The following is a 115343-nucleotide window of genomic DNA, read 5'->3' as shown; positions in this document are numbered from 1 at the left end:
CGTTAATTGGCGATGATTTACTGACATAAAAAATGCCGCTAATATAAGCGGCATTTTTTATGGAATAATGTTTAGCTGAAACTTCATTAATAAATCAAGGTATTAGACCTTAGTGCTTACATCTAAGTCCTTAAATCTGGGTGCTAGGTGCTTAAATTTAGGCCATGTAGACACTAGCCGTGTTACATTTAAAAAAGCATAAACATGCATTGAGCTCATTACACATCCTAAGATGTATGCTATTAAGATAAATCGACTTTCTCCATCTCAAGCTGAGCAAGAGCTATAACGGCTTGTGTTCGGTTACGAACGCCCAGTTTTCTAAAAATGGCAGTTGCGTGTGCTTTGATGGTCGCTTCAGAGACGCCAAGATCGTAGGCAATTTGCTTATTTAACAAACCTTCGGCAAACATCTGCAACACTTTATATTGTTGCGGCGTGAGATCGGATAATTTGCTGGCCATTTTATCAACGGCATCGTCATCTATAGAAATAATCTCAGTGCCTTTAGGCAGCCAAATGTCACCGAATAACACCGCACTCAGTGCCTCTTTGAGGGTTTCCATCGAAGCCGATTTAGGGATGAAACCACTACTACCATAATGAATCGCACGGCTAATGGTATTGATATCCTCGTGTGCAGAAATCACTACCACGGGTAAATCGGGATAATGTGAGCGTAGGTGAATCAGTGTGGAGTAGCCGTGGGAACCGGGCATCTGCAAATCTAGCAGTACAAGATCGTAATCGACGCTACGGACATCCAACACAGATTGCAGTGCGTCAGCACTGTCGGCTTCAAACCATTGTGCATGCTCAAACGCTGTGGTCAGTGCTTGACGTAGTGCATTTCTGAACAATGGGTGATCGTCTGCGATAATAATATTTAAGTTTTCTAGCTTCATGGCTTTTATGATTATGTTCGGTGCGCGTGAAGATTGAACTTAATGTAACAGAAAAGTAATCAAGGTTCCTATTGCTTTATTCATGAATAAGGACAAAATTTTGATATGTTTCTGGTTGTTAGACTTTGGTCGGTGTTTTACAAAATATATTTGAATCGCACGATAGTAATGAAAAGCCCGAGATAACGGGCCGTTCTGTATCTTTACATCGTCTACAAACTACTCGTATGTCCACACTTGAGTGGGATTTCGTTGTTCGTCAACCGCAACAAAGGTGAACACCCCGCGTATGGCATGCTCTCGGTGATCTTGATACATGTCTTCGACATAGATGTTCACTTCAACTTTCAATGAAGTGTTACCAACATGGATCACTCGCGCGATCAGTTCGGCTAATGTGCCTGCGGGGATCGGTTTTTTAAAATCGATTCTGTCGGAACTCACAGTTACTAAGGTTTTACGACAAAAACGAGTTGCAGCAATAAAGGCCGTTTCATCCATCCACGCTAAAGCTTCGCCACCAAATAAGGTATTGTGATGGTTGGTGATGGATGGAAATACCGCTTTGATTACCCGCGCTTCAGAGGAGTCGATTCGCGTTTGAATCGCTTCAGGAAATTGTGCTTCAGGGGTTTCGGTTCGTGAGGTATTTTCGGTGTTTGGAGAAATGGGCGTAAGCGACATACAGCAACCTAAGGTAATGCAGCAAATAAGGCAGAATTATAGAGATTTTTAATTCTTAAAGATAGAAAACCACTTCACTTTGAGCCTCTAGCAGATTTTATTGTCGGTTTATTACTAACCTTTTAGGCGGCTATGCATAGCAGATAATATTTTAAACTCTTTGTTTAAGCATAAGTCATTAAAAGTAATGTGATTTTTAAATTTTGTCATATCTAGTTATTTAATATAACACTTTAAAGGTTAACAAATTACTTACATTGAGCTACCTTGAATATTCCGCAGTAACCCCTTTGTTGTCATCTGACGTTGTATGTGCTCGTGTAAAGGACTATTTCGGTAACATACTATAATAAAAGAGGATTTCAACATGATCTGTAATATACCTTGGGTAATGAAGCAACAGCGATTCGCGTGGTTAATGGCCACAGCTATGGCGGGTTTCAGTTATTCTCAAACGGCTGCAGCAGTGAGTTGCCAAGACATAGCAGCTTGGAACAGTAGCCAAATCTATGCAACCGTCACGCCTGTAACCTACGATAATTATCTCTATCAAAATAAGTGGTGGACCCAGAATGAAAACCCGAGCCAAACAGGGCAGTGGGGCGTATGGGAAAACAAAGGCGTGTGTGATAGAGCGCAAAACCAAGCCCCTACACTGGTTATCTTGCAGCCGCAAAACAATGTGAGTGTGAATTTAAGGGATGTTGTCGTGCTGCAGGCCGATGCATCTGATGTTGACGGTACCGTTTCGAGCGTAAATTGGTTTGCCAATGGTCAGGCGGTAACGAGCCCTTGGACGACTAATGCGATCGGCATTGTTCAGCTTAAAGCGGTAGCGACCGATGACAAAGGTGCGACGACCGAGAAAAGTGTTGTGCTAACCGTTATCAATCCTACGAGTGAAAACTTACCGCCTGCGATAGAAATTTTGTCACCTCTAAATGACAGCGTTGTCACTATCGGCGACTCAGTAACCATTAGCGCGAATGCGAGCGATCCTGATACGGGTGATAGCATTACTAGAGTTGAGTTTTATCTTGATACTCAATTGATTGCGACTGATAACAGTGCACCCTATTCGGCAACGTGGCAGGCTGCAGGAGTCGGTGTGCATCAATTACAAACCCGTGCCTACGATAGTCACAATGCCAGCGGCTTGTCGGCAATCATCAAACTCAATGTTGCCGCAGCTAATCAAGCGCCGAGCGTGACATTAACCGCGCCGCAGTCCAACTTTCAAACAGATTTAGGCACGGTGTTATCACTCGCAGCAACTGCGACTGACAGTGATGGCGATGTGGCCAGCGTGCGCTTTTATGCTAACGGTCTGCTCGTTGCTGAAGATGCAACCGCGCCATACAGTGCACAATGGACAGCCATTGAAAATGGTGACATTCGTTTCACCGCTGAGGCCATTGATAATCTTGGCCTGACAACATTATCAACCGCTGTTATCGGCCGAGTAGGTCAAGCACCAACTGATAACGAGGCTTGCCGTCCTGAAGGCTTAGTGGGTGATTCAGTCTATTGCGATGTGTACGATGAACAGGGCCGCGAAAAAATGGGTAGCGATCACGCCCGCCGCGTTATCGGTTACTTTACTTCGTGGCGCACGGGTAAAAATGGCCAGCCGAGTTATCTCGCAAGTGATATTCCTTGGGATAAAATTACCCACATCAATTATGCATTTGCGCATATTGATTCGAATAACAAGGTCTCTATTGGCGACCCCAATAGTGCGACGAACGCGGCAACAGGATTAGAGTGGCCGGGCGTTACAGGCGCTGAGATGGATCCCGAGTTTGATTACAAAGGCCATTTTAACTTGCTCAATAAGTATAAAAAACGCCATCCAAACGTTAAGACTTTAATCTCGATTGGTGGTTGGGCAGAAACGGGCGGTTATTTTGATGATAACGGTAATCGTGTTGCCAGTGGTGGTTTCTATGAGATGACTCAGACGACGCAAAGTATTGAAACCTTTGCCGATTCTGTGGTGGCGTTCTTACGCACTTACAGCTTTGATGGGGCGGATATCGACTATGAGTACGCGACATCAATGGCTAAATCCGGTAATCCTGATGATTTTGCGATGTCAGAGCCAAAGCGTGCGACCTTGTTTAAACAGTACGAACTGCTGATGAAAACCCTGCGTGAAAAACTCGATGCAGCCAGCAAGCAAGATGGTAAGCACTATATGTTAACCGTTGCTGCGCCAGCATCGGGCTATTTGTTACGTGGGATGGAGGCGTATCAGATGACTCGTTATCTCGATTACGTCAATATTATGAGCTATGACTTGCACGGCGCGTGGAATGATTTTGTCGGTCACAATGCGGCGCTGTTTGACACTGGTACAGATGCAGAACTTGCGCATTGGGATGTTTATAGTACGGCGCAATATGGCGGCATTGGTTATCTCAATACCGATTGGGCATACCATTATTTCCGCGGTTCTATGCCAGCAGGGCGGATCAATATCGGTATTCCTTACTATACGCGTGGTTGGCAAAATGTTAGTGGTGGCACTAACGGCCTATGGGGCTTAGCGGCATATCCGGATCAAACGGCTTGCCCTGTGGGTACGGGTGATGGGGCGTCAAACTGTGGTTACGGTGCTCAAGGAATTGATAACCTCTGGCACGATAGTGATGTTCGTGGCGATGAGATGTTCGCAGGCTCTAACCCTATGTGGCATGCTAAAAACTTGGAACTCGGTATCAGCGGCAGTTATTTAAGCCTTTATGGATTAGATCCGCAAACGAATGTTGCCGATCGACTGACGGGCACCTATGAGCGCCATTATGACGCTGTGGCGGAATCTTCATGGTTATGGAACCCGACAAAAAAGGTGTATCTGTCTACTGAAGATGAGCAAGCTATGGCGCGTAAAGTGCAATATGTGGTCGATAACGGCATTGGTGGCGTCATGTTCTGGGAGTTAGCAGGTGACTTTGGCTGGTATCCAGAGCGTAACAATGGTCAGGGTGAGTTCTTTGTCGGTGATACTATGACCAGCATTGCGTACAACGGATTTGCGCAAGCAACCCCGTATGGCAATCGCACCAGCAATCAGGTAATGCCATCACAAACATTGGCCTTAACGGCAAGCTTATCTGGCTATAAAGTGGGCGACAGTAACTATCCGATTACGCCAACCTTAACCATCACCAATAATAGCCAAGTGACTATACCCGGCGGTGCTGAGTTTGAATTTGATATTTCAACTTCAACCTCAGCCGAAATTGCCGATCAATCGGGTATGGGGTTAACTGTGGTAACGGATGGTTCCAATGTGGCAGGAAATAACGTGGGCGGGTTGGAGAATGATTTCCACCATGTTCGCTTTATCTTGCCAACCTGGAAAAGTCTCGCGCCTGGGGCAACGTTTGACGGCACGATTAAGTACTATTTGCCTGTCTCTATGCCATCAAACTTTACTGTAAGTTTTAATGGCACTCGATATGGATTTGGTGCGGCGAGTTCCGTTGTTCCACCTGTGGATTGTGCTGCTAATCCAAGTTTACCTGAATGCCAAGTACCAGTGGTGGATAGTTGTGAAGCGGCGAGTGTCGATACTGCGGGTATTCCTGCTTATCCAAATTTCCCGCAAAAGGACTATCAGGGAAATCCAAGTCATGCAGCAACGGGCGATCGGATGAAAAACAGTAGCGCTGTGTACCAAGCTAAGTGGTGGACCAACGCGGCTCCAGGAGCTTCTGCAGATTGGGCGTTTGTGTGTAATCTATAACATTGTTTATGCACTATAAAAGTGTGCAAAGCCGTCAGTCGTAGTGTGTTGCTGTCGGCTATAAATACAATGGGTATTAAACTGCTGTTAATAAAAAACCGATCAAAGATCGGTTTTTTTATTGGAAAATGTATATCGCTTCGGACATATTTTTCAAGCGTTAGGCTTATTTTGCTAACAATGCTTTTCGCTCGCGGGAAGCCGCTGCGAGCTTACGTAGCAGAATTTCAGAGTCGTCCCAATGTAAGCAGGCGTCTGTGATACTTTGGCCATAACAGAGTGGCTGGCCTTCAACGACTTTTTGATTACCTTCTTGTAAGAAGCTTTCAGCCATAATACCTGCGATGGCAGTGCTGCCTGCCCGCATTTGCGCCATGATTTCATCGGCCACGTTAAGCTGCTTAAGGTGGTTCTTTTCACTATTACCGTGGCTGAAATCAACCACCATACGTTGAGTGACCCCAACAGAGGCAAGCTGTTGACGCGCTTCTTCGATATCTTGTGCGTGATAATTAGGTTTTTTACCACCACGTAGGATGATATGGCCAAACGGGTTGCCGTGGGTGCGATAGACCGCCATAGCGCCATCTTTATCTGGTGAATAGAAAACATGTGGCACTTGTGCGGCACGCACTGCATCAACGGCAATATTGATGTTCCCATCTGTACCATTTTTAAAGCCAACCGGGCAAGACAGTGCTGAAGCCATTTCACGGTGGACTTGGCTTTCCGTGGTGCGCGCACCAATAGCGCCCCAAGTGATGAGATCCGCTATGTACTGACCGTTCACCATATCTAAAAATTCGGTGGCGATAGGCAATTTTAATTCAGTGATTTGTTGCAGCAACTCGCGGGCAATGCGTAAACCTTTGTTTGGTTCGAAACTGCCATCGAGATCGGGATCTGAAATTAATCCTTTCCAACCGACAATTGTGCGGGGTTTTTCAAAATAGACGCGCATTAAGATACACAAGTCATCTTTCAATTCTTGGTGTAACGCGGCTAAGCGTTGAGCATAATCTAATGCCGCTTTAGTATCGTGGATTGAGCATGGGCCTATGATCACCAATAGACGTTGGTCTTCACCCATAATGATGGCTTCGACTTCACGACGTTGCTGAACCAGATAATCGGCTGCATCTTGAGTTAATGGGAACTCAGATGCCAGTTGCGCAGGTGAGATGACTTTTGCTAATAAGGAAGTGCGTAGTTCGTCTGTTTTTATGGTCATTCAAAATACCGAGCTTGCGTGCGGCGCTTTTCGCCAGATTGCCTCGGATTATAACGAATCGAACCGAGTTGCACAGTGCCAATTGCGTTAATTGTCGGCAACTGTGCAATGAATTTGATTTAAGTTAGTTTCTTTTAGACTAAATTCACTCGGTTTCTTTTGCTGATTTTGGCTTATTAGGCTTAGAACATATGCCGTTCTAGGCCCGTGACATCTAATATTTTAGTGGCAATTTCTTCCACGGAATGATTAGTGGTGTCTATGTAAGGAATGCGTTCGCGTTTAAACAGCATTTCCACTTCTTTGACTTCTAAGCGGCACTGTTTGAGCGATGAATAGCGGCTATTCTCCATTCGACTCTGACGGATTTCATGTAAACGCACGGGATCAATCGTTAAACCAAATAGTTTTTTCTTATTGCGTTTCAGCGCTTCAGGTAACTTAAGGTTATCCATATCATCTTCGGTGAAAGGGTAGTTTGCCGCTTTTATACCGAACTGCATTGATAAATACAGGCTCGATGGCGTTTTGCCACAGCGAGAGACCCCAAGTAAAACCAGATCGGCTTGATCCATATGTTTCATGGTCTGGCCATCATCGTTGTCCATGGCGAAATTAATGGCATCAATACGCGCTTCATAGCCGTGATTCGCTTTTCCATGGGTTCTATGTACAACTGGAGAGGCAGAAACACCTAAATGTTGTTCGAGTGGGGCCACAAAAGTATTCAAAAAATCATAATCAACCCCTTCACTCGAGTAGATGATGTCGCGGATCTCGGCTTTTACGATGGAATGGAATACTAACGGCCGCTCACCTGTTGTAATAAAACAATCATTAATTTGTCGCTTAACTTGCTCCGCTTTCGTCAATGTTTCGACAAATGGAATCGTAAGTGACTCAAATTCTAATGGAAATTGCGAGAGAACCGCATGACCAAAAACTTCAGCTGTGATCGCTGTCCCGTCGGAGATATAGAATACTTTTGGTGCCATACTGACCTCTTGTAGTAATAAAATTACAAATAAAATTATAGATTTACGCGTGTTCGACAGGAGTGTAAAATGCCGCTGCCCTCGTGTGAAGGGGCCACTGAAATAAACTTGCGGAGATAGAACTGTGCAGCAATACGTACTCTGGTATCAAGAATTAGGCATGGGTGACGTCAACTTGGTTGGCGGTAAAAATGCTTCTCTAGGCGAGATGATCAGCAATCTGGCCAATGCCGGTGTTCAAGTACCTGGCGGATTTGCGACAACTTCCCATGCGTTCAACGAGTTCCTTGAACAAAGCGGAGTTAACCAGAAGATTTATGACATTCTAGCCACACTGGATGTAGATGATGTCAATGCGCTGGCTAAAGTAGGTGCACAGATCAGACAGTGGGTTATCGACACTCCATTTCAACCAGCATTAGAGCAAGCGATTCGTGAAGCTTACGATAAACTTGCCGCTGAAACTAGCGAAGCGTCATTCGCGGTACGTTCTTCTGCAACAGCTGAAGATATGCCAGATGCCTCTTTTGCGGGTCAGCAAGAAACCTTCTTAAACGTAAAAGGATTTGAATCCGTACTGACAGCGATCAAGCATGTGTACGCTTCACTCTTTAACGATCGCGCTATTTCCTACCGTGTGCATCAAGGTTACGAACACCACGGTGTTGCCTTGTCTGCTGGCGTGCAACGCATGGTTCGTTCAGACAAAGCGGCTTCTGGTGTGATGTTCACTATGGACACTGAATCTGGCAATAACGATGTCGTGTTTATCACGTCATCTTTTGGTCTGGGTGAAATGGTTGTTCAAGGCGCAGTTAACCCTGATGAATTTTATGTTCACAAACCTATTTTAGCCTTAGGTCATAAGGCGGTTGTGCGCCGTAATATCGGTAGCAAGCTCATCCAGATGGTTTATTCAGATGATGCTGCTCACGGCAAACAAGTGAAAATTGAAGACGTGAGTGCTGACAAGCGTCGCCAATTCTCAATCAATGACGCCGAAGTTGAAGAATTAGCTAAACAAGCCATGGTTATCGAAAAACATTACGGTCGTCCAATGGACATCGAGTGGGCAAAAGACGGTAACGACGGCAAACTGTATATCGTTCAAGCGCGTCCAGAAACAGTTCGTAGCCGTGAAGATGTGCAATTGATCGAACGTTATCACTTAAAGAGCCGTGGCGCTGTGATCTGTGAAGGTCGCGCTATCGGTCATAAAGTGGGAACAGGCGTAGCCAAAGTATTAACCTCTATCGCTGATATGGATCAAATCCAACCTGGTGACGTGTTAGTGACTGACATGACAGATCCAGATTGGGAACCTATCATGAAACGCGCTAGCGCCATCGTGACTAACCGTGGCGGTCGTACCTGTCACGCGGCGATTATCGCCCGTGAATTAGGTGTGCCGGCGGTGGTAGGTTGTGGTGACGTAACTGACCGTATCAAAACGGGCCAAATTGTGACCGTTTCTTGCGCCGAAGGTGACACTGGTTTTATCTACGAAGGTAAACAAGACTTTGAAGTGATTTCAAACCGTGTTGACTCTTTGCCTGCGCTGCCAATGAAAATCATGATGAACGTGGGTAACCCTGATCGTGCATTTGATTTCGCCCGTTTACCAAATGAAGGTGTGGGTCTAGCGCGTTTAGAATTCATCATCAACCGTATGATTGGGATTCATCCAAAGGCGCTACTTGAGTTCAATCAACAGGATGCCGCGCTGCAAACTGAAATCAACGAGATGATCGCAGGTTATGAATCACCGGTTGAGTTCTACATTGCCCGTCTGGTTGAAGGTATTGCGACTATCGGTTCTGCTTTCTATCCGAAGAAAGTGATCGTACGTATGTCAGACTTTAAGTCTAATGAATACGCAAACTTGGTTGGCGGTGACAGATACGAACCAGAAGAAGAGAACCCAATGTTGGGCTTCCGCGGTGCAAGCCGTTATATCTCTGAATCGTTCCGTGACTGTTTTGCCTTAGAGTGTGAAGCGATCAAACGTGTTCGTAACGACATGGGTCTGAAAAACGTTGAAGTCATGATCCCGTTCGTACGTACAGTGAAAGAAGCAGAACAAGTGATTGGCCTGCTGAAAGAGCAAGGTTTAGAGCGCGGTAAAGACGGTTTACGGGTCATCATGATGTGTGAAGTGCCTTCAAACGCTCTGTTAGCGGATCAATTCCTTGAGCATTTCGATGGTTTCTCTATCGGCTCAAACGATTTAACTCAGCTGACACTCGGTCTTGACCGTGACTCAGGTATCATCAGCCACTTATTTGATGAGCGTGATGAAGCCGTTAAAATGCTACTTTCTTTAGCCATTAAAGCGGCTAAAACTAAGGGTGCTTACATAGGTATTTGTGGTCAAGGTCCTTCAGATCACGCCGATTTTGCGGCTTGGTTGGTCGAGCAGGGCATAGATACTGTATCGTTAAATCCAGACACTGTGATTGATACTTGGTTGTATTTAGCCGAAGCTCACGGTTGATCTAGATTGTAATTTTATAAACTTGTTAAAAAAGCCGCTTTTTAGCGGCTTTTTTTTGTTTATAATGGCGCCATAACGATAATTGACAGAAGCTATCTATGCTACCCCTGCTATCACATCAACAAACATTAGAGCCAGTGTATTTGGCATACCTTGATGCACTGGAGCAAAGTGAGTATTCCGGTGATATAGACAAACGTTACAGCGCACGTTTAGTGCAAGCAACGGACAACTCTGTATATCAATTCTTACCTCAAGCTGTGTTATATCCTAAACATCAGCAGGATATCCAAATTGCATTGACACTGGCTGCTACGGACGCATTTCGCAGCGTGACCTTCAGTGCACGTGGCGGCGGTACCGGTACCAACGGACAATCCCTGACCCATGGTTTGATTTTGGATGTGTCGCGTTACATGAATCGCGTGCTCGAAGTGAATGCTGAGCAAGGTTGGGTACGAGTTGAAGCTGGCGTCGTTAAAGATGCACTTAACGATGCATTGCGTCCCCATGGATTCTTTTTTAGTCCCGATTTATCCACCTCAAACCGCGCCACAATTGGCGGCATGATCAATACTGATGCCTCGGGTGCGGGTTCATTGGTCTACGGTAAGACGTCAGATCACGTGCTGGCGCTGCGCAGTGTGTTGATTGATGGCAGTGTGTTGGATACGCAGCCCTTAGACGCGGGACTCCTGTGTAACCCCGATAACGTCAGTGATAATCCGCTGGGGCAGAAACTGATTTCTGCTGTGGCGGCGGTATGCCGCGAAAAGCGTACTCAGATTGAAAACCAATTTCCTAAGCTCAACCGTTTCCTCACTGGCTATGACTTAAAACACGTGTGGAACGACAACCTGACGCAATTCGATTTATCACGGATTTTGACAGGTTCAGAGGGCACGCTTGCGGTAATAATCGAAGCTAAACTCAATCTCACCCCGTTGCCGACCGAGCGCGCGATGGTGAACATTAAGTACGATTCGTTCCAATCGGCTTTGCGCCATGCGCCATCCTTAGTCGCCGCGCGGGCGACTGTGGTCGAAACCGTCGATTCAAAAGTGCTGAATTTAGCCCGCGAAGATATAGTCTGGCACTCGGTATCTGATCTGATTCAAGAAGTGCCGGGTAAAGTCATCGACGGCCTCAATATGGTCGAATTTGCTGGTGACACAGTAGAGGTTGAGCAAAAGCTTGCGAGTCTTGAAGCTGTCTTGACTGAGCAGATCAGCAAAGGCGAGTGCGGCGTATTGGGTTACCAAGTGACGCAAGACAAGCCAAGCATTGAAAAAATCTACGGCATGCGCAAAAAAGCCGTTGGCTTATTGGGCGCCACTAAAGGACGTCGTAAACCTATCGCTTTTGCGGAAGATACTGCGGTGCCGCCCGAAAAACTCGCCGACTATATTATGGAGTTTCGCGCAGTACTCGATGGCCATAATCTGCAATACGGTATGTTCGGTCATGTGGATGCGGGCGTGTTGCATGTACGGCCAGCACTCGATATGTGCGATGTTGAAGATGAAAAACTATTGCGGGTCATTTCAGATCAAGTCGCGGCACTGACGCTTAAATACGGCGGCTTGATGTGGGGCGAACACGGTAAAGGCGTGCGTGGTGAATACGGTCCATCTGTCTTTGGTAATGAACTATACGGCGTTCTACAAGATATCAAAGGCTTGTTCGATCCCGACAACCGATTAAACCCCGGCAAGCTGGTGGCACCTAAACATACTGGCGCCCTCTATTACGATATCGACAGTGCTAAGCGCGGTAAGTTTGACCGACAAATCCCCATCGAAGTACGTGATGCATTCCCCGATGTGATGAACTGTAATGGTAACGGTCTGTGTTTTAATTACAGCAGCTATTCGCCCATGTGTCCGTCGTTTAAGGTGACGGGTGACAGAGTGCAGTCGCCTAAGGGGCGCGCAGGGCTCATGAGAGAATGGCTCAGGCTGCTGGAAGCAGAAGGGGTTGATGTTAACGCTCTCGCTAAAGCCAAACCCTTAGGCTTGCTGCAGCGAGTTCAAAATACATTCAATGCCCAACGCGATTATGATTATTCCCACGAAGTGATGGAATCGCTCAAGGGCTGCTTGGCCTGTAAAGCCTGCTCTGGGCAATGTCCGGTCAAAGTGGATGTGCCTAAATTTAGGGCGCAGTTCTTTAATATTTACTATCAACGCTATTTAAGACCGGCGAAGGACTATCTTGTTGCAGGTATCGAAGATAGCTTGCCATTAATGGCCGCTGCACCGCGTCTTACTAACTTTGCCGCGCAAAATCCATTGAGCCAATGGGTGATTAAAAAGGCGATTGGTTATGTTGACGCGCCTGCGTTATCTGTGCCGACCTTGAAGCAACGACTTGATGGTCATGCAAGCCGTGGTTACGACTTAGCTGCACTGCAGGCCATTCCAGAAGAGGCGCGATCACAGTTTGTGCTGGTGGTGCAAGATCCCTTTAACAGTTTCTATGACTCTGGTCTTGTGCTGCGTTTTATCCAGTTGATTGAAATACTCGGCTTAAAACCTGTGTTGTTGCCCTATAAACCCAATGGTAAGCCAACGCATATCAAGGGATTTTTAGATAAGTTCGCGAAAACGGCGCAGTCGAGTGCGGACTTTTTGAACCAAGTTCATAAACTGGGCATGCCTATGGTCGGCATCGATCCAGCCTTAGTCTTGTGTTATCGCGACGAATACCGTGAAGTCTTAGGGGCTAATCGCGGTCATTTTGAGGTCAAGTTAGCCAACGAATGGCTACTTAATGTCATCAAGGACCTACCCGCGAAAGCGCCACAAGATAAGCAATATACCTGGTTTAGTCATTGCACTGAATCGACGGCCAAGCCAAATACCGCCAATGAATGGACTAAAATCTTTGCCCATTTTGGTGCTAAGTTAACCGCTGTTAATTTAGGTTGTTGTGGTATGGCCGGAACCTACGGTCATGAGGCGGAAAACCTCGAGCGCTCTAAAGCTTTGTTTGAGATGTCTTGGCAGCAAACTCTCGCTAAGATTGAACAGCCGCAAGTGTTAGTGTCGGGCTATTCTTGCCGTACTCAAGTGAAACGTTTTGCCGGTTACAAGCCAAAACATCCACTGGAGGCCTTGCTTGAGTTAGCAAATATCTAGTGGTGTTTATCGCTTAGCTTCACCAGTGAGCTTGTTATTATCCTCACTGGCATATCCCAGTGTTGAATGTCACACTAAAGCCAGCCGCAAGGCTGGTTTTTTTATGGATGATGGAGGCCTTGATGGAAAAGATGACTGACAGTATTCAACACACACTCAAACAATTCGCCGCCGATAGTGCATTAACGACGGTAGCGCCGCTCTGCAGTGACATCCCACTATTTGACATTAACGCCTTGGGTGATTGGACGTATTTAGGTACATCGCTGCCAGCAAAGTTTGCTAAGTTGTTCGCCAGTATTTTGCATTGTATCGATGATGAGTATTTCTTAATTACGCCAGTGGAGAAGGTGCGAGTGCAGGTTGAAGATGCGCCTCTGCTGATTGTCGATTTCGAGCGAGCGCAACCTCATTCTCTGCTCAATGTGAGCACCAGTATTGACACTCTGCACCACAATGTGGATATAAAGCAGATGAAGCTCACCGATGACAGTGTTTATTTGCCGCTTGAGCGTGGGTTATGGGGGAAATTAGGTCGTGCTTGTTACTATAATTTTGTGAATGAATTCAATTTATCTGATCTAAATGAGCAGTGAGTTCGTAGGTTAATAGCATAATTAGCTGTGGTGTTAGCTAGTTTATTGCGGGTTAAGTGGTAGTATTAAAACTGACTCTGGCTTCTTATAATGGCGCACAGGGTAAGTGAAAACGCGTTAAAACCTTTGTTGTAGGAGGTGCTGTTTGAATCGTCATGAAAGCTTAGGCTATCTTGTTTCCCACTTAAATATCGAGCTGCAAAATGAGCTTGATCTGCATCTTAAGCGATATCAACTCGATATAAAACTGTGGCCTGTGCTGTTTGCTTTGTGGCAAGAGGAGGGCATCAGCCAAACTGAATTGTCTAAGCGTTGCGATGTGGCAAATTACACTATGACGCGTTTACTCGATCAGTTGCAGGTACAAGGTCTTATTACCCGCCATCAAGAAGCCGATAATCGGCGCGCCTTTCAAATCTTTTTGACCGATGAAGCCAAAGCGTTAGAGCAAGATCTGATTTGCGAAGCTGAGCGGGTCAACGAAAAATTCCTGTCTAACCTCAGTGATGAGGAGCAGCAGCAGTTCGTCTTACTGTTAAATAAAATCAATCGCTTGGCTTAATGATACGGATTAATTCGGTATGGAGGGATACTGCGGTTTAGCCGTTTTCACTGCTATCTGTATGTGATTGTCTAAATTCATTTTCTCCAGTTTAATCCCATCATTCATCTGTCACTTCGCGGGATTAAACTGGCTCAATCAATTCAAGTAAAGTGCAAAGACGCAGAGTAGGCTGACGGCTATTACTGAGTGTTGTAAATAACGGCGGCTGGCTAACAAATTTTCTTTGCCTTGTTTTAGGCTGGCGACGAGTGTGTGCTGCTTATAAATTCGGCACATCAACTCATCGGTTTGGGGATCGATAAGCAGTTCAAACTTGCAAGGTGCGCCGTCTTTAAGTTGAATAGTATGTTCGCTCTGAGGCTTAAAATTTAGCTTGTGCGACACCATCTGGCCGTTGACAAAGACCCGCTCTAAACCGCTCCAATTACTGGCTTGCAGTTCAACTACATCTTGGTTGAGATCATACTTGAAACGGATCATAGCGCTATCCTGTGCTGGGACCTGAGAGGCTAATTCAAGCAGACAAATATGACGTTTTCCAGCGTGATTTAATGAATATTCTGTGTCGAAATTAAAAGCGCGGCTAAACCATGAGCTTAGCGCTAGATTAAATTTTAGATAACAAAAAAGCGACCAGAGGTCGCTTTTGCGGATGTTACGCGTGCAGAAAAATTACTTTTTTGCGGCTTCGATAATGGCTTTGGCCATTTCATCAGCCACAGCGCCGGTTGTACGGTTCTGCGCATCAGCTTGGCTGAATATTTTCAACAGTGTGTTGTAAATTTCTTCTACTTTAGCGGTAGACTTTGCGGCGTCGTAATCTTTTTCGAACGACACGTTGATAATGCCGCCTGCGTTGATCACATAGTCTGGTGCGTACAGTATGCCCATTTCTTTTAGCTGTTCGCCGTGGCGTACTTCAGCTAATTGGTTGTTGGCACAGCCAGCAACAATTTTGGCTTTCAGTTGCGGTAAGGTCGCATCGTTTAAAGTTGCGCCAAGGGCGCAAGGAGCATACACATCCACATCTTGCGCGTAGATTTCTTGAGGCGCGACAACAATAGCACCAAAGTCGGTAGCGACTTTGTCTAACGAGGCTTGATGAATGTCGGTCACAATCAGTTCAGCGCCTTCGTTATGCAAGTGTTTGCACAGGTAATAGCCAACGTGACCTACGCCTTGAACGGCGATTTTAAGGCCTCTAAGGCTGTCTAAACCGAGTCTATGTTTAACCGCAGCCTTGATGCCTAAATAAGTGCCAAGGGCGGTGAACGGTGATGGGTCGCCACTCTTGCCTTCAAGACCTGCCATATAAGGGGTTTCTTCATGGGCAATCATGATATCAGCTGTGGTTGTACCCACGTCTTCAGCGGAATAATAGCGGCCGCCAAGGCTATTAATGAAACGGCCAAAAGCGCGGAATAGGGCTTCGCGGTCTGGTCTTTTTGGATCGGCGATGATCACTGATTTGCCGCCGCCCATGGTTAAACCGGCAAGGGCGTTTTTGTAAGTCATGCCACGAGAGAGGCGTAATACGTCAGTCAGGGCTTCATCATCCGATTGGTAATTCCACATCCGGCAACCACCCACGGCAGGGCCAAGGTTAGTGTTATGGATGGCGACAATGGCCTTTAAGCCACTTTCTTTATCATGACAGAATACGACCTGTTCATGTTCGTCAAAGGATACATGATTAAATACAGCCACGTGAATTTCTCCGCTATACATAATGAAAAAGCCGACGAGGTGAGTCCCCATCGACTGCTTGTTATATTTATTGCAGAACCATAGCATTTAGCGATACTCTCAACCATGCATAATGACCGAATAAATACATTATTCGTGGCAATTTAGCTTTCCACTTTACGTAAACGTAAGCTTTGCGGTTGAAAATGGATTGTACTGAATTTAATGTAACGAATAGAATGAATCGCGCACTGATCCCAAGAATTAGGTTCGCGTTATAACAATAAGATAGGACGGAAGTATGACTGAACAAGCTGTCGACCAAACTCAACAGAATTTATCAGCTGAAGAAGTGGAAAAGCTGCGTCAAGAGTGGGTCAGAACTCAATTTCAAAAAGCCAATCGTTTCCTCGCTGAAAAAGGCGTGATCCCAAGTAAAGTCTTGGCCGATGAAAGTCGTTATCTTGCGCCTTACATGGCGATTTGGAAAATGGAATCAAAGCGTCCCAGCAACAAAACCTATTGGGTGATGTCGGGCGATTTACCCTCGGATTTCGTCGATGTGAAAGTGGCGGCAACGGCCCGTGATGCGGTGCGTCATTTCTCTATGATGTGGCAAATGCAGGCGGAAAACTTGGTACGATCAGGTGCAACCCGTGATGCTACTCAGGCTAAGTTTGCGCAATTACTGGTATCGCGCGCTGAGAGTTTATATCGTATGCACAATGACGATAAGCTGTGGAATGCCTAAGCTCAAATGAGTTGAGGATTGTATTGTGAGATAGTATTAAGTTAATACAGTCACTTGTGTTGATTGATACTGATAATTGAAATAACAATAAGGCACTCAATTGAGTGCCTTTTTTATACCGACTTTTATGTTAATTTCCTATATTAAGAACAAGGTCATCAAGCAAAGTCGATAGGGGTTATTCTTCGCTGTCGCTTAAGTAGAAGAAACCTTGATTGATGAGTTTCAATAGTAATGCTTGAACTTCTTCATGCTGACATATTTCAGTCGCTTCATCGGCGCTTAAGCTCACGTTATCGCTCAACTGTGCGATAACGTCTACCGGTGTATTTAGCAATTCGTGCACATCACCATTGATGAATAATCGCGGCGTGGCGTCATTTTCAAGGCGCAGTACTTTCAAACCGCCGATACGGCTGATGCCAGCACCTTGGGCGAAGGCATCTTGCAAATCTTCAATGCTGTAAGCTTCTTCGCCTTCACACAAGTCAAGCTCGAAACGGTTTTGACTAAGCAACTTACCTAACACGATTTGATAGCTATTGGGATCTTGGCTTAGCTGACTCAAGAGTGACATTATGCCCACTTGATGATCTTGGCTGACGATACCCGCTGAACTCGGTTCAGTTTGCGACGTGAAACGCTGCTGACCTAAGTTATTGTCGAGCAGGTAATCGGCGACTTCACTGATCAGTTCTTGCTGGCTTGGTGCACGAAAACCAATTGAGTAACTCATTGCCACTGTTAGGGTTTCGCCGCAATGCGGGAAACCAGGTGGAATATAAAGCATGTCGCCTTTTTCTAACACCACATCGATAATTGGGGTGAAGTCTTCAACCAGCGGCGAGTTTGGATTGCCACCGCGGCGTTGTTGCGGGGTATTGTCACCCACAGTCCAGCGACGCTCACCTTCGCCTTGAATGATAAACACATCATAGTTATCGACGTGCGGACCTACGCCGCCACTTGGCGTCGTAAATGAGGCCATCAAGTCATCGAAACGCCAGTCAGGTAAAAAGCGTAGCGCTTCAACTAATGGCTGCGAATCAGGATACCAATGGTTGACCGCTTGCACTAGCAACTGCCAATGGGTTTCGCCATAGCTGTCGTAATCTTCAAACGGGCCTTGAACCACTTCCCAGTTATCGTCTTTAGTGACGACGATACGCGAAGAGATTTCTTCTTCACAGGCAAGGCCTGCTAGTTCGTCGGCGCTGATCGGATCTTCAAATTGCGGAAACGCTTTTTTGATCAGCAGGGGTTTCTTTTGCCAGTATTCACTAAGAAACTGGGCGATATCGAGATTGAGTGTATACATAGTGTTAAAAAAGGCGACCACATCTCGGAGATGTGAGTCGCCTTAATCCTTATTTCTGTTTATGAAAGAGTATTGTCCATCGCCAATTTCAGCTAAAAACTAAGTTAAAAACTTACTTCAGTTCGTCGACAAACGTTTCGGCGCGACCAATGTAATTGGCTGGCGTCATTTTCTTCAGCTCAGCTTTCACTGAGTCTGGTAATTCAAGTCCGTCAATAAACACTGACAGTTGCTGCGCGTCGATACGTTTACCGCGCGTCAGTTCTTTTAACTTTTCGTATGGTTTTTCAATGCCATAACGACGCATCACAGTTTGTACTGGTTCTGCTAGCACTTCCCAGTTATGATCTAACTCGTCACGCAGGTGCGCTTCGTTAACTTCTAACTTGCTGATGCCTTTTAAGGTCGCTTGATACGCGATCAACGCATGGGCAATACCCACGCCTAAGTTACGCAGTACTGTTGAGTCAGTTAAGTCTCGTTGCCATCTTGATAACGGCAGCTTAGACGCTAAATGTTGCATCAGCGCGTTAGCGATACCTAAGTTACCTTCAGAGTTTTCAAAATCGATTGGGTTAACTTTGTGCGGCATAGTCGATGAACCGATTTCACCGGCGATAGTGCGTTGTTTGAAGTGACCTAGGGCAATGTAACCCCAAATATCACGGTCAAAGTCAATCAGCACAGTGTTGAAACGGGCAACCGCATCAAACAGTTCGGCAATATAATCGTGTGGCTCGATTTGCGTCGTGTAAGCGTTCCAGTGCAGGCCAAGGCTAGTCACAAAACGCTCTGACAGTTCATGCCAGTTAACTTCAGGGTAGGCGGACAGGTGAGCATTGTAGTTACCTACGGCACCGTTCAGTTTGCCCATGATTTCAACATTGGCGATTTGTTTGATTTGACGCTCAAGACGCATCGCTACGTTCGCCATCTCTTTACCGAGTGTCGAAGGTGAAGCTGGTTGGCCATGGGTGCGTGACATTAATGGCACAGAGCGATATTCAATCGCCAGCTTTTTAATCGCAGTCAGCAACTCGTTGCAGTAGGGCAGTAATACTTGTTCACGGGCTTCAGTCAACATTAAACCGTGGCTTAAGTTGTTGATATCTTCAGAAGTACAGGCAAAGTGAACAAACTCACCCACAGCGGCTAACTCGGCATTGCCCGCGATTTTTTCTTTGATGAAGTATTCAACCGCTTTCACATCGTGGTTAGTGGTGCTTTCGATAGCCTTAACACGCAGCGCATCTTGTTCGTTGAAATTGTCTTTAATGCCATCGAGCACAGCGATAGCTGACGCGCTCAATGTTGGCACTTCGCTAATGTCTGGGCAGTCGGCTAACAGTTTTAGCCAATTGATTTCAACCTGAACACGGTACTTGGTAAGACCGAACTCGCTGAAAATCCCTCTCAATGACGCGGTTTTACTACCATAACGACCGTCTACCGGAGAGATAGCAGTTAGTGCGGAAAGATCCATGTGAAGCTCCTTGATGAACGCTAATTTTATTATAGGGTAAGACTTTTCTTGGCTGTATCGACTATGGCTTTGCGGGCGAAGACTAAGTGTCGACGCTTACCGCCTAGTTGGCGCCACAGTACAGCGCTGCGCATGGCTGCAAGCAGTAGAGCGCGAATTTTTTGTTGTATGATAGGGCGTTGCAAACACACTGGATTACCAGAGATTTGGATTTTCGGCCCTAAATTACTGATGATGTCACTGTAAATGCTGGCAAGATTGGCAATCACTTGCTCATCTGTGATCGCAAAATGATGTAGCTGGCGATTCACTTGATTAATGCGCTCGGCCAACATGCCTAAACCGCTGTTAGAGCGAACTAATTTTCGCTCTAACGCCAACACGCCAACTAAATAGCGGGTGATTTCAACATCTTTTTGACTGCTGTCACCGAGCTGATTCAAAATCAGCTTATAGCCTTTTTGCAATACGATTTTGTCTTGGTAGACATCGGCAGTATTGTCAGGATTGGTGACAAGAATGGTGTTTAAGCTCGCCGCGAGCTCGGCATTATCTAATTCGCCATGGCGGGCTAAATGTTGAACTTGGGCAATGGCTTGCAGTATGCCCGCAAACGCCATGGTCCGATTAACTAGTTGCTCGTTCACGCTTTACCCTCGGATCAATTGATCTATGATGCCGCCACCTAAGCAGACTTCACCATCATAAAATACCGCAGACTGTCCTGGCGTCACCGCAGCAACAGGTTCATCGAAGACCACGCGTAAGGTGTGTTCATCTGTGTAGGTCAGAGTACAAGGCACATCTTGTTGGCGATAACGGGTTTTCACTGCGATATGACAGCCATCGATAGGTCCGGTTCTATCCACCCAATGCAGTTGGTTAACTGTCATGCCGGTCGACATCAAACGAGGATGGTGTCCGCCTTGACCTACGATCAATACGTTACGCTCAAGATCTTTATCGACGACATACCAAGGATCGTCATTGCTGTTTTTCATACCGCCAATGCCTAGGCCTTTACGCTGGCCTAAGGTGTGGTACATCAGCCCTTGGTGCGTGCCTATGATTTCACCTTCTGGGGTTTCGATATTACCAGGCTGCGCCGGTAAATAAGTGCCCAGGAATTCAGTGAACTTGCGCTCACCGATAAAACAGATGCCGGTGCTGTCTTTTTTATCATGGGTGATTAGGCCCATTTCTTTTGCGATTTCACGTACTTCATGTTTTTCCAATTCACCGACAGGAAACAGACTTCGGGCCACTTGCTCGTGGCTAAGGGTGTAGAGGAAATAACTTTGATCTTTATTGCCATCGACGCCACGGAGCATTTGTGTACTGCCATCGCTATTATCACGGCGGCGCACATAGTGGCCCATGGCGATGTAATCGGCGTCGAGGATTTCGTCGGCAAATTCTAAAAATGCCTTAAATTTGATTTCTTTGTTGCACATGATATCGGGATTTGGCGTGCGGCCGGCTTTGTATTCGGCGAGGAAATACTCAAAGACATTGTCCCAATATTCGGCTGCAAAGTTGACTGTGTGTAGCTTGATCCCGAGCTTGTCGCACACGGCTTGGGCATCTTTTAAATCTTCAGCGGCAGCGCAGTACTCGTTGTTATCATCTTCTTCCCAGTTCTTCATGAAAAGGCCTTCAACCTGATAGCCTTGCTGCATAAGCAAATAGGCTGAAACAGATGAATCTACACCGCCGGACATGCCGACAATGACTTTTTTTCCTGTATGAGTGGGTTCGATTGATGTCATAGATCCTAAAAACCATTGAGTATGTGTGTTGGCTAGGTTGTTGAAGTTAAGCCGCGACATTGAGCGCGTAACAAAAGTGCCTAACCTAGCTTAAAAAATATGGGCTAGCTTTAAATCCAAGCTAACTTAAAAGCTAACTTAAAAATCTGGGTGTAGTGCGAGCGGTCAGTAGACTCGTATTTACGGCCTACTGTGCAGTCTACTATTTAGCCACGTAGAGGCCGATAGGCACTAGCACATGCATAAGTTTAACAAGCAGTTTATGCGGGGCGGTATTCTATCACGCCTTACTCGCTTGGGCTATCGCGAGGCGGTCACTATTGAGTAAGGAGAGGGGATAAGTTTGGCCCTGTTGTGCGTTATTAAGATAGTCTTTTAGGCAATCGAGCACTAAGGGGCTGCGCAGTAAAGATGACTTGGCTTCTATCTCTGCAAAACTCAGCCAGTGCGCACTGTGGATAGCGTTGTCCTGTGGCGCAGGTGAGGGCATATCATCTAACTGTACGAAGAAGGTAAAGCGCACAAAGGCTAAGTCTTCACTGGCGCTAAATTGATAGATGCCGACGAGTCCTTGGGGGTTAAGTGATAACCCCGTTTCCTCAAACACTTCACGCTCACAGGCTTGGATTAAGCTTTCATTCGCTTCTAAGTGACCCGCTGGCTGATTAAAGCGCTGCTCGCCATCAATCCACTCTTCTACCATCAGATATTTGTCCTGTGAAGTCGCATGAATAATACAAGCGACGGTCACATTGGGTTTATATCGTTGACTCATAGTGCCTCCTTTGAGTGGACATGGTGCCAATTTTTAGTGGCGTTGAGCGCAGAAACTTGGCTGAAAGTTAGACTTCATCACCTAGGCGGATACATTTATGCTCGCCCGATGGCAAATTATCTAGACTCCATTGGCCTATTTTATAACGGATTAATCTTAAGGTCGGAAAACCGATATGCGCTGTCATGCGTCTGACTTGGCGGTTACGGCCTTCATGAATTTGGATTTCTAGCCAAGTTGTTGGAATATTTTTGCGTTCTCTCACTGGCGGATTACGTGGCCAAATATCGGGTGAATCCATGATTTTGACTTTAGCAGGCAGCGTCATACCATCATTTAATTCAACACCTTGGCGCAGTTTTGTCAGTGCATCTTCCGTCGGCACGCCTTCTACTTGCACCCAATAGGTTTTAAAAGTTTTCTTTTTCGGTTCTGTCAGTCTTGCCTGTAATTGACCGTCATTGGTCAGCAGTAACAAGCCCTCACTGTCTCTGTCTAAGCGGCCTGCGGCATACACGTCAGCAATGGGAATATAGTCTTTTAGAGTTTTGCGACCTTGTTCATCGGTAAACTGGCAAAGTACATCAAAAGGCTTATTAAACAGCACGATAATCGGTGCGAGCGTTTGGCTCTGCACTGGTTTTGCCGCTGCAATTGCGCGTCGATTAGGATTTTTAAAGGGTTCTTTCTTTAAACTGCCATTGGCATTACGTGCTGGCGCCACTTTGCTATCTACGGCGGTAGCGCGGTTGACAGGGCATCTGCTCGCGGGCTTAGCGGGTTTAATCGTGCTCTTGGCTGGGGAACTGGCGCTTGAATTGGCACGTTTAGGTGGAAACTTGTTTTTGTTCATACTTTTGCTAACAGGAGGTTGAGACACGCTTACCTGACTTGATTGAGTCGTTAATGTGGTCATAGTGTACTTGGCATTCGCCGTTAGTGGAATTTGAATATTATTGCGAATGCTCTATGATGTCGGCCAGAAAATGTGATCTGTGCCTAAATGTTTATTAGGTTTTAATGAGTCGTTGTAACAAATTTTAGCTTGCGCGCAAAGGCAGAAGGGCATTGATAATTTGAAAGGTTAAGGCGGATTCGATTGCCTTGATTGATATTTTCACTGTGCTCAGATTTGTTCGCCATGCTATAAAATTATTATAAAAAATATTAAATTTTACAATAATGTAGGATGTAACATGAAAGATAACTCATCAACAATTATTTACACTGAAACAGACGAAGCGCCAGCACTGGCCACCCTCTCACTCTTACCTATTATCAGAACGTTTACCGACGCCGCGGGCGTTGCGGTTGAAACCCGTGATATCTCGTTATCGGGCCGTATTATTGCCAGCTTCCCTGAGCAACTGACCGAAGCACAAAAGATTGGCGATCATCTGACTGAGCTTGGCGAGTTAGCGAATCAGCCAGAAGCGAACATCATCAAGTTACCGAATATCAGTGCTTCGATTCCACAATTAAAAGCCTGTATCCTTGAACTGCAGCAAAAAGGTTATGACATCCCTCACTATCCGGATGAGCCAAAAACCGACGCTGAAAAGTCAATTAAAACGCGTTACGACAAGATTAAAGGCAGTGCGGTAAACCCAGTATTACGTGAAGGTAACTCAGATCGCCGCGCCCCATTATCGGTGAAAAACTTCGCCAAGAAAAACCCGCATTCAATGGGTAAATGGGCTACAGATTCTAAGTCTCACGTTGCTCACATGACCGACGGCGATTTTTACGGCAGCGAGCAGTCAGTGACTTTATCTGATGCGGGCAGCGTGAATATCGTGCTGACGCAAAAAGATGGCCAAGAAGTGGTGCTCAAGTCCGGTCTTAAGTTGCTGGCTGGCGAAATTATCGATGCTGCGGTATTGAGTAAAAAAGCCTTAGTGAGCTTCTATGAGCGTGAAATCGAAAACGCCAAAGCAGAAGATGTGCTGTTATCGCTGCATCTGAAAGCCACTATGATGAAAGTGTCTGATCCTATTATGTTTGGTCACGCTGTGAAGGTATTCTTCAAGCCAGTATTTGACAAACATGCGGCGCTTTTCGCTGAATTAGGTGTCGATGTTAACAACGGTTTTGGTGATGTTTATGCCAAGATCGCGACATTACCTGCCGATAGCCGCGCCGAAGTCGAAGCCGATATCGCCGCCGTTTACGCTGCACGTCCTGCATTGGCTATGGTTGATTCTGACAAAGGTATCACCAATTTACACGTGCCAAGCGACATCATTATTGATGCATCTATGCCTGCTGCGATTCGTTCATCTGGCCAAATGTGGGGGCCAGATGGTCAACTGCATGACACTAAAGCTATGATCCCAGATCGTTGCTATGCCGGTATCTACCAAGAAACGATTGCCTTCTGTAAAGAGCACGGCGCTTTTGATCCTAAAACCATGGGCAGCGTGCCAAACGTGGGCTTGATGGCGCAAAAAGCCGAAGAATACGGCAGCCACGATAAGACCTTTGAAATGCCTGCTGACGGTGTGGTCAACGTTGTCGATGCCAGCGGTAAGGTATTGATGAGCCACAATGTGGAAGCGGGCGATATCTGGAGAATGTGCCAAGTTAAAGACGCACCTATCCGTGATTGGGTAAAACTGGCCGTGCGCCGTGCCCGTTTAAGCAATACTCCTGCGGTATTCTGGTTAGATAGCAAACGTGCCCACGATGCGCAAATCATTGCAAAAGTGCATCAGTATCTGCCAGAACATGACACTGATGGCTTAGATATCAGCATCATGTCTCCAGAAGACGCGACGCGTTTGTCTTTGGCTCGCATCAAAGAAGGCAAAGATACCATTTCAGTTACGGGTAACGTTCTACGTGACTACCTGACTGACTTGTTCCCCATCCTAGAGTTGGGCACCAGTGCCAAAATGCTGTCAATCGTTCCATTAATGAACGGCGGCGGTCTATTTGAAACAGGTGCGGGCGGTAGTGCGCCTAAGCACGTGCAACAGGTTGAGAAAGAAGGTCACTTACGTTGGGATTCACTCGGTGAATTCTTGGCTCTGGCGGCGTCTCTTGAGCATTTAAGCCAAACTGTCGGTAATTCAAAAGCCCAAGTGTTAGCTGATACTTTAGATCAAGCCATTGGCCAATTCTTAGATAGCAATAAATCGCCATCAAGAAGAGTCGGTGAGTTAGATAACCGTGGCAGCCATTTCTACTTAGCCATGTACTGGGCACAAGCCTTAGCCGCGCAAACGGGCGATGAGCAGTTACAAGCTCACTTCATTCCGTTAGCGCATGCGTTGGCGGCAAATGAGCAAGTGATTGTGGCTGAATTAGCGACGGCACAAGGTGCACCAGTCGATTTAGGCGGTTACTACCGTTTAGATACGGCTAAGGCTGAAAAAGCCATGCGCCCAAGCGAGACGTTAAACAAGCTGTTGATTGCTTAATCTTGTTAGTTTTAGCTTTTGGATGGTGTGCGCGTCAGTGTGGGCCATCAAAGTTGATGTAAAGTTGTAAGTCATTAGACTGATTTTGAAAAGGGATCTGCATGGCAGATCCCTTTTTTATGCCCTAAATTTACTGTCGAGACTGGTGATGAAATTTTTTTGTGGGGATGCTATGGGTGAGGGACTGCGATTGATCTTGAATTAAATTCATGCGTAATGCTGACAAGCGATGGAGCATTAAGTGCCGAGGATTGATAAAACACGCTGCAATAAAAAGGCAGGGACAAGTCCCTGCCTTTTAGATCATTGGCCTCACCAAACGTTATTTTGTTGGTGAAATGGCTGAAGCGTGCATCCCTTTTGGACCGGCTTCTACTTCAAATTGAACGGGTTGGCCTGCTTTTAGAGTTCGATAGCCTTCCATTTCAATGGTAGAATAGTGTGCAAAAACGTCCTCACCACCTTGATCAGGGCAAATAAACCCGAATCCTTTGGCGTTGTTGAACCATTTAACAGTTCCGCTTGCCATACTTCCACTTCCTTCTGTTGTCTACTTACCAGTAAGATAGTAAAACCTGTATAGACGGGTATTCGTTCACCGTCTGCACAACAGAATGTAAGGAGTAAAAGCGGAAGTCAAGCTAAAATTAACAAAGGGGTAACAACTGATTAATTTGAACGGATCAATTGGAAGAGGCCAACACGAGAGGCTAGTATTAAAAAATGGCAAAGATAGGAAATATTGAACACGTTGAAGAACGTGTCGAATCAGAGTTAATGCCGCCTTCGATGTATAAGGTGGTACTCAATAATGATGATTACACCCCAATGGATTTTGTGATTGAAGTTTTGCAGGTTTTCTTTCGCAAGAACGAGCAGGAAGCGACCGATATCATGTTGACGATCCATCACCAAGGAAAAGGTATTTGCGGTATTTTCCCGTTTGGGATTGCAGAAACTAAGGTGATACAAGTAAATCAATTTGCAAGACAAAACCAACATCCGTTACTGTGTTCGTTAGAGAAAGCATAAAACCGCTTTACTCTGTAGTCTGTTGTTAATTTTGGGGGTGCTTATGCTGAACAAAGACCTGGAAGTCACCTTAAATCTGGCGTTTCAGCAAGCCAGAGACGCGCGTCACGAGTATATGACAGTGGAACATCTGTTATTAGCTCTGATCGACAATCCTGCGGCTCAAGAAGCGTTAATCGCCTGTGGAGCGAATCTAGATAAACTCAGAGATGAAGTGGCAAGCTTTATCCAACAAACAACCCCAATCATTGCCGATATTGATGATGACAAAGAAACTCAGCCGACGCTGGGGTTCCAACGAGTACTGCAACGTGCAGTATTCCATGTGCAGTCATCGGGTCGCAATGAAGTGAACGGCGCTAACGTGTTAGTCGCCATTTTCAGTGAGCAAGAATCCCAAGCCGTGTATTTACTGCGCCGCTGCGATATTAGTCGCCTAGACGTTGTGAATTTTATTTCCCATGGTTTCGCCAAAAATGATGATGCTGAGTCACATCAAGATCAAGAACGGGTTGAAGATCAGGGCGAAAGCAGCGAAGAGCGCAGCATGTTGTCGCAATTTGCGTCCAACTTAAATCAACTTGCTAAGCAAGGGATCATCGACCCACTGATTGGTCGCGATCAAGAAATTGAGCGCGCGATTCAAACCCTGTGCCGTCGCCGTAAAAATAATCCACTTTTAGTGGGTGAGGCGGGCGTAGGTAAAACGGCGATTGCCGAAGGGCTGGCGTATCGCATCGTCAATAAACAAGTGCCCGATGTGATGCTTGAAGCCACAGTGTATTCTTTGGATTTAGGTTCACTGCTGGCGGGAACTAAGTATCGCGGTGACTTTGAAAAGCGCTTTAAGAACCTGTTAAAAGAACTGGCAGCCGATAAGCATGCCATCCTATTCATCGATGAGATCCACACCATTATCGGTGCGGGCGCGGCCTCTGGCGGCGTAATGGATGCCTCTAATCTGCTGAAACCTTTACTATCTAGCGGTAACTTGCGCTGCATGGGCTCGACAACTTTTCAAGAATATCAAAGTATTTTTGAGAAAGACCGTGCACTTGCACGTCGTTTTCAAAAGGTGGATATCAATGAGCCTTCAGTGGAAGAAACCACTAAGATTTTGATGGGGCTTAAGTCTAAATACGAAGAATATCATGGGGTTCGTTATACTCAGGCTGCGATCAGCAGCGCTGCGGTATTGTCGGCCAAGCACATCAATGACAGACATTTACCCGATAAAGCCATCGATGTGATCGATGAAGCGGGTGCGCGTATGGTGATGTTGCCTATGAGCAAACGTAAAAAGACCATAGGCCAAGCCGAGATTGAGTCGATAGTGGCGAAAATGGCGCGTATCCCTGAGAAGTCGGTATCCGCCACTGATAAGGACTTACTGCGTAATCTTGAGCGTAACCTTAAGATGGTGGTCTTTGGCCAAGATAAGGCCATTGAGAGTCTGAGTTCGGCCATTCGCTTATCACGCAGTGGCTTAGGCACAGACAGAAAACCTGTAGGTAGCTTCTTATTCGCGGGTCCCACCGGTGTGGGTAAAACCGAAGTCACTAACCAACTGGCCAACTGTTTAGGGATGAAACTGGTGCGCTTTGATATGTCTGAGTACATGGAAAGCCATACAGTGTCACGCTTGATTGGTGCGCCTCCTGGATATGTGGGTTATGACCAAGGTGGCTTGCTCACCGATGCTGTGATTAAAAATCCGCACTGCGTGGTGCTATTGGATGAAATCGAGAAGGCCCACCGCGATGTCTATAACTTGCTGTTGCAGGTGATGGATCACGGTACTTTGACCGATAATAATGGTCGTAAGGCGGACTTCAGACACGTGACTTTGGTGATGACGACGAACGCGGGTGTTCAGGAGACTATTCGTAAGTCGATTGGCTTTACCCAACAAGATCACACTCAAGATGCGCTATCTGAAATTAATCGGGTATTTTCGCCAGAATTTCGAAATCGTCTCGATTCCATCATTTGGTTCAACCATTTGGATATGACGATTATCGCCAAAGTGGTCGATAAGTTCTTGGTGGAATTGCAGGCTCAATTGGATGCAAAACACGTTACTTTGGAAGTCAGCGACGAAGCCAGAACCTTGTTGGCCGAGAAAGGCTACGACAAGAACATGGGCGCGCGTCCAATGGCTCGGGTCGTGACCGAATTGATCAAACGTCCATTGGCAGACGAGATCTTATTTGGTGTCTTAGAGTCAGGCGGAGTGGCGCATGTGGATGTGAAGGAGGGCGAGCTTGTCATTCGTACCGAACGTCACGAAAAAGCGACAACAAAAGCTTAACGCTTGATTATCCATTAGTTTTAGACATAAAAATGGCTGCAATTGCAGCCATTTTTTTCATCTTTCGCAAACAAAAAAACCCGGCCTTGCCGGGTTTTTAAATCTAAGAGGCTATATCAGCGTGCGCGGAAGACAATGCGACCTTTGGTCAGATCATAAGGAGTCAGCTGGACGGTAACTTTATCGCCAGTAAGGATCCGGATGTAGTTTTTGCGCATTTTGCCTGAAATGTGGGCTATCACCACATGACCATTTTCAAGCTCTACACGAAACATTGTGTTTGGCAAGGTTTCAAGGATAGTGCCTTGCATTTCAATGTTGTCTTCTTTCGCCATTAATTAATTATCCCATTAGCCTTCGAATATAAAAAACGGGCGTATCATGCCCCAAATTCACCCTGCTGTAAAGGGGAAGTACTTAGCAAACTTGGGAATACTCCCAGCCCGTCGGTGTGAGGATTTGATATGGGCGATATAAACGCTTGTAGGACATCTTACGGTTTTCATCTATTTGATATCCGAGATAAACAAATTCTTTGTCCATCAGTTTTGCCAATCGGCACTGAATTAAAATTAACAGGGCGCCGAGGGAACGCTGTTCTTCGTCGGGGTCAAAATAGCTGTAAATCGCCGACAGACTATTGGGTAAGGTATCTGTGACCGCGACGGCTAATAATTTATCGCCGTTATAGACTTCGATAAACGTCGGCGGCAACCAATGGCAAAAAAGAAAGTGATTATATTGATCTTCACTCGGGGGAAACATAGGGCCGTCAAAATGTCGCTCACGAATGTAATTTTCATACAGGGCATATTGTTCGGCGGTTTGCTCCGATGTAATTCGCCAGGTCAGATCTTGGTTTTTTGCTAAAGTCCGTTTTTGACGTTTCGATGGCACAAATTCATGCGCTGGCACACGAATAGGCTGGCACGCGCTGCACCTTGGGCAACGGGGTTTATAGATGGAGCCGCCACTGCGGCGAAAACCCACCGCGAGTAAACGCTCAAATAAAATGGGATCGAGCGTATCTTCTTGGATGACAAGTAGCTGCTCCTGCTGGCCATCGAGGTAGCTGCAGGGAAATATTTGACTGATACCGATAGCGATCGATGCTTTACTCGAGTTCAAGGATGACCTCTTTAGTGGTCCAAGTCGTTGGGTCCACGGGATTGTTTCTCAGTTCGCTAAGTAACGTTATAAAATCAATGCGTTTAATGGCTTTGGCTCCCAAACTTTCTAGGTGAGGATTCATCACTTGTGCATCGATGAGTTTGAATCCCATTTTGAGTAAATGCTGTTGCAGCGCTGCAACGGCGGCCTTGGACGCATTGGTTTTACGGTGAAACATGGATTCGCCGCAAAACACTTGGCCGATTGCTAAGCCGTAAAGCCCACCAATTAAACGTTCGCCTTCCCAGACTTCAATGGAATGGGCGTGACCTGTGTGATGCAGTTCGCGATAGGCCATTTGAATTTCTTGGGTGATCCAAGTGCCGCTCTGTTTTTCTCTTGGCTGCGCACATCCCGCCATCACATCGGTGAAAGCGTGATTGATTGTGATCCGCCAAGGTTGTTTTTTTAAGTATTTCCGCAAACTTGTGCTGATGTGTACTTCACCGGGAATAAACACGGCGCGGGGATCGGGCGACCACCACAAAATAGGATCATCTGAGTTAAACCAAGGAAAAATACCGTTGTAGTAAGCCGAGAGTAAGCGTTCAGGACGTAAGTCGCCGCCGATAGCCAATAACCCATTAGGATCGGTTAAGGCGAGTTCGGGTGAAGGAAAAGCTTCAAATTCGTGATTCAGAAAAGACAGTGACTTCACAATTGAGTATGATTTAGTTATAGACCTTATTATTAAGTTAGCGGAAATTCAGATATGTGGAAACCTACTCTAGCAAGCTTTATGTTTATTTTTGCGTTTATCCTCAGCCCCGCGAGTGCGGGTTATGACCGTAATCAAGCCGTGCCTGTCGAGAAAGTGCTCTATGGCGATATCACTTCGGTACGTAATATCACTGAAACCCAGCTGATTGAAGACCGTAATCGAGGTTGGAAAACCTTTGGTGGCGCCTTAGCGGGTGGGGTGATTGGTAATCAGTTTGGTGGCGGTTCTGGCCGTGATGTGGCGACCATTTTAGGCGCCTTGATTGGTGGCGGTATCGGCAATCGTTATGGCAGTGGCACGAGCGTGCAGTCATTGAAGCTGGTGGAATTGATGATCAATCAAGAAGATGGCACCCAAGTTATGGTGATCCAAGACTATGATGCTGGCATGGTATTCAATGCAGGTGACAGAGTACGAGTGGTCTACCTGCAAGGCGGTGTGCGTGTTGATGTCGCGATGTAAGCGACTGTCTTATCTTGATTAAGTCGTCATCTTCAGTAAATGGTCATCTCGAGTAAAGGACGGTAATGCAATGACACGGACAGAATTAACCCAATATTTAGCCGATTTTTTACATGTATCGGCGTTTAAAGATTACGCGCCCAATGGGCTGCAAATAGAAGGCAAGGATGAGATCCGCACCATAGTGACGGGCGTGACTGCGTGTCAGGCTTTGATCGATGAAGCGATTCGATTAAACGCCGATGCGATTTTGGTCCATCACGGCTTTTTTTGGAAGAATGAGCCTGAAGTGATCACTGGCATGAAACAACGGCGGATTAAGGCACTGCTCAAGCATGATATTAATTTATTTGGCTATCATTTGCCCTTGGATGCCCACCCAATGCTCGGTAATAACGCGACCTTAGGCAGGCAACTTGGGATCGTCGACGCAGAAGCCATCGAAGAGGTGGCTCAGGGGCTGCTGTGGCGTGGAAAACTTGATCTTGCAGTTAGTGCTAGCGAATTTTCTCACACCCTTGAGGATGCGTTAGGCAGAGCCCCACTGCACATAGGTGATGGCGATGCCAAGATCCAACATTTAGCTTGGTGTACTGGCGGCGCGCAGGACTATATCGATGTTGCGGCGAGTTTAGGTGTGGATGCGTTTATCAGTGGTGAAGTGTCCGAGCGCACTTTCCACAGTGCGGTGGAGCAGGGCATACATTATTTTGCGGCGGGGCACCATGCGACCGAACGTTTCGGTATTCAAGCCTTAGGCCGTCATCTCGCCCGCGAGTTTGATCTCGTGCACCATTTTGTGGATATCACTAATCCGGTCTAATCCAGTCTTAAAGCGGCTTATGATGATCATATTGCCGTTTTATCCCTAATCGAAAGGCGAGCATAGCTCGCCTTTTTTACTGTGAGTTATGGTGACTTATCAGCACTCAAACTTGTTCCTCTAGCGTTTGAGCAACCAGCTCTTAGCTTTTAACTGAAACTAGATTAGCTCCAAAGTGGACAATACAAAGATGCCTAAGGTGCACGTGATCAGCGAGCAGACTGTGGTCAGCGCGATAATATTGGCCGCAAGGGGGGCGTTGCCACCCATGGCGCGTGCCATCACATAGCTTGCGGCAGCGGTGGGCGCTGAACTCATTAAAAAGACCAGCGCTAACTCAATCCCTCGATAGCCCAACAGCAAGGCTCCAAGCGTGATAAAAAGCGGGGCAAAGATCAGTTTCAATGCGGTTGAGAACCAAGTTGAATGCTTTTCATGTTTGAGTGAACCAATATCGAGCGAACCGCCAGTGCACAGTAGCGCTAGTGGCAGGGTCATATTAGCAAAGTATTGGCCCGCATCGAGCACCATTTTCGGTACTGGAATAGCAAGTAAATAGAACAACATGCCGACCATAATGGCAATGATCAGCGGGTTTTTAGTGATGGTCTTGATAATCACGCCAAATGCGCGTTGGCTGGATTCTTCGCCTTTAGGGCTTAGGCAAATAACCGCTTGAATATTGTAGAGCAGCGTCATTGAGGCGACATAAACCGCAGCTAAGGCAACGCCTGAACTGCCGTAGGCGTTGGAAACATAAGCTAAGCCGATAATCGCGGTATTGGCCCTGAATCCTCCTTGAATGATCACGCCTTGGTCTTTGTGCTTGGGAAATAGCCGCCCAGTTGCATAGGTGGAGAGTATAAAAAACAGGAAATTGGCCGCTAAACCATAGCCAATTAAGGGCGCACTGGAGGCGAGATCGTGATTGGAGCTAATAATGCTTAGGAACAGCAAGGCTGGCAGCGTCACGTTAAAGACTAATTTTGATGCGACATCAATAAAGTTTTCATTGATGATTTGGGTGCGTTTTAGGATCACACCGAGCGCTAACATCAAACAAATTGGACCCGTAATCGAGGCAGAAAACAGCAACTGCTCAACGATATTTCCCATAACTACTCCTCGAATGATTCACTGAACACTGCGTCGATTTTAGACCTGTCACAGATATGAATATCACACTGCAGCGAATGCCTTGTCGATAGAAATACGAGCATTAACTCGTTTTCTGCAACCTGTCACTTAAAGCAGTCGCTTAAACCTGTCAGCTAAACCTGTCAGCGAAACCTAGTGGCGTAAACTCAGTCTTTTAAAAGACAAAGTGACACTCGAAGCCACAAATAGGCTCAAACAATCGATACCAACAAATAAGGCCACATAAATGCGGCCTTATTGATTTTTCGAGCGTTATCTAGCGCAGATTACTTAACACGCATGCCAGGCTGTGCGCCTTCATGGGGTTCTAAAATCCACAGGTCGCTGCCACCAGGGCCAGCAGCCAGTACCATACCTTCAGACATACCAAAACGCATCTTACGTGGCGCTAAGTTAGCCACCATTACAGTTAACTTGCCTTCGAGATCTTCTGGCGAATAAGCCGATTTGATCCCGGCAAACACTTGGCGCGTTTCACCACCGATGTCGAGTTGTAACTTGAGTAACTTGTCAGCGTCAGCAACATGCTCTGCTTTGACGATGCGAGCGATACGCAGGTCGATTTTCGCAAAATCATCAAAGTTGATGGTCTCACTGATCGGATCGTCAACCAGCGGTTCACTGCTTACCGATGAAGCTTTAGCGGTTTTTTCAGGCGCTGCCGTCTTTGGTGCATCCGCCGTGACTTGCAGGTTATCCTTGGAATCAGCAACCATAGCATTGACTTTATCCAGCTCAACACGTTGCATCATTGCCTTGAATGGGGCGATTTCATGACCCGCTAAATCTTGGCCCAATGCATCCCAAGTGAGTGGCAATTGGAAGAAGGCTTCCACATCTTGGGCTAAACGTGGCAATACAGGTTTTAGATACGTCACGAGAATACGGAACAGATTCAAGGCGTTTGAACACACTTGATGGGCCGCTTCCTGTTGGTCGTCATGTTTCACCATTTGCCAAGGCGCAGCATCGGCCACAAACCCGTTAGCGATGTCCGCTAATGCCATGATTTCGCGCATCGCTTTGCCGTATTCGCGCGACTCGTAAAAGTCTGCAATCACGTCTTGCTTGGCTAAAAACGCCTCAGTCAGGGTGGTGTCGTTAATTTTCGCGAGCTTGCCATCGAAACGTTTAGTGATAAAACCTGCGGTGCGCGAGGCTAAGTTCACTAGCTTACCGACTAAATCTGAGTTCACGCGCTGGGCGAAATCTTCCAGATTTAAATCTAAATCGTCGATACGGCTGCTGAGTTTGGCGGCGTAGTAGTAACGTAAATATTCAGGATCTAAATGATCTAAATAGGTACGCGCCTTAATGAAGGTGCCTTTCGATTTAGACATCTTCGCGCCGTTGACCGTCACATAACCGTGGGCATAGACGCTGTTTGGCTGACGATAACCTGAGCCGTGCAGCATGGCTGGCCAGAAGAGGCTATGGAAGTAAACGATGTCTTTACCGATGAAGTGGTAAACCTCGGCGGTAGAATCTTTGCCCCAGAACTCATCGAAGCTCAGTTCAGGACGTTTTGCACACAGGTTTTTGAATGACCCCATATAACCGATAGGCGCATCTAGCCAAACGTAGAAATACTTTCCTGGCGCATCGGGAATTTCGAAACCAAAATACGGTGCATCACGGGTGATGTCCCATTGCTGCAGACCTTGCTCAAACCATTCGTCGAGTTTATTGGCCATTTCTACTTGCAGTGCGCCAGAGCGAGTCCACTCTTTTAGCATGCCTTCGAAGGCGGGCAGGTCGAAGAAAAAGTGCTCAGTGTCTTTCATCACTGGCGTTGCACCCGATACCGCTGATTTTGGATTGATAAGTTCAGTTGGGCTGTAAGTCGCGCCGCAAGAATCACAGTTATCGCCGTATTGATCAGGTGACTTACACTTAGGGCAAGTACCTTTTACGAAGCGGTCGGGCAGGAACATGGATTTCTCAGGATCGAATAACTGAGAAATGCTCTTGCTCTTGATATAGCCGTTGTCACGTAGCTTGAGATAAATATCGCTCGCCATGAGGCGGTTTTCTTCGCTGTGAGTGCTGTGATAGTTATCGAAGGCGACATTAAAATCGGCAAAATCCTGCTGATGTTCTTTGTTCACTTGGGCGATCATATCTTCAGGCGCTATGCCTAATTGCTGGGCTTTAAGCATGATCGGCGTGCCATGGGCGTCATCGGCACAAATATAGTGGCACTCATGTCCACGAAGTTTTTGATAACGCGACCAGATATCTGTCTGGATGTATTCCAACATGTGACCTAAATGTATCGGTCCGTTTGCGTAGGGAAGTGCGCTGGTCACGAGAATTTTACGTTGTGAAGTTGCCATCTTGTCTCAAATATCGTGGTGGGCCAAAAATATTGGTAGAGATACTAACCGATTACAGGATGATTTTCATCAAAAGCTGAGCCGATTGAGCTAAATCTGCGCTAATGTTTTCTGCATTATCTGGTACACTTGGGCAAATTTATTGGTGGGGGTAATTCTTTTGTCTTCAACTCAAACTGATTATCGTCTAAATGACGATCTTCTCGGGCCAGTTCTGGCTATTCTCGATTCATTTATTGACCCATATCTTGCGAAAGGGTTAGTGAGCGCAGGATGCGTAAATAAACTGGCGTTGGAAGGTAAGCGTTTGCAGCTTGGCTTAGTCTATCCATACCCTTGCATGACCCAGTATCGCGACACTGTGATGGCGTTGACCAACAAGTTGGCCGTGCTCGATGCTATCGATGAAGTCGAATGTGAAATCGATTTTCAACCTAAAGCCTATTCAGCGTTATCTTCTATCGCACCGATTGCCAATGTGAAGCAAGTGATTGCCGTTGCCTCAGGTAAGGGCGGCGTGGGTAAATCAACCACAGCGGTGAACTTAGCCTTGGCCTTAGCGGCTGAAGGCGCGCAGGTGGGTATTCTCGATGCGGATATTTACGGCCCGTCAGTGCCTATGATGCTAGGTATTCCTAATTTCAGACCGCTTTCCCCCGATGGCAAACATATGACCGCCGCCAGTGCCCATGGCATTGCCGCGCAATCGATTGGGTTTATGCTCAGCGGTGATGAAGCTGCCGTGTGGCGAGGCCCAATGGCAGCGGGCGCCTTAGCGCAACTGCTCAATGAAACCCAATGGCCAGAGCTAGATTATTTAGTCGTCGATATGCCGCCGGGTACGGGTGATATTCAATTAACTCTGTCGCAAAAAGTGCCGGTGAGTGGTGCTGTTATCGTCACTACGCCGCAGGATATCGCGCTGGCCGATGCCAAGAAGGGCATCAATATGTTCCAGAAAGTGAACATTCCTGTGCTGGGTATCGTCGAAAACATGAGTTTCCATTTATGTCCCGAGTGTGGCCATAAAGAACATCCATTTGGAACACACGGTGGCAGTAAAATCGCCGAGCGTTATCAAGTTCCACTGTTAGGCGCCTTGCCACTGCACATCAATATCCGTGAAGCCATGGATAACGGTGCGCCGACGGTCGTTGCCGATCCAGACAGTGAAGTAGCCGCACTTTATCGGGAAATTGCCCGTAAAGTGGGCGCAGAATTGGCTTTAAAGCAAAGCCAGAAAACAGTTTCTATTAGTGTTTCAGATGACGAGTAAGGTTTAAGGGTATGAATTCTCAGCAGTGTGTCATTATTGCAATTGCTGGCGCGTCAGCATCGGGCAAAAGTTTAATTGCCAAAACGATTTTTGACGAATTACGCCGCGATTTAGGCACAGATCAAATTGGGGTAATTAATGAAGACGCGTACTATCGCGATCAGAGTCATTTATCCATGGATGAACGGGTATTAACGAATTACGATCATCCAAAAGCGTTGGACCATCAACTGTTGTGCACCCATTTACAGTTGCTCAAGTCTGGCGAAGCTGTTGATATCCCTTGTTATAGCTACACAGAACACACTCGTATAGCAGAAACCCTGACGATGACACCGAAAAAGGTGATCATTTTAGAAGGTATCTTACTGCTGACTGATCCTAAGTTACGTGCGCTGATGGACGCGAGTGTGTTTATGGACACACCGCTGGACATTTGTTTCCTACGTCGCCTAACCCGTGATGTGGCGGAACGCGGCCGTACGATGGAATCTGTGATTTCTCAGTACAAGAAAACCGTGCGTCCTATGTTCTTACAGTTTATCGAACCGTCGAAACAATATGCCGATATTATCGTTCCCCGCGGCGGTAAGAATCGTATTGCGACCGATATTTTAAAAACTCGTATCCAACATTTACTGGCAAAATAACGACATAAAAACTCAAGGAGTAATAGGCAAGATGCGCTTAACCGATATCGAAATTGAACAGGCCCTTGATAACGGCACTATCGTAATAGAACCTCGCCCAGGCATAGAAGCTATTTCAGGCGTCAGTGTTGATGTGCGCTTAGGTGGACAGTTTCGCGTCTTTAAAGATCATACTGCGCCTTATATCGACTTGAGTGGCCCAAGCGTCGAGATGCAAGCTGCGCTTGATCGGGTGATGAGTGAAATTATCGAAATCCCTGATGGCGAAGCGTTTTTCCTGCATCCTGGCGAATTGGCCTTGGCGGTGACTTACGAGAGCGTGACGCTGCCCGCCGATATCGTCGGTTGGCTCGATGGTCGTTCATCATTGGCGCGTTTAGGCCTGATGGTGCACGTGACTGCGCACCGTATCGATCCAGGTTGGCAGGGTAAAATCGTGCTCGAGTTCTATAACAGTGGCAAGTTACCTTTGGCCCTGCGTCCACGTATGACCATAGGCGCGCTTAACTTTGAACGTCTCAATCATGCTGTTGCACGTCCTTATAACACCCGTAAAAGTGCCAAATACAAAGATCAGCAAGAAGCGGTTGCCAGCCGTATCAGTCAGGACTAACACAAGTGTTTTGGGTGAATGGCGCATCGCAGGCGAGTGTCGACCCTTCCGATCGAGGGCTTGCCTATGGTGATGGCTTGTTTGCGACTATGCGGACAGGCGCTGAGGGGATTTTGTTTTTCAACGCCCATCAAGCTCGTTTAACCGCAGGCGCCGCAAGGCTTGGGTTTCAATGGCAAATGAGTGAAGCACTGCAACAGCAGCTTCATGCCTTAGCCATTGAATATCCACATCATTGCATTAAGTTAATCGTTTCCCGTGGTGTTGGTGGCCGTGGTTACACACCACCAGAAACGGTTAATCCTACCGAAATCGTCTCAGTTCATGCTATTCCAAGCCATTATGCAAAGTGGCAGCAAGCGGGCATTTGCCTTAAAACCTCGTCGATACGATTGGGTTTGCAGCCCTTGTTGGCTGGGATGAAGCATTTAAATCGACTCGAACAAGTCTTAATAAAATCCCACCCTTTACCTCAGGGGTTTGATGACTGGTTAGTTAACGATATCGAAGACAATGTGATTGAATCTTCGATGGCGAATGTGTTTTTTATCAAAGGCAATCGCGTTATAACCCCTTCATTAGCCCAGTGCGGCGTGGCGGGTGTGATGCGCGAACAGGTTATGATAGCCTTGCTTGAACAGAACATGAATATCGAATGTTTGCCCGTTGGCGCCGAGCGTTTAATTGAATTTGACTCAGCGTTTATCACTAACAGCGTTTTAGGAATTGTGGATGTGCTGGCGATAGACTCGCTTAAGTTCAGCCGTGCTCCGATTACCGCGCAACTTAGACAGACACTTTCACTCACCCTATGAAAAAACTCATTCTTATCGCCAGTTCAACCCTGTTGACCTTGCTGACATTAGTCTGTTTGGGCGCCTTTTGGGGCTATCAAACCGTCATCGAATACAGTCAAACGCCGCTGAGTCTCAGCGAGCCTAAAGAACTGACCGTTGAACGCGGTACCAGCGTCAACCAGCTTGCGCAGCAACTTGCCGACGATGGTGTGATTCAAGACACGTGGAAACTCAAGTGGCTACTTAAGTTTCGCCCTGAGCTTGCTAAGATCCGCTCGGGACTTTACGAAATCTCACCTTCACAAACCATTACCGATTTGCTTAATGATTTGATTGCCGGAAAAGTGAAAACCTTTAGTTTGACCTTAGTTGAAGGCAAAACCATCGTTGAATGGGAACAACAACTTGCCAGTGCGCCGCATCTACAGATGTCACCAGAAGTGTTTGCCGCCGTGTTGATGGCGCAGGGCGATGATTCAGGTTTGCCAGAGGGTAAATTCTTCCCCGACACCTATCATTATACTGCTGAGGCGGATGTTAAAGTCCTGCTGACTCAAAGCTATAAGATGATGGAGCAAGAGCTTGCCAAAGCGTGGGCAGAACGGGCGCCAAATTTGCCGTTAAAATCCCCCTATGAAATGCTGATCTTGGCATCGATAGTTGAGAAGGAAACCGGCCAAGCCCATGAGCGTGACCAAATCGCTGGGGTATTTGTTAATCGTCTTAATCAAGGCATGCGTCTACAAACCGACCCGACGGTTATTTATGGCATGGGCGAACGCTATAAGGGCAATATCACCCGTAAAGATTTAGTCGAAGAGACACCTTTTAACACTTATCGTATTTTTGGATTACCGCCAACGCCGATTGCAGCACCGAGTAAAGCCTCACTGATGGCCGTGTCTAAACCTGCCAGTGTGAGTTATCTCTATTTCGTGTCACGCAACGATGGTACCCATGTGTTTTCATCCACACTTGAAGCACACAACCACGCGGTAGATGTGTATCAGCGTAAGAAAAAACCGGCGACGCCAGAACAATCACCAAAGTAAAAATGCAGAGAAAGAAAATCCAATGTCAGTTTTTGCAAAATTTATCGTTATTGAAGGTTTAGAAGGCGCAGGTAAGTCGAGTGCGATTAACCTTATTCGCGACTTTATTGAGAAACATACGGGTAAAGCGCCGATCTGCACCCGTGAGCCGGGTGGCACGCCACTGGCTGAACGTATCCGTGATTTGGTCAAAATTGCCGATGCGACCGATCCCCTGTGCGACGAGGCCGAGTGTTTACTTATCTATGCCGCCAGAGCCCAATTGGTTGCCAATGTGATTAAACCCGCGCTTGCGCAGGGTCAATGGGTATTGGGTGACAGACACAATTTATCGTCACTGGCCTATCAAGGTGGTGGCAGGGGCTTAATGCCGTTAGTGGAAGCGGTGAGCACTGCCACCCTTAAAGGCTTTAAACCCGATCTCACCTTATACCTAGATTTAGATCCCAAGCTTGGGCTAACCCGCGCAGCTAAACGCGGTGAGCTTGATAGAATCGAGCAACAAGCGATTGATTTCTTTGAACGGGCTCGCGCGACTTACCTTAAACTTGCCAGCGAAGATGACAGCATAGTGGTTATCGATGCGAGTCAAACCATGGCCGAAGTGCATAAAGATATCTTAGCCGTGCTACAGGCGATGGCATGGTAGCCGAGTCAGGGTTTACGGCTGCGCAATTGCCTTGGCTCGAAGGGCCAAGGCAGGCATTTTTAGCGCAACTCACGCGACAAAAAATGCCCCATGCACAGCTTGTCGGCATTGATTCTGCCTATGGTGGTGAGCTGCTGAGTGTGTTCATGGCGCGTGCGGCCATGTGTTTGCAGCCAACATCTGCGGGGGCCTGCGGTTTTTGTAAGTCTTGTCAGCTCTTTGATGCGGGAAATCATCCCGATTTTTACCATATTGCTGCCGATGGCAATCAAATTAAAGTCGATCAAATTCGTGAGCTTTGCACACGTCTGACGGCGACTGCCCAGCAAAGCGGTATGCGGGTGGCGATTATTCACCATAGCGAGCGACTTAACTCCGCTGCCGCCAACGCACTCCTTAAAACCCTTGAGGAGCCAGGTAAAGATACTTTACTGATATTGCAGTCGGATACGCCTGCACGTCTGATGGCGACGGTCAGCAGCCGCTGCCAACGCATTCCCTTCGTTGTGCCAAGCCGAGAGACCATCAAAAACTGGTTAGCGCAGCAATGTGATATCCAAGAGGATGTCACTTGGTGCTTGAGCGTGGTGGGTGGACCGCTAAAGTTGGCAGAGAGCTTGCAGTCTGAAAGTGGTCAACAGAGCCGTTATCAATCCTTGCTACAGTTTCGCAAAGATTGGGCCCAAAGTTTGTCGTCTGGTCATCTGTGTGCTAGTTTGTTAACTATAAGTGAACAACAAATAATTGATGTTCTTAAGGTTTTATACCTGCTTATACGACAGGTGTTACTGAAAAATAGCCACCAAGATGCGTTTATCCATGCGCAGCTCGGGAACTTGGCGGCCAAGATCATGGGAATGTGTCATAGCTTAAGTACAATGCCGAGCGTCAATTATCTGGCCTTGTGTCAAAGTTATGTCTTAGAATATAGAGAGATAACAAATAAGTAATATGCCATGGTAGATCTCGTCGTTAATTTTGATACCTTACATCAGCTATATCGTGCCTATATGCCTTTTATTAAGCCGGCAGGATTATTCATAGCCACCAGTGAAGGGCATTACCTTGGCCAGCCGCTGACGATTGCGTATCGCTTACCGGGCGCGACCATAACGAATGAATTTCGCGGTGTCGTGGTATGGATCAATCCCTTAGGTGCTTCGGGCGGCCGTCCTGTAGGCATTGGCATTAAAATTGTTTCTGAGCCCGATAGTCATAAACACCACATCGAAAAATTACTGTCCCGCGAACTGGCCTCCGGCGATCTAACCTGCACTATGTAGGTTGGCCAGCATTATTGCTCTGGTTTGAAGGTTACTTAGGTTTAAATGTTACTTAGGTTTAAACGCTCTGCTTTAAGCGTTACTCTCGTTTAACTGTTCTAGCTTTAACATTGGCCCGCACTCTAAACTGACTCTTCACCTCCGCGGAATTTGACCTCGATCCCTTGGCTGGGTATCCTTGTAGTCCTTTTGTTATTCAGCTTGGAAATCCCTGTGCTTATTGATTCACACTGCCATCTCGATCGCCTTAAAGCGGCGCCTGATCAACAAACCCTAGAACATATTCTGGCCAGCGCGAAAGCCCGTGGCGTGGACTATATGCTATGCGTCAACGTGCGCCAGCAGGGATTTGAATCGATGCGAGATAAAGTTGCAGCCTTCGATCAGGTATTTTTGTCATCGGGCGTGCATCCATTAGACGTTAAAGAAGGGCTTGATGTTGAGCAAATCCGCCGCTTTGCCACCGATCCTAAAGTGGTCGCGATTGGTGAAACTGGCCTAGATTATTTTTATGCCGACGAAACTAAATTGCTGCAACAACAATGTTTTGAGCAGCAGATCGCCCTTGCGGTCGAAGTGAATAAACCTTTGATTGTCCATACTCGCGATGCGCGTGAAGACACGATCACTATGCTTAAGCAGGGCAACGCGGATAAAGTTGGCGGCGTACTGCATTGCTTTACTGAGAATTGGGAAATGGCGAAAGCGGCGATTGACCTTGGCTTTTACATTTCAGTATCAGGCATAGTCACCTTTAAAAATGCCGGTGAACTTCGCACTGTTATCCGTAAAGTGCCACAGGATCGCCTGCTGGTTGAAACGGATTCGCCTTATTTGGCGCCTATTCCACACCGTGGTCAAGAGAACCAGCCCGCTTATGTGCGTGATGTTGCTGAGTTTGTGGCCGAGCTTAGAGGTGAGCGCTACGAAGATCTTGCTGAGTACACCAGTAATAACTTCTTTAATTTATTCAAAGATGCGGCGCGTTTAGTCGGCCGTTAGCTTTAAGTGCTTTGACCCATGTTATGCGATTGCGCGATTGCCAATACTGAGACATAAAGGCTCATGTAAAAAGGCTCATGTAAAAAGGCTCATGTAAAAAGGCTCATGTAAAAAGACACTGGCATAAAAAAAGGCCCAAAACGATGAAAGCTGTTTGGGCCTAGGGGAATGGCTCGTTGAAGAGCCGTGCGCTACAGGTGAAAGCGCCATGCAGTGCGCTTTACAATAGACTCAGTGTAGTCGAGCTTTTGCCCTAGAGTCGCGTTCACCTTCCCCTTTTTTAGGTTATTTATCGCTAAAAAACAGCAGAACTATAACGATTTTGTCTGTTCTGGTAGCAATAACACTTTATCTTTCACTAAGTCTCTGGGCAGGTTGTTTTTTAACTTATTGCCTAAATGTTTCGCCATGCCTAACGGCGCGCCGCCATAACAGACGATCACTTCACCTTGGGCTTTGTCTGCGGTCGCTAAGGGAATATCTCGCCCCATCAAATACTCTTTGGCTTCAACATCGCTCACATCGACCGTTTTTGCCGTTGGGCTAAGTTGTTTTCCCGCTAAAGCAATAATCGCTTCATGGCGGACTTTAAAACCGTGCTTACTGCTATCGGCGAGTTTAATGCCAATACGCTGAAAGCGCATACGGCCGATAAAAGCGTTGAATTCATGTGGAAATAGCCAGAATTCATCATCGCGAACCATGATGAGTTCGTCTGGTAAGCTGATGCCTAAATCCTGCTGAAAATAGTCTTTGATCCCTTGGGCTTGTTTCGCTGATGCGGTCGTGAAGGGGAAGTTTTTCTGCAGTTTAGGCTCAGGCTGTAACCGCGGCACAGAGGCAGTTTTTGTCAATTTAGCGACAAAGAAACCTTCACTGTCGTAAATCTGCGGCCAGACATGCAAGAAGCCTTCGGCAGTCGTGGCTCGCTCAGCGCCATCAAATAAATCACTTAAGGATTCAAATTGCACGGCATCGCCGTAGACTTGTTTTAAATACTCGCACACGCCTTGGTTTTCGAGACGGTTTAAGGTGCAGGTTGAGTAGACCAAACTGCCGCCGGGTTTCAGGGCGAGAAACGCTGATTCGATTAAGGCTTTTTGGGTTTCGCTAATCGCCAACACATCGTCAAGACTCCAATGTTTTAACGCATCGGCGTCTTTACGCACTGTGCCTTCGCCGCCACAGGGCGCATCAATGAGCACGGCATCGAAACTTTCGTACAGGTATTCACCAAACACACGGCCATCGAAATGGGTGAGAGCGCAGTGACTTGCGCCCATGCGCAGCACATTGGCGTGCAATACTTTCACGCGGCTCGCCGAATACTCATTCGCCACCAATAAACCTTGGTTTTGCATCAATGCGGCCATTTGCGTGGTTTTTGAACCCGGCGCAGAGGCGAGATCGAGTACGCACTGCCACTTTGCACTAGTCGTAAATGCACTAGGCGTAAAAAGTGCGGTTGGTGGCAACATAGAGCTGGCTTCTTGAATGTAGAATAAGCCCTGAATGTGCTCTAAGGCATTGCCGAGTTGTTCTTCTTCATCGTAACTGATCCAAAATCCGTCTTCACACCAAGGAATGGGATCGAACGTCCAGCCCTTAGGTTGCATCAGAGTCTTAAAGTCGTCGCTGCTGATTTTTAAGGTATTAACCCGAATTGAACGTCTAAGCGGCCTGTCGCAAGCGGCAATAAACTCGTCCATGGATAAATGGGCGGGGAGTTCTTGGGTAATTGTATCGATAAAATTTTGATTTAATTGAACCATTGATTTCATTGAACCATAGGAAAATAGACTGTGTATCAACTGGCGCGAGTATATCATAATCCCTTATTGGGTCTGAGATTTTATCCCAAGTGCCTCAGTCGTTATGGCGATTTGAGGTTTATGCACTGACGATTGCCGCAATATTAGAATGAGTTGCCATAAAGCTAGCACTCAGTAGCCATGAGCTAATAGAATAAAAACAAATAAAAATAAGGGGATTAGCGTGCTGAATCGCGTGTGGTTAGCTTTCTTTGTTACGGCATTGCTGGCAATAGCGGTGCAACTGTTCAATGGACACATAGAAGTCCTATCGGCTTCGGTCGCCGCATTATTTGCTAGCGCTAAGCTTGCCGCCGAAATTTCCCTTGGCCTGATTGGTGTACTTTCCCTGTGGATGGGGTTAATGCAGGTGGGCGAGAAGGCCGGAGTGGTCAGCGCTATCGCCTTTGTGTTTGAGCCCTTACTGCGCCGTTTGATGCCAGAAGTGCCCAAGGGCCATCCTGCCTTTGGCAGTATCACGATGAATTTAACGGCGAATATCTTCGGTTTAGATAATGCCGCTACGCCGCTTGGTTTAAGGGCAATGCATGATTTGCAGAGTTTAAATCCGCTAAAAACCGTGGCGACTAATGCACAAATCTTATTTTTAGTGCTCAATACTTCCTCTGTGACCTTAGTGCCTGTGACAGTATTCCTTTACCGTGCCCAGCAAGGTGCAGCCGCGCCTGCGGATATTTTCCTGCCGATTTTACTGGCAACCTCGGCCTCGACATTGGCGGGCTTACTGGTTGTGGCGTTAGTGCAGCGGATTTCGTTATTAAACTCAGTGGTGCTCGGTTATGGCGCCTTGATGCTCTCTGGCCTAGTGGCGAGTGGTTTTTATCTGATGACCTTAAGTGCTGAAGCCATTGGCACAGTGTCGACGGCAATGGGTAACGGCATTTTATTGTTATTAGTGTTTACCTTCGTCATTGTTGCGGGCATCCGTAAGGTGGCGGTTTATGATGAGTTTATCGAAGGGGCGAAGGCGGGTTTTGCTCAATCTATTCAGTTGATCCCTTATTTGCTCGCCATGTTATTGGCTATAGGTTTACTGCGCGCATCCGGCGCCTTGGATTATCTGTTGCACTTGATTGCCAGTGGCGTGCGGATATTGGGTTTTGATACGCGTTTTGTCGATGCTATGCCGACCGCGCTGATGAAACCTTTTAGCGGCTCAGGTGCCAGAGCCATGATGCTCGAGACAATGGATCACCACGGCGTCGATTCCTTTGCAGGCCGACTAGCGGCGATTTTTCAGGGCAGCACTGAAACTACTTTTTATGTTCTCGCCGTGTATTTTGGTTCTGTGGGTATTCGCCATGGCCGCCACGCCTTAGCCTGTGGTTTAACCGCGGATTTTGCGGGGATCAGCGCCGCGATTGCCGTTTGCTATTGGTTCTATGGTTAACAGGATGGCAAGGGTCTTGAGCGCCCTAGAATGTGTCAATGACATTTCGAGAAGCTAAAAATCAATCAGGCGCATTATGCGCCTGATTGATTTGTAAGAGCTTTAATATTAGTGCGTTGGTGTAAGTCTTTTGATGAAAAGAATTACTGGGCAGGGGCCCATTCCTGCCATTCGTTTTCGGCTTTGTGTTGCAATCTTAATACTGTTCCTGCTGCTAAACGATTACCCTCTTGAGTCGTGTCCTTAGTCGCGACATTGATGCCGCCAGCGAGTAAGGTTTCCAGCGAGCCCGCTTCGATTTGCGCGCCTGAGAATAGGCCAACATCAACTTTAATCCCAGAAGCATCCCAGAACTGACTGCTTTGATTCACTAAGTGACTGTACTGCGGCTCAATATGGGCTTGCATCAGCACGCTATTGCCCTGTGTCGACAGGTGATAACCATCGATTTGACCGACTTTGATACCACGGAAGAAGATAGGTGTGCCGACTTTCATCGAGCCTAAGTTGTTATCTTCTAGAGTAAATTTAAGCGCATCTTCGGCAACATTGGCATAGCTGCTGGCAGCGAGGTTGGCGACAAACTGGGCCGCTTTTTGACGGCTTGTACCCGGCAGTACACCGATATAAGGGCCAGTGATCAAGGTTTCTGGCGCTTTAATTCCCGCCAGAGAAATTTGCGCATCCACTAGATGATATTCACAGTCGCTGCGACTGAAATGTTCGGCGTATTCGCCGTAGAGATAGGCCGTTGCAGTGAGAGTATTGAGATCGGCATTGAGCTTCACCTGCGACACTTCACCCACTTGATGACCTTGATAGCGAATCGCTGCTTTGGCCGTCAATTTGCTTGATGCGGGTAGGGTGAGACGAATTGCCTGCGCCTGCGTTAATGCCAGCTGCTTGCTCTCATAGAGTTTTAAGTTAGCTGCATTGCTGGCTTTGCCATTGCTATCAAGCAATCCCAGACTGATGCTGCCCTTTAATGCTCCTTGAAGCGGCGCGACCGCAACATCAATACCGGCAAGACTGGCGCTAATATCCACGGCGCTGTTACGCCAGAACACATTCGGCTTTTTCAGCAAGGGCTGGAACTGTTTGTCGATAGCGAGCTTGATAGCAAAGTCTTCGGTCTTACTTTGCCAGTTCACTGAGTCAACTGTCCCAATTTGCATCTTTTTATAGTAAATCGGTGAGCCTTGGCTGACATCGGCGCCATCTTGACTGATTAAGGTCAGATGCACTTGTTGCTGACGATCATAAAAGGCTGTCGCGGCATCCACAGAACTAAACAAGGTGAGGGCGCTGTTGGCGGCGAGTGGTGTATCGCTGTGGCCTTGGATCAAGCTAACCGCACCTTGAGTGAGCGTCGTAAAGTCCCTTGCTTTGACTGACACGCCCTCTAGTGATGCTTTTACTGTTAATGCCGACTCAGGCACAAAATAGCTGTCGCTGCGAATTAGGCTAGCAAACTCAGGTTGTAACTCGAGTTGGTATTCCACCGCCGATAAATCTTTGGTTAACTTAACCGCAAGTACTGAGCCAATGGGGATTTGCTTAAAGCGAACTTCGGCGCCCGCTGAAATGCCCATGTTTTCGGCTGAGGTTAAGGTCAAGAAACGCTTCTTCGATTGCAGTAAATCAGGCGCTTTGGTTTGTAAGGCAAAACTGCTTGGCATCGCCGTTTTAGTATTAATGCCCGGCAGGAAGTTGATCACGCTGCCCGTCAGTAAACGCTCTGGATTTTTAATGCCTGAGAGGGAAATATCGGCACCTTCAAGCCAAAACACGCCGTCGTTAGTTAACAGTGAACCGTATTGAGGTTCAAACTTCGCCACAGCTATTACGCCATTGGCGGTGAGTTGTTTGCTTAAAATGCTGCCGATATTGATGCCGCGATAAACAATGCGAGTGCCTTTGTCGACACCGTTAGCATCAGCCATGGTCAGGTTTATTTCTATGCCGCCAAGGGCTGTGGTTTCTGAATCATAAAGCGAAAAAACGTCGCCATTTTTGGCAATATCCGCTTTATCGTCAGAGCTAAAACTCACGCCGCCAGCCAGAATGGATGCCAAACTCTCAGAGCTGACTTTAACCCCAGTCAGTGATGCATCAATTTTAACGCCGGAGACATTCCAAAAGTGAGAGTTTTTCTTCACTAATCGCGCGTATTGCTCTTGAATAAAAGCGCTGATGATGACTCTTTGATTACCATCTAAACGATAGCTAACCACACTGCCCACAGGGATTTGGCGGAAAAATATTGGCGAGCCAACATCCAACGAACCGAGTTTGTCTGAGGTCAGTTCGACCATCACACCTTCTGAACCGATTTGCATCGGCGGCGGTTGGCGTTCAGCTTCGAAGAAGGTTGACGCATTACCTTTACCCGGTTGAATCGCGATGTAGTTACCTGAGAACAGCGCATCTAAGCCTTCAACGCCTGTGATGCTGGCCTTAGGGGTGACCAGCCAGAAGAGAGTTTCCTTATTTAAGAAAGGCTTAGCACGGTAGTCCATCATGACTTTAACGTTTACGCCCTTGAGATCTTCATCTATTCCTATGTCTTTGACTTTACCGACAGTCAAGCCTTGGTATTTGACTAAGGTTTTACCTACGTCAATCCCAGTGGCGCTCGGAAAGTGAATTTGAATTTCAACGCCCGATTCTTTAATGCTCTTAATGCCCAGCCACGCACCCAATGCCAACGCGACAATAGGCAGTAGCCAAATGGGCGAAAAGAGTTTTTTCTTTACAACTTTCGGCGATTCAATTTGTGTCATCTTGAGGTTCCAATCGATCCCAGAGTAAACGAGTGTCTAACACTTTTGCGGCTAACTGAGTTAACAGAATAACCAAGGCAAATGCGGTCGCTGCAGGCGCGGGTTTAGCGTCGAGTAGTTGTCCCATATTCACTAATGCCACTGTGATTGAGATGACAAATAAATCGAGCATAGACCAACGACCAATCCATTCGATGATGTGAAAACCCACCATCAATTTCTTTTTTGAAATCGGAATATCAAAGCTGATCGCGCACAGATAAATGGATAAGCCGATGATTTTAATCCATGGCACTAAAATACTGGCAGTAAAAACTATCACGGCAATGGGCAACATATCTGAATGCACTAGATGCAAAATGCCCGAAAAAATGGTGTCGTGCCGCACTTGCCCTTGGTTGGTCAGCATAGTGATAGGGTAAATGTTGGCAGGCACCAGCAAGATGGCAGCGGTAATCAACAAAGCCCAACTTTTTTGCAGGCTGGAATAGTCCCTGACCTGCAACTCAGCTTCACAGCGTTGACAGTGGCTGAGGTCACTACTATTGAGCTGGCGGCAGACCTTACACAGACACAGGCCGATATCTTTACCTTGTTGCTTCATATCAGCGATGACCTTCCAATAACGTCCACATGTGCTCTAAGTCGTACTCTCGTTGAAGAAACAAAGTCACGAGAAACAACATAGTGAAGCAAAATGTGCCCATACCAAAATAAATATCCGAAAAATCAGAAAGCTGGAACGATGAAACCAAAAAGCTGATCACATAAATTTCCAGCATAGTGAGTTGTGATAATACGCCATGAAACTTCAATAATTGCTTCAATGAGTTACGCCAAAAAAGACGACTCAGTCCCCATTTCACAATCAAAATCTGCGTCAGTATCGACAACAGTAATAAGCCTGGACCAATCACCGCGGCGGCAAGCACGGCTAAACCGACGACCCAATAACCTTGGTCAAATACCGCAAACGCACCCTGAAAAACCGTGGTGGTGCGAATGCTGCCGAAAAAGTGAATTTCGAGTACGGGTAAAAAATTGGCAGGAAAATAAAACACTAGTGCCGAGATACATAGGGCGAGCATGCCATTCACAGAGCAGTAGGGAGTGTCATAAAGTGCAGTGCTGCAACGGGGACAAAGGGCTCTGACACCGCTTGGCAAGGCACGTTTGCGGACTGCTAAATCGCAGGAACGGCAAAGGATTACTGAATTTTCTGCTGCGTTTTCATGCATATAAAAATATATATTAGCCTAAATAGGAGTAATAACAGCGAGATCGGTGCAAAGTGTAGTGCTAATCAGCCGTTCTGCACAGTCTAGCGCTTTATAATCTTGGCAACGAAAGTACGCTAATAATATCAGATTAATCAGAACACTTGCATCACAAGTTCAATCTATGTCACTCTAGTTACTGTATATAAAAACAGTGCGAGGGCAGTCATGGCAGTAATAACACAGTTTGTCGTGGTCAGAGAAGGGGTTGAAAAGATGACATTCACATCTAAGAAGGAGGCTGATGCCTACGATAAGATGCTCGATATCGCCGATAACCTTATCCCCTTCATTCAAAAAGCTGATTTAGGTATAGATGAAAGCGTGGGCGAAAAGCTCGCATTCTATTTTGCTAACAATAAAGATGAGCTGACGAACTTGCTTAAAGGTGTCGTTCAGGTTAATAGTACGCCAACGAATCCACCTGCTGCGAAAAAAGCGGCTAAAAAGACCGAAGCAGCAGAATAAAATTGTTAGGAAATGTAATGAAATCGAAATTTTATGAGTCACTTAACCGTCAAGCCTTGGCCTTATTGGAAGGGGAAGACGACCTTGTTGCGGCGATGGCAAATTTTTCAGCCTTACTCAATGATAATTTAACTGAGCTGAACTGGGTGGGATTCTACGTTATGCGTGGCGAGCAACTCGTATTAGGCCCGTTTCAAGGTAAAGTGGCTTGTACACGCATTCCATTAGGAAAAGGCGTGTGTGGTACGGCGGCATTCACCAATCAAACTCAGCGAGTGGCCGATGTTCATCAATTTGATGGCCATATTGCCTGTGATTCTGCCAGTAATTCTGAAATCGTTGTGCCAGTTTGTGCCCAAGGTAACGTGGTTGCCGTGCTCGATATTGACAGCCCAATCTTCGATCGTTTCGATGAAGAAGACCAAAAGGGGCTGGAATTACTGGTTAAAAGTTTTGAAAACTGCCTATTTGATTAATTTGCGTACAATAACGCATAATTCATAGTCGCAATCGGTGGCGTGCGCCTTATAATATGCGCCTGCACGCATTAAGCTGGTTTGATTGGCATGCAATGAATAAGCTTAGTGTTTTGAGCTGTAAAAATTTGTTAAGGTATATTTTTTTTAACTTTAGTAAACGCGGCTAGGATGCTAATTTGTACGTTGACTCAATATTGAGTTTAACGAAGATAAACGACACGTAAGAAGTTGATATATATCACCTCGAATCGATGTCCCTTTTTGACTGTGGAAGTAATGATGGAATCAACAGAAAAGTTGACCGACACCAATGCAATTTTGGCGTATTTGTATGAAACATTTCCTTTGTGCTTTATTGCTGAAGGTGAAACTAAGCCATTAAAAATCGGATTGTTTCAAGATTTGGCTGAAAGGTTGGCTGATGATTCTAAAGTCAGTAAAACTCAGCTCAGAGTTGCCTTAAGACGTTACACCAGCAGCTGGCGCTATTTAAAGTGCGTTAAAGCGGGCGCACAACGCGTTAATCTGGATGGCGAACCTTGCGGCGAGTTAGAGCAAGAGCACATTGACCATGCTCAAGCCATGTTGAAAGAGAGTCAGGATAAAGCGAAAGCGAAACGTGCAGCACTCGCACCTAAGCCTGCGGCGAAGAAAGCACCTAAAAAGGTGGCTGTTCCTCAACGTGCTAAAACTGAGCGTCCTGCTAAGCCTGCGCCTAAAGCTGCAGCGCCAGTCGTAAATTATGTCCAAGCACAATTGACTGATTTAACGAAAAAACAACGCGTCAATGTTAAGTTAGGTATGACACCCGTAGCCGGTGTGATTACTGATATTAACAAGGAAGATATTCATGTTCAGCTTGATAGTGGCCTAACGATTAAAGTTAGAGCAGAACATATCCTGCTGTAATCATTTTTTAAAACGGAGTAACTTGTTGATGCGAAAACTCACTTTGGCTACCTCGATCGCCACTGTTTTTGTCGGATTTTCGGCTTGGGCCGTACCACCCACGATTCAAATCAGCGAGTTACCCACTCTCAAGCAGGAAGCGCAACATAAGGTCGCGAGCAAAAGGGTAACGGACTTATACACTCGTTCGCACTATCATAGATTTAATCTTGATGATGCCTTTTCTACGCAAATTTTTGACCGTTACCTGCAGCAGTTAGACTATCGCCGCAATGTGTTAACCCAAGCGGATGTTGATAGCTTCAAACCTTATGCTACCCAATTCGATGACATGCTCAGTTCTGGTGAACTTGAGCCTGCCTATAAAATGTTTGATATCGTCCAAAAGCGTCGTTATGAAGGCTTTGTCTATGCTTTATCCCTACTGGATAAAGAGATGGACTTCTCCGCCCCTGGCGATGCCTATGAGTATGACCGTGACGATGCGGCATGGCCAAAAGATCAAGCCGAGATCAATGAGTTATGGCGTCAACGTGTTAAATACGATGCGCTAAATCTGAAACTCACAGGTAAAAAATGGCCTGAGATTGTTGAGATCCTGCAAAAGCGTTACAACAACGCCATCAAACGTTTGACTCAAACCAACAGTGAAGACGTGTTCCAAGGCGTGATGAATGCCTTCTCACGCAGCATTGAGCCGCATACGAGTTACCTGTCACCACGCAATGCTGAACGTTTCCAAATGGAAATGAATTTAAGCCTTGAAGGGATTGGTGCTCAACTGCAACTTGAAGACGATTACACTGTGATTAAAAGCTTAATTGCTGGCGGCCCTGCGGCTGGCAGCGAAAAACTGTCGCCAGAAGACAAGATTGTCGGCGTCGGTCAAGAAGGCGGTGAAATTGTTGATGTGATCGGCTGGCGTTTAGACGACGTGGTTGATCTGATCAAAGGACCTAAGGGCAGTAAAGTCGTACTGCAAATTTTACCGAAGAAAGGTGGTTCGAATGCTAAGCCATTCGACGTTACCTTAGTACGCGATAAAATTCGTCTTGAAGACAGAGCGGCAACCTCTAAGGTGATTGAACCTAAAGATGGCGAGTACGCTAATCGCAAAGTCGGTGTGATCCATATTCCTGGTTTCTACATGAATCTGTCACAGGACGTTGAAAAAGAGCTAGTGAAGTTAAACGAAGCCAAAGTTGAAGGCATAGTCATCGACCTTAGAGGTAACGGTGGTGGTGCATTAACAGAAGCCGTGTTGCTGACGGGACTCTTTATCGATATGGGTCCTGTGGTGCAAATTCGTGATGCCGATGGCCGTGTGTCTGCGCACCGTGATAACGATGGCAAAACCAGTTATGCCGGTCCTTTAACTGTTATGGTTGACCGTTACAGTGCTTCAGCCTCTGAGATTTTTGCTGCCGCATTGCAAGATTATGACCGCGCGCTGATTGTTGGTGAGTCTAGCTTTGGTAAAGGTACAGTGCAGCAGCATAAGAGCTTAGGCCGTATCTACGACATGTATGAAAAGCCAATTGGTCATGTGCAATACACGATTCAAAAGTTCTATCGGATCAATGGCGGCAGCACTCAGCTTAAAGGTGTGACACCAAACATTGCTTACCCAAGTGCGTTAGAGCCAGGTGAGTACGGCGAAGCTGAAGAGAAAAATGCCTTGCCTTGGGATAAAGTGCCAATGGCGCAATATGGCACGCTCAATGATGTGACGCCTGAGTTAGTGACTAGCCTTGAGGCCAAGCACCTTAACCGCATCAAAAGCAGTGTAGAGTTTGCTTATATCAATCAAGATATTGCCGACTTTAAAAAGCACCACAAAGAGAAGACAGTTTCTCTGGTTGAAAGTGAGCGCATTGCCTCCCGCGAAGCCGATGAGAAGAAAGTCCTCGATAGAACGAACGAGCGCCGAGTCGCCAATGGTTTAGCACCGGTTAAATCCATGGAAGACATTAAAGACGACGCCGAATTGCCAGACGCATTTTTAGATGAAACGGCTTATATCACTTTAGATATGGCTGATGCGCAAAAACTGGCTAAAACTAGTGCTAAGTAGGCGCTAGTCGAGTCGATTTATCCAATATCAAAACGCGCTTATGGCGCGTTTTTTCTTATTTAGATCAGCGTTAAAGGGATCGAAATGACACAAGCTCAAGCAAAATACTTAAAAGATTATCAAGCGCCACTCTTCACGATAGACACGATCGACTTAGCCTTTAATCTGGCGGGCAATGAGACTCATGTGCAGGCGATAAGTCGGGTAAAACGCGCTTCTAAGCATGCCCAAGCTTTAGTATTGGATGGCGAAGACTTAACTGTGGTCTCGCTGACGGTTGACGGTGAAGCAGTGCCTTATCATGTTAGCGCGGGTCAATTAGTCTTAGAAACGGCGCTTGATGAGTTTGAGCTGAACATCGTCACTAAGCTCGATCCCGAGGCCAATTCGAGCCTTGAAGGCCTGTATATGTCCGATGGTGCCTACTGCACGCAATGTGAGGCTGAGGGCTTTAGACGGATCACTTATTTCCTCGACCGTCCCGATGTATTAGCCAAATATACTGTGCGCATCGAAGCCGATAGAGCCGCATTCCCGTTTTTACTGAGTAACGGGAATTTGATTGATCAAGGCGAATTAGAGGGCGGCCGCCATTATGTTTGCTGGCAAGATCCGTTTCCAAAACCGGCTTACTTGTTTGCCTTAGTCGCTGGCGATTTTGATCTGTTGCAAGATGAGTTCATTACCCGCAGTCGCCGTAAAGTGATCCTGCAAGTGTTCGTCGATAAAGGTAATTTACATAAAGCACACCATGCGATGGCATCGCTGAAAAAATCCATGGCATGGGATGAGAGTCGTTTTGACCTCGAGTACGATTTAGATATTTACATGATAGTTGCCGTCGACTTTTTCAATATGGGAGCGATGGAAAACAAAGGCTTAAATATCTTCAACACTAAATATGTGCTTGCAGATACGTTAACGGCTACCGACGAGGATTATCACGGTATTGAATCGGTGGTAGGCCATGAGTATTTCCATAATTGGACCGGAAACCGCGTGACGTGCCGTGATTGGTTCCAGCTAAGTTTAAAAGAAGGCTTAACGGTTTTTCGCGATCAAGAATTCAGCTCCGATTTAGGCTCACGCGCTGTGAATCGAATTCACGCAATCAAAGTGATCAAGAATCAGCAATTTGCCGAAGATTCTGGCCCTATGTCCCATCCCATTCGTCCAGAATCTGTGATTGAGATGAATAATTTCTACACCGTCACTGTGTATAACAAGGGCGCTGAAGTGATCCGCATGATGCACACTTTGCTTGGCGAAGAAAAGTTTCAAGCGGGGATGAAACTGTATTTTAAACGCCACGATGGCCAAGCGGTCACCTGCGATGATTTTGTGGCGGCAATGGAAGATGCCAGCGGCGTAGATTTAACCCAATTCCGTTTATGGTATAGCCAAGCGGGCACGCCGATTGTGACTGCGATGGACAGTTTCGATGCGCTAACGGGCGTTTACCAATTAACCCTTAAACAAAGTTTAGCGAACTGTGCATCACCCTTGCATATCCCGTTCAGTATCGAACTGTTAGATGCCAAGGGCCACTCTTTAGTGAATGAAGTTCTCGACTTTACTCAAGCTGAACAAGTGTTTAGTTTTGAGGGATTAAGTCATAAGCCGGTGGCTTCACTGCTGCAAAACTTCTCCGCGCCCGTTAAATTGCAATATCGATTCAATGTGGATCAACTGGTTCACTTGATGCGTTTTGCCAGCAGCGAAGTGGCGCGCTGGGAAGCCTCAGTGACCTTAGTGAGCCAAGCGATTTGGCAGAATGTCGCGAGTTTACAGCAGCAACAAGCCATGACACTCGATCCCCGCGTGCGCGATAGTTTTAAAGGCGTGTTGTTAGACACTGAACTTGACTCAGCATTGATTGCCGAAATCTTAGCTATACCTACGGCATCTGCTTTGATTGAGCAAACTGACAGCGTTGATCTCGATGCGTTAGCCTTAGCCCGTGAATTTGTGTTAACAGAGCTTGCTTCACACTCTGAAGATGAATTGATCGCGCTCTATCGCTCTTTGGTATCAGTCGATAGCACGCAGGCAAGAGCGCTTAAAAATCAGTGTTTAACGTGGTTAGCACGGGTGTCGGATGAGGCAGAAGCGTTAGTGATTTCCCAGTTTGATAAAGCCAGCAATATGACAGATTCCCTCGGCGCACTGACTGCGGCGAATGTGGGCGATTTGCCTTGTCGCGATGAGCTGATGACCGTATTTGAGCTGCGTTGGCAGGACACGCCATTGGTAATGGATAAATGGTTTATGTTGCAAGCGACTCGTAATGCGCAAGATGTGATTGAATGTCTGCGTCAATTACAGCAGCACAAGCGTTTTAGTATGAGTAATCCAAACCGAGTGCGCGCGTTAGTGGGCAGTTTTGCGGCGGGGAATATTTACCAATTCCACCGTCAAGACGGTAAGGGTTATGCCTTCTTAACCGAATGCTTAATTACCCTTAATAAGCTCAATCCGCAGGTCGCGGCGCGCATGGTGACGCCATTGATCCAGTTCCATAAATTCGACTTAGGCCGTCAAACCTTAATAAAAGCCTGTTTAGGGCAACTTTTGGCTTTACCTGACTTATCTAAGGATATGTACGAAAAAGTCTCTAAGGCATTGGCAAAATAGCGGTTTGTAGGAGGAGGGCGGCAATCGATGCCGCCCTGATATTATGGAATTGTATTTCAAACTAACGATCAGCTATCGAGATTTCTTACCCTACTATCAAGGGCTTGCTGATAAAATTGAGGTCCGCGAAACGCAAGGACGTATTTTGTGGATTAATGGCCGTCATTTCAGACGTTTTTTAACCGAAAATGGCATTCAAGGCTATTTCAAATTGATTTTAGATGACAAGGGACAATTTGTTTCATTAAATCGAGTCTAGTCTGAATTTGTTTATTTGCGCTTAGAGTAATTACTTTAAACGGTCGGCTGATTATCAGGCTCGGTTTGTGATATTTAGTTTTTAAATATGTTAATGAATTATATGATATTTTGATATCTTTTCCCGCTTCATTTCTATCCCGCTTTTCTCTAATTTAAATCCCACCTTTTCAACTGCTGGCACAAATGTGTCTACATGCTTAATTCTTTAGAAAATTTTCTCTAACTGCGCCTTGCCCAAGGGGATTAATTGCTGTAACAATGATGTTACCTGTGAGCTAACAAGATGTTGGTTGTAATTCCTAAAACAAAGAATCCAGCAGGGTACGGAGAGCTAAAATGAAAATTGTTAAAAATAGTTTTAACAAATCGGCGCTTGCTTTGGGGGTAGCGTCGGCATTGAGTTTGTTAATGATCCCAAGCGTTAATGCAATATCTTTTGATTGGGGAGAGGTTGAGGGCACATTCGACTCAACTTGGACTGCTGGTGCGAGCTGGCGTGTTGGCGCGCGCGATTGGGAAGGTCAAATTGGTAAGGTGAATCAACCCCAATTCGATTGGTCTAATTACAGCGCATTTGGTAATACAAAATATACTTCAGCTGAGATTTGGGCCCAGCCCGGGTCGTATTCCAGCAACAATGACTTAAGTAACTTACTTTATTCTCAAGGCGATACTACGTCTGAGATCGTAAAAGGTTTGCATGAATTATCGTTGAAATACAAAAACTACGGTTTGTTCGCCCGCGGTATGTATTTTTATGATCGTAAACTGAACGATGGCAATTATGACTACAACGATCCGATCACGGGTAAAGAATTTGACCCTTGCGAAGATAGCCGCGCTTCAGAAGTACAATGTAAAGATATCCGTTTATTAGATGCGTTTGTCTATGCCAACTTCGATTTGAATGAGGGTGCGAATCCATTATCTATTCGTGTTGGTAATCAAGTGGTGTCATGGGGTGAAAGTACACTGATTGCCCATGGGATCAGTGAAATTAACGCCGTGGATTTGAACATTCTTAACGCACCTGGTGCTGAGTTAAAAGAAGCGTTTAGACCGCAAGGTATGGTGTGGGCATCCCTTGGCCTGACAGATTCGCTAACGGTTGAAGCATTCTATCAATATGATTGGCAACCTATTTGGGTTCCAACTCCGGGCTCGATTTTTGCGACTAACGATTTTGCCGGGTTTGGTGGTTATGCTCAAAACGCTCAGCTTGGGTTTAACGCTAACCCTGACATCAACTTAGATTTTGTGATGCAAGAATATGAGCGTTTAGCGGGCATGATCGCCAGCGGCCAATCTATTCCGACACAGCAATTGGTTTCTATGGCTTTAGCCTACCCAACGAAAGTGACGCTAGTGCAGGATGAAGAAGAACCAAGCAATGATGGCCAATACGGTATCAAGCTGGGTTATTACGCGCCTGAGCTAGGTGAAACCGAATTTGGTTTCTATTTCATGAATTACCATAGTCGTCGTCCACTTATCAGTGGTACTGCTGCCGACTTTAGCACGGGTGCATTGTTATCTGACTTGGCGACGGTAGGCCAAAACTCGGGCAACATTAACCGTGAATTGCTGCTCAGCCTGAAGAGCTTCTCTAAGGCGCAAATCGTCTATCCAGAGGATATTAAACTCTACGGTTTCAGCTTCAACACCTTGATTGGTGATACGTCTGTCGCGGGTGAGATTGCCCATCGTCAAGATGAGCCACTGCAGATTGATGACGTTGAATTGCTGTTCGCCGGTATGCCACAACAGTTAGCCAATGCGGGGCTTCGTCCCGATCTTGATGGTATTTCACAGATTAAAGACGTTCAACCGGGTGAAACCGTCGATGGCTTTATTCGCGTGGATACCACACAGGCGCAGATGACTTTCACCCATCTATTTGGCCCAACCTTAGGTTTAGATAACTTAACTATGTTGGCCGAAGTGGGTGGTGTGTGGATCCACGATATGCCAGGTTTCGATGAGCTACGTCTCAATGGTCCCGGTACGTCACGTTCTGGCGGCAACCCAGATATGCCTGGCATCATTCAAGCCTTGCACAATGGTCCTGAAACTAACCCGTTCCCAACTGACTTTGCTTGGGGCTACCGTTTAGTGGCAAAAGCGGATTTCAACAACGTCTTTGCTGGGGTCAATATGTCGCCACGGGTCATTTTCTCCCATGACGTTGACGGTATTACTCCGGATCCTATGTTCCTGTTCACGGAAGGACGCAAGTCTGTCGCGCTAGGCGTTAACTTCGACTATCAAAACCGTTGGGGTGCAGATATCTCCTATAACAATTTCTTTGGCGGTGTCGGTACGACGAATGCGATGGCAGATCGTGATTATGTTTCATTCAATATCAAGTATTCGATCTAAAAGGACTCAAACAATGAAGAAACTGACGATATTGGCGAGTGCAGTGATGTTCGCACTCGTAGCGCCAGTCGCTATGGCTAAGGTATCAGAGGCTGACGCGGCTAAACTTGGCAATGAGCTCACCCCTTTAGGTGCTGAAAAAGCAGGTAATGCTGACGGTTCTATTCCTGCTTGGGATGGTGGTATCACTAAGCCTGTAGCGGGTTATACCAAAGGGATGCATCACCCAGATCCTTTCCCTGAGGATAAGATTGAATTCACCATTACCAATGCTAACAAAGCGCAATATAAAGACTTTTTAACGCCGGGTCAGATGAAGTTGTTCGAACTTTATCCTGATACCTACAAGATGAATGTGTATAAGACTCGCCGTAGCGCATCAGTGCCACAGTTTGTCTATGATGCGACCAAAGCTAACGCGACACGTGCAGAATTGATTGCACAGGGCAATGGTATTTCTGGCGCTGCTATTGGTATTCCATTCCCGATCCCAGCAAATGGGTTAGAAGCGATTTGGAACCACATTTTGCGTTTTCGCGGGGTTGATATTGAGACTTCCCGTAGCCAAGCTGCACCAACGGCCGATGGTAGCTATAGCTTAGTGGAAACCTCAGAGGAAATTCGCTTCGAATATTCTCGTCCAGAAATGACCTTAGATCTGCTTAAAGCCAGCAATACGTTGTTCTACTTTAAGCAAGTGGTGACTCAGCCAGCCCGTTTAGCGGGTACTGCGTTATTGGTAAAAGAGACCATGGATCAAGAGGCGTTGCCACGCCAAGCTTGGACCTATAACACAGGACAACGTCGTGTCCGTAAAGCGCCAAACGTTGCTTTCGATACACCGGGTACAGTGTCTGATGGTCTGCGTACGACGGATGATTTCGACATGTTTAACGGTTCTCCAGTGCGTTATAACTGGGAACTGGTTGGCAAGAAAGAAATTTACATTCCGTACAACGATTACAAACTGCACTCAGACAAGCTGAAATATGACCAAATCTTAAAACCTGGGCATGTTAATCCTGAGTATGTTCGTTGGGAAAAACACCGCGTATGGCAAGTGAAGGCGACGTTGAAAGACGGTATGCGTCACATTTATAAAGTGCGCGATATGTACCTTGACGAAGATTCATGGCAAGTGTCGATAGCCGACCTCTACGATAACCGTGATCAGCTGTATCGTGTGGCTGTTGCACATGGCTTGAACTACTACGAAGTGCCAACTCAATGGGACACGCTGGAAGTCTTCCATGATTTGCAATCCCGTCGTTATCTCGCCATGGGTTTAGACAACCAAAGTGGTATGTATAACTTCGATGCCAAACTGACTGAAGCTAACTTTACCCCCGATGCTTTGCGTCGCGAAGGTATCCGTTAATACGCCACAAATAAAGGGGCGCTCTGCGCCCCTCATTAGTTTAAGGAAGTTTGTATGTCGTTTCGCATCCTTCAGTGTGTTGCTGCATTAAGTTTCGGTGGCGCTTTTTTCCCTTCTACGTTATCTGCAACCCCCTCTGATCCGATTTTTTCTCAAATTCAACCGCTTGCGGCTTCATCCCTGATTTTAGATATTGCCAACGTGGGCAAAGGGTTAGTGGCTGTGGGTGAACGCGGTCATGTTCTGGTTTATGACGGCAGTTGGCATCAAGTGGCGACACCCGTGAGCTCGCAGCTGACCAAAGTGTTTTTCCTTAATGACAAACTCGGCTGGGCCGTGGGCCATGATGCGACCATTTTACATACTCAGGATGGTGGCCAAACTTGGCAGCAGCAGATGCATTCGCCCGAGATTGAAAAGCCATTCCTCGATGTGGTTTTTTTAGATGAAAACAAGGGGTTAGCCATTGGGGCTTATGGCTTGTTTTATCGCACTAATGATGGTGGCGCACATTGGAGCGACGAGTTCCATGAGGAGCTGTTAGCCGAAGAAGATGTGTCCTATTTAGCGGAGTTGAAAGGCAGCGATCAATCAGCCTACATGAGCGCACGCGCTTCATTATTGCCGCACTTTAATCGTATTTTAACCTTGACTGACGGACGTTTATTACTGGTCGGCGAGTTAGGTCTAGTGGCCGTTTCAAGCGATCAAGGCCAAACCTTTGCGCGTACCAGTTTTGATTACGATGGCTCTATGTTTAATGCCATTGAAACGAAAGATGCCGTGTATGTGATGGGCCTTCGCGGTCATATATTCAAAGCTGACGTGAGTTTAAGCCAGTGGAATGAAATCGAACTGCCAGTGCAATCTTCAATCAATGGGGCGATGTCAGTATCGGACGATGCGGTTTATCTCGTGGGAAATGCAGGGATAGTGATTAAGCTGAATGGGGATGATACCAGCAGTATTATCACTCGTCGCCAAGGGGAAAACTTAGTCTCTATTGCGAAGGATAATCAAGGGAATATGTGGTTATCCGGCAGCCAAGGGCTGTTTATTCTTAAGCCATAAAATTTTAAAACTACAATAACAGGGCCGAGAAGATGTTAGAAAAACTGGTCAACGGATTTGAGTCATTTTTATTCCGCAATCGTGCGTGGGTCGTCGGCATTTTTGTGTTTTTGACGTTGTTTTTAGGCTTTCAAGCCAGTCAACTCAAAATGGATGCGGCCTTCATCAAAAACATTCCACTGCACCACAGCTATATGCAGACCTACCTGAAACACCAAAAAGATTTTGGTGGCGCTAACAGCATTATGGTGGCGGTGGAAGATACCAGCGGCAATATTTTTAATGCGAACTATTTTGATACCTTAAAAAACGTGCACGATCAGCTGTTTTTTATACCTGGGGTTGATCGCGCGCAGGTGAAATCGATTTTTTCGCCTTCCACTCGTTTTACAGAAGTCGTTGAAGATGGTTTTGCTGGCGGGCCCGTTATTCCTGCGGATTTTTCGACCTCAGTATCAGGGCTCGAAACCGTGCGCGATAATATTGAAAAAGCGGGTATCGTTGGTCGATTAATTGCCAACGATTACAGTGCGGCCATGGTGTCGGCGCAGTTAATGGACTTTGACCCACAAACAGGTAAACCCTTAGATACCATTGCCTTTGCGGCGCAGCTCGAAAAAGAGCTTAGGGGCAAGTTTGAAACTGACAAGGTTAAAATTCACATCATAGGTTTCGCCAAGATGGCGGGGGATGTGGCCGATGGTGCTAAGGGCGTATTGCTGTTCTTTGTGATCGCCATTTTGATCACCGCCGTCATGGTTTACCTCTTCTCTAAATCAATCATTCTGACTGTTTTACCCCTCGTCTGCAGTTTAACCGCCGTGGTCTGGCAGCTCGGTTTATTGACTGTGATAGGTTTTGGTCTTGATCCCATGTCAATTTTGGTGCCGTTTTTGGTATTTGCCATCGGGGTCAGCCACGGGGTGCAGATGATCAACGCGGTAAGGCGCCGCGTGATGGACGGACAAACCACCAAAGCGGCGGCGGCTTCGGCATTTCGTAGTTTATTAGTACCAGGCGGTGTGGCTTTACTGTCTGATACTGTTGGTTTTATTACTCTGTTGTCGATTGATATCGGGATTATTCGCGAGCTCGCGATTTCGGCATCACTCGGTGTGGGCGTGATTATTTTCACTAACCTTATCCTGTTGCCTTTGGTGATTTCTTTTACTGAAATCAAAGTCAATAAAACCGCAGAGCCGACGGCTGAAGAAGTCCGCACTGAAGCGATTTGGCGTTTCTTAGCACGTTTCGCGACGCCTAAATACGCTGTGGTGGTGATTATTGCCACTGTGGTGTTGTATTTTGCCGGTCTGCAACAAGCCAATCAGATGAAGATTGGTGACTTACAGGGCGGGGCGCCAGCGTTACACCAAGATTCGCGCTATAACCTCGATACCTTCTTCATCACAGATCATTTCTCCATCACTACCGACGTGATGACTGTGATTGTTGAGGCGGCGCCCGAGGCTTGTACTTACCACGATGTGCTGACTCAAATTGATGAGTTTGAATGGTTAGTGCGTAATACGCCTGGGGTCGAGTCGACTGTGAGTCTGGCGTCGGTTGCTAAAAAAGTGAACGCAGGCTTTAACGAAGGTAATCCAAGGTGGGAAGTGCTGCCGCGCACGACCGCGAGTTTAGTGCAGGCCATTGGCCAAATTCCGACGACCTCTGGTTTGTTAAATGGCGATTGTTCTGTCATGCCTGTGTATCTGTTTATGAAAGATCATAAGGCAGAAACCATAGAAACTGTGGTCGCTAAGGTGAAAGCCGTCGCCGCGAAAATGGATAACGACAAGCTGCAGTTTAAACTGGCATCGGGTCCTGTAGGCGTGATGGCCGCGACCAACGAAGCGGTAGCTGAAGCGCAATTACCTATGATGTTATATGTCTATGGTGCCGTGTTTGTACTGTGCTTAATCAGTTTTAAATCCTTTAAAGCGACAGTGGCGGTGATTATCCCGCTGTATGTGGTGTCAACATTGGCGCAAGCCTTGATGACGCAACTGGATATTGGCTTAGCAGTCAGTACCTTACCTGTTATTGCGCTGGGTGTCGGTATCGGTGTGGATTACGGTATTTATATCCTCTCGACCATGTCGTCTAAGCTCTCGAACGGTATGCCAGTGCAACAGGCATACTATGAGGCGTTGGTCGAACGGGGCAGTGCGGTGATCTTTACTGGCCTCACATTGGCGATTGGTGTCAGTACTTGGTTCTTCTCGGCACTTAAATTCCAAATGGACATGGGAATATTGTTAACATTCATGTTTGTGGTAAATATGCTCGGTGCCATAATTATCCTTCCTGCATTGGCCGCCGTTTTCTGGCGCCAACCTAAGTAGGGTCTACGAATGGGGAGCTTAGCTCCCCATTTGTTTTTGAATACTTAGTCTGCTTTATCGATTGTTTGGTCATTTGTCATTCATTGTTTACGCCAATACTGGATTTCAAGAGGATGTACCACTAAAATTTTCCTCGAAATACAGCGGTTTTAGTAATAAACTTCGCGCGATGATCCAGATCACATTAATTTATCTGAGATCGTTAAGCCGAAGCATCCAAATAATGAAAAAAGCGCTGCCATAGACGCTTAAGGAAACAGCAACATGGCCTTGAAAGATGCAATGCCTTCAGTACTACTTGAAAATGTAGTCAGTTTAATTCACGCTAAAGTCCCTAATTCACAAGCCAAGCAAGTTGAACAGTTCGCCACCTGCCTTTATGCCCACATGTCGAAAGACGATCTCAATGCGCGTAATGACAGTGATTTATACGGTGCGGTTCTCAGTTTATGGAACGCCCTGAACAAAACGCCAAAAGGTAACACTCACCTACGAGTGTTCAACCCTAGCCAGGCCAAACACGGCTGGCAATCTACCCACTCGATCATTGAAGTTATCCAACCTGACATGCCATTCTTGGTAGATTCAGTTGGTATGGCATTGAATCGTATGGGTATTACTGCTCACATGATGTTACACACTCCGCTGGCTATCGAGCGTTCAGATAGCGGTGTGACCAATGTCACTTATCTTAATCAGAGTCCAGAAAGCACTGAACATGTCGCCGTATTCTTGATTGAAATTGACCGCCAAAGCAGCACTGTCGATATCAAAGCATTAGAGCGCGAAATTCAGTCTGTGCTTGCCGATGTTGCTTCATCAGTCAATGACTGGGAAGCCATGTCTGCCAAGTTGGGTGAGATGATCAAGGAATTGCCAAAACGTCCGTTCCCTGGCGATAAGCAAGAGTTAGAAGAAGCGATTAACTTCCTGACTTACTTGAATAATCATCATTTTACGCTGTTAGGTTACCGCCAATACGATTTGAATCGTGTCGAAGGTGACGTTGAGTTAGTGCCTAATATCGCCTCTAGTTTAGGTTTGATGAACAAGCACACTAAAGCGCAACCTGAGCAAGGTTTGTTGCTATCTAGCTTCTCAGATAGCGCCCGCAAAGAAGCCTTAGACCACAGCTTGTTGATCCTCACTAAGAGCAGTGCCAAGAGCCGCGTACATCGCCCAGCTTATGTCGATTATATCGGCATCAAGCGTTTCGATAAGAAAGGCAATGTGGTTGGTGAAGATAGATTTATCGGTTTATATGCGTCAAACCTGTATAACCGCAGCCCACGTGAAATCCCACTGCTGAACGAAAAAGTGCAGCGTGTGTTAGATCGTTCAGGCTTAACCCCACGTTCACACGACTATAAAGCCCTGCTAAACATTCTTGAGAATTTACCTCGTGACGAGCTAATTCAAGCCAATGTTGATGATTTATCGCACATGGCCCATGGCGTGTTAGAAATGCAAGACAGAGACAAGCTGAAACTCTTTGTGCGCAAAGATGGCTTTGGTCGTTTCTTATCCTGTTTAGTGTACGTTTCTAAGGATCGTTACAACACTAAACTCCGCCAAGATACTCAACGTATTCTGGCCCAGCATTTTAACAGCAAAGAAGATGTAGAGTTTACGACTTATTTCTCCGAGTCGACGCTAGCCCGCACTCACTACATAGTCAAAGTTGATAACAATAATATGGATGTAGATGTGGCTGCCATAGAGAACAACTTAATAGAAGCGGCACGTTCGTGGGAAGATAAGTTAAGCACTGCGCTTAACAGTGCACTCGGTGAAGAAGCCGGCACTCATCTGACAAAGCGTTATTTCAATGCGTTTGAACAAAGCTATAAAGAAGACGTATTACCAAGCTCTGCCGTCGTTGACATGCAACAGCTCGAAGCACTGGATGACGAACACAAGCTCGGCATGTTGTTCTATCAACCGCAAGAAGCGGCGCTGAACGACAATAAAGTGCGTTTAAAGCTATTCCATAAAGATGAGCCAATTCATCTTTCTGACGTGCTGCCAATGCTGGAAAACTTTGGTCTGCGCGTGATCAACGAGCGTCCATATGAAGTCACGACCTCAGACGGTTCTACCTTCTGGATCTTAGACTTCTTGATGACAGTTAAAGTCGTCAATACAGACAACATCGCCGATAGCCAAGACAGATTCCAAACTGCACTGTCACAAGTGTGGCAAAAGAAGTTAGAAGATGACGGTTTCAACCGTATTATTCTGGCGTCAGGCTTAACGGGCCGTGAAGTCTCGGTATTGCGCGCGTATGCCAAATACATGCGTCAAATCGATGCGACGTTCAGTCAGTCTTATATCGAAGAAACCTTCGGTCGTTACCCACAAATCGCTGATTTGTTGGTGAAGATGTTCATCCGTAAATTTAACCCTAAACTGAAAACCCGTACTCTGGGCAAGTTTATGGAACAGATCAATTTACGTTTAGACGAAGTGTCTAGCCTAGATGATGACCGTATTATTCGTCGTTATTTAGACTTGATTAACGCCACTTTGCGTACCAACTTCTACCAACAGGATGCTAAAGGCGAATCTAAGAGTTATATCTCGTTTAAATTCATGCCTTCACTGATCCCTGAAATGCCACGTCCACTGCCGAAATTCGAGATCTTCGTTTATTCGCCACGGGTTGAAGGTGTGCATTTACGTTACGGTAAAGTGGCCCGTGGTGGTCTGCGTTGGTCTGATCGTCGTGAAGACTTCCGCACCGAAGTATTAGGTCTGGTAAAAGCACAGCAAGTGAAAAACACTGTGATCGTGCCTGTGGGTGCTAAAGGTGGCTTTGTTTGTAAACAATTGCCAACCGAAGGCGGCCGTGAAGCTTTCTTCACCGAAGGTCAAGAATGCTACCGCATCTTTATCCGTGCTTTACTCGATATTACCGATAACATTTTGAACGGTGAAATCGTCCACCCATTGGATGTGGTTCGTCACGATGAAGATGACCCATATTTAGTGGTAGCAGCCGATAAAGGCACTGCGACATTCTCTGATATCGCAAACTCGATTTCTCTTGAATACAACTTCTGGCTCGGTGATGCATTCGCATCGGGTGGCAGTAACGGTTATGACCATAAGAAAATGGGTATCACGGCCAAAGGCGGCTGGGAATCTGTTAAGCGTCATTTCCGCGAAGTCGGTATTGATTGCCAAACCACAGACTTTACCTGTTTAGGTATAGGTGACATGGCTGGCGACGTATTCGGTAACGGTATGTTGTTGTCTAAGCACACGAAACTGGTTGCAGCTTTTAACCACATGCATATCTTTATCGATCCAAATCCGGATACGGCATTAAGTTATGATGAACGGGCGCGTTTATTCGCTCTGCCACGTTCAAGCTGGGAAGACTACAACAGCAAGTTGATTTCTAAAGGTGGCGGTATTTTCCTACGTTCATCTAAATCCATTTCATTATCGGCAGAAATTAAGCAAATGTTGGCCACAGAGAAAACCTCTATGACCCCAACTGAGCTGATGAAAGAACTGCTGAAAATGCCAGTTGATTTGATCTGGAACGGCGGTATCGGTACCTATGTGAAATCTGCACGCGAAACCCACGCTGAAGTCGGCGATCGTGCCAACGATGCATTGCGTGTCAACGGTGGCGAACTGCGCGCTAAGATAGTCGGCGAGGGCGGTAACTTAGGTTGCACTCAGTTAGGTCGTATCGAATATGCGTCTAACGGCGGCCGTATCAACACTGACTTCGTGGATAACGTCGGTGGTGTGGACTGTTCAGATAACGAAGTGAACATCAAGATTTTGCTGAACGCTATGGTAACTGAAGGTGAACTGACGTTGAAACAACGTAACCGTTTACTGGAAGAAATGACTGAAGAAGTCGGCCACATCGTACTGCAAGACTGTAAAGATCAAACGCGTACTATCTCTGTGACTCAAGTGCGTGGTGCTGAGCAGTTAAAAGAGCAGATCCGCTTTATCCAGTATCTGGAAAAAGAAGGCAAGTTAGACAGAGCCTTAGAGTTCTTACCGTCTGACGACGAATTGGCTGAGCGTTTAGCCAGTGGTCGTGCGTTAACACGTCCTGAGCTATCAGTACTGGTTGCCTATGCGAAGATGGTGCTGAAAGAGCAATTAGTGACGCCAGAAATCACTGAAGATACGCTGTTAAGCCAATTGCTTATTGCCTATTTCCCGAAAAAACTTCAGGAAAAATACAGCGACAAAATGGCAACCCATCCACTGCGTGGCGAAATCATTGCGACCTCACTCGCCAATGAACTCGTTAACGACATGGGCTTGAATTTTGTTCAACGTATGCAAGATGAGACTGGTGCCTCAGTTGCTGACGCGGCAATTTGCTACACTATGGCCCGCGAAGTATTTGGTTTAGCTGAATTAACTAAATCGATCACTGACTTAAACGGCATAGTTCCTGCTGTGGTTCAAGGTGAAATGCTGCATCAGTTACGCCGCAATATGCGTCGTGCTAGCCGCTGGTTCCTCCGCCACCGTAACCGCACTGGTAGCATCGAACAAACCGTTGCCTTCTTCAAACCAGTATTTGAACAAATTAAAGACAATGTTCATTTATATCTGGTCGAAGAAGAAGCTAAGGGTATCCAATCTGAGATCAATGCTTTGGTCAAAGAAAACGTACCACAAGCTGTGGCAACCATTGTGGCTAACATGAGCACCTTGTTCTCTGCCTTAGACATTGCCCAAATTGCCCAAACAGAAGATAAGACAGTTGCGCTAGTGGCTGAAACTTACTTCAAACTCGGCGCCCGCGTTGAGCTGCACTGGTTCTTAGAACAGATCAGCGCTCAACCTGTGGCTAACCATTGGCAAGCACTGGCTCGTGCCGCCTTTAGGGAAGAGTTGGATTGGCAACAACGTGCATTAAGTTCAGTGGTACTAAGAACCTGCAGTGCAACCTGTGATGCCGAAAGCGTGATTTCTCAGTGGATTGAGATCAATCAAGGCTTATTGGAAAGATGGTTCCACATGCTAGCTGACTTCAAAACGTCGCAAAGCCATGAGTTTGCTAAGTTCTCTGTCGCCCTACGTGAACTTAACCTTCTGATCCTTCACTGCGAAGGCCAAAAGTAAACTTATTATAACAATCAGAAGCCCTGGCGATCGCCGGGGCTTTTTTTAGGTCGAGGAAAGTACATGTTTTATAAAATCGCACAGAAAGTCATGTTTCAGATGGATCCTGAGCGAGCTCACCATCTTGCTATAGGCAGTCTAAAAATGACCGCCAATAGCCCGTTAACGTGTCTATACGGACAAACGATTGCACCGGCTCCCGTGAGCGTTATGGGACTGACTTTTCCTAACCCAGTGGGACTCGCTGCGGGTATGGACAAGGACGGCGAATCGATTGATGCCTTTCATGCGATGGGATTTGGTCATGTTGAAGTGGGCACTGTGACCCCAAGACCACAACCCGGTAATGATTTACCCCGTCTATTTAGATTAAAGCCTGCCAAAGGCATTATTAATCGCATGGGGTTTAATAATAAAGGTGTCGATAATCTGGTCAAAAATTTGATCGCTAAAAAGACCAACATTATGGTTGGCGTCAATATTGGTAAAAATAAAGACACCCCAGTAGAACAAGGTAAAGACGATTATTTGATCTGCATGGATAAAGTTTATCTCCATGCGGCTTATATTGCGGTGAATATTTCATCACCCAATACCCCAGGATTACGATCGCTACAATATGGCGATCTATTAGATGAATTATTGAGCTCAATTAAAACTAAGCAACTTGAACTGGCCGAAAAGCATAAAAAATACGTGCCCATCGCGCTTAAAATTGCTCCAGATTTAACCATCGAAGAAATTGAAAATATCGCGCAAGCTTTGATTAAAAACAAATTTGATGGCGCAATTGCGACCAATACTACCTTAACGCGTGATGGTGTTAGCGGTCTTGCCAACGCCAATGAAAGCGGCGGCTTAAGCGGTAAACCGTTGACAGAGCTGTCTACCAAAGTGATCAAGCAGTTAGCGATATGCTTGAAAGGGCAGATCCCGATCATCGGCGTGGGCGGCATCAATAGTGCCGAAGATGCCTTAGCCAAATTTGATGCGGGCGCCACTATGGTGCAGATTTATTCGGGTTTTATTTATCAAGGTCCGAAGTTAATTAAAGAAATTGTGAATGCATATCGCTTAAAATAATGATCTTAAGATCAATATAACGATCTAAAATAAGATCTTATTCTTTAACAGCGATCTAAAAGGATCCCTAGATCGCTGTTAAGATCCTATATTAGATCGACTAAGTAACTGTTAAATAATTTGTATTTTATTATTTTTATTTTGATATTGGATAAAATATCTACTATTATGTTCCAGTGTTCAAATATTGGGTCACCGTTATGTTATTAATGCCACAAAAAGATTGGCAATGGAAATATAACGATTCGTATGGTGTTTTAGGCGTATCGTTAGGTTCCGAAATAGAATTTCTGACGTCTTATAAAGCAAAATTACTCATTCCTGATGCCTTATCAAGCATGGAATTTAATATTGCGCACGCCAAATTCTATATGAGCTTACTCGATAGATTACCTAAAACCCTGTCTTTGTCCGATGCTGCAATTGTTCAAATTGCCCTCAATGCCACCGCAGCCCATTTTATGCTGACGCCGCAAATGCCAAAATCATGGTTTTTTGATACCAGTGATGTCTGTGTTTATAGCGATGTGGGTAAAGTCTTTGAGCTTAAATGCCAAAAGCAAAGAGTACTCGCCCTCGTGGTTGAAAATACCCTACAGTCCGCGCTAGTGATGTTATTGTCACCTGAATGTGTTTTGTCGGGCGCGAAAACTATGGTGCAGTTTGAAACCATCAAAGTGATGCATAATCGCTTACACCCACTACGTGCGCAGCGCCATGTGGTTGCGGCATAGCGTGGTTGCAGCATCGCGTGATTGCAGATTAATAGTCCTCATTGGTTTTTAATATCGACCATTAGCCAATAGCATCACTATTGGTTTTTGCTATCCATCATCAGCTGATAATTGGCTCAACTGCCCATGGCGTTAGTGCGTTATCCGTACTCTTTCTGCTAAGAAAGCCTTTTTCTAAGATTAGTCTCGTGGATCTTCAACACCTTTCTATTTAGTGCTACCCAACGATAATTCGTGAGGTCTTACTACTCTCAACTCGGCTCAGATTTTTCTATCAAATAGAAGGAAAGTGACGAGGCCAAGAAGTACGCAGAGCAGTTTGGTGAGCATAATATTCCGCCATGGGTTGCCAGCATCATAAAGTGAACTGATTCCTTACTGATTATAAGCTCACTTGATCCACATAGATCTGTTTGCCATGGCATTTACTCGGCGACTCGCAGCTAGTCCATCCTTGGATGCTCGACCGCCCCGTCCATGGGGCGGACGGTCGTCTCGTCAAACACCACGGCGCACCTTTTTAACATTTGCGTAGTCTATTGATTTAAAGGCAGGAGTTCGCATTTTACGTTGGTTGGTAAGGAAGGTTAAGAATTGTGTAACCTATTCCATTCCCATTGTTTCAGGGTGACGCTTGTAGTGAAAGTTAATGAATGTCTTGATCCAATATCTGTAGGATTTTTCAGTTCTAATACCGTAACCGTGTATGCGCATTTATCCTGGTGGTATATTTAAATAAAACCTGATAAGTTCCTTTTATTACAGTTAGTTAACCATGCTTTTTTACTGGTCTTATGAGGTAAACGCGCATGTGCACTATACAAAGGTTCAGCGATTTATACCCTGCAAACTGCGCAGCGCATAAATACTAAGACGTTATGTTCTCGAACCGTATTCAACATGGGAGTTGTATTGAAACTTTTATATAAATATATGTCGAACCCTGAGTACTTTTTGAAAGAAGGCTATATCAGAGCAACTCAGTTGGCGGCACTAAATGACCCTTTTGAAGCTACCTATTGTAAAGAAGCTCTGTCTGACCTCAGTCCTTACTTTGAAATATCTGAGTCTCCAGACGAGCTGCTCTCTTATATTGAGGAAAACAAAAGTAAAATCGGCGTTATTAGTTTAACTGAAGCGAAAGACAATTTACTAATGTGGTCTCACTATGCTAATGAACATAAAGGAGCGGTTATCGGGTTTTGGGCTCAATCTGCTTTTAATGGCAACATGTTTACCCACTTACATGAGCCACAGCTAAATACAACTAGCTTATGTGACGGTTTTGAAATGTTCCGTGGAGAGTGCCTCCCTGTTATGTATCGAAAGCAACCAAGATACCGTGTTGACCGATTTGATTTTGATTACTCTAATATCTCTGCGGAGGGTCAAGATCGTATCCTATTTGAGATTTTCCAACAGAAAAGTGATGAATGGATATACGAAAAAGAGCATCGTGTGACTCTTCGGCTAGATCAAGCAGACAAAGTCGTTGTTACCAATGTTCATCGTTTGAATAACAAACATGTGTTAAACAAACTCCTTGCTATTGGTAGCGAAGATAGTGACGGCAGATTCACTGTTTATCTGGATCAGCTATCCGATAAAATAGAACGAGAAGCATATGCCAATAATTTAGTGGAGCTTAGCTATGACCCTAGCAGTTTATACCTTTTTAAAGTAGGCCATGCTAAGTCTATAATCTACGGGCTTAATGTGAGTGAAAGTACAATAGATGGTTATCAAGAATACCTTTATAACTACCGTAATATAGAGCAATGGAAAGCTTCACTAAATCGAGACTTTTACACTTTAAAGTTCAGTGAAATGGATCGAACATAACAAATAAGGTTAGGCGGCGCGTAGCCGCGACCTTATCCCAAGTGTTGAACAAGCCCGATGCTGGTTGTTGATACTTTATTATGCAAATAGCAGCTTGAGAATTTGTAGGCAATTTAATAAGAATTAATGACACATCCATTGTTAAATTTGGTTACCAGTATACGCAGGGGTTGATGAGATTAAGCACAATCACGTAAATGATCGTTCGTGACAGGGATATGATGGTCGAGCTTTTAGGTATGCTTTTTACTAGGAAATAGGACGGCGTGTCACTGCAATGAGTGTGCTTAATCAAACTCCATCAACAAAAACGCCTGCTATTGCAGGCGTTTTGTTTATGTCTATTTGTTTTGCTTTTATGCGCTAGAGCGCTTTAAAAGCGGACTACTTTTTAATCCATTTGCCTTTGGCATCTTGCACATAGTTGCCTTTATCTGTGGCGGCTATGGCTTTTTCACCGGCGAGTTTAGCGACGTCGGCGGGGGAGAGTTTGTTCTTCTTGGCGATGGTTTCGTAGTGGGCGCGACGTTTGTTATTTACGTCGTCCATCACGACTTTGGCTTCGGGATTGGCTTGCACTAATCCTAAGTAGCCGTTGGCTTGTTCGCCTAAATAGCCCTGTGATTTAGCGTCTTGAAGTGACATGGCAAAAGCACTGAGGCTTAAGACGCTGAGGGTTAATAGCAATAATAACTTTGTTTTTAGTCGGATTGATTTCATGGTGATTCCTCAATTCTTAATAAATCAGAACAGCTTATCGTCTGACAGGAGTTGGTCTAATTCCTTATCCACTTTGATCCGTATCTCATGTTCAATTTTTACATTGAGATTGATAACGATAGGTTTATCCGGCGGTTCTATTTTTACTGTGGGCGCACAGCCCTGCAATGCGGCGAGTGCGAACAATGCGACGAGCGCGCTGCGGGCACCTAGGCTAACTTGCTGTAATTGAATTATCTTCACTGAGGTTTCCTTGTTACTTCACTGATTTTTCGATTCTGTCCTGCAAGTCATTACCAATTTGCAGACTTCTAAATAATTGCAGCATGTTCTCTTCATGAGAGTAATTCAAGTGAATAGGACGTTCAACCCCTTGGCTGCGGCCTTTCACTTCGACGAGTAGCTTAGCATCACCGGCTTGGTCCATGTCAAAGCTGCTCGATAATTGACTGTATTGTAAGTGTTCTAGCGTCGAAAAGACAAAATCTAGGTATGGCTGAGATTGGCGCATCTGCTCAACCGCGGGATTACCCGAAATGGCGATTAAGCCACCGGGGGCACGGGCGGCTAATTGACCGCCTGTGATCGACACTTTGCCGTTGATTAAATCGACGGGTAATACGCCATCGAATATGCCATCGGCATAGACGCCAATTTGCGGTTGAATGCGCAGAACTTCTTCCAGACTCATGGCCTGCAGCAGCAGATACGCATGGGATTTATCCTGTAATTTCAGATTAAATTCTGGTAGCAGGAACTGGCCGCTGAGTACTTTACCTTTGGCGGTCATGGAAACATCGGTATCACTTAAGCCTGTGAGTTGCTGTATCCAATTGTCGGGCAGCTTCTCGGCATCTTTACCAAGGGCGATATCGGCTTCCACTTCGATATCGGTCAGTGGAAAGCCAGGATCAAACAGGTTAAAGGTCATCAGTGTCTGCGGACAATTGAGCTTACTGAGACTGCTAAAATAGCCTTTATCCTGCGGTTTTTTATGAGATTGGCCCCAAGTAAACTCACATTGCGCCTGCAGTTTCCCTCCCTCAAAGGTGGTGTCCTTATAAAAACCTTCAAGTTCGGTCATCGACTGGGTAATTTGCATGGCAAATTGGGTCTGATCGCGCTGTTGGGTTAAATTAAACTGTGCCTGTAATTGGTTATGACCCGTGACATTAAGCTCAGCAGGCAAGGGCTGGGTTTGATTGAGCAAGGACAATGCCTCGGTCATGCTAGTGTCAACAACCCATTGACCCGTCAGCACTAGAGGTTTGCTCGCAGTGGCAAGGTTCAGCTTGTGTTGGCTTTGCAGCTCAACAGTGCCCACTTGCCAGTGCTCATCACCAAAGAGCGTGTTATTTTTCCAATTTAAGCTTTGTGCCAGTGTTAACTTGTCTAGCTTAAGTACGGTTTCTTTGCGGCTGCGACCTTTGCTGCTGAGTTGCTTTTCGATATTGAGCTGATTGGCTTGCCATTCAAGCTGATTCTGCCAAGTGGCTGCGAGCAACGAGTCGAGTGGGGCTTCGACCTCGGGCTTAAACTCAAATGACATGGCTTTTTGGAATGCAATCGAGAAACTGCCCGCGCTCATATCGGTTTTAGTTGTGATGCTATTGTTCTGATTTTTATCAGAACTTTTATCTGCACTTTTTTCAGCGCTAGCTTCTGTCACTTTCGTTTCAATAGCAGTCGTTTCAGCCTTTTTTATATCAACAGCAGCCGTTTCACTAACAACCGTCTGTGTGGTTTGCGAAAAATGCAGCTGCTCCAGTGCCAAGTTCAAAGGCGGTAAGGCCAGTGTTAATTGGTTTGCAGTATCGGACGCGGGCACTGAAGTTTGTCCTGAGCTGATACTTGAGCTGGTATTTGAGTTGCGCTGCGAGCTTACGGTAAGCGGTGCAAGAGCATTTATTGTGATACTGCCAAGGCTCACATCGGCATGTTTAGCCGCATTGTTATCTTGAGCACGGAGCTGTTTAAGCTCGCCCACAGTTAACTGCAGCGTGTCGCCGGCATTTTGCTGTGTTTGGGTGGCAGCGCCGATAGGCGTCGTAATGAATTGCCAGTCGGTTGAGCTTGGCGTTTGATTAAAGCTCAATTTGCCCGCAGTGGTTAACTGGCTGCTATTCCAGCTGAGATCTTGGGGCGTATTCGCCCACAATTCAGATAATTGCAGTGAGCTGGTTTGTTTAGCGTTAAGGCGCCAATCTGTTTGGAAGAACAGCGCTTCGGCGGACTTGACCACTTCAACATTGGCCAAATCGATTTGGGTATCGAGTTTACTGCCTAAGGTTTTTAGCTCAATTCGGGGAAGCTTGAAGCTAAGCGGCTTATTATCAAGCGGCTCATTCTTAAGCGGTTGACTCTGTGCATCTTGCTGGATTTGAGTCAGCGGATAATGCAGGGCTTCACTTAATGTCAGCGCGATCCCCACTGGTGCATCTGTGCTTTTGAGCCCTGACAGCAGCTGAGCGATTTGACTCGCTGTTTGACTTGCAACTTGTTCCGGCGCTTTATCCGAAGCGGGCTTGGCAGCTGATTTGGATGGAGGCTGAGTTAAAGGTTTAGCTAGCGTCTCATCGAGCAGCTGCATCAATCGCAGTTGCTGGGCTGCATTGGGGCTCACAGCTAAGGTAAAGGGCTCAAGGCTTAGGTCAAGTTCGGCTAAATGCCCAGCAATCTTAAATGCTAACTTAGGTTTTGACATAAGCTCGGGTTTTGGCGCAAGTTCTAGCGCCGCCAACTGATTAAAGGTCAGCTTAGGATCAATTAACTGGTGCTGGCTGATAAGCTCGCCCGAGGTTAGTGTAATACGGCTGTCGGACACTAATTGACCTTGTAGCTCAATCGCTAACGCTTGCCACTCTTTATCAAGTTCCGTTAACGGACTCAGCACACTGTCTTGCGCTTGCCTCAGGCTGATTTGATGCAAGCTCGCAAGCAGCGGCGCGAGTGCAATTTGACTTGCCAGTTGCCACTGTTGGGCTGCGAGTGTGGCTTTGAGTTTGGCGATGCTTTCACCTTCGTGGCTAAACTCGCTGTTGATTTCCCCCGCGCCGTTAAGGCTCAACTTGTCCATCACCAAACGATAGGCGGGTAAATCATTTTGGGTGTCGAGTTGGTGAGCTTTGAGAATAAGGCTGGTTTTGCCGATATCGATGAGGGGTAATGATTTGATATCTAAGGCTAAGGCGGGGCCTTGTTCATCGATAGCATTTCGATTGGGCAAAAATAGCGATTGCCCTAACTCGACTTCAATATCACCTGTGGAGATTTGGGTGATTTTTTGAGTGAGGTAAGCAATTTGGCTGAACTGTTTCAGCTCGGCAAAGCTCTGCGGCCAGTCAAGTTTTAGCTGGATATTCACATCATTAAGCGTGATATGGCTGTCATGCACCCTAAGATTGGCAGAAGTAATGCGCCAATGTTCTAACTGACTTTTCCCTAATTCAATGTCAATCAGTTCGCTGTCCATGCCTACGAGGGCAAAGTTTGCCGCCTGCATAATCAGTTTTTCAGCCTGAGTATTCACAATCCACACAGTTAACGCCACGCCCGCCAAGATGCCCGTTAAGCTGGTCGCCAATAAGGTCTTTTTTAGGGGGAATTTACGGCGGCTTTGTGTTGCTACAGTGGCATCTGTTCCAGAACCTGCAGCACCACTGCGAGGGCCAGCGGATGTCTCCGTTGCCTCGTGTTGAGGTGCCTTGCTATCAGAAGCACTGCTACGGCTTGGCTTGTTGTGGACTGGCATTGGGTTCGACTTCTTTCCTTATTCACTGAGCCCTGATCAAACTCGTGCCTTAGCGGTACACAAATACACTCACGCGTGCTTTGCATTGGCATTTTTGCTGAGGTACTTTTTTAGCAACTGACTTTAGCAACTGACTTTAGCAACTGACTTTAGTAACTGACATTAGTAACCGTCTTTAGTCACTGACTCTAGGAGCCGTCTTTTTAGCCGCTGTCGCAGCGTACACGAGCATCAGAGGCAGTTTAACACTCAAGGGCTTAGCTGACTAATGTGAAAGGATCATCGAATAGACAAGAGCCTGCTGTCAATAGTTGAAGCTTTACAGGCTCTTGTACCTAATCTGTTATTCGAGCTAGCTAAACATCTGCGCGGCGATAACCACGATTCCACAAAGTGTGGTGAGCATTAAGGCAAACTTGCCGCCCGCGACCCGATATCCCGTCGGCATATTGGCCGCATCTCGCGTCTGGCGCTGTTTCCACACCATGGCCACAGGTAGAAAGATGGCGAGGATTACCAGCGCAATCGCTGCGTAACCCAAGGCTGTGATAAAACCTTGTGGGTAGAAGAGGGCAAAACCTAAGGGCGGTAAAAAGGTGATGGCAGCGGTTAGGCTACGACCAGAAAAATCATCCTCTCGTCTTAAGGTCGAAGCCATAAAATCGAACAAGCCTAAACTCACTCCTAAAAACGAAGTCGCAAGGGCGAGATCGGCAAACAAACTGATCGCACTGCTTAAGTATTCGCTGTGTAGTACGCTCGCCAGTTGATTGATAAAGCTCGATAAGCTCTGATTTTCGAGCAATTGGCTTTGGCTCAGTACACCTTGGCTACCTACTTGCCACAAAAGATAAATGACCAGAGGCAAAGCGGAGCCGAGCAGCATGATCCTGCGCAGGGCTTTGACTTCAACCCCTAAGTAGCGCACCACTGATGGAATCGAACCGTGGAAACCAAAGGAGGTAAAAATCACCGGAATAGCCGTGATAATCAAACCTTGGTTAAGTGGGAGTTCGAGTAAATGTGGGCTTTCTACCTGCGGCAGTAACAAGGCCAACATAAGCAGTAATGCCAATAGCTTAAGGGCAAACAAACCGCGGTTGATAAGGTCCACACAGTGAGTTCCCATGCCCACAATCACCCCAATCAGCAGGGTAAACAGGATGGCGCCCGCCTGTGGTGGCAAACTTAGCCCTAGCCAAGTGCTCAGCTTTTGGTTCACTTGCTCACCGCCACCGGCAATGTAGGCGGCGCAAAGGGCGTACAGTAAAAACATCAAGGCGCTATTGGCGATCAACTGGCCCTTACGACCTAATAAGCGTTGCGCCAAGTGATTAAGGCTGGCATCGCTGGGGGCGAATTGATGGATTTCTACCATTAGCAGTGCCGTGTAGGCCATTAGCGCCCACAGGATCAACATGATGGCGGAGGACGTGCCAAAACCAAGTCCCGCCGATGCGATAGGCAAAGCCAGCATACCCGCGCCAATTGTGGTGCCTGCGATAAGCAGCAAACTGCCGAAAATTTTATTCTGTGTCATAACATAATCTCAAAAGCGTGTCGGATGAAAAAGAGCTAAAGATTTGATCCGAAAGTCACTGTCTTAAAATATTTTGATTCGATTCAATGTCAAACGATTCAAACACAAAATGATTTAAGCAAATCAGACAGTGGCGCTCAGCGGATCCGAAAGGATATGGCCACAATGGAAGGTCAGGCGAGGGAGCCTATCTATGCACAAACAATCTGAAGATGCTGAAACTCGTATCTTCAGGTAGCTTGGGTATACCCATTGCGGCTACAGATAGGGAGTATAAAATGCTGTAAAACACATAAAACTTGCCTTAGCGTGTGTTGAGTAAAAACGGATAAGTGTTTTCATGCCTTGCCTTAATAACCTAACGGCAACGGAGGCTACCATAGGGAGTTGAGGTGTACTTGTCAACCATTACAACAGTATTTTGTTTGTTTTTTGTCATGTGACTAAGCTGGAAGACATGCCTAACTCACATTGAGTTTATGGTCAACGAGGGGAAGGAAAGAGGAGTTAGCTACATTTATCGTGCGATAAAAAATGCCGCAGACTTGGCTCAAGTGTGCGGCATTTCTAGATGTAAGCGACCAGCGTGATATCAGAGCCAATAAGTAGATTATGCTTTGCTATGCCGCGCCTTTTCATGTCTTGCCAGCAAATTTGCTGTGATGTCACTGAGGCTTAAGTCTTGATCTTCAAGCAATACCAGCAAGTGATAGATAAGATCAGAGGCTTCGTTAACCAGCTCTTCTTTATCGTGGGTCGCAGCGGCAAGGGCGGTTTCAAGACCTTCTTCCCCGACCTTTTGGGCGATACGTTTAGTGCCGCGCGCAAACAAAGACGCCGTGTAGCTGGAATCGGCACTTTGCCCTTTACGCGAGGTGATTAAGCTGGCGAGATTGTTCAAAAATGGGTGCGCATTGTCATCTAACCAGCAACTTTCGGTGCCTTTGTGGCAGGTTGGGCCGTTGGGGATCACTTGCACTAACAGGCTGTCGTTATCGCAGTCCTTATCGATAGCCACCAATTTTAGGGTATTGCCCGAGGTTTCCCCCTTAGTCCATAAGCGCTGTTTTGAGCGGCTGAAAAAGGTCACATCACCTGTGCTTAAGGTTTTTTCCAGCGCGGCTTTATCCATATAACCGAGCATTAATACCTTGCCCGATAAATGGTTTTGGATCACGGCAGGAATAAGCCCATCCTGTTTGTCCCAATCCAGCTCGCTAAAATCTGACTTAGTGTTTGTTTGCGTTGACATAGTGTTCACTCTTAATTTGTTGATGCTTTTTAGCGAAGTATTGTGGTTGCTAGCTCTTACTCATGCTCTTACTGTAGCGGTAGGCGGCATTAGCTCGCTATAAACGATTGACCGCTAGCGGCTAATTGCAATCGCTAGCGCCTAATCGCAATGCCTTCGGCCGCTAAATAGGCTTTTAACTCACCGATGTTGATAATCGCCTTGTGGAATACGCTCGCTGCCAGCGCGGCATCGACCTTAGCTTCAATAAACACATCGCGAAAATGCGCCATAGTCCCAGCACCGCCCGAGGCAATTAAAGGCACGTCGCAGATGGCGCGAACAAGGCTTAACTGCTTGATATCGTAGCCGCCGCGCACGCCGTCTTGGTTCATCACATTGAGCACGATTTCACCACAACCTCGTTTTTGTACTTCTTCAACCCAGTCTTGGGTGAACCACACCGTATCCTTAGTCGCCGCTTCATCGCCGGTAAATTGCTTTACCTTATAGCTGTTGCTGGTGGCGTCGAAAAAGGAGTCAATGCCAATCACAATACACTGGCGGCCGAACTCGTCCTGCAGGCGCGAGATCAAACTCGGATCGGTTAAGGCGGGCGAGTTAATCGAAATCTTATCCGCCCCAAAGGCTAATAATTCACGGGCTTGGCTAATGGTTTTAATGCCACCTGCCACGCAGAAGGGAATATCAATCTGCTCCGCCACGCGGCTCACCCAAGATTTATCGACCACACGTTCGTGGGCGCTGGCGGTAATGTCATAAAATACCAGCTCATCGGCGCCTTCTTCGGCATAACGCGCGGCTAAGGGCACGATATCACCGACAATTTCGTGGTTACGAAACTGCACACCTTTAACTACTTTACCGTCTTTCACATCTAAACAGGGGACTAGTCGTTTGGCCAGCATTGGATTGCCTCCACCACGTTAAACTGATTGATAAGTAAGGCTTTACCTATAATGATGCCCGCCGCGCCGCTGTCACGCACGGCGCTCACATCCTCAAGGGTCGCAATACCGCCGGAGGCTTGCCAAGCGATATCGGGATAACTTGCAGCAATTTCTTGATAAAGCGCGGTATTCGCGCCCGTTAAGGTGCCGTCACGGCTAATATCAGTTACTAGCGCATGTTTTAAGCCGACCGCGCTAAAGGTTTCTACAAGGGATTCTAAACTCTTACCGCCGCCACTTTGCCAACCGGATACAGCGACAATTTTCTCGCCGCTCTGGTTGATATTGACATCGAGTGCGAGGCAAATCGCTTCGCTGCCGTATTTGATAAACCATTGTTTGACTAACTCAGGTTCTTTCACCGCCAGTGAGCCAATCACCACGCGTTTTACGCCGATATCTAATAATTCAGTAACTTGCTCTTCAGTGCGAATGCCACCGCCCACTTGAATATTAGCGTTTAGTCCCGCCACGAGTTGACTGATAAGGAGAGTTTGGCGTTTAGCGGGATCTTTCGCGCCTGTTAAATCAACAATATGCAACCACTTCGCGCCTTGAGCCTCGTAGGATTGCAGCTGCGCCAAAGGACTTAAATCAAAGGTGGTCTGCTGGCCGTAATCACCTTGATAGAGGCGGACGACATTGCCATCAATTAAATCAATTGCAGGAATAATCATAAGCTTAAATCCTTGGTTGATTTGTTTGTAAGTGATTTATTAATATGTGGTTTTTTGATGAGTAATTTATTCATTGGTCAGCCTTATTTGCACCCGCTTGGCCATCAGCAGAGTTGCTTCGCAGAGCTTTGTTCATCTGTAACTCGTCCATCTGTAAAAAGTTACGCAGAATTTGCGCGCCCACGGCGGCACTTTTTTCGGGGTGGAACTGCACGCCCATAAAGTTGCCTTTGCCAATGGCGGCGCTAAAACCTTCACCATAGGTACATTCGGCTAAGGTGAATTCGCTCAACGGCGCGCGGTAACTGTGGACGAAATATACATAACTGCCATCTTCAATACCCGCAAACAGCGGGTGAACGTTAGGGCTGTTGGCGCCTTGTGAGTTTGTTGTTAGCTTAAGTTGGTTCCAACCCATGTGTGGCAAAGGTAAGCTTTCAGCTTTAAGTAACTGCGTATCCAGTTCACAAATGTCGGTTGGGATTATGCCTAAGCACTCACAGTCTTGACCTTTGCCGCCGCGCTCCTTAGAAATCGCCGCCAACATTTGCATGCCAAGGCACACGCCTAGTACCGGTTGAGTCAGGCCTTGGATGAGTTCGACTAAGCCTTTTTCATGCAAGGACGCCATGGCGGCACCCGCTGTGCCCACACCCGGCAGCACCACACGTTTTGCCGCTTTGATTTTGGCTTTATCGTCTGTGACCAATACCTTAGCGCCTAAACGCTCGAAGGCGAAACGTACTGAGTTTAAATTGGCGCAGCCCGTGTCTATGATGACGGTTTCAGCATCTGATGATTCATTTGCTGTTAATAGAGTGTCTTGTTGCATCCTAACCTCTTAAACGATTTATGCTGATGCCTTAAAGCACGCCTTTGCTCGATGGCAGAATATCGCCTTCGACTTTAACCGCTTGGCGTAGCGCGCGGCCGAGCACTTTAAACAGGGCTTCGACCTTGTGGTGATCGTTATCGCCTTCGGTCGACACATGCAGCGTACAGCGCAGGCCATCGGCAAAGGAGCGGAAGAAGTGTGGCACCATTTCTGTGGCCATTTCGCCTACGTGCTCACGTTCAAAATCGGCCGAGAATTTGATAAAAGGACGGCCAGAGATATCCAGCAGACATTCGCCCTTGGCTTCGTCCATCGGCAGACTAAAGCCGAAACGGGCAATGCCGCGTTTGTCACCGAGCGCTTGGCGCAGGGCATCACCTATGGCTAGCGCCGTGTCTTCGACGCTGTGGTGATCGTCGATTTCTAAGTCGCCATCGACTTTCACATCCATTCTAAAATTACCGTGGGTGGCAATTTGATCGAGCATGTGGTCGAAAAAGCCAATGCCAGTGTCGATTTTTCCTTTGACTGAACTGTCGAGATCCACAGTCACACGAATATCGGTTTCTTTGGTGGTGCGCACGACAGTTGCGGTGCGGCCTTTACTCAGCAGCGCATCGGCTATGGCGTTCCAACCTAAAGTGTCGCGTTGATATTTCAGGCTTTTAATGCCCATGGCATTGCCGAGTTCCACATCCGTTTCGCGATCACCAATCACAGTTGATTGGGTGAAATCGATGCAGCCTTGGGTGAGATAGTCTTTTACTAGCCCAAGCTTAGGTTTACGGCAGCTGCAATTTTCATCATTAAAGTGCGGGCAAATCACCACATCTTCGAAGTTAACCCCTTGGCTTTTGAGGATTTGCATCATCATATTGTGGGGCGCGTCAAAATCTTCCTGCGGGAAAGACGGTGTGCCAAGGCCGTCTTGATTGCTGACCATGACTAAACGAAATCCCGCCTTTTGCAGACGTAGCAAAGCGGGGATCACCTGTGGCTCGAACACTAATTTAGCCAGACTATCGACCTGTTTGTCGGTGACTGGCTCTTCAATCAAGGTGCCATCGCGGTCGATAAACAGAATTTTTTGTGCAACGTTTGGGATAAATTGTGGGTTCATGGCTCTACCTTCAAATTCAATTCGTTTAGCTAATGCTTAAGCTGATTTTACCTTCAGCGCGGCATTCGCTTTTTATTGGTTTTATTAGTTTTTATGTTCAGTTACTTATTATTCGTTTCTGGTGATTGCTCAGTGCGTTGCGATTCAAATAAATTCACTAACACATCGGTATCCGCCTTAGAACTAAAGCTAAAGCGGATAGCCTTGGCAAGTCTTGGATCTTTGTAGGCGCGGGCGACAACGCCGCAGCCTTGCAGTAACGCCGCGACCTTGGTGACATCATCAAATTCAGCCAGTACATAATTGCCGTTAGGCTTAAGCACGCGGGCGCGAGAATCTGAGCTATTCGATTTTGAACAATAAGCGCTGATCGCCGCTGTGAGTCTGGCGCCTTGCTCATTTAATTCAGCAACTTGCACTTTCATCCGTGCAACGCCTACGCTTGATAGCGCCTGCGTGGCGACCTCACTCACTGGCAGCGGCACAGGATAGGGCGCTATCACGCGCATAATAATTTCGACTACGGCCTCGTTTGCTAGCATAAAACCACAGCGTGCGCCGGCGAGTGCAAAAGCTTTTGATAGGGTGCGCAGTACCACCAGATTCGGATAGCTTTTCAGTAAATCCGCCACACTGTATTCAGGGCAAAACTCAATATAGGCCTCATCGATGACCACAAGCGAATCGGGCAGGGCTTTGATTGCTTGCTCGATAATGGCTTTGTCGATCACTGTGCCAGTCGGATTATTGGGATTGCAGATAAACACCAGTTTTGCGCTGCGAACGTCCTCGGCATAGTTTGTCGGCAAGCTATATTCCGCGCTGAGATTTAACGCTTTAACGCCCACATTAAAGGTGTTCGCGCTGATGGCATACATGCCGTACGTCGGGCCAAAGCAGGCGATGCTGTCGACACCTGGAATACAAAAGGCGCGAATTAACAGTTCAATCGCTTCATCGGCGCCGCGGCTGGCGACTATCTTGCTGGCGCTCACGCCGCTGTATTCGCTGTAGGCATTGATAAGCTGCGGCGGTTGGCATTCTGGGTAACGATTCAATTTCGATAAATCGAGCGCTGCCGTATCGACATTATTGAACGGCGATTCGTTGGCATTGATCCAAATATCACCACGACCGCCCAGTCTGCGGGCACTCTGGTAGGGCGTTAAATCCAGTAATTCAGGGCGCGCTAGGCGCTCAGCTAAATTTAGCGGCGCCGATTGCGCTAACGTTGATGGTGCTAACTTTGATGCCGTTAATACTGTGGGTTCTGCTGTCTTTTCCATGCTGCTCATTTGGCTCATTTTCTTCACTCAGCTCTATTTTTATAGACTTAAGGACTAATCACTTAAGAGTTGTTCACTTAAGGTTTAAGCGGATCATTTCTCTAGGCTAGCTAAACGTACTGCGACGGCATTTTTGTGCGCATCGAGCAATTCGTTACTGGCTAACGTCATGACCGCTTGCCCCAATCCGATTAAGCCCTTAGCACTGAGTTCCTGCACGGTAAAGCGGCGGCTAAAATCGGCTAATGACAGGCTCGACACGGCGCGGCTGTAACCGTAAGTCGGCAGCACGTGGTTGGTGCCACTGGCATAATCACCAACTGATTCAGGCGTATAGGCGCCTAAAAATACCGAGCCAGCGGCGCGAATGTTTTTCAGCAACTCACGGGGAAAGCGCGTTTGAATGATTAAGTGCTCAGGCCCATATTGATTAGAAACCTGCGCGGCTTGCAGCATATCGTCCACAACCAAAGTACGACTGCTCAATAGCGCCGTTGCCGCGATATCACAACGCGGCAGGACGGCGAGTTGTCTTGTCAGTGCGTCATTCACGCCGTCCGCGATAGCTTGCGAATCCGTCACTAAAATCACTTGTGAATCAGGGCCGTGCTCAGCTTGTGAAAGCAAATCGGCGGCGATAAATTCGCAATTCGCGTCGCTATCGGCAATCACCAACACCTCAGAAGGGCCTGCCGGCATATCGATACACACAATGCAGCGACCATCCTGTGACACTAAACGTTTAGCTTCCGTCACATAGCGATTACCAGGACCAAAAATCTTATCAACCGCCGGAATAGTTTCCGTGCCAAAGGCCAGTGCCGCAATGGCCTGCGCGCCGCCCACTTGATAGATTTCAGTGATCCCACAGGCATTGGCGGCATAGATAATGGCATCGTTGATCGGCGGTGGGCTGACCAATACTCTTTGTTCGCAGCCGGCGATCTTGGCGGGCAGGGCAAGCATCATCACGGTAGAAATTAATGGTGCGCTGCCACCGGGGATATATAAACCGACTTTTTCAATTGGTTCGCTACGTAGCTCACAGCGTACTCCCGCCTCGGTTTCCATATCAATTGGGCGAAATTGCTGGGCGCTGTGAAACACATCTATGTTCGCCATGGCTTTGGATATCGCCGCTTTCAGCTCTGGCGATACCCGTGCGCTTGCCGCAGCTATTTCAGCTTCGCCCATGCGCAGCTCACCAATCTTAGCGCTATTGAAACCATCAAATTTTTGATTAAACTCTTGAATGGCGGCATCACCCCGTATCGCCACCGCATCGAGAATGGCGCGAACGCTTTGCTCTAAGCCGCTGTCACCAATTAAGGGCGAGCGTTTCAGCGCCGTTTTCTGCTCGGCGGTTGATAAGGTTGACCAAGTTAGGATTTCCATACATTACCCCATCATTTTTTCGATTGGCATTACCAGAATCGAGCTGGCACCGAGTGCGGTCAGCTGTTCCATGGTATCCCAAAACAAATCTTCGGTACTGACGGCGTGGATAGCAACGCGGTTAGTATCATCATTTAATGGCAATACGGTTGGGTTTTCAGCGCCGGGCAGCAGGGCGACGATTTGATCTAAGGTTTCGGTTGGCGCGTGCAGCAGGATGTATTTGCTCTCACGGGCGCGGATAACGCCATTGACGCGGGACAGAATCTTGTCGATGAGTGCTTGTTTAGTCGGCGTTTGGGTTTGGGTCGATTGAATGATGCAGGCCATAGAGCGGTAAATCACTTCGGTTTCGTATAAGCCGTTGGCTTCTAAGGTGGCGCCCGTCGACACGAGATCACAAATCCCATCGGCAAGGCCGGCACGTGGGGCGACTTCAACCGAGCCTTTTAACATACAGTCGCGATAAGTTATGCCTTTTTGTTGCATAAAACGGCGCAGCAGGTTCGGGTAAGAAGTGGCGATGCGTAATCCTTCTAACGAGGAGGCATCGGCGTAACTGAATTCTGTCGGTACGGCTAACGAGAGACGACATGAGCCGAAATCTAGCTGACGCAGTTTGAGGCAATCTGCGGGTTTGTTCAGTGTCTGACGCTCGATTTGTTCTTCTTCGAGCACGTTTTCACCGATAATCCCCATATCAACCACGCCGTCCATCACCAATCCTGGGATATCGTCATCACGAACGCGCAGTAAATCGATAGGCATATTATCTGCGTGAGCGATAAGGCGTTGTTCATTAATGGAAAATTTAACACCACAGCTTTTTAGCAGTTGCTGAGAGTCAGTAGAAAGACGGCCAGATTTTTGGATGGCGATGCGTAAACGGTTCGATTCAGTCATAGTGTTATCTCGCTCAAAAGTATCAAAATTAAAAGATTCAAAAGTGTGTTGTTTAATCGGTTTAATACGTCTTGCCGTTCAATGGACTCAAGCTAAGTAATCTAGCTAAGTAATCTAGCTAAGAGCTCTAGCTAACGTATTGATAATTTATAAAATATCTAAAATTTCTATTTAAATTAAAACCAAAATTAAAACCAAAATTAACGCCTAAATTAACGCCTAAATGCAAAAAACCCCCGGAATTCCTTCCAGGGGTTTATGATCATCTTGAATCAGTCCGCCAGAAGGATATAGTCCTCCGGCAGTGAGCGTCCGAAGGCTACCGCATATGGTGGTGATGGTGGTGGATAGCGTTCAGTAGTGGGCTCATTTTACTCTCTCGGTATTTAACTTTATTGGCTCAACTGCTCGAAATACAGTGAAGCGTTGAATGCGTTGTTACGGACGTCTATCCGTATAAGTGGATTTAAACTAACCGCTTTTATGAGCCTTTGCAACAGCAATTTTGAATTAAATGAGAATATTTATGCGTTTTGTGAAAGGCAGAGGGTTATCGCTAAATAAAGCCATTGAGCATATTTGTTGAGGGAATGTTGAAAGTGGACCGAAATGTGTTGGTAAGTCGTGCCGAACTAGCATCAGCGTAATCTGTTCCAATGACCGAGAAAGTCGTGAAGTCAATGTGTATGTAATCATTAAGCACAGTCATTCCAGTGACACGCCGTGAATATATCCATATATGCCGCCGTCGAGCCTTCAGCAACGAGTTTATGGCGAGTCACTGGGGAAACAATGGCAATTAATGCTGCGCGTACTCAAGTATTTTGTTTTGGGAGCTTTGTATCAAAACTGACGACCCATAAAATGAACAGCTTGAAATGGCGGCTCATGTATGGCGCGAGGGAAAGAACCCGCGAAATTATCCTTGCTAACTTGTAGTCTTATCTCAAATCAGCATAATGCTTCGAGCCGTTAAGCTTAACGCTATCGTTTACGGCCGCGGTTTGCGGTACTAACCAGTGCATGTGGCTAAAAAGTCATCACAATGCACTCGCTCAGCAGCCTCGCAGCAGCTTATAGTGTGGCCTTACTACATTGTTTTATAACGCTCCCTAACACCTTGATAAAGGATTGATTCTCCCTTTGACTCGCTCCCGCCAACCTAACTCAAAGCATGCTTCCTCTAAAGAAGAAATAGTGGCTAAGCCTGCTGCCTCAAAAGACGCTGCTGCGGTGAGTCGACTCGCGGGCGAAGTGCAACGCGCATTTTTGCCCGATGGAGTATTGTCTAAGCACATTCAAGGGTTTAGTGCGCGCACAAGCCAAATGCAGATGGCGCAGCAAGTGAGTGAGGCGATAGCGTCTAAGAGTAATGTGGTGATTGAGGCGGGCACAGGGGTGGGTAAAACCTTTGCATATTTGATCCCCGCGATATTGAGCGGCAAGCAAGTTATCGTCAGTACGGGCAGTAAAAATCTGCAAGAGCAGTTGTTTTTTAAAGACTTACCCGCGCTGGTCGCCATGTTGGGGATTGAGCCCAAACTGGCGCTGCTTAAGGGGCGCAATAATTATCTGTGCCAGTGGCGACTCGATAAGCAAATGAGCGAGGCGACACATATCGATGCGCGTTTATTGGATGATTTGTTGAAAATCAATCAGTGGGCGAGCACCTGTAAAGATGGCGATATTGGCGGCTTGACCTCAGTACCTGAGAATTCCTCGGCGCTGCCGCTCGTGGTCAGTACCAAAGAAAGCTGTATTGGTAAGCGCTGCGATTTTTATGATGCCTGCTTTACGCGCAAGGCGCGCAGCCGTGCCATGGATGCCAAAATTATTGTGGTTAACCACCATTTATTTTTCGCCGATAGCGTACTCAAAGACACGGGCTTTGCCGAGTTACTGCCCGATCCCGACGTAGTGATTTTCGATGAAGCGCATTTATTACCCGATATTTGCGTTAACTATTTTGGCCAGCAATGTTCGAGTCGCACTATCGATGATTTTATTCAAAAGCTACTCGCTATTTATCAGACCGAACTCAGTGATACGGGGCAACTCGCCCAATTTTGTCAGCGTTGCCTCGCTAAATTAAGTGACTGGCATAATCAGTTATATTCCTGCGGTGAATCCGACTGGCGTTTAGTGCTGGGCAATAAAGCGCTCGCGGCGGCGTCATGGGATTTATTAGCGGAATTAACTGCGCTGCAGAATTTATTAATGGCCCATATTGGCCGCAGTGAATTGTTAGATGATATCGCCATCAAGTTGGCGGAGCTGAATAATAAGCTCAGTGTGTTTTTTAACTGCGATAATAATCTGGCGGCCTACAGCATTGAATTTGGTAGTCGCTTTGTGGTGCTGCGAATTTCACCCATCAATATTGCCCGTGAGTGCCAGCAGTTATTTGTGCCGGAAACCAGCTGGATATTTACCTCGGCAACTTTGCAGGTTAATCGCAGCCTTATCCATTTCGCCCGAGAAATGGGTATCGTCGATGCGCAGCAAAGCATTCTCGACAGTCCCTTTGATTATCCCCGCCAAGCGGTATTTTGTGTGCCGAGACAACTTGGCAGCGTGACCAATCAACAGCAAGCATTAAAACAGCTGGTGGAGGTGTGCGTGCAAGCGATAGACGCAGCGCAGGGACGGACTTTTATTCTTTTTACCAGCCATAAAATGCTCGAACAAGCAGCGTTGGCACTGCGAACTCGCACTCAGTATCCGCTGCTGGTACAAGGTCAAGCGGGTAAACAGAGTCTGCTGACTAAGTTTCGCCAACTCGGCAATGCGGTATTGCTCGGCACCAGTAGTTTTTGGGAAGGGGTGGATGTGCGCGGCAAATTGTTAAGCTGCGTGATTATCGACAAATTACCTTTTGTGTCGCCCGATGAGCCCCTGTATCGTGCCCGAGCCGACAATGTGAGTCGTCAGGGACTCGATCCTTTTACTGAAGTGTCCTTACCTCAGGCGATTATTGCGCTGAAACAAGGTGTTGGCCGTCTGATTCGCGATGAAAAAGATCGCGGTGTGCTGATCCTTTGTGATAATCGCATTGTGAATCGCTATTACGGCCAAGCCTTTTTAAACTCACTGCCGCCGATGGCGCGCACCCGTGACTTAGATAAAGCGCTGGAATTTTTAAGACAGATCCCTTAAAGCCGATCCCATAAAACAAATCCCTTAAAGCTGCTCACTTAAGGAAGTGTTCTAAAAGTTCGAAAGTATTCAACGAATTCATAAAAAACGGGCTAGCGATAGTTTCGCAAGCCCGTTTTCAGCTAAAGAAATCCATGTGTGTGGCAGATTGCTAATTAGAAACTTGCCGTCACGCCCGCATAAATACTTCGGCTCTTTTGAATGTAATCAAGATTGGTAGCCACTTGGTCGCGCTCAGCATCCGTTAGGTTAGTGACGCCGAGTTTGACTCTGAACATAGGATTAATTTGGTAATTCGCGCCTAGGTCGAGTGAACCATAACCTTCTGATTTTACATTGGTGCGCAAATACTGATCGCCAGTGTAGTGGTAGGCGATAAAGGTGGATAAGCCATCCAATGCCTGCCATTGCAGTTTCAGGTTGTAGCTGTCATCCGGCGTTAGGGTAAAAGGCGCGCCATTTTGCTTATCTTCGGCATCGGTTTTACTGTAATTACCGCTAAAGCTGACTGTGTCGGTTACATCGTACCAAGCCTGTAGTTCCCAGCCGGTGATCTTGGCTTCGTTCACGTTTTGATAAGTCAACACTGCGCCGGGCGTTCTATCCCAGGTTTCTGTGATGATTTTATTTTCCACATCGTTGTGGAAGTAGGTGATTGAGCCACCAAAATCCGTGGTTTGATATTGGGTCGATAACTCGTAGTTCACTGAGGTTTCGGGCTGTAGATCGGGATTCCCCGCAACGGTGCAGGCGCCGCGACAAGCGGGGATAATATAATCGGCTTGGGATTGCGACATATTCGGCGCTTTAAATGCCTTGCCACCGCCACCTTTGATCACCCATTCAGAGCTTAAGTTATACACCAAATACACGCGTGGGCTAAATTCGGTGCCGTACACATCGTGGTGATCGACGCGCCCCCCTAAGGTGATATTGAGTTCGCCTAAGCTAAATTCATCTTGCAGATACAAGGCCGACTGGCTGTCGTCTAAGGTGCCATCACCCAAAATATTGCGGCTGTTTTCAAGCTGAGTCCAACGGTATTCCGCGCCGCTGGTTAACATGTGATCCCCAAGTAGTACTGTGGTTTGGCCGTCGAGATTGTGGTTAGTTTGGGTGATATGCCCAATCTCGGCGATCAGCGCCGAGTCGTCAGTCACCTCAACATTTTCATAGTAATAGCGCAGGCGAGTATCGCCCCAATTCCAGTGGCCATTGTGGGTTAAACCTGAGCTTATCCGCTCGGCTTGCTGGTTATTGGTGAGGATAGTGCCGTAGTTATTCCAATCCGACTCGCGTTCGTCGTTGGCGTAACTTAAATCAAATTGCAGATCTTGCTGGCTATCAATCAACCATTGCAGGTTAGCGAGGGCGCTGATTTCATCTCTGTCTTCTAACGCATCGATTGTGGGTTTTAAATCTGAGCGCCAGGCATCGCGTTGATTGCTGTCGACGATTAAGTTTGCCAGTAATTTATCTTTGATCAGCGCGCCGCTGGTGTAGAAGTTGTACTTAGTGCTGTTGCCGCCTTTGCCGCTGGTGGGCGTATCGTATTGTACGCCGACACTGGTCTGCCAGTCGTCAGTGGGTTGGCGCAAAATCACGTTAACCACGCCACCTAAAGCTTCGGAGCCATAGAGGGATGACATGGGCCCGCGCACGACTTCGATACGTTCAATGGCAGACATGGGAATGGATGATAAGTCAAAATCGTTGCCATAACCGGAGGTTAGTGCTTCGCGGGAGTTGACTCGGCGACCGTTGATTAAGATCAGCGTGTAGTCAGAATCCAGTCCGCGCAGGCTAATTTCATTGCGACCATAGGGCGTGCCTTCACTGATATTCACGCCCTGTAAATAACGCACTGCACTGGCCAGATCGTCTATGACTAGCGCTTCAAGTTCGCTGCGATTAATCACAGACACAGAAGCGGGCGCCGACAGTTCCGAATGCTGAGTTTGCGTAGCTGTGATCACCATACGTTCCATTTCTGGCGTGGCATCTTGGGGAGCTGCGGCAGTTGCCCATGCAGCGGGTAACAACAGGCTTAAGCCAATGGCGCGCGATAGCAGGCTCAGTTTAGGAGACAGGGCTGCACCGGATGTATGACTTGTTTTGCGAGTACGGCGGATTAAGCGGGACATATCATTCTTCCTTGGATAATTTCGGCGAATGATAATTATTCTTAAATAGTGCATCAAGAGTGCAGATCCCGCTTTTGTGTAAAGACTATGTAAATTTTACTCTTTAGTAACAGTATGGTGGTGGGTATCTCGGTTGTGGTTAGCAGCATTCACCACGAAACTGACACTTTTATTTGATCTTTGGTGTTCACCGTTTTGCAGTTTTGCAATGGGTAATTGTGATGGCTTAGCCGACTTTGCCATTGTACGGCGCAAACAGGATGAAGAGTGGAAAGCCACTCGAGTGCTGAGCTATGGACACAGAACCGCCGAGGTCAAAACGGACTAAACCAAAGCTAGCTTTTAACAAAAAATGAGCCTTTAACAAGAAACTAGCCCCTAACAAAATGCTAGCCTCTAACAAAATGCAGCAGACGATTATTGGCGGGCATAGCGACATCTTGTTCGAGTGTTAAGCCTTGCTCGCTGGCTAAACTGCAAATCCATTCGATATCGCGAATGCCGCTGGCGGGATCGCGCTGTTTTAAAAAGGCATCGAATTGACGATTGCTGTCACTGCTAAATTCGCCTTGGTAGTTAAAGGGGCCGTAAATGCACAGGGTCTTGAGTTGGGGGAGATACAGACCAAGGCCAGTAAAAAATGCTTCAACCATATTTTTGCTCATAATATGCAAAGTGTTCGCAGTAAATACGCTATCAATATCAGGTGTTAATCCCTCCACCAGCCATGGCGCGGTAACATCAAGGGTAAGTGGTAAGCGTAGGTTTGCCGCTGCATTGGGTAGCTTGCCTTCATGCATACACCTTGCGCTAATGATCTCAATATATTCAGCTTGATCGCTGGTTTGCCAGATTAAATGGGGAAGACTTGCTGCAAAATACACCGCATGTTGGCCTGTGCCACTGCCGATTTCGAGTACATGTTGGTTGAGTGAGAAGGCCTGCGTTAATACGGCTAAAATCGGCGCTTTATTGTTTTCGCACGCTTGTGAAAACGGCAGTTGGCTAAGTGGCTGGGCAATTGGCAATCGTTGCATAATGGACTCTAGGTTGCTGAGATAAAAAGAGGATGACGCCGCACCAGCCTATCTTAAACCAGCAAAAAGCATAAGACTTAAAAGATAAAATGAGCCGCGCCTTAATATTCGGCGCCTAAGCTCATGTTCTTAATCTCTGGCTCCATAATCACAGGGCCGCCATTTCAGATACTTTCATATCAAGCTTTTCGATTTCAGGCTCGTCAAGCAGAAACCAGCCCAACTCCCTTTGTTATGTCCAGCAAGCGGTTAACTCAATCCACTATTGACCTCGATCTCAACTCAGATATACTCTCAAATTCTGAACGCGTGTAAAAAATATAAAACAACCGTCGGCGGATAACGTGTTAACACTCGCGCTCATAGACTAAGACTCAACACTCATTATCAGCACACAGCTTTCAGTACTTAACGTTCAACACTCAACTTTTAATATTTAACTTTCAACACTTAACTTTCAACATCAAGGAATGACTATGCCAGCAGAGCGTTGCGCCTCCTACTACAATGCCACCATTAACCAAGAGTCGGATTATCCTGAGCTTGAAGGCGACATTCGCGTCGATGTGGCGATTGTCGGTGGCGGGTTTACCGGTGTAGCAACGGCGCTGGAATTATCCGAGAAGGGCTACAAGGTGGCACTTATTGAGGCTAATAAAATTGCGTGGGGCGCAACCGGACGCAACGGCGGGCAGGTGACGGGCAGTTTGTCTGGCGATGCGGCGATGACAAAACAGCTGCGTCGTCAGATTGGCAATGAAGCTGAAGATTATGTGTGGAATTTACGTTGGCGCGGCCATGACATTATTAAAAATCGGGTGGCCAAGTACAGCATAGACTGTGATTTAAAATTTGGTCATATCCAAACCGCTTACCAGCCAAATCACATGCACGAGCTTAGGGAGATGCATGATGAAGCGCAGCGTCGCGGCATGGGGGAGTTTATGACCTTGGTCTCCGCCGATGAAATGCCCGCCTATTTAGGCTCGCCCTTGTATCACGGCGGCTTAGTTAATCGGCGCAACATGCATTTGCACTCAGTCAATTTATGCCTTGGTGAAGCCCGCGCCGCAGCAGGTCTTGGGGCGTTGATCTTTGAAAACTCGCCCGTGCTCGATATTGAAGAAGGCGATCTTGCTACCGTTGTCACCGCCAAGGGAAAAGTGCGCGCCAATAGCGTGCTGATCGCGGGGAATGCCTACCATAAACTCGCGCGTCCTCAACTGCGCGGCATGTTATTTCCAGCGTCCTTAGGCAATTGTGCTACTGCAATTTTGCCTGATGAGATCGCTTCGCAAATCAATCCGCAGGATTTAGCCGTGTACGATTGTCGCTTTGTGCTGGATTACTATCGCCTGACTGCAGATAAACGGTTGATGTTCGGTGGTGGCACTAACTACAGCGGCCGCGATCCTAAAAATGTGGCGGCGGAATTACGGCCTGCAATTGAGCGTACGTTTCCACAATTAAAGGGCGTTGATATCGAATTTGCCTGGGCGGGAATGGCAGGAATTGTGATTAACCGTATCCCGCAGCTCGGCAAAGTATCGCCTAATGTATTCTATTGCCAAGGATATTCTGGGCATGGGGTGGCGACATCACACATTATGGCTGAGATCATGGCCAATGCGATGGATGGACAATTACGTGAATTTGATTTGTTTGCCGGCATGCGCCATATCCGTATTCCGTTAAATGAATGGTTCGGCAATCAAGCGCTGGCGTTAGGCATGTTGTATTACACTTTACGGGAAAACTGGCGCTAGTTTGCGGCGTCTTGTCTGTTATCGCTTCGTTTGTTCGAACTGAGTAATCCGCTCAATAACCGGCTGTTCAGAAAAAGATTAGTCCTGTTCGATGAGTTTTTCGGCGAGGTAATCGACTAATACGCGGATCTTGGCCGACAGGTGGCGGTTTTGCGGATAGAGTGCCCAAATGCCTTCTTTGGCTTCGCGGTGACCGTCGAGTAAGGACAGTAAACGTCCTGCATTTATATCATCTTCAATATAATAATCAGGTAGTTGTACTATACCAATTCCCTTTAGCGCCGCATCCCTTAATGCGTAGCCGCTGTTACAATTGAGATTGCCGCGCACTTTGATATTGCGTTCGCGACCATTCTCCACAAAGCGCCAGTAATTGTGATTACCAATCAAGCAATTGTGCTGGTTAAGCTCTGATAGCGTATGGGGCTGGCCGTATTTTTCCACATAACTCGGTGAGGCGGCCACATAGTGAGTACGGCTGCTTAAGGGTTTGGCCATTAAACTCGAGTCGGCGAGTTTGCCGAGGCGAATGGCCAGATCGTAACCACCTTCAATCAAGTCTAAGGTGCGATTGGTCAAGTCGACGCTAAATTCAACGCTGGGATATTGCACCATAAAATCATTGAGTAACGGCATGATAAATTTCTCGCCATAGGCCACGGGCGCCGTGAGCTTGACTAAGCCTTGAGGTGAGTCCTTTAGGTTTGAGATGGCGCGCTCGGCTTCTTCTAACCCGGTTTGTAATTGGCGGCAATGACGATAATAAATGGTGCCTTCTTCGGTTAACGATACTTTGCGGGTGGTGCGGTAAAACAGCTTAGTGCCGAGGCGATTCTCCAAGGCGCTCACTTGGCGGCTCACGTGGGCGGTGGAGATATTTAGTCGCTGCGCCGCTAAGGTAAAACTTTCAGCCTCAGCCACTGCGACAAACTCAGAAATGCCATCCCAGAGATACATTGTTGTTACTCAGTAAAAATGAATTGCTTGAATACTAGATTGTCTCTCGCTGAGAAACAAATACAATCTTCCTATGTAGTAACATCAGTGCAGTAGCATCAGTGCAATCGGCATCAGCGTATGCAGAGCCCGAATGCTGAGCCCTTATTCTGAGTCTGTATGCTTGAACCAAGATGCTTTAGCTTAAGTAGAATCGATTACAACAATAATTTTCTCCTATTACCTATCAAGGGACGGTAACAATGTCGAACGAAAAACCGCAGTTTATTAAATCAAAGGCCGCTGTTGCTTGGGGACCAGGACAACCACTGAAGATTGAAGAAGTGGATGTGATGTTACCTAAAGCGGGCGAAGTCTTAGTGCGCATTGTGGCCACAGGCGTGTGTCACACGGACGCGTTTACCCTGAGCGGTGACGATCCTGAAGGGGTATTCCCGGCGATTCTAGGCCACGAAGGCGGCGGTATCGTTGAGCAAGTGGGCGAGGGCGTGACCAGCGTGCAAGTGGGCGATCATGTGATCCCACTTTATACTCCCGAGTGCGGCGAGTGTAAGTTCTGCCTATCGGGCAAAACTAACCTGTGCCAAAAAATTCGCGCGACCCAAGGTAAAGGCTTAATGCCCGATGGCACCACGCGTTTTTATCTCGATGGCAAACCTATTTTCCATTACATGGGCTGCTCGACCTTCTCTGAATATACTGTGCTGCCTGAAATCTCATTGGCGAAAGTCAATAAGAGCGCACCATTAGAAGAAATTTGTCTGTTAGGTTGTGGCGTGACTACAGGCATGGGCGCTGTGATGAATACGGCCAAAGTGGAAGAAGGCGCGACCGTAGCGATTTTCGGCCTCGGCGGTATCGGTTTATCGGCGATCATTGGTGCGACGATGGCAAAAGCCAGCCGCATTATCGCCATTGATATCAACGAATCTAAGTTCGAGTTAGCCAAAAAACTCGGCGCGACCGATTGCATCAACCCTAAATTACTCGATAAGCCCATCCAAGAGGTGATCGTTGAGATGACCGACGGCGGGGTAGATTACTCATTTGAGTGTATCGGCAACGTCAACGTGATGCGCAGCGCTTTAGAGTGTTGTCATAAGGGTTGGGGCGAGTCGGTGATCATAGGTGTTGCCGGTGCAGGGCAAGAGATTTCAACCCGTCCATTCCAATTAGTTACTGGCCGAGTATGGCGCGGTTCTGCCTTTGGCGGCGTGAAAGGGCGTTCTGAACTGCCACACATTGTTGAGCGTTACATGGCGGGTGAGTTTAAGCTCGATGACTTTATCACTCACACTATGGGGCTTGAGCAAATCAATGAAGCGTTCGAGTTGATGCACGAAGGTAAGAGCATCCGTAGTGTGATCCATTTTGATAAATAAGCGATTTTGTACGCTAAGTTGATGCTTCACTTTGATGTGACAAACCGGCAGACAGGTGACAATCTGTCTGCTGTGTTGCACTGAGCAGATGACAAACGCTAAGACAAATGACATGACTAACGCTAAGACAAGCGCTAAAAGATTGAGCTTAAAAGGACTTGTATGACCATAGAAAATATCAGTTGTAACAAGAGTTTCGGCGGTTGGCATAAGCAGTATCGCCATCAATCTCAGTCGTTAAACTGCGAGATGCGCTTTGCGATTTATCTGCCACCTGAAGCGGTGAATAAACCTGTGCCTGTGCTGTATTGGCTCTCAGGTCTAACCTGTACCGATGAAAACTTTATGCAGAAGGCGGGCGCGCAGCGCATGGCGGCTGAACTTGGGATGGCGATTGTTGCCCCTGATACCAGTCCTCGCGGTGACGATGTGCCCGATGCGGCGGATAAAGCCTACGATTTAGGCTTAGGCGCTGGGTTCTACCTCAATGCGACCAAAGCACCGTGGAATCGTCATTACAAAATGTACGATTACATCGTCCACGAGCTGCCCGCGTTGATTGAAGCCCATTTTCCGGTGACTACCCAACGCGCCATCTCTGGCCATTCGATGGGCGGCCATGGTGCTTTGGTGATTGGCCTGAGTAATCCGCACAGATACAGCTCTATTTCGGCCTTTAGTCCGATTTCGAATCCAAGTAATGCGCCTTGGGGCATTAAAGCCTTCAGTGAGTATTTAGGTGAGAATCGTGAACACTGGCGCCAGTACGATGCCTGTGAGTTGCTCAAGCTCGCCATTGCCGAAGTGCCAGTCATGATTGATCAAGGTGAAGCCGATAGCTTTTTAGACAGTCAATTGATGCCACAATCGCTGGTGGACATTGCCAATGCTAAGGGTTATCCCTTAGATGTGCGGATGCAAGCGGGGTACGATCACAGCTACTACTTTATCGCGAGCTTTATTGAAGAACACCTTAAGTTCCATAGTTTGTACTTTAAGCCCTGAATCGTCGATTCAGCAGTCACGCCGATGAGCTAAAACAAAAATGCCGCAACTCAGTGAGTCGCGGCATTTTTTATAATGCAGTTTAAGTGGTTAGTGGGAGTGAACTAACACTCAGCACTCAACAATGTTGACCGCTAGGCCGCCTTTGGCGGTTTCTTTGTATTTGCTGCGCATATCTCTGCCGGTATCCATCATGGTTTTGATCACTTTATCCAGTGAAACCTTATGGTGACCGTCACCGCGTAGGGCCATACGAGAGGCGTTGATCGCTTTGATCGCGCCCATGGCATTACGTTCGATACAAGGCACTTGCACTAGGCCGCCCACAGGATCGCAGGTTAAGCCTAAGTTATGTTCCATGCCGATTTCAGCTGCGTTTTCAACGTGCTCAATCGTGCCGCCCATGATTTCAGTCAGTGCGCCAGCGGCCATAGAACAGGCTACGCCAACTTCACCTTGGCAACCCACTTCGGCGCCAGAAATTGAGGCATTCTTCTTGTACAAAATACCAATCGCGGCGGCAGTTAACAGGTAACGGGCGCAGACATCGATATCCACTTCTTGTACGAAGGTATCGTAATAGCATAATACTGCAGGGATAATTCCCGCAGCGCCGTTAGTAGGCGCTGTTACGACGCGAGCGCCGGCCGCATTTTGCTCGTTTACTGACAGGGCGAATAAATCAACCCAATCCATCGCCGTTAATGGGTCGACGTTGTTACGACCTTCGGCTTTCAAACGACGGTACAGGGCAGGGGCGCGGCGACGCAGTTTTAAGCCACCAGGTAAAATGCCTTCTTTTTGATAACCGCGTTCGATACAGGTTTTCATCGTCTGCCAAATGTTCCACAGTTTGGCTTTGACTTCATCTTCTGTGGCTAAACTCAGTTCGTTCGCCATCATCAAAGAAGAAATGCTCAGACCTTGTTCGCCACACAATTCTAATAACTGTGCTGCGCTACCAAAATCAAAAGGGGCCGCTTCGATTGGTGATGCAGGTGATGCGTTACGTTGGCTGATTTCGTCTTCATCTAAGATAAAGCCGCCGCCGACAGAATAATAAGTGCGCTCGAAAATACACTCATCTTTACAATAAGCGTATAAGGTCATGGCGTTGGCGTGTGCTGGCAAGGTTTTGCGTCTATGGTAGGTAATGCCTTGCTCGCGGGTAAATTTAACCACTTTGCCACAGTGCAGGGTTAAGGTTTCGTCCTTGGAGACGTGCTCTAAAATGCCGTCGATACTGTCAGTGTCTACGGTTTCTGGATCTTCACCCATTAAGCCTAAAATCACTGCTTTGCCCGTGCCGTGGCCTTTGCCTGTTTGGCCTAGGGAGCCAAAGAGCTCGGCTCTTAATTCATCAATCTGGGTCACGAGTCCTGAGTCAGTCAGGTTTTGCATAAAAATTTTGCCCGCTTTCATTGGGCCGACAGTATGTGAACTCGATGGACCTATGCCGATCTTGAACATGTCAAATACGCTAATCATGATAGAAGTCCTGTTGTGTCTTGTTTATTATTTTAGTCTGAGTGCATGGGATTGCTCGCTCTGCAGATTGAAGCACGCTAATCTTCAACGTGAACTCTGGTCAATGGCGGCGCTCTTTCATGCGAAATCTGCTTGTGTGATACTCTAACCTCAGTATCCCATAGATTAGTGTGACAATTCACATTAGTTTTTTTAATTCGATATAGTTCGGATAAGCTGAACTTAATTGGGACTTTTTTGCTGACCATTTTATGGCCAAGAATACAGGCTTTAAAAGCGCTACAAGAGCAGATGGTTCGCTTTTTTGAGCATTTTTGTGAGCGCGGACTACTTATGGCTTAAGTGGTTATTTTTTGAGTATTAATGAAATTTTTTAGGGAGAAGTATGAGCTATTTAATGTTGGACCTACTGTCGTTGGACGTCAGTGAGGCAGAATCTGAGATGCTACGCCATCCACAGGTGGGTGGTTTAATTCTATTTTCCCGCAATTTTTCAAGCCGTGATCAGTTGATCCGTCTGGTACAACAGATACGTCAAATCCGCCCTGAACTATTAATTGCCGTCGATCATGAGGGCGGTCGAGTACAACGCTTCCGCGATGGCTTTACCGTTATTCCCGCCATGGGCGACATTCTACCTGCGGCAAAAGGTGATATAGCGTTAGCCAAACGCTGGGCCTGTGAGCTCGGTTTCTTGATGGCGATTGAACTACTGGCCTGCGATATCGACTTAAGTTTCGCGCCCGTATTGGACTTAAACGGTGTGAGTCAAGTGATTGGTAAACGCAGCTTTAGCCCAGAGCCTGCCGAGGTGATTACACTGGCCGAAAGCTTTATTGCGGGCATGGGCGCCGCAGGCATGGGCGCCGTAGGTAAACATTTTCCCGGACACGGTAGTGTGGTGGCGGATTCGCACTACGAGAAACCCATTGATGAGCGCGATGCAGAGGCGATTTTTGCTAAGGATATCCTGCCGTTTAAAGACTTGATCGCAAAAGAAAAGTTATTAGGCGTGATGCCCGCGCACGTGGTTTATCCTAAAGTCGACCCGAACTCTGCGGGCTTCTCCGAATACTGGCTAAAACAAGTGCTGCGCAAAGAGCTTGGCTTTAACGGGGTGATTTTCTCCGACGATCTCGGCATGCAAGGCGCTGGATTTGCGGGCGATTACCGTGCAAGGGCCAGCGCCGCCTTAGCCGCCGGCTGCGACATGATTTTAGTGTGTAATGACAATGCGGGCGTGATGTCGCTGCTGGATGGCTTTACTTGGCCAGCGAGCGCGCCGCAGTATCCTGCGAGTTTACTTAAACCCAATGCCGCACAAACGGCCGCAGCGCTCGATAATACCGCCCGTTGGGAAAACGCGAAACAGCTTGCGGAGCAAATTTGTTTGGCCCAACAGGCGAAAGTTTGATGTAGCGCAAGGTGTGAGATCACTCTTTTGCTAGGGTTAGTTAATTCACTGTAATCAAAAATGATTAAAAGGCCTTGATATGATTTTCTATCTTCATGGATTTGACGCGACTAGCCCAGGTAATCACGAAAAAATGCGTCAGCTGCAATTTATCGACCCTGACATACGTTTGGTCAGTTACAGCACCTTGCACCCTAAGCACGACATGCAACACTTGCTCAAGGAAGTCGCTAAGCAAATGAAGCATAGCGACGATCCGGCGCCGTTAATGGTCGGCGTGGGACTCGGCGCTTATTGGGCCGAGCGGATTGGATTTTTAAATGGTCTTAAATCTGTGCTGATTAACCCTAATTTGCACCCAGAAGAGAATATGCAGGGCAAGATTGACCGCCCAGAAGAATATGCAGATATCGCCAATAAGTGTGTGTCGCAATTCCGTGAAAAGAATACCCACAAGGCCATGTGCATATTCTCAGTGAATGATGGGATGTTCGATAATCAGCAACTCGCCAGTGAATTAAGTCCCTATTATTCGATTGATTGGGATGACGTTCAACCCCACAAATTCCCCCAACTCGCTGCCCATCTCCCCAAAATAAAAGCCTTTAAGTTGGCTTGATTGATATCGATTGAATAAAACTATCACTCCTCTTTTTATATTTAAGAGGGGGAGTGGATTTATCTCATCGGCTATTCCACCTTATAGTTTTGGCTTTTTATACTTCAAACCGCGCACATTGTGAATGTGACTATGGGTATATATTTCAGTAGGGCATATTGAGGGCTCTAGATTATAAAATCGACTGTGTTGATTTTGGACTGAAATGTGTTTGAGAGTGTAGCATGGGGAACTGCAATTTTAGTTATGGTTTTAGTCTTATTTTTTAGGGGTTTAGTGTTGGCTTTTATCCACTTGCACAGGCCTGCCATGGCATTGACTCACCGACACGCAGCCAGTCCGTCCGTGGATGCTCGACCGCCCCGTCCATGGGGCGGACGGTCGTCTCGCTAATCACCATGGCTCGCCTTTCGAGCGCATGCGTAACCTCTAGGTTTTAAAGACTAGATCTAATCTTAACGATTATTAGGCACCACTCTTATTGGACAAAAACGTGCTATGTTTTGCGCGAAATTATCTTCATTTCGGATAAAAAACAATTCTAAGCGCAGAATCGTCGGCCATGATGCGCTTAAGGATGTAATGCTTGGCTTGAGGCTTTACCTTTACACCATTTGCCGCTGTTGTGCAGCTTTTTAAACTCGCACATGCTATCCCATCGACCACTTATGCCGCTATATTGACGGCGAAACTCTTTGGCTGAAGTGAGCCACGCATCGGGCGAAATGCCTAATTCATTGAGCAGTTTTGGCCGTTGATTATCGATATAGCCTTTTTTATCAAGGCGCATAGCTCGTCCCGTCCAATCTATTAACTCAAGATAATCGGCAAAATGAAACGGAATACCTGTTTGATGGCTCAAAAGTGTTGAACCATCAAATTTTGCGAGGGCTTTAGATAGGATTGGCTGTAGGTTATCTGCGGTAGTTTTGGCCAGTTGGGGCGCGTTGATATGAGGATTAAGTGCATTCACGCGCTCCTGAATCGATGTAAAATCAGAGGATTGCACGGAGTCGGCAATCCCTGCTCGAATAGGATTTAAATCGACATACATCATGCACGCCAGCAGTGCTTGCTCATCTAACAACGCTTGTGACTTAAAACGGCCTTCCCAAAAAGCGCCTTTACACTCATCTTCACGATTGGCCTTACGGGCAATTTCTTCATTTAAACAGCGCATAAACCAAGAGATACTGCTCAGTCGCTCATGCCACTCGGCGAGTAATGCATCAAGTAACATCACTTCACCGTCGATTAAAGCATCGCCATTCATATACTTAGTGGCGACAGCATGGCCTTTAGTGATTTGACACCAGCGACTAATAATATCTTTTTGCGTTAGCGATTTCGCCTTGTCGACATCAATTTTAAGTACTAAATGATAGTGATTACTCATCACCGCATAGGCGCAAATATCAATGCAGAAAATCGCAGATAATGCCTTGATTTTATCAACAATCCAGCCGCGACGATGCTCATAACTGCGGCCCGTGAGTTTATCCTCACCACACAAAAAAGCCCTTCTAACACAGCGATTTATTACATGATAGAAAGGTGTCGCATTAGCATCAATTAACTGTCTTCTGGCTGAGGTCATAAGACACTCCAAAACGACAAAAGCAAGATAATGTAAAGCCTAGTCAAAGAAGCTAAAAAACACAAAAAGATATGGCTGTCCTCTCTATTATTTTGCAACGGAAAGCCTGTCACTGTGCTTGGCTTTGTTAAACGCAATTACCATAGCTGCTAATGCCAGCTCTATTTAATAGTTTTCTTCGAGGCTCACCAACGCTTTTGGACAATTGCCTTATATAAACACTTAATGCTTTTACCTGACTATCGTCATTGTACCCAGGCCAAAAGAAAGGTACATCCTGATTGCTTAGACTTTCTATAAAGGTTATGTGCGTCATTGCCAAGAATATGCGTGAAAAATTTGCAGGATTACTAAAGTCATTTTTTAGCATGTGAACTATGACATGCCTATTTAACCCTACAATTCCCTCCTTGCTGTTTTTGTATAGGACGTTAGAAAAGAACAGTCTAAATGCATTTATCACATCAGATTGAGGGCAAATGTGAGTTAAAAAATCAATTTCCACATCAGCATTATATGATTTCCCAGGATACCAAATATACTCTTGCGTTCTTCGCCGCCCCCAGTCAAGGCAAAGCTCTTTTAAACCTCTTTCAAATTCTTTAGAGCTGACATTTTGATCGCTCATTCCCAGCACAGAATTCTGAATTTTTCTTAATCCGGCTTCAAATACTGGAATAAGCGACATTATTGCCACATGATCCATTCCCATGTAATACGCTTCGATAGCTTCAAAGATTATTGTTTTATATTCTTTGAAACTATTACTCAAGGCAAAGTAACGCTGAAAATAGGTTAATGCCACCTCTATAGAAAAATTACTGTGTAACCACTGATCAGAGTCGTCTAGCGGGGCTTTAGATTGGTTTATCTCATGGATTTCTTCGGAAATTGTCCCTTCACCTATATAAAGAGGTACAGGTATAGCTAGGCCAAGCATTCTTTGTTGAAGTCCAGTGACTCGACCCAAATTTTTGTTGTAATAATCAATAGTCCTCTCAGTTACAAAGCAGGTTCCCTCATTGGTAGTTATCTCAAATCCGGGCTTACCTATGTTCTTAGAGACGACTTGAACCGTACAACTTTCTTGCTTGAGAAAAATCGAATGAATCAGCTCCTCTGTGACTTTAGGTAAGCGACAAATCTTTTTCAAAGTTTTTTCATAAATCATGGCTGATTGCACTTACCGTTTAAGCAGCTTGTTATGTGATTTTATAAATGACTACCTGCGTAATGGACAATTGCATCACCTAAATAATTAACCATTTCTGGGTGATACGAATTGTGAAATTTTTTCATATCGTCATTTTCTTTATAAAATATTCCCATGCCTATATATGCTTCTTTGGATGGAGTATAGAAACGACAAGCTATTTCAAAGTGTTCTTTCATTAATGTTTGAACACTTTCATTATCAACGGCAATCTCATCAACGTACTCTGCTAATTTTTTATACAGAATATCCCAGTCTTGATGCACAAGTTCTCTATTAACATGCGCCCAGTTATCTGTTGTTGATAAGCTGTGAGTTTGCTCGATATTAAGAGCATTTTTACATTCAGCTAAATATTCTTTACTCAATTTATTCATTTATTGATATTCCAATAATTATATATTTATTTGCGACAAACTATCCGAATCACATAACATATTATTAGTGCGCATGCGCGTTTACCTCATTAGATCAGTGAAAACGCGCACAGTTAACTATCTGTATGCAAAGAACTTATCAGCTTTTTATCAAATACACCATCTGGAAAAATGCGCATGCGCGTTTTCCAAACCTATTATCTAACCATTGCGGCTTATACCTTGCTGATTTTAAATGACTTTAAATTATGCATATTGAGATATCGCGCACGGATATTGTTCTCAACGCCCTCAAAAACGAACGTTTTCAGATATGACTGTATACCTATCCTGATTTGGACTGTTATGACGAAGCGCTAAAAATGAGGGCTAATAGATGAGATTTTGTAGGGCAACTCATTTGTAAACGCCCAAAAGAACAAACGACTGCTAGCAAGCTTTAAGGCAATAGCTTTTTAGCTAAACGAACAGCAGGAGTGTTAGTTAAGATTGGCATTGTTGCAACAGTGACCGTTGGCGGCTTGGATGCCGCCGTCGAGCCTATAGGGATATATTTACGGCGAGTCACTGGGGAAACAATGACAATTCATGCTGCACTATTGACGACAACGTTATCTTGCTTTGGGGCAATAGCTTTTTAGCTAAACGAACTGCGAAAGTGATAGTTAGGATTGACATTGCAGCTACAGTGATAGTTGACATGATGGGGGGCGCTGTCGAGCCTATAGGGATACTTCTTATTAAATAAAAAATCGGCGAGTCACTGGGAAACAATGACAATTAATGCCGCACAGTTCGCTGTTTGCATCAGTTCTTGATGCCGGAATTCGTCATTAAGAATTTGCCTAAGATTGGCATTGCTGTACCTGTGACTATCTAAAAAGGATGCTTTAGTCGCGCATTAAGGTGTTGTGCTGAACTGGCATAAATAGCCAAAGCATTTTATTTACTAGGCACGAAAGGGCATAATGCGGCGCTTACTATTTGAGATACAAGGAATAACCATGAAGTACTTGGTTAGCGTAGTTGCATGCTGTTTATTATCGGCCTGTTCTTTTGGGGATGCTGATGTTGAGTTCACACCTGAGAAAGGGGAAGAGCGCTCGTATCAGTTGTATAGCACCACCAACATCACTGTAGACAATGGTCAGCGTACCGAAACGGTTAACACCAGCTCACATCAATTGCTGCGTTATAAGGTCCTCGAAACAGGCAAAAACAGTCGGTTTCAAGTGCATGTCGATTATATGAACATGCGCGATGGTCAAGGGAGCGGCGTCAGTAGTGGCCAGCGGGCCGATCGTAATCCCGAAATGCACGCTATTTTCTCGCAGGGATTTGAATTTACGTTAAATCTAGACGATGGCAGCGTTAAAGAATTCAGTGCATTGAACAAACCGGTATGGCAGGCGCTGCTGGCTGAACGCGGCGCAGAGCTTGAGCAGGAACTGAAAAAACTCTTTAGCTCATCGGCCTTCCTTAGCACCATACCCGCCAAAGCAGGGGCGGTCGTCGCGCTTCCTACCTATCAAGGCCACGCCAATGCCAAACTTACTGTATTGCAAGTCACTGATACGCATGTATTAGCCAAAGTTGAAAGTGACGGCGAGCAAGCCAAAATATACGGTCAGCTGATGTTAGAACGTGAGCGGGGTTGGTTAGCGCAGTTAGCTTTAGTGGCAGAAGCGCCGTTTGAGCGCTACGGCTATAAGGGCACAGTGCGCAGCAACGTTATTATGTTGCCGCAGCAGCGCCAGTTGGGTGATTTAACACAGCGTTTAGGTTTTGATTATGATTTCCCAGCCTTTGAGTATCAAAAACAGCCTGACTTTGTGCTGGATGACATCAATAAGACCTTAGGCCTTGATGCTGTGTTTGCCTATGATGCGGGTTACTTTTACCAGCAAGATGATCTATTAAATCTAACCTATCATCATGACTTTTCAGGTTTTAAACCCGAAGGCGGATTTAGCTTAACCGATATCACGGCATACAGCGCGGATGGCACTGTGCTGCCACTACAACTAAGCAAGGTGGGCAGTTACAGTTATCCAGAACAGGATGGTTTCCATCAATCTGTGCAGCAAAATCTGCTTATTGGCTGGAATGCACCAAATGACCTCTTAGCTCAGGTTGCTGAGTTTCGCGCGACTGCCCATTATCATGGTGCGAAACTGGTCAAACTTAACTTGACACCTGATCCCTGCAAAACTGTGAGCTTGCAGTATGAAGATTTACAGCTGGAACTCTCGCCAATCACCGACAAGCCATTCAGTTATCTGCTGAAATCGCGAGGCGGCGCTGACAAAACGTGGTTATACAGGCGCTATGACGGTGCCGAAGGCGCTATGGTGCACTATCTTTCACCGCCAGCCACTGGACCGGATTGGTTAACGTCGGCAGAGCAAAATATGCTGGCGCTGACTTCATCGGCGCAATATGAAACGATTACACAGTTTACCTTTGCCGCCGCGCCGTCGACACTGACACTCTATGTGAATACTGCGACTGACAGCGGCGAACTGACTAAGAATATTCGTTTTATTCCGACCCTAGATTACGCGCAAAATATGGCTTATCCGCCGGCGCAGCAGCAACTGCTTTATAGCGATGATATGTATGCGTCCTATGATAATCAGCCGCAACCTAGCACAACCGTCGATCCCGCCTTACTTGAGCCGCAAATCGTCGCCAAATACGGCGTCAGTATGCTGTTAACGTCTGAGCAGGCAGCGGTGTGCACCCTTAGTGTGGTCGATGCCCCTAAGGTCAACGGGCACACACTGCAATGGACAAACACCAGCGCAAGCAACAACACGGGTTTTGGTGCTGGGCTGGATAAGTTTGTGCTGTACCAACTGAGTAGCGCCGATGGGATCCGCCGCAATTTTTACGACATCAATGTCAGCAGCACCTTGGCCTGTACTGGAACGCCTCAATGGCAAGCACTCGCATATCATCCCGAGCAAAGTTGGTTGATTGATGTCAGTCAGCTGCCAGATTTGGATACCACTCAAACCGTGGCCGAATTTATGCGGCGCTATCGTTTTCTAAATGCGCAGAATTTACCCCTTGCGCCTGCTATGCAAGGTGACAGTACTGATTTTTATCAACGTCCGTTGCAGCAAGTATTACGTGAGCAACGCTGGTTTGTGCTGGCGGGGCGCGCGGCACAGATAGAACAGCTGACGATAAGCGGCGAACCGGTGAATAAACAGTGGGTTAATGCATTCCCAGCGTTACCTTAAGGAGCAGAATATGCGAGTCTTATTACTATTATCTGCGCTACTTATGTCGTTTAATTTGTCAGCTGAGCGAATTTTACTCGACCAAGAATGGCGGCTTAGCGATGTACCGGGCGAAGCCATTTATTATCTGGAGCAAGCGCCGACAGAGCAAGATGGCGAGTGGCCAGTACAGCTATTTTATCTGGAAACGGATGAACCGTTTTTTTACGGCAGCTTGAACGGGCCGGATTTAGTGGGGAATGTTATCGTTGGCGATTTCGAGTTTTTCTACCCCGACGGTCAATTGTCTCGCAAGGGCAGTAGCGATGCGAATGGCAACTATCAGGGCACGCATCTGCATTACAGGGAAGATGGCACACAGTCGGGAGAGTACCGTTACCAGAATGGTCAGTTGAACGGCGAGCAGAAAAGCTACTATCAAAATGGTCAACTGCAGCGCTATGAACACCGAGTGAATGATGCACAGTTGGGGTCGGCAGAAAGTTATCATGCCAACGGCCAGCTGGCATCGCGCGCAAACTATGGTGCGAACGGTATGGAAGGGCGATATGAGAGCTTCTATGACAATGGTAAGCCAGAACAAAGCGTGAATATGGTGGCGGGAAAATACCAAGGTGAACGACTGTTTTGGGCTAAAGAGGGCTGGTTATACACTAAAGAAGTTTACCTGAATGGAAAAATGCATGGAGAAGTGTTGATTTATCAGGCTGCAGATATTCTGCAAGAGATCAAACATTATCAGTATGGCAAGCAGGTAGGTTTACAGCAGCGTTTTAAAGGGCCAGGGCTGTTAGCCATGCAGCAAGAGTACGATAATGATGGCCGCGAAATACAAAATATTACCTATGATGATGTTGGTAATGTCGCCACCCAAACCGATACTCAATATCTGGCCAAAGGCCGGATCAGCACTGAACAGCGCTTCGATGCTACTGGAAAGTTAACCCATCAATATCAGCGTGATACTGCGAAAAACTGGAGTTTACGTCAGCGCTTCGACTCTGCAGGTGAGCTGCTTGAACGTGATGAACAACTCAAGGGGCAATACGATGGCTTGTATATTGGGATTGGCTGGAATGGCGCTGTCCAACGTGCGAGCTATAGCAAAGGTCAAATGCACGGTGCCTATCGGGAAGATAATGTAGAGGACGGCAGTTTTGTCAGCGGCCAATACCACTTAGGTTTAAAAGTCGGCAAGTGGGTCACGCAAACCCGTGACACGACGCGCAATGAGCAGTTTAACCAACAAGGTCAGCTGAGTGGCGAACAAACAGAAATCGCAGCCGATGGCACGATAATGCGCCGAGAGTTTTATAAAAACGCTAAGTTACATGGCGCATATTTACTCCGTGGCTTTGATAAACAACTGCAAGCCCAAGGTCAGTATGTTAACGGTCAGCGCGAAGGGCAGTGGCTGCTGCAAGATGAAAGCAGCTACAGCATGGTTAAGCTCTGGCATGGTCACTATAAAGCAGGACACGAAGTGGGTCACTGGCAAGCCTTTTCCGCCAACGGCCATTTATTAGGGCAGACGCAATATGATGATAAAGGTCAATTGCAGGGCAAAGGCTATAGTTTTAACGAAGATGCCAGCCTGCTGCAAAGTGATGAGTATCTTGATAATCAACTGCACGGCAGGTCGGTGTATTACTTTAATGGCGAACCCTCATCCGAGTATCGCTATCAAAATGGTCAGATGATCAGCGAGTAGCAGGTTATCGCGTAATCAACTTATCGCGCAATAAAGTAAAAAACCGGCAGGCTCTGCCGGTTTTTTGCTTTTGTCTTTTGAATGTGTAGCTGGCATATTTTTGCTTGTCTTGCTTGTCTTGCTTGTCTTGCTTGTCTTGCTTGTCTTGCTTGTCTTGCTTGTCTTGCTTGTCTTGCTTGTCTTGCTGTAACGCTTCGCCATACACAGCACCCGTTATTAGCGTGGCATAGCGACACTTCAATTCTACAACCCTCACTTCTCCCTTACTTCCTAAACCCACGTTTCGCAATTGCGAGCTGGCCTGAACAAACACAATCCCAGCGTTGAACGTCAACGAGTTCTCATACTTCTGCAACTTTCACTGCGGTGTTTTGTTAAATGAACAATGCAGGCAGAGGTAGGAGCCGATTTTCAGCTAAAAGCATTATATTCGCTGGGGAGGGATAGTTTTACTTTTCAAACTCTTGAAAATAATTATTTATTGTGTAAAGTAGCCAGCCTTGCTATTTTGTAACAAAATGCTACAGAGTTGCTGTTGTATTTGTCCATTTATTGGATATCCCTTTGCGTATGTCGCCCGACACAGCTAACTGCAGTCTTGTTAGCTGTTTTTTTTTGCCTAAAATAAAATATCGTTTGTTTTTTGCTCTATAGATCCATAGGTTAACACTTAGCCTTCGGATAATTGCGGCTATGCTTAATCCAATAACAGGCTTGTGTGCAATGCAAAAGGGGCGTGAGATGAAGCGTGTATTGATAAGTTTAACGGGTAAAGTGCAAGGTGTGGGTTGTCGGCATGCGACCTTGACTAAGGCCAGAGCATTGGGCGTGACAGGCTATGTCACCAATTGCCGTGATGGCAGTGTCGAAGTATTAGCCCAAGGCAGTGATATTGCGGTGAATAACTTGATTGCTTGGTGCGAAGTGGGCGTGCCTTGTACCGAGGGATTAACTGTCACTGTGGGAGAAGACGAAGCCGATGATATCTACCTCGACTTCTCCATAGTACAGTCTTAAGTTAAAAGTACAGTCTTAAACAGCAGTACAGTCTTAAGCTAAAAGTGCAGTCTCAAACAACAGTGCAGTCTAAGTCATTCATTTTAGAGTACGACTCAAGTCTTTTGTTGTTTACTTGCTGACTCAGTATTGCCCAACCGTTTGTATCGATTCGGCATTCTGACTTTTTTGCTGTGCACTAGGTTGTGCCATCTTACGAATTTGGATCACCATGCCCATTTCGGGGTGATCTAAATAATGGATTTCCTCACTCTTCACCCGGCGGTTTTGCTCCAAAGGCACCGACATTAAAAACGGTGTCATGACTTTAGGTGCCGTAAGTGTTGCGCTGGTATCGGCGGCATCGCTTGGCATTGCTGGTAATAGCTTTCTGCCTTCTTTGTGCATAGTCAGTGCAGTTTCAATATACAAATAGTGGCTCAAGTAGATATTTAACGTGCCATCTAATTCCCAAACCGGCGAGACCACAGGCGCAAGCATAGGCGTGCCATCGGCATTGATCATAGGTTCTGTTTGAGTTGGCGTAACGATTTTTCTGCCATCAAAATGATAGGTATCTGAGAAATCTTTACCCGCAAATAAACGAATAGGCACAGAACCACTTTTGCCGCGCATCGGTTGTTGCCACGCCATGTGCAATAAACTGCGCGTGCCGCGTTCACGGGAGATGCTATTGATAATGCTCGCGAACTGGCTTTGGCTGCGTGCTAATAACACTGGGCCACCATTGGCGCTGGCATAGCTGGTCGTTGCGCTGCTGATTTCTGATGGGATCACTGGCGGATAGCGAAATTCGACACTGGTCGGCGCGGCGGCTATAGGCTCAGACGTTGGCTCACCGTTTAAGCTTTCAGCGCAGTGGCTATTGGCATCGGCATCAAATACTAAGGTACAAGGCGCCGACTCACTCGCCATTGGGGTAACGACTTGTGCAACCGCTGGAGAGATCAAGTCTATCGCTTTATCGGTTTTTGTCTTGATCGGCGTATCTGGCCATTGCTCAGTTGACTGACTTTGGCGTTCAAATACATAGACTTCAACTTCGAACCAAGCTTCAGCTTGGACGACCTGACTGTGCGATAGTGCAATGAGGGTAGCGATAGAGACCGCGAGTTTACGTAACACTATTTATTATCTCCAAGACGATGTTGCGATAATTGTTCGAGCAAGAGTTTCACTAAAGCGAGCCTGTCTTTGCTGGTTTCGGCCGCAAGGCTGAACTTTAACTTATTCGGTCCTTCCATTCGATAGATTTGTGGCTGGCTTTGGAGTAATCCAATAATAAACATAGGATCGATGACGTGATCATGACTAAATTCTATGCTGCCACCTTTACTGTGCACTTCTATTTTAGTCGCCCCTAAGCGAGTCGCCTCATGTTTATAGAGGGTCATTTCCATTAAGTTGCGCGTCGGTTCGGGTAATAGGCCAAAACGGTCGATCAATTCGACTTTTAGTTCATCCAGCGCCGCTTCGGTTTCGCAACCAGCAATGCGTTTATAGAGGGATAGACGAATATTCACATCGCTCACATAGGCCTCAGGCAGTAGGGCGGGGATACGCAGTTCAATTTCACATTGTTGATTCAGCATTTGCGCCAGCGATGGCTCTTTGCCTTGTTTTAAGGCTTTGACTGCCGCTTCGAGCATTTCCATGTATAAGCTAAAACCAATTTTTGAAATATGGCCGCTCTGCTCATCACCTAAGAGTTCACCTGCGCCGCGGATCTCCAAATCTTGCGTCGCCAGCATAAAGCCTGCACCGAGATCCTCAAGGGCATCAATGGCTTCTAAACGCTTACGCGCATCTGGGGTCATACGTTTAGGATGCGGCGTCATCAAATAGGCATAGGCCTGATGGTGCGAGCGTCCGACGCGGCCGCGTAATTGGTGTAACTGCGCGAGACCAAAGGTATCGGCGCGCTCGATAATAATGGTGTTGGCACTCGGAACGTCGATACCGGTTTCGATAATAGTGGTACAGACTAACACGTTGAATCTTTGGTGATAAAAGTCAGACATCACCCGCTCAAGGTCGCGTTCACGCATTTGACCGTGGGCGACGACTACCCGTGCTTCTGGCAGTAAATCGATAATGCCTTGGGCACATTTTTCAATACTTTCAACATTATTGTGCAGGTAATACACTTGGCCGCCACGGAGAATTTCCCGCAAAATGGCCTCGCGAACGGTTGCAGGATCGGATTCCCGCACAAAGGTTTTTACCGCTAAACGTTTGGCGGGCGGGGTGGCGATAATCGATAAATCGCGCATGCCCGACATGGCCATATTTAAGGTCCGTGGAATAGGCGTTGCGGTCAGAGTTAGGATATCCACGTTGGCACGCAGTGCCTTGATTTTCTCTTTCTGACGCACACCGAATCTGTGTTCTTCGTCGATGATCAGCAGGCCTAAGTTTTCAAACTTGGCCTCAGATTGCAATAACTTGTGAGTACCGATAACGATATCGACTTTGCCTTCTTCCAATTGCTGCAGCACTTGAGTCTGCTCTTTGGCGGTGCGAAAGCGTGACATCACTTCGGTGACCACGGGCCAGTCGGCAAATCTGTCTTTAAAGTTTTCATAGTGTTGCTGGGCAAGCAGTGTGGTCGGGACCAGCACGACCACTTGTTTACCGGCGTTGACGGCCACAAAGGCGGCGCGCATGGCGACTTCGGTTTTACCAAAGCCCACATCGCCACAGACTAATCTGTCCATTGCGGTTGGCGATTGCATATCGGCTAATACGGCGATGATGGCGCTTTCTTGATCGACGGTTTCCTCGAAGGGGAAACCGCGAGCGAATTGGGCGTATTCTTCTTCGTCAATCTCACAGCTTTCGCCGGGACGGGATTGGCGACGGGCATAGACATCAAGCAGCTCGGCCGCAACATCGCGGATTTTTTCAATGGCTTTTTTCTTGGCTTTTGCCCAGGTCTCGTTGCCGAGTTTATTTAAGTGGGCGTCTTCATCGGCGCCAACACTGTAGCGGCTGATAAGGTGCAATGAAGACACTGGCACATACAGTTTATCGCCGCCGGCGTATTCCAGTTGCAGGTATTCGGCGACCAGTCCGCCTGTATCTAGGGTGACTAAGCCTTTGTAGAGGGCAACACCGTGTTCTAAATGCACAATGGGTTGACCGACTTTGAGTTCGGCCAAGTTTTTAATCAGGGCATCGTTACTGATCTGACGCTGTTTTTCACGGCGACGTTGCTGGGAAATACGATGGCCGAAGAGTTCAGTCTCACAAATGATACTGATGCCATCTTTGGCGCTGATCTGCAGTAAACAACCGCGAGATAGCGGCGACACGATAAGGCCTAACTTGGCATCACTTTGAATAAATTCATCAAAATGGTTAAACAGCGCAGGTCTTAACTGAATTTTAGCGAGCAATTCAAGCAGCGCTTCGCGGCGACCTTCGGACTCAGCGCTAAACAACATGCGCTTGGCGCTGCTGGCATAATCTTGCAGCGCTAACAGCGGTTGCTTTAATTTATGGTTGGCGCTGATGTCGGGCAGGGTGCTGGCGGCAATCATGACCGCTTTCGTCGCTTCAGTGCCATCCGTCGGCATTTGCATCTGGTAACGTGGCAGCGGTTTAAAGGCGGCAAATAACTCTTCGATGAGTAAATACAGCTCTTTAGGCGCCAGTAGCGGCCGCAGTGGATCGACGCGCCTGTCTTGATAGCGATGTTCGACTTCTTGCAGATGCGCGCGCGCTGACTTTTCGATATCCCCTAAGGTGACGAGTTGAGTGTCCTTGGGCAAGTAATCGAATAGGGTGGCGGTGTCATCAAAAAACAGCGGCAGGTAGTTTTCAATCCCCG

General features: G+C 46.7%; 89 protein-coding genes and 1 pseudogene (1 of these 90 running past the window's edge). 45 read left to right on the top strand and 45 right to left on the bottom strand.

From position 1 onward, the window contains the following. Nucleotides 1–6, top strand: the 3' end of a protein-coding gene (gene cysB, locus BM607_RS07075; RefSeq protein WP_006081957.1) for an HTH-type transcriptional regulator CysB. It extends 978 nt beyond the left edge of the window; the window shows 6 of its 984 coding nt (coding positions 979–984); its start codon lies off the left edge, out of view; the stop codon is at nt 4–6. Between the two features lie 236 nt (nt 7–242). Here cysB and BM607_RS07070 read toward each other — a convergent pair whose 3' ends face one another. Together BM607_RS07070 and BM607_RS07065 are read right to left on the bottom strand one after the other, a co-directional pair. Then, entirely contained in the window at nt 243–905 is a 663-nt protein-coding gene (locus BM607_RS07070) for a response regulator transcription factor (RefSeq protein WP_071939358.1), read from the bottom strand. 219 nt (nt 906–1124) lie between these two features. Next, nucleotides 1125–1589: an acyl-CoA thioesterase gene (locus BM607_RS07065; RefSeq protein ID WP_006081955.1), complete on the bottom strand. Its 465-nt coding sequence runs from the start codon at nt 1587–1589 to the stop codon at nt 1125–1127. A 367-nt stretch (nt 1590–1956) separates the two neighbouring features. Between BM607_RS07065 and BM607_RS07060 the strand changes: the two genes are divergently transcribed. After that, entirely contained in the window at nt 1957–5340 is a 3384-nt protein-coding gene (locus tag BM607_RS07060; protein WP_071939359.1) for a glycosyl hydrolase family 18 protein, read from the top strand. Nucleotides 5341–5506: 166 nt separating this feature from the next. On the opposite strand, the gene BM607_RS07055 is transcribed toward BM607_RS07060, so the two are convergent. Both BM607_RS07055 and BM607_RS07050 read right to left on the bottom strand, forming a co-directional pair. Further along, entirely contained in the window at nt 5507–6571 is a 1065-nt protein-coding gene (locus tag BM607_RS07055) for a 3-deoxy-7-phosphoheptulonate synthase (RefSeq protein WP_071939360.1), read from the bottom strand. 182 nt (nt 6572–6753) lie between these two features. After that, a complete protein-coding gene (locus BM607_RS07050; protein WP_028759725.1) occupies nt 6754–7566 on the bottom strand; it encodes a pyruvate, water dikinase regulatory protein in 813 nt (270 codons plus the stop codon). Between the two features lie 124 nt (nt 7567–7690). On the opposite strand from BM607_RS07050, the gene ppsA reads away from it, so the two are divergent. The 4 genes from ppsA to BM607_RS07030 all read left to right on the top strand — a co-directional run bounded on the left by ppsA (nt 7691) and on the right by BM607_RS07030 (nt 14358). Further along, nucleotides 7691–10060: a phosphoenolpyruvate synthase gene (ppsA, locus tag BM607_RS07045; protein WP_071939361.1), complete on the top strand. Its 2370-nt coding sequence runs from the start codon at nt 7691–7693 to the stop codon at nt 10058–10060. A 98-nt stretch (nt 10061–10158) separates the two neighbouring features. After that, nucleotides 10159–13200, top strand: coding sequence for an FAD-binding and (Fe-S)-binding domain-containing protein (locus BM607_RS07040; RefSeq protein ID WP_071939362.1), 3042 nt, complete (start codon nt 10159–10161; stop codon nt 13198–13200). 122 nt (nt 13201–13322) lie between these two features. Next, a complete protein-coding gene (locus BM607_RS07035; RefSeq protein WP_071939363.1) occupies nt 13323–13796 on the top strand; it encodes a DUF1285 domain-containing protein in 474 nt (157 codons plus the stop codon). 145 nt (nt 13797–13941) lie between these two features. Continuing rightward, nucleotides 13942–14358, top strand: coding sequence for a MarR family transcriptional regulator (locus BM607_RS07030; protein WP_006081948.1), 417 nt, complete (start codon nt 13942–13944; stop codon nt 14356–14358). 138 nt (nt 14359–14496) lie between these two features. Here the strand turns inward: BM607_RS07030 and BM607_RS07025 are convergent, their stop codons facing one another. Together BM607_RS07025 and BM607_RS07020 are read right to left on the bottom strand one after the other, a co-directional pair. Next, the gene (locus BM607_RS07025; protein WP_006081947.1) at nt 14497–14841 is read right to left on the bottom strand and encodes a hypothetical protein; all 345 of its coding nucleotides are present in this window, start codon (nt 14839–14841) and stop codon (nt 14497–14499) included. A 192-nt stretch (nt 14842–15033) separates the two neighbouring features. Next, nucleotides 15034–16068, bottom strand: a complete 1035-nt coding sequence (locus BM607_RS07020; protein ID WP_071939364.1) for a Glu/Leu/Phe/Val dehydrogenase dimerization domain-containing protein — start codon at nt 16066–16068, stop codon at nt 15034–15036. A 280-nt stretch (nt 16069–16348) separates the two neighbouring features. On the opposite strand from BM607_RS07020, the gene BM607_RS07015 reads away from it, so the two are divergent. Continuing rightward, nucleotides 16349–16798, top strand: a complete 450-nt coding sequence (locus BM607_RS07015; RefSeq protein WP_006081945.1) for a DUF4826 family protein — start codon at nt 16349–16351, stop codon at nt 16796–16798. A gap of 178 nt (nt 16799–16976) precedes the next feature. Here BM607_RS07015 and BM607_RS07010 read toward each other — a convergent pair whose 3' ends face one another. The 6 genes from BM607_RS07010 to rluE form a co-directional block, all read right to left on the bottom strand. Next, nucleotides 16977–18116: a cupin domain-containing protein gene (locus tag BM607_RS07010; RefSeq protein WP_071939506.1), complete on the bottom strand. Its 1140-nt coding sequence runs from the start codon at nt 18114–18116 to the stop codon at nt 16977–16979. Between the two features lie 112 nt (nt 18117–18228). Next, nucleotides 18229–19599, bottom strand: a complete 1371-nt coding sequence (purB, locus tag BM607_RS07005) for an adenylosuccinate lyase (protein WP_071939365.1) — start codon at nt 19597–19599, stop codon at nt 18229–18231. A 29-nt stretch (nt 19600–19628) separates the two neighbouring features. Beyond that, nucleotides 19629–20246 (bottom strand): high frequency lysogenization protein HflD, encoded by a 618-nt coding sequence (hflD, locus tag BM607_RS07000; protein WP_006086256.1) that lies wholly within the window; start codon nt 20244–20246, stop codon nt 19629–19631. 3 nt (nt 20247–20249) lie between these two features. Next, entirely contained in the window at nt 20250–21368 is a 1119-nt protein-coding gene (gene mnmA / locus BM607_RS06995; protein ID WP_083548599.1) for a tRNA 2-thiouridine(34) synthase MnmA, read from the bottom strand. A gap of 280 nt (nt 21369–21648) precedes the next feature. Then, a complete protein-coding gene (locus tag BM607_RS06990; RefSeq protein ID WP_071939367.1) occupies nt 21649–22143 on the bottom strand; it encodes an NUDIX hydrolase in 495 nt (164 codons plus the stop codon). 67 nt (nt 22144–22210) lie between these two features. Then, nucleotides 22211–22996, bottom strand: a complete 786-nt coding sequence (gene rluE, locus BM607_RS21905) for a 23S rRNA pseudouridine(2457) synthase RluE (protein ID WP_083548601.1) — start codon at nt 22994–22996, stop codon at nt 22211–22213. A 343-nt stretch (nt 22997–23339) separates the two neighbouring features. On the opposite strand from rluE, the gene BM607_RS06980 reads away from it, so the two are divergent. Beyond that, entirely contained in the window at nt 23340–25565 is a 2226-nt protein-coding gene (locus tag BM607_RS06980) for an NADP-dependent isocitrate dehydrogenase (protein WP_071939368.1), read from the top strand. A gap of 322 nt (nt 25566–25887) precedes the next feature. On the opposite strand, the gene cspD is transcribed toward BM607_RS06980, so the two are convergent. Then, complete coding sequence (gene cspD / locus BM607_RS06975; RefSeq protein ID WP_006081937.1) at nt 25888–26094, bottom strand: cold shock domain-containing protein CspD; 207 nt, start codon at nt 26092–26094, stop codon at nt 25888–25890. Between the two features lie 194 nt (nt 26095–26288). On the opposite strand from cspD, the gene clpS reads away from it, so the two are divergent. Both clpS and clpA read left to right on the top strand, forming a co-directional pair. Then, the gene (gene clpS / locus BM607_RS06970; RefSeq protein ID WP_006081936.1) at nt 26289–26597 is read left to right on the top strand and encodes an ATP-dependent Clp protease adapter ClpS; all 309 of its coding nucleotides are present in this window, start codon (nt 26289–26291) and stop codon (nt 26595–26597) included. A 43-nt stretch (nt 26598–26640) separates the two neighbouring features. Continuing rightward, the gene (gene clpA / locus BM607_RS06965) at nt 26641–28908 is read left to right on the top strand and encodes an ATP-dependent Clp protease ATP-binding subunit ClpA (protein ID WP_006081935.1); all 2268 of its coding nucleotides are present in this window, start codon (nt 26641–26643) and stop codon (nt 28906–28908) included. A 116-nt stretch (nt 28909–29024) separates the two neighbouring features. On the opposite strand, the gene infA is transcribed toward clpA, so the two are convergent. From infA to aat, 3 genes are all read right to left on the bottom strand, one after another. Beyond that, the gene (gene infA, locus BM607_RS06960) at nt 29025–29243 is read right to left on the bottom strand and encodes a translation initiation factor IF-1 (RefSeq protein WP_006081934.1); all 219 of its coding nucleotides are present in this window, start codon (nt 29241–29243) and stop codon (nt 29025–29027) included. An 82-nt stretch (nt 29244–29325) separates the two neighbouring features. Continuing rightward, on the bottom strand, nt 29326–30036 hold the full coding sequence (locus tag BM607_RS06955; protein ID WP_071939369.1) for an arginyltransferase: 711 nt from the start codon (nt 30034–30036) through the stop codon (nt 29326–29328). After that, on the bottom strand, nt 30023–30736 hold the full coding sequence (gene aat / locus BM607_RS06950; protein ID WP_071939370.1) for a leucyl/phenylalanyl-tRNA--protein transferase: 714 nt from the start codon (nt 30734–30736) through the stop codon (nt 30023–30025). The genes BM607_RS06955 and aat overlap by 14 nt, the downstream gene beginning before the upstream one ends. A gap of 54 nt (nt 30737–30790) precedes the next feature. On the opposite strand from aat, the gene BM607_RS06945 reads away from it, so the two are divergent. Continuing rightward, nucleotides 30791–31261: a glycine zipper 2TM domain-containing protein gene (locus BM607_RS06945; protein ID WP_006081931.1), complete on the top strand. Its 471-nt coding sequence runs from the start codon at nt 30791–30793 to the stop codon at nt 31259–31261. A gap of 70 nt (nt 31262–31331) precedes the next feature. Then, nucleotides 31332–32084 (top strand): Nif3-like dinuclear metal center hexameric protein, encoded by a 753-nt coding sequence (locus BM607_RS06940; protein WP_006086263.1) that lies wholly within the window; start codon nt 31332–31334, stop codon nt 32082–32084. A gap of 159 nt (nt 32085–32243) precedes the next feature. Here the strand turns inward: BM607_RS06940 and BM607_RS06935 are convergent, their stop codons facing one another. Next, the gene (locus BM607_RS06935; RefSeq protein ID WP_071939371.1) at nt 32244–33200 is read right to left on the bottom strand and encodes an AEC family transporter; all 957 of its coding nucleotides are present in this window, start codon (nt 33198–33200) and stop codon (nt 32244–32246) included. Nucleotides 33201–33508: 308 nt separating this feature from the next. After that, nucleotides 33509–35578, bottom strand: a complete 2070-nt coding sequence (gene metG / locus BM607_RS06930; protein WP_071939372.1) for a methionine--tRNA ligase — start codon at nt 35576–35578, stop codon at nt 33509–33511. Nucleotides 35579–35738: 160 nt separating this feature from the next. Between metG and apbC the strand changes: the two genes are divergently transcribed. The 9 genes from apbC to BM607_RS06885 all read left to right on the top strand — a co-directional run bounded on the left by apbC (nt 35739) and on the right by BM607_RS06885 (nt 42900). Beyond that, the gene (gene apbC / locus BM607_RS06925; RefSeq protein WP_012089389.1) at nt 35739–36854 is read left to right on the top strand and encodes an iron-sulfur cluster carrier protein ApbC; all 1116 of its coding nucleotides are present in this window, start codon (nt 35739–35741) and stop codon (nt 36852–36854) included. A gap of 11 nt (nt 36855–36865) precedes the next feature. Continuing rightward, the gene (udk, locus tag BM607_RS06920; RefSeq protein ID WP_006081926.1) at nt 36866–37504 is read left to right on the top strand and encodes a uridine kinase; all 639 of its coding nucleotides are present in this window, start codon (nt 36866–36868) and stop codon (nt 37502–37504) included. A gap of 31 nt (nt 37505–37535) precedes the next feature. Next, nucleotides 37536–38117 carry a dCTP deaminase gene (gene dcd, locus BM607_RS06915; RefSeq protein WP_006081925.1) on the top strand — a complete coding sequence of 194 codons (582 nt, stop codon included), beginning with the start codon at nt 37536–37538 and terminating at the stop codon, nt 38115–38117. 5 nt (nt 38118–38122) lie between these two features. Next, a complete protein-coding gene (gene pabC, locus BM607_RS06910) occupies nt 38123–38932 on the top strand; it encodes an aminodeoxychorismate lyase (protein WP_071939373.1) in 810 nt (269 codons plus the stop codon). After that, nucleotides 38929–39966, top strand: a complete 1038-nt coding sequence (gene mltG / locus BM607_RS06905; protein ID WP_071939374.1) for an endolytic transglycosylase MltG — start codon at nt 38929–38931, stop codon at nt 39964–39966. The genes pabC and mltG overlap by 4 nt, the downstream gene beginning before the upstream one ends. 22 nt (nt 39967–39988) lie before the next feature. After that, entirely contained in the window at nt 39989–40615 is a 627-nt protein-coding gene (gene tmk / locus BM607_RS06900) for a dTMP kinase (RefSeq protein ID WP_006081922.1), read from the top strand. Next, nucleotides 40609–41565 carry a DNA polymerase III subunit delta' gene (holB, locus tag BM607_RS06895; RefSeq protein WP_071939375.1) on the top strand — a complete coding sequence of 319 codons (957 nt, stop codon included), beginning with the start codon at nt 40609–40611 and terminating at the stop codon, nt 41563–41565. The genes tmk and holB overlap by 7 nt, the downstream gene beginning before the upstream one ends. 6 nt (nt 41566–41571) lie before the next feature. Next, the gene (locus tag BM607_RS06890) at nt 41572–41898 is read left to right on the top strand and encodes a PilZ domain-containing protein (RefSeq protein ID WP_006081920.1); all 327 of its coding nucleotides are present in this window, start codon (nt 41572–41574) and stop codon (nt 41896–41898) included. 213 nt (nt 41899–42111) lie between these two features. Beyond that, on the top strand, nt 42112–42900 hold the full coding sequence (locus BM607_RS06885; RefSeq protein WP_006086270.1) for a YchF/TatD family DNA exonuclease: 789 nt from the start codon (nt 42112–42114) through the stop codon (nt 42898–42900). Between the two features lie 311 nt (nt 42901–43211). On the opposite strand, the gene rsmF is transcribed toward BM607_RS06885, so the two are convergent. Beyond that, on the bottom strand, nt 43212–44672 hold the full coding sequence (gene rsmF, locus BM607_RS06880) for a 16S rRNA (cytosine(1407)-C(5))-methyltransferase RsmF (protein WP_087486485.1): 1461 nt from the start codon (nt 44670–44672) through the stop codon (nt 43212–43214). Nucleotides 44673–44895: 223 nt separating this feature from the next. On the opposite strand from rsmF, the gene BM607_RS06875 reads away from it, so the two are divergent. Beyond that, complete coding sequence (locus BM607_RS06875; protein WP_012587487.1) at nt 44896–46122, top strand: spore maturation protein; 1227 nt, start codon at nt 44896–44898, stop codon at nt 46120–46122. A 143-nt stretch (nt 46123–46265) separates the two neighbouring features. On the opposite strand, the gene BM607_RS06870 is transcribed toward BM607_RS06875, so the two are convergent. Genes BM607_RS06870 through BM607_RS06860 form a run of 3 tightly spaced genes read right to left on the bottom strand, consistent with a single transcriptional unit; the run spans nt 46266 to nt 50143 of the window. Further along, the gene (locus BM607_RS06870) at nt 46266–48905 is read right to left on the bottom strand and encodes an MlaD family protein (protein ID WP_071939377.1); all 2640 of its coding nucleotides are present in this window, start codon (nt 48903–48905) and stop codon (nt 46266–46268) included. Beyond that, a complete protein-coding gene (locus tag BM607_RS06865) occupies nt 48892–49509 on the bottom strand; it encodes a paraquat-inducible protein A (RefSeq protein WP_006086274.1) in 618 nt (205 codons plus the stop codon). Before BM607_RS06865 ends, BM607_RS06870 begins: the two co-directional genes overlap by 14 nt. Nucleotide 49510: 1 nt before the next feature. Next, nucleotides 49511–50143, bottom strand: coding sequence for a paraquat-inducible protein A (locus tag BM607_RS06860; protein WP_006081914.1), 633 nt, complete (start codon nt 50141–50143; stop codon nt 49511–49513). Between the two features lie 207 nt (nt 50144–50350). On the opposite strand from BM607_RS06860, the gene BM607_RS06855 reads away from it, so the two are divergent. The 13 genes from BM607_RS06855 to BM607_RS06795 all read left to right on the top strand — a co-directional run bounded on the left by BM607_RS06855 (nt 50351) and on the right by BM607_RS06795 (nt 71109). After that, nucleotides 50351–50650 (top strand): YebG family protein, encoded by a 300-nt coding sequence (locus BM607_RS06855; RefSeq protein WP_006081913.1) that lies wholly within the window; start codon nt 50351–50353, stop codon nt 50648–50650. Between the two features lie 17 nt (nt 50651–50667). Next, entirely contained in the window at nt 50668–51126 is a 459-nt protein-coding gene (locus BM607_RS06850) for a GAF domain-containing protein (protein ID WP_006081912.1), read from the top strand. Between the two features lie 282 nt (nt 51127–51408). Further along, entirely contained in the window at nt 51409–52038 is a 630-nt protein-coding gene (proQ, locus tag BM607_RS06845) for an RNA chaperone ProQ (protein ID WP_006081911.1), read from the top strand. Nucleotides 52039–52066: 28 nt separating this feature from the next. Continuing rightward, nucleotides 52067–54112, top strand: coding sequence for a carboxy terminal-processing peptidase (prc, locus tag BM607_RS06840; protein ID WP_006081910.1), 2046 nt, complete (start codon nt 52067–52069; stop codon nt 54110–54112). Between the two features lie 84 nt (nt 54113–54196). After that, entirely contained in the window at nt 54197–56746 is a 2550-nt protein-coding gene (gene pepN, locus BM607_RS06835) for an aminopeptidase N (RefSeq protein ID WP_071939378.1), read from the top strand. 43 nt (nt 56747–56789) lie between these two features. Next, the gene (locus BM607_RS06830; protein ID WP_071939379.1) at nt 56790–57005 is read left to right on the top strand and encodes a DUF2835 domain-containing protein; all 216 of its coding nucleotides are present in this window, start codon (nt 56790–56792) and stop codon (nt 57003–57005) included. A 338-nt stretch (nt 57006–57343) separates the two neighbouring features. Then, entirely contained in the window at nt 57344–59386 is a 2043-nt protein-coding gene (locus BM607_RS06825) for a DUF1302 domain-containing protein (RefSeq protein WP_006086279.1), read from the top strand. A gap of 13 nt (nt 59387–59399) precedes the next feature. Further along, nucleotides 59400–60764: a DUF1329 domain-containing protein gene (locus tag BM607_RS06820; protein ID WP_006081906.1), complete on the top strand. Its 1365-nt coding sequence runs from the start codon at nt 59400–59402 to the stop codon at nt 60762–60764. 54 nt (nt 60765–60818) lie between these two features. Beyond that, nucleotides 60819–61835: a YCF48-related protein gene (locus BM607_RS06815; protein WP_071939380.1), complete on the top strand. Its 1017-nt coding sequence runs from the start codon at nt 60819–60821 to the stop codon at nt 61833–61835. A 32-nt stretch (nt 61836–61867) separates the two neighbouring features. Next, complete coding sequence (locus tag BM607_RS06810) at nt 61868–64183, top strand: MMPL family transporter (protein ID WP_071939381.1); 2316 nt, start codon at nt 61868–61870, stop codon at nt 64181–64183. A gap of 264 nt (nt 64184–64447) precedes the next feature. Then, nucleotides 64448–69292, top strand: a complete 4845-nt coding sequence (locus BM607_RS06805) for an NAD-glutamate dehydrogenase (RefSeq protein WP_071939382.1) — start codon at nt 64448–64450, stop codon at nt 69290–69292. A 63-nt stretch (nt 69293–69355) separates the two neighbouring features. Further along, the gene (pyrD, locus tag BM607_RS06800; RefSeq protein WP_071939383.1) at nt 69356–70375 is read left to right on the top strand and encodes a quinone-dependent dihydroorotate dehydrogenase; all 1020 of its coding nucleotides are present in this window, start codon (nt 69356–69358) and stop codon (nt 70373–70375) included. 200 nt (nt 70376–70575) lie between these two features. Further along, nucleotides 70576–71109, top strand: a complete 534-nt coding sequence (locus tag BM607_RS06795) for a cell division protein ZapC (protein ID WP_006081901.1) — start codon at nt 70576–70578, stop codon at nt 71107–71109. A 606-nt stretch (nt 71110–71715) separates the two neighbouring features. On the opposite strand, the pseudogene BM607_RS06790 reads toward BM607_RS06795, so the two are convergent. Then, nucleotides 71716–71823, bottom strand: a pseudogene (locus BM607_RS06790) (phage integrase N-terminal SAM-like domain-containing protein); the annotation flags it as partial. A gap of 198 nt (nt 71824–72021) precedes the next feature. Here BM607_RS06790 and BM607_RS06785 point away from each other — a divergent pair. Next, nucleotides 72022–72951: a DUF2971 domain-containing protein gene (locus BM607_RS06785; RefSeq protein WP_071939384.1), complete on the top strand. Its 930-nt coding sequence runs from the start codon at nt 72022–72024 to the stop codon at nt 72949–72951. Nucleotides 72952–73335: 384 nt separating this feature from the next. Here BM607_RS06785 and BM607_RS06780 read toward each other — a convergent pair whose 3' ends face one another. The 12 genes from BM607_RS06780 to hisG form a co-directional block, all read right to left on the bottom strand. Then, a complete protein-coding gene (locus tag BM607_RS06780; protein WP_071939385.1) occupies nt 73336–73671 on the bottom strand; it encodes a YdbL family protein in 336 nt (111 codons plus the stop codon). Between the two features lie 24 nt (nt 73672–73695). Beyond that, nucleotides 73696–73914 carry a YnbE family lipoprotein gene (locus tag BM607_RS06775; RefSeq protein WP_006081898.1) on the bottom strand — a complete coding sequence of 73 codons (219 nt, stop codon included), beginning with the start codon at nt 73912–73914 and terminating at the stop codon, nt 73696–73698. A gap of 13 nt (nt 73915–73927) precedes the next feature. Next, the gene (locus BM607_RS06770; protein WP_071939386.1) at nt 73928–77422 is read right to left on the bottom strand and encodes a YdbH domain-containing protein; all 3495 of its coding nucleotides are present in this window, start codon (nt 77420–77422) and stop codon (nt 73928–73930) included. A gap of 352 nt (nt 77423–77774) precedes the next feature. Then, nucleotides 77775–78962, bottom strand: coding sequence for an aromatic amino acid transport family protein (locus BM607_RS06765; protein WP_071939387.1), 1188 nt, complete (start codon nt 78960–78962; stop codon nt 77775–77777). Between the two features lie 610 nt (nt 78963–79572). Next, nucleotides 79573–80214, bottom strand: coding sequence for a bifunctional phosphoribosyl-AMP cyclohydrolase/phosphoribosyl-ATP diphosphatase HisIE (gene hisIE / locus BM607_RS06760; RefSeq protein WP_071939388.1), 642 nt, complete (start codon nt 80212–80214; stop codon nt 79573–79575). Nucleotides 80215–80348: 134 nt separating this feature from the next. After that, nucleotides 80349–81122 carry an imidazole glycerol phosphate synthase subunit HisF gene (gene hisF, locus BM607_RS06755; protein ID WP_071939389.1) on the bottom strand — a complete coding sequence of 258 codons (774 nt, stop codon included), beginning with the start codon at nt 81120–81122 and terminating at the stop codon, nt 80349–80351. Beyond that, nucleotides 81104–81841, bottom strand: a complete 738-nt coding sequence (gene hisA / locus BM607_RS06750; protein WP_071939390.1) for a 1-(5-phosphoribosyl)-5-[(5-phosphoribosylamino)methylideneamino]imidazole-4-carboxamide isomerase — start codon at nt 81839–81841, stop codon at nt 81104–81106. The genes hisF and hisA overlap by 19 nt, the downstream gene beginning before the upstream one ends. Nucleotides 81842–81911: 70 nt before the next feature. Next, nucleotides 81912–82673 carry an imidazole glycerol phosphate synthase subunit HisH gene (gene hisH, locus BM607_RS06745; protein WP_071939391.1) on the bottom strand — a complete coding sequence of 254 codons (762 nt, stop codon included), beginning with the start codon at nt 82671–82673 and terminating at the stop codon, nt 81912–81914. A gap of 31 nt (nt 82674–82704) precedes the next feature. Next, entirely contained in the window at nt 82705–83796 is a 1092-nt protein-coding gene (hisB, locus tag BM607_RS06740) for a bifunctional histidinol-phosphatase/imidazoleglycerol-phosphate dehydratase HisB (protein ID WP_071939392.1), read from the bottom strand. Between the two features lie 101 nt (nt 83797–83897). Continuing rightward, the gene (hisC, locus tag BM607_RS06735; RefSeq protein WP_071939393.1) at nt 83898–85100 is read right to left on the bottom strand and encodes a histidinol-phosphate transaminase; all 1203 of its coding nucleotides are present in this window, start codon (nt 85098–85100) and stop codon (nt 83898–83900) included. Nucleotides 85101–85175: 75 nt separating this feature from the next. Continuing rightward, complete coding sequence (gene hisD / locus BM607_RS06730; RefSeq protein ID WP_071939394.1) at nt 85176–86477, bottom strand: histidinol dehydrogenase; 1302 nt, start codon at nt 86475–86477, stop codon at nt 85176–85178. A gap of 3 nt (nt 86478–86480) precedes the next feature. Then, on the bottom strand, nt 86481–87380 hold the full coding sequence (gene hisG, locus BM607_RS06725) for an ATP phosphoribosyltransferase (protein ID WP_006086295.1): 900 nt from the start codon (nt 87378–87380) through the stop codon (nt 86481–86483). A 1197-nt stretch (nt 87381–88577) separates the two neighbouring features. On the opposite strand from hisG, the gene BM607_RS06720 reads away from it, so the two are divergent. After that, nucleotides 88578–90536, top strand: a complete 1959-nt coding sequence (locus BM607_RS06720) for an ATP-dependent DNA helicase (RefSeq protein ID WP_249269563.1) — start codon at nt 88578–88580, stop codon at nt 90534–90536. Between the two features lie 155 nt (nt 90537–90691). Here the strand turns inward: BM607_RS06720 and BM607_RS06715 are convergent, their stop codons facing one another. Together BM607_RS06715 and BM607_RS06705 are read right to left on the bottom strand one after the other, a co-directional pair. After that, a complete protein-coding gene (locus BM607_RS06715; protein ID WP_071939396.1) occupies nt 90692–92680 on the bottom strand; it encodes a TonB-dependent receptor in 1989 nt (662 codons plus the stop codon). Between the two features lie 389 nt (nt 92681–93069). Beyond that, nucleotides 93070–93717 carry a DUF938 domain-containing protein gene (locus BM607_RS06705; protein ID WP_071939397.1) on the bottom strand — a complete coding sequence of 216 codons (648 nt, stop codon included), beginning with the start codon at nt 93715–93717 and terminating at the stop codon, nt 93070–93072. A 476-nt stretch (nt 93718–94193) separates the two neighbouring features. Between BM607_RS06705 and BM607_RS06700 the strand changes: the two genes are divergently transcribed. Continuing rightward, complete coding sequence (locus BM607_RS06700; protein WP_071939398.1) at nt 94194–95483, top strand: FAD-binding oxidoreductase; 1290 nt, start codon at nt 94194–94196, stop codon at nt 95481–95483. Between the two features lie 78 nt (nt 95484–95561). Here the strand turns inward: BM607_RS06700 and BM607_RS06695 are convergent, their stop codons facing one another. Beyond that, complete coding sequence (locus tag BM607_RS06695; RefSeq protein ID WP_012587517.1) at nt 95562–96440, bottom strand: LysR family transcriptional regulator; 879 nt, start codon at nt 96438–96440, stop codon at nt 95562–95564. 242 nt (nt 96441–96682) lie between these two features. On the opposite strand from BM607_RS06695, the gene BM607_RS06690 reads away from it, so the two are divergent. Both BM607_RS06690 and fghA read left to right on the top strand, forming a co-directional pair. Further along, nucleotides 96683–97822 (top strand): S-(hydroxymethyl)glutathione dehydrogenase/class III alcohol dehydrogenase, encoded by a 1140-nt coding sequence (locus BM607_RS06690; protein WP_006081880.1) that lies wholly within the window; start codon nt 96683–96685, stop codon nt 97820–97822. Between the two features lie 162 nt (nt 97823–97984). Then, on the top strand, nt 97985–98827 hold the full coding sequence (gene fghA / locus BM607_RS06685; RefSeq protein WP_071939399.1) for an S-formylglutathione hydrolase: 843 nt from the start codon (nt 97985–97987) through the stop codon (nt 98825–98827). Between the two features lie 111 nt (nt 98828–98938). On the opposite strand, the gene BM607_RS06680 is transcribed toward fghA, so the two are convergent. Next, nucleotides 98939–100315, bottom strand: coding sequence for an L-serine ammonia-lyase (locus BM607_RS06680; RefSeq protein WP_006086305.1), 1377 nt, complete (start codon nt 100313–100315; stop codon nt 98939–98941). A 385-nt stretch (nt 100316–100700) separates the two neighbouring features. Here BM607_RS06680 and nagZ point away from each other — a divergent pair, with 385 nt between their 5' ends. Together nagZ and ycfP are read left to right on the top strand one after the other, a co-directional pair. Continuing rightward, the gene (gene nagZ, locus BM607_RS06675; protein WP_071939400.1) at nt 100701–101729 is read left to right on the top strand and encodes a beta-N-acetylhexosaminidase; all 1029 of its coding nucleotides are present in this window, start codon (nt 100701–100703) and stop codon (nt 101727–101729) included. A gap of 79 nt (nt 101730–101808) precedes the next feature. Next, nucleotides 101809–102348 carry an alpha/beta hydrolase YcfP gene (gene ycfP, locus BM607_RS06670; RefSeq protein WP_071939401.1) on the top strand — a complete coding sequence of 180 codons (540 nt, stop codon included), beginning with the start codon at nt 101809–101811 and terminating at the stop codon, nt 102346–102348. Nucleotides 102349–102919: 571 nt separating this feature from the next. On the opposite strand, the gene BM607_RS06665 is transcribed toward ycfP, so the two are convergent. The 3 genes from BM607_RS06665 to BM607_RS06655 form a co-directional block, all read right to left on the bottom strand. Further along, complete coding sequence (locus BM607_RS06665) at nt 102920–103945, bottom strand: transposase (protein WP_071939402.1); 1026 nt, start codon at nt 103943–103945, stop codon at nt 102920–102922. 127 nt (nt 103946–104072) lie between these two features. Then, entirely contained in the window at nt 104073–105116 is a 1044-nt protein-coding gene (locus tag BM607_RS06660; protein ID WP_071939403.1) for a hypothetical protein, read from the bottom strand. 41 nt (nt 105117–105157) lie between these two features. Beyond that, nucleotides 105158–105535, bottom strand: a complete 378-nt coding sequence (locus BM607_RS06655) for a TipAS antibiotic-recognition domain-containing protein (RefSeq protein WP_071939404.1) — start codon at nt 105533–105535, stop codon at nt 105158–105160. Between the two features lie 1004 nt (nt 105536–106539). On the opposite strand from BM607_RS06655, the gene BM607_RS06645 reads away from it, so the two are divergent. Together BM607_RS06645 and BM607_RS06640 are read left to right on the top strand one after the other, a co-directional pair. After that, nucleotides 106540–108783 carry a hypothetical protein gene (locus BM607_RS06645; RefSeq protein ID WP_087486484.1) on the top strand — a complete coding sequence of 748 codons (2244 nt, stop codon included), beginning with the start codon at nt 106540–106542 and terminating at the stop codon, nt 108781–108783. Nucleotides 108784–108793: 10 nt separating this feature from the next. Further along, nucleotides 108794–110494, top strand: coding sequence for a toxin-antitoxin system YwqK family antitoxin (locus BM607_RS06640; RefSeq protein ID WP_071939405.1), 1701 nt, complete (start codon nt 108794–108796; stop codon nt 110492–110494). 4 nt (nt 110495–110498) lie between these two features. Here the strand turns inward: BM607_RS06640 and BM607_RS21985 are convergent, their stop codons facing one another. Further along, nucleotides 110499–110828, bottom strand: coding sequence for a hypothetical protein (locus tag BM607_RS21985; RefSeq protein WP_071939406.1), 330 nt, complete (start codon nt 110826–110828; stop codon nt 110499–110501). A 407-nt stretch (nt 110829–111235) separates the two neighbouring features. On the opposite strand from BM607_RS21985, the gene BM607_RS06630 reads away from it, so the two are divergent. After that, nucleotides 111236–111511 carry an acylphosphatase gene (locus BM607_RS06630; RefSeq protein WP_011846955.1) on the top strand — a complete coding sequence of 92 codons (276 nt, stop codon included), beginning with the start codon at nt 111236–111238 and terminating at the stop codon, nt 111509–111511. Nucleotides 111512–111634: 123 nt separating this feature from the next. On the opposite strand, the gene BM607_RS06625 is transcribed toward BM607_RS06630, so the two are convergent. After that, nucleotides 111635–112636 carry a peptidoglycan binding protein CsiV gene (locus tag BM607_RS06625; RefSeq protein ID WP_071939407.1) on the bottom strand — a complete coding sequence of 334 codons (1002 nt, stop codon included), beginning with the start codon at nt 112634–112636 and terminating at the stop codon, nt 111635–111637. Beyond that, nucleotides 112636–115343: transcription-repair coupling factor (mfd, locus tag BM607_RS06620; RefSeq protein WP_249269562.1), on the bottom strand; the 2708-nt coding region annotated here is incomplete at its 5' end. The genes mfd and BM607_RS06625, both read right to left, overlap by 1 nt.

This window comes from Shewanella sp. SACH, from assembly GCF_001887095.2.
Classification (GTDB): Bacteria; Pseudomonadota; Gammaproteobacteria; order Enterobacterales; family Shewanellaceae; genus Shewanella; species Shewanella baltica.
The sequence above is the reverse complement of the archived record's forward strand: the minus strand, read 5'-3'. Positions and strand labels throughout refer to the sequence as shown.

Coding starts and splice junctions, on each gene's coding strand:
- dcd (WP_006081925.1), top strand. CDS start 37,536: ATGCGCTTAACCGATATCGAAATTGAACAGGCCCTTGATAACGGCACT.
- BM607_RS07060 (WP_071939359.1), top strand. CDS start 1,957: ATGATCTGTAATATACCTTGGGTAATGAAGCAACAGCGATTCGCGTGG.
- BM607_RS07025 (WP_006081947.1), bottom strand. CDS start 14,841: ATGATCCGTTTCAAGTATGATCTCAACCAAGATGTAGTTGAACTGCAA.
- BM607_RS06820 (WP_006081906.1), top strand. CDS start 59,400: ATGAAGAAACTGACGATATTGGCGAGTGCAGTGATGTTCGCACTCGTA.
- hisH (WP_071939391.1), bottom strand. CDS start 82,673: ATGCAACAAGACACTCTATTAACAGCAAATGAATCATCAGATGCTGAA.
- rluE (WP_083548601.1), bottom strand. CDS start 22,996: ATGAACAAAAACAAGTTTCCACCTAAACGTGCCAATTCAAGCGCCAGT.
- hisF (WP_071939389.1), bottom strand. CDS start 81,122: ATGCTGGCCAAACGACTAGTCCCCTGTTTAGATGTGAAAGACGGTAAA.
- BM607_RS06705 (WP_071939397.1), bottom strand. CDS start 93,717: ATGCAACGATTGCCAATTGCCCAGCCACTTAGCCAACTGCCGTTTTCA.
- BM607_RS06640 (WP_071939405.1), top strand. CDS start 108,794: ATGCGAGTCTTATTACTATTATCTGCGCTACTTATGTCGTTTAATTTG.
- mltG (WP_071939374.1), top strand. CDS start 38,929: ATGAAAAAACTCATTCTTATCGCCAGTTCAACCCTGTTGACCTTGCTG.
- BM607_RS06860 (WP_006081914.1), bottom strand. CDS start 50,143: ATGCATGAAAACGCAGCAGAAAATTCAGTAATCCTTTGCCGTTCCTGC.
- BM607_RS06815 (WP_071939380.1), top strand. CDS start 60,819: ATGTCGTTTCGCATCCTTCAGTGTGTTGCTGCATTAAGTTTCGGTGGC.
- metG (WP_071939372.1), bottom strand. CDS start 35,578: ATGGCAACTTCACAACGTAAAATTCTCGTGACCAGCGCACTTCCCTAC.
- fghA (WP_071939399.1), top strand. CDS start 97,985: ATGACCATAGAAAATATCAGTTGTAACAAGAGTTTCGGCGGTTGGCAT.
- BM607_RS06935 (WP_071939371.1), bottom strand. CDS start 33,200: ATGGGAAATATCGTTGAGCAGTTGCTGTTTTCTGCCTCGATTACGGGT.
- BM607_RS06770 (WP_071939386.1), bottom strand. CDS start 77,422: ATGCCAGTCCACAACAAGCCAAGCCGTAGCAGTGCTTCTGATAGCAAG.
- BM607_RS06695 (WP_012587517.1), bottom strand. CDS start 96,440: ATGTATCTCTGGGATGGCATTTCTGAGTTTGTCGCAGTGGCTGAGGCT.
- BM607_RS07010 (WP_071939506.1), bottom strand. CDS start 18,116: ATGTATACACTCAATCTCGATATCGCCCAGTTTCTTAGTGAATACTGG.
- hisB (WP_071939392.1), bottom strand. CDS start 83,796: ATGAACCCACAATTTATCCCAAACGTTGCACAAAAAATTCTGTTTATC.
- holB (WP_071939375.1), top strand. CDS start 40,609: ATGGTAGCCGAGTCAGGGTTTACGGCTGCGCAATTGCCTTGGCTCGAA.
- clpA (WP_006081935.1), top strand. CDS start 26,641: ATGCTGAACAAAGACCTGGAAGTCACCTTAAATCTGGCGTTTCAGCAA.
- BM607_RS07015 (WP_006081945.1), top strand. CDS start 16,349: ATGACTGAACAAGCTGTCGACCAAACTCAACAGAATTTATCAGCTGAA.
- BM607_RS07040 (WP_071939362.1), top strand. CDS start 10,159: ATGCTACCCCTGCTATCACATCAACAAACATTAGAGCCAGTGTATTTG.
- hisIE (WP_071939388.1), bottom strand. CDS start 80,214: ATGTCAACGCAAACAAACACTAAGTCAGATTTTAGCGAGCTGGATTGG.
- BM607_RS06810 (WP_071939381.1), top strand. CDS start 61,868: ATGTTAGAAAAACTGGTCAACGGATTTGAGTCATTTTTATTCCGCAAT.
- BM607_RS06940 (WP_006086263.1), top strand. CDS start 31,332: ATGACACGGACAGAATTAACCCAATATTTAGCCGATTTTTTACATGTA.
- tmk (WP_006081922.1), top strand. CDS start 39,989: ATGTCAGTTTTTGCAAAATTTATCGTTATTGAAGGTTTAGAAGGCGCA.
- mnmA (WP_083548599.1), bottom strand. CDS start 21,368: ATGACATCAATCGAACCCACTCATACAGGAAAAAAAGTCATTGTCGGC.
- purB (WP_071939365.1), bottom strand. CDS start 19,599: ATGGATCTTTCCGCACTAACTGCTATCTCTCCGGTAGACGGTCGTTAT.
- BM607_RS06890 (WP_006081920.1), top strand. CDS start 41,572: ATGGTAGATCTCGTCGTTAATTTTGATACCTTACATCAGCTATATCGT.
- pepN (WP_071939378.1), top strand. CDS start 54,197: ATGACACAAGCTCAAGCAAAATACTTAAAAGATTATCAAGCGCCACTC.
- infA (WP_006081934.1), bottom strand. CDS start 29,243: ATGGCGAAAGAAGACAACATTGAAATGCAAGGCACTATCCTTGAAACC.
- udk (WP_006081926.1), top strand. CDS start 36,866: ATGAATTCTCAGCAGTGTGTCATTATTGCAATTGCTGGCGCGTCAGCA.
- BM607_RS06765 (WP_071939387.1), bottom strand. CDS start 78,962: ATGACACAGAATAAAATTTTCGGCAGTTTGCTGCTTATCGCAGGCACC.
- cspD (WP_006081937.1), bottom strand. CDS start 26,094: ATGGCAAGCGGAACTGTTAAATGGTTCAACAACGCCAAAGGATTCGGG.
- nagZ (WP_071939400.1), top strand. CDS start 100,701: ATGAGCTATTTAATGTTGGACCTACTGTCGTTGGACGTCAGTGAGGCA.
- BM607_RS06780 (WP_071939385.1), bottom strand. CDS start 73,671: ATGAAATCAATCCGACTAAAAACAAAGTTATTATTGCTATTAACCCTC.
- ycfP (WP_071939401.1), top strand. CDS start 101,809: ATGATTTTCTATCTTCATGGATTTGACGCGACTAGCCCAGGTAATCAC.
- BM607_RS06665 (WP_071939402.1), bottom strand. CDS start 103,945: ATGACCTCAGCCAGAAGACAGTTAATTGATGCTAATGCGACACCTTTC.
- hisA (WP_071939390.1), bottom strand. CDS start 81,841: ATGATTATTCCTGCAATTGATTTAATTGATGGCAATGTCGTCCGCCTC.
- BM607_RS07050 (WP_028759725.1), bottom strand. CDS start 7,566: ATGGCACCAAAAGTATTCTATATCTCCGACGGGACAGCGATCACAGCT.
- BM607_RS06865 (WP_006086274.1), bottom strand. CDS start 49,509: ATGAAGCAACAAGGTAAAGATATCGGCCTGTGTCTGTGTAAGGTCTGC.
- BM607_RS06795 (WP_006081901.1), top strand. CDS start 70,576: ATGTTATTAATGCCACAAAAAGATTGGCAATGGAAATATAACGATTCG.
- rsmF (WP_087486485.1), bottom strand. CDS start 44,672: ATGGTTCAATTAAATCAAAATTTTATCGATACAATTACCCAAGAACTC.
- BM607_RS06645 (WP_087486484.1), top strand. CDS start 106,540: ATGAAGTACTTGGTTAGCGTAGTTGCATGCTGTTTATTATCGGCCTGT.
- BM607_RS06715 (WP_071939396.1), bottom strand. CDS start 92,680: ATGTCCCGCTTAATCCGCCGTACTCGCAAAACAAGTCATACATCCGGT.
- prc (WP_006081910.1), top strand. CDS start 52,067: ATGCGAAAACTCACTTTGGCTACCTCGATCGCCACTGTTTTTGTCGGA.
- BM607_RS06980 (WP_071939368.1), top strand. CDS start 23,340: ATGAAAGATAACTCATCAACAATTATTTACACTGAAACAGACGAAGCG.
- clpS (WP_006081936.1), top strand. CDS start 26,289: ATGGCAAAGATAGGAAATATTGAACACGTTGAAGAACGTGTCGAATCA.
- BM607_RS06870 (WP_071939377.1), bottom strand. CDS start 48,905: ATGACACAAATTGAATCGCCGAAAGTTGTAAAGAAAAAACTCTTTTCG.
- BM607_RS06945 (WP_006081931.1), top strand. CDS start 30,791: ATGTGGAAACCTACTCTAGCAAGCTTTATGTTTATTTTTGCGTTTATC.
- BM607_RS07035 (WP_071939363.1), top strand. CDS start 13,323: ATGGAAAAGATGACTGACAGTATTCAACACACACTCAAACAATTCGCC.
- BM607_RS06825 (WP_006086279.1), top strand. CDS start 57,344: ATGAAAATTGTTAAAAATAGTTTTAACAAATCGGCGCTTGCTTTGGGG.
- BM607_RS06855 (WP_006081913.1), top strand. CDS start 50,351: ATGGCAGTAATAACACAGTTTGTCGTGGTCAGAGAAGGGGTTGAAAAG.
- BM607_RS06630 (WP_011846955.1), top strand. CDS start 111,236: ATGAAGCGTGTATTGATAAGTTTAACGGGTAAAGTGCAAGGTGTGGGT.
- BM607_RS06660 (WP_071939403.1), bottom strand. CDS start 105,116: ATGATTTATGAAAAAACTTTGAAAAAGATTTGTCGCTTACCTAAAGTC.
- BM607_RS06680 (WP_006086305.1), bottom strand. CDS start 100,315: ATGATTAGCGTATTTGACATGTTCAAGATCGGCATAGGTCCATCGAGT.
- BM607_RS06655 (WP_071939404.1), bottom strand. CDS start 105,535: ATGAATAAATTGAGTAAAGAATATTTAGCTGAATGTAAAAATGCTCTT.
- BM607_RS06805 (WP_071939382.1), top strand. CDS start 64,448: ATGGCCTTGAAAGATGCAATGCCTTCAGTACTACTTGAAAATGTAGTC.
- BM607_RS07070 (WP_071939358.1), bottom strand. CDS start 905: ATGAAGCTAGAAAACTTAAATATTATTATCGCAGACGATCACCCATTG.
- BM607_RS06690 (WP_006081880.1), top strand. CDS start 96,683: ATGTCGAACGAAAAACCGCAGTTTATTAAATCAAAGGCCGCTGTTGCT.
- BM607_RS06830 (WP_071939379.1), top strand. CDS start 56,790: ATGGAATTGTATTTCAAACTAACGATCAGCTATCGAGATTTCTTACCC.
- BM607_RS06990 (WP_071939367.1), bottom strand. CDS start 22,143: ATGAGTCAACGATATAAACCCAATGTGACCGTCGCTTGTATTATTCAT.
- hisC (WP_071939393.1), bottom strand. CDS start 85,100: ATGAGCCAAATGAGCAGCATGGAAAAGACAGCAGAACCCACAGTATTA.
- BM607_RS06700 (WP_071939398.1), top strand. CDS start 94,194: ATGCCAGCAGAGCGTTGCGCCTCCTACTACAATGCCACCATTAACCAA.
- hisD (WP_071939394.1), bottom strand. CDS start 86,477: ATGGAAATCCTAACTTGGTCAACCTTATCAACCGCCGAGCAGAAAACG.
- proQ (WP_006081911.1), top strand. CDS start 51,409: ATGGAATCAACAGAAAAGTTGACCGACACCAATGCAATTTTGGCGTAT.
- BM607_RS06850 (WP_006081912.1), top strand. CDS start 50,668: ATGAAATCGAAATTTTATGAGTCACTTAACCGTCAAGCCTTGGCCTTA.
- BM607_RS07055 (WP_071939360.1), bottom strand. CDS start 6,571: ATGACCATAAAAACAGACGAACTACGCACTTCCTTATTAGCAAAAGTC.
- hisG (WP_006086295.1), bottom strand. CDS start 87,380: ATGACTGAATCGAACCGTTTACGCATCGCCATCCAAAAATCTGGCCGT.
- BM607_RS07065 (WP_006081955.1), bottom strand. CDS start 1,589: ATGTCGCTTACGCCCATTTCTCCAAACACCGAAAATACCTCACGAACC.
- pyrD (WP_071939383.1), top strand. CDS start 69,356: ATGTTTTATAAAATCGCACAGAAAGTCATGTTTCAGATGGATCCTGAG.